Here is a 115,343-nt window from a genome sequence, read left to right on the forward strand (position 1 = left end):
ACCAAAGCGGCGGCGGCGTCGATCAGCGGCCCCAATGGTCGTATTGCCATCGTCGCCGGAGTGCGCACACCGTTTGCTCGCATGGCGACGTCGTTTCGCGATATCGATGCAGTGGATCTGGGCGCAATGGCCGCCGCCGAAGTGCTCGCACGGACCGGCCTCCGGCCACGCGAGATAGAGCAGGCCGTGTTCGGCATGACGATCATGAAACCGGATGCGCCATTCATCGCTCGTGAGATCGTGCTCGCCTCAGGTTTGGATCCGGCGACCGATGCCTATTCGGTTACTCGCGCCTGTGCAACCAGTTTCCAGACCGTGGCGAATGCGGCCGAGGCGATTCTGCTGGGCCATGCCGAGATCGTGATGGCCGGCGGGACCGATTCGGCTTCCGACATTCCCATTCCGCTGTCCAAGCCGCTGGCCGACGGTCTGCGCGATCTCAGCCAGGCACGATCGCTGCACGACCGGCTGGGCGTACTGGCGCGCCTGCGGCCGCGGGATCTCGTGCCGCGACGTCCCTCGATCAGCGAATACTCGACCGGTCAGTCCATGGGCGAATCGGCCGAACAGATGGCCAAGCACTGGGGAATCACGCGAGGCGAGCAGGACGATCTGGCGCATGCCTCGCACGTCAACGCGTCCGCTGCGATCGATCATGGCTATGCCGACCCCTACCGGATGAGCGCCTTTGTCGGACAACAGGGACGAACCATCTCGGTCAGCGAGGACAACCTGGTCCGCCGCGACAGCCGGCGCGAGCGCTACGATCGCCTGGCCCCGGTTTTCGATCGAACGCTGGGAACGGTTACCGCGGCCAATTCCAGCCCGCTGACCGACGGCGCGGCCGCCCTGATACTCATGAGCGAAGCCCGTGCCCGGGCGCTGGGCTACGAGCCGATCGCTTTTATTCGCAGCTATGCATTTGCCGCCAAGACTCCGAAACAGGATCTGTTGATGGGGCCGGTGATGGCGGCGCCGATCGCGCTGGCTCGCGGCGGCCTGGCGTTGTCGGATATGACCCTGATCGACATGCACGAAGCCTTTGCAGCGCAGGTCGAAGCCAATATCCGAGGCATGGAATCGTCGACGTATCTGCCCGAGATGGCCGGAACCCGCCCGCTGGGCACGCTCGATCGCGATCGCCTCAACGTCAACGGCGGCTCGATCGCCTACGGTCATCCCTTCGGCGCAACGGGCGCACGCATACTCATTCAGACCGCCTACGAGCTCAAACGCCGCGGCGGCGGCCTGGCGCTGACCACAGCCTGTGCCGCTGGCGGCATCGGGGCGGCCATGATCCTGGAGCGCGACTGAGTCATGGCCCGGACCGATTCAACACGCCTGCATAGCGAGCAGTCCATGAGCACGCAGACCCCATACGCGCCGCGGCATGACCGCGGCGTGCCCGACAAGCCGGGCACGCACCTGAGACTGGACTACGGCGAGGACGGTGTGGCGATCGTGCGCGTTGATGTCAAGGGCACTCGGCAGAATATTCTGACCGAGGCATTGGCCGCCGAGTTCGATACGCTGCTGGCCACTATCGAGCGCGATACAGAGATCACCGGCGTCGTGGTGATGTCTGTCAAACCCGGCTCATTCATCGCCGGTGCGGACCTTGCACTGTTCGATCGGCTGGCCGAGGCTGCGGACTTCGAACGGGTGTCACTTGCCGGGCAGGCAATATTGCGCCGTCTGGCCAGACTTCATGTGCCTGTGGTGGCTGCGATCGAGGGCGCTTGTCTGGGCGGTGGCCTCGAGCTGGCGCTGGCCTGCGATATCCGGGTCGCCGCTGACACGCCGGCCACGGTGCTGGGTCTGCCGGAAGTCATGCTCGGGCTGCTGCCCGCGGCCGGCGGCACCCAACGGTTGCCGCGGCTGATCGGTATTCGGCCAGCGCTGGAAATGATGCTGACCGGCCGAAAGCTGCGCCCGGCTCGGGCCTTGTCGTGCGGGTTGGTCGATTCGGTGGTCGCCCCGGAAGCCCTCGAAGCCGAGGCAATCCGCTGGGCACGCCGCAGTGGCAAGCGCTCGCCGACGCGTAAACCGTCGTTGCTTAGCCGTGCCACAGCCCGGTGGTCGCAGGGCGGACACGGGCTGGCCAACGCGTTGCTGGAAGACAACCCGGCCGGGCGCCGGGTGCTTTTCGATCGGGCTCGCCAGGGCGTACGCGCCAAGACGCACGGTCATTATCCGGCGCCCGATCACATCATCGATACCGTCGCCCTCGGCTATCGACGCGGCGTGCGGGCCGGCTATGCCGCGGAGGCGCGCGCGTTCGCGTTGCTGGCGACCAGCTCCGCCTCGCGTGCCCTGCGCCATCTGCATCACGCGAGCGAGACACTCAAGACATCTCGCTTTGTCGATGCGCGTGTCGACGAGCGCCCGATCGAGCGGGTCGGCGTCCTCGGCGCAGGGCTGATGGGCAGCGGTATCGCGCTGGTAAGCGTAGCCCGTGCCGGTTGCACGGTTCGTATCAAGGACGTGGATACGCCGGGCCTTGCGCGCGGGCTAGGGCAGGTTCGCGCCGCGCTGGACGATCGCGTGGCCCGCGGCCGCCTGAGCCGGGCCGAGGCCGACCGGCTGGCTCATTCGGTGACTGGTACGACCGACTTTGAAGGCATCGGCGCGGCGGATCTCGTGGTCGAGGCCGTGTTCGAGGATCTGGCGCTCAAACGTTCCATGCTGGCCGAGTTCGAGTTGGCCGCAGAGGCGGCGAACAATCCGGGAGCGATCTTCGCCAGCAATACGTCGTCGCTGCCGATCGCCGAAATCGCCGCCGACGCGCGCCGGCCCGACAAGGTGATCGGCCTGCATTATTTCTCCCCCGTGGAGAAGATGCCCTTGCTGGAGATCATCGCAGCCGAGCGGACGGCTGCGTCCACGATCGCTCGCGCGGTGGCCTTCGGCAGGGCACAGGGCAAGACCGTGATCGTGGTCCGCGACGGCCCCGGCTTCTATACCACGCGGGTGTTGTCGCCCTATCTCAACGAAGCGGCGCGGCTGCTGACCGAAGGCGCGGGCGTGCGCCAGATCGACGCCGCATTGCGCCGACACGGCTTTCCGGTCGGCCCGCTGGCACTGCTCGATGAAGTGGGTGTGGATGTCGGGGCCAAGGTGGCGCCGATCCTGCAGGCCGCGTTCGGGCAACGCATGGCCGCTCCGGAGGCCACTGCGCGAATGATCGAGGCCGGTTTTCTCGGCCGCAAGACCGGCCGGGGTTTCTACGAATACGAGCGTGGCGTGCGCCGCGGCCGGCGCCCGGTCAATGCGCGACTCGACCCACTGCTGGTCGATGCACGCTCGGGTGGCGGCGTGCCCGACGCCGCGGAGATCGTCGAACGGTGTACGCTGGCGCTGGTCAACGAAGCGGCCCATTGTCTGTCCGACGGGGTGATCGAACAGCCTCTGCACGGCGATATCGGGGCCGTGTTCGGTCTGGGCTTTCCGCCGTTCACCGGCGGCCCGTTCCGTTATGTCGATACGGTGGGTGTGCGCACGATCGTCGACCGCCTGAACGCGCTGGCCGAGCTGCACGGCGCCCGGTTCACGCCGGCACCGGTCTTCGACACCATGGCCCGGGCGCGCGCCGATGCGCACCGGCGGTTCTATCCGGCTGGAGGCTACTGATGCGTTGGATACCGTATGCCGAAGGCCAATGCTCCCAAGATCGTGAGCCGACTGCGACCCGAGCCGGCGATGGTTTCGCATCGGCCAGTGGCGGCGAGCGGTGCTCGGTGGACGGCGCAAGTGGTGTCGGTCTGCGATCGGCGGGCTCTGTGTCCTGTGAGCGGTTGACGGTCCTCGGCTGCCGCCGACCGGCCGGGGGCTGACGCCATGGCCAATCCGCTACTCGAAGGCGTGCGTGTTCTGGATCTGACTCGATTGCTGCCAGGCCCCTATGCCACACAGCTGATGGCGCAACTGGGCGCCGAGGTGATCAAGATCGAGGATCCGGCCGGGGGCGACTACGCCAGAACGCTGTCGCCCGCGTTGTTCGAACAGGTCAACCGCGGCAAGGCCTCGGTCACGCTGGATCTGAAACAGCCCGATGACGTGGCCGCGTTCAAGTCTCTCGTGGCCGATGCCGACGTGGTGATCGAATCCTTCCGGCCGGGTGTCATGGAGCGGCTCGGTTGCGGGTACGAAACGCTTCGAGCGATCAACCCGCGTTTGGTCTACGCCGCGCTGACGGGCTACGGGCAGACCGGGCCGATGGCCGATTCCGCCGGCCACGATATCAACTATCTCGCACTGGCCGGCGTGCTCGATCAGACCGGCGCGTCCGGCGGACCGCCGACGATATCCAACGTCCAGATCGCCGATCTCGCCGGCGGCGCGCTGACCTGTACCGTGGGCGTACTCGCTGCACTGCTCGGTGTGCGTAGCAGCGGTCACGGCAGCTTCGTCGACTCGGCCATGCTCGACGGTGCGCTGGCGTTGCAGCCGGTGGCGATGGCGACACGCAACACCCGTGGCCGGGTTCAACCCCGGGGCCAGGACATGCTCTCGGGCGCACTGCCCAACTATCGTGTCTATCGCTGTCGCGACGGCCGGTATCTGGCGGTCGGTGCGCTGGAGCCCAAATTCTTCGTCCGGCTGTTGTCGCGGCTCGCCCCGTTCGGCCTGTCGCCGTCGCATACGACGGCACGCGTGGTACCGGGGCCTGCCGGGGCAGGGCGCCCGCGGCCGGCACGCCTGACAGACTGGCGCGGGCGCCTGGGTCGCGTGCTGGCTGACCCGGCGCGCGCTGCAACACTCGGCCGGCCGCTGCACTGGAGCCTGGCCGCGCTGTTTCGTACCCGCAACCGTGATACATGGGTGGCGATGCTGGCCGATACCGATGCCTGCACCACGCCCGTATTGACACTCGACGAGGCGCTGGCCCATGCCCAGGTCGCCGCGCGCGGACTGGTCGAAGACAGCGCGCTGGGATGCCCTTTGCGTTTTTCGCAAGCCCGACAGACGCCACTCGCGCCAAGCCCGGCGTTGGGCGCCGACAACGAGCGATTCTTGCGCCGTGCGTGACCGTACGACCGGGGGTCAGGCCGCCTGACGATCCCGCGCGGTTTCCCGGATCATGTCCGCGGCCTTTTCCGCAATCATGGCGGTCGGGGCGTTGGTGTTGCCGGAAACCAGTGTCGGCATGATCGAGCAGTCCACTACGCGCAGCCCCTCCAGGCCATGAACCCGCAGCTGGTCGTCCACCACCGCAGCGCTGTCGTTGCCCATCTTGCAGGTGCCGGCCGGGTGATAGATGGTCATTGCGGTATCGCGCACGAACTCCATCAGTTCGGCGTCGTCGGTGCGCGTCGCCCCGGGCTGTTCCTCCTTGGCGATGTAAGTCTTCAATGCCCGGGTAGCAGCGAGCCGGCGAGCGAACTTCACGCCTTCGAGCATGCAGCGTTGATCGGTGTCACTGCTCAGGTAGTTCGCCACGATACGCGGGGCTTCGCGTGCATCCAGCGACCGGATGCTCAGGTGCCCACGCGATTCCGGTCTGAGCTGGCAGACCGAAAAGGTGGCGCCGGACCACCGGTTTGGCGTGAAGCCGCTGTCGGAGGTGATCGCCGAGAAGTGGAACTGGATATCCGGCGTTTGGGACTCGGGCAACACGCGTGTGAACAGGCCGCCGATGGCTACGCCGCGGGACAGCGGGCCCGAACGGGACAGCATGTAGCGTGCGCCGACCTTCAATCGCCCGGATAGCGTGGTCAACTGGTCGTTCAGGGTGATTGGTTTGGTGATGCGGTAAGTCGGCCGGCACTGGAGGTGGTCCTGGAGATTGGCGCCCACGCCCGGCAACGCCCGGACGAGCGGAATCTGCCAGGAGTCGAGCAGTTCGGCGTCGCCCACGCCGGACAGCTGGAGGATCTGCGGGCTCTGGATCGCGCCGGCCGAGAGGATGATCTCGGCGTTGCAGTACTCGTCGACCAGGCGATCGCCATCGTGAATACGCACCCCGACCGCGCGTTCCTGTTCGAACAATATGCGGGCCACCGGCGCGTTCGTACGAATCTCCAGGTTGCGCCGCCCACGGGCCGATCTGAGATAGCTCGCAGCGGTGCTGCAGCGACGGCCGTTCTTTATGAACGAATGATAGTAACCGCAGCCATTCTGATCGCCGGTGTTGAAATCCCGGGTGCGCTCGATGCCCAGTTCCTCGCCCGCATCGAATATGGCGTCCATGAGTTCATGGCCAGGGTCCTTGGTTGCCCATAGCAGCCCGTTTTCGCCGCGCGTCTCGCTGGGCCCGTCGGCGTTGTGTTCGATACGCTTGAAATACGGCAACACGCTCTCCCAGCGCCAGCCCCGGTTACCAAGCGACTCCCAATGGTCGTAGTCCTGGCGCTGGCCGCGGATAAATACCATGCCGTTGATCGAGCTCGACCCGCCCAGGCAAACCCCGCGCGGCCAACAAAGTTCGCGCCCGTTGAGATTCGCTTCCTGATCGGTGAAGAATTCACGGGTGTATTTGCTGTTCTTGATGATCTTGCCCATGCCTAACGGCATATGAATCCAGGGCGAGCGGTCGGGCGGGCCGGCCTCGAGCAGTAGCACCTTGTGCTGGCCCGATTCGGAAAGTCGGTGCGCCAGGATACAGCCGGCCGTGCCGGCGCCGATGATGATGTAGTCGTAGGGTGCCGTCATCGCGAATCTCCGATTCGTTGTTGTTCTGTTGAATAGCCGTCGGACAGGCCAGGCCGTGTGTGGAGACGTCGTGCCCGGACCGCTGGGCTCGCGGCTCGGCCCGGCCGGATCCTGCGCCGGCCCGGGGTGTATGCGCCGGCATCGTCGCGGCTTGCGACAGAGCGCGGTGTCATCGCGCGTCGCGCGGCAGCCGCGACCGCAGCGTTGCCGTATGGGTCGGTTCCGGAATGGCCAGCGGGCGTGCACATCCTTGACCGCGCGCGGTGGCGTCGGGCGCCGATGGCCGTTGCCTGCAAACGGGCGCGGTCCAACGCCCGGCTTGAATCGCTCGCCATACGCGGGCGTCGCTGATCGCAGCCGTTCGGATCCCTGAGAGTCCGTGGCCGTCCGCGGCGTTCGCCCAGCGCCGACTGCGTCCGATACCGATCATTCGATACACGCGGTGCGTGGGATAGGACGGGGTATTCAGCCACTCGGATCACCTGTACGACCGCATTAGCGCGGGTTCGCAGAGGCGGGTATCGAGCGCAGAGCCGATAGTCGTTGCAAGCATTTGTATTGTGATACGGAACGGCGTAACGGAATACAACAATGCGCAGACGTCGGAACGATGTCAATCGCGGCCGCCGAGAACACCGCTCTGGGTTCACGTCACGCAGGGCGGCCGATCAACGCGGTCCGTTCATTGCCGATAGCCGCTATCGGTTGACTTCTCCTTGTTCCAATAATCGATCCTGGGTATTGTTATATGATACTTAATACGATCCATGACTCAGACCTGTACGGAGAACGTGTCGATGTTGGATAAAACCCGCAGTTATTCGGATGTATCGCTGCTGATCGAGGGTCAATGGCAGGCGGCGGCCGCCGGTGAGACCCTTCCCGTGGAAAACCCGGCCACCGGCGAAGTCATTGGTCAGGTCGCTTGGGCGCGGCGCGAGGATCTCGATAGGGCGATTGAATCCGCTCAGACCGCGTTCCGGCAGTGGCGCGACGTACCCGCCTACAATCGGGCCAAGATGCTGCGCAAGGCCTCCGATCTACTGCGCGAGCGCGCCGACGATATCGCCCGGTTGATGACCCTGGAGCAGGGCAAGCCGGTCGCTCAGTCGCGGATCGAGACGCTCGGCGCAGCCGACACGTTGGAATGGTTCTCTGAAGAAGCCAGGCGTGCCTATGGCCGGGTGATTCCCGCTCGAGGTGCCCACGTCACGCAGCTGGCCACCAAGCATCCGGTTGGGCCCGTGGCTGCCTTCACGCCCTGGAACTTCCCGCTCAATCAGGCTGTGCGCAAGGTATCGATCGCGCTGGCCGCCGGCTGTTCCATCATTCTCAAGGGTCCTGAAGAGACGCCTGCCTCGGTCGCCGAGCTGATTCGTTGTTATATGGATGCGGGCGTTCCGGCCGGGGTGATCAGCCTGGTGTACGGGGTGCCAGCAGAAATTTCCGAGTATCTGATTCCGCATCCGGCCATCCGCAAGGTGTCGTTCACCGGCTCGACGGCCGTGGGTAAACATCTGGCCGCGCTGGCCGGCCAGCACATGAAGCGCAACACGATGGAACTTGGCGGCCATGCGCCGACCATGATCTTCGATGACGCGGACATTGCCCAGGCGGTTAAGGCCACGGCGGCCGCCAAATTCCGCAACGCCGGGCAGGTCTGTATCGCACCCACTCGCTTCATGGTTCAGGAAGGTGTATTCGATACGGTCGTCGACCAGTTCGTCGAAGCGGCTCGCCAGATCCAGGTCGGAAACGGCCTGGACGAGGGCACCACCATGGGCCCGCTGGCCCATGAACGGCGCCCGGGGGCGGTAGCTGAACTTATCGAAGATGCCCGTTCCAAGGGGGCCGAAATCCGCCTGGGCGGCCGGGCCATCGACGGGCCCGGCTATTTCTTCGAGCCGACCGTGATCGTCAACGCCACGCGCGACATGCGCATCATGAACGAAGAGCCGTTCGGGCCGGTTGTCGTGTTCACGTCGTTCAAGACGGTCGACGATGCGATCGAGGAGGCCAACCGGCTGGAATACGGTCTGGCTGCCTATGCCTTCACCTCATCCATGCACACGACTGCGCGACTGACGCATGAAGTCGAGGCCGGCATGCTTTCGATCAACCATATCGGCCTGGCACTGCCCGAAACGCCCTTCGGCGGTGTCAAGGACTCGGGCTATGGCTCCGAAGGCGGCAGTGAGGCGATCGAAGCGTATCTGGAGACCCGCTTCGTGACCACCGCCTCACCCTGATCCCACCGGGTGAGTGCGTCGATCGGCCGCGGCATGGCTGTGCCGCGGCCGGCGCTGTGTATTTGGGCAATCGCTGCGGAGTGTCTAGACTGATCGCCGTTATCAACAACGAGGATCGTCATGTCCCTCACCGATTCCACCATGATGCCGCTGGGTACCGCCGCGCCCGATTTCGATCTGCCGGATACCGTCAGCGACGAGCGCAAGTCGTTCAGTGACATCGCCGGGCCACGCGGTACGGTGGTCATGTTCATCTGTAACCACTGCCCATACGTGCTGCATCTGATCGACGAAGTGGTCAGTGTGGCGGCGCATTACCAGCCGCAAGGCGTCGGCTTCGTAGCGATATCGTCGAACGATGTCGGCGTGCGGCCCGAGGATGGCCCCGAGCAGATGCAGGTATTTGCTGAAAGCCGGGGGTTCACCTTTCCCTATCTCTACGACGAGTCGCAAGCCGTGGCCCAGGCCTACGACGCGGTCTGCACGCCGGATTTTTTCGTCTTCGATGCCGATGGCAAGTGTGCCTACCGTGGCCAGTTCGATGAGTCTCGTCCCAAGAACGGGGTCGCCGTCACCGGCGCCGAGCTGCGCGCATCGCTCGATGCGCTGCTGGAAGGCGACATGATCCCGGCCGACGTACAGGTGCCGAGTCAGGGCTGCAGTATCAAGTGGAAAGCCGCCTGAGCCTGGCTGGCTGATCGGGCGCTGCGGCGCGCGATATCGTATCGGCGCCGACCGAACCCGCACGGGTGCAGGTCGGCGCTGTGATCAGCTTCAACGCGCCTGCGACATCTGCCGGCGCGGGTGGTCTGGCCGGTACTGCCAGGCCGCGGTGGCAGGACGCCGGCGTGCGTTTCATTCGGAGACCAGTAGGCTCTCCAGCGCGTCGGGCTTGCCGAAATGATGGCCTTGTGCGTACTCGATATTCATTCCCCGCACGGCGTGCAGCAGCTCCGCGGTCTCTACCGATTCGGCGATCGCGGTCTTGCCCATCATGTGTGCGATATGGGTCACTGCTTCGACCATGGCGCGATCGGCCGGGTCGTGGCGAATATCGCGGATGAAACTGCCGTCGATCTTGACGTATTCCACCGGTAGCACACGCAGATATTCGAACGACGACAGGCCGGTACCGAAATCGTCGAGGGCGAAGGTGCACCCCAGCTCGCTCATTTCGCGGATGAAATGTTGGGCCTGAGAAAGGTTGGAGATGACCGATGTTTCGGTGATCTCGAAACATACACGCTGTGCGTCGATGCCGCTGTCGCTGAGTACCTTGCGTGCGAAGGTCAGAAAGCCCGGGTGTGTCAGCGACGTGGCGGACAGGTTGATGCCGATCCACTGAAACGCCCGCAACCGGTGCCGATGTTCGTCAAGAAAGCGCAGGGTATGCGATAACGCGAACCGGTCCAGATCGTGAATCAGCCCGTAGTGTTCGGCGGCATCGATGAACTCGTGCGCCGCCACGATCTCGCCATCGGTATCGCGCAGGCGTAGCAGCGATTCGTACCCGTGGATTTCATCGGCCTGATGGACGCTCACGATTGGTTGGACGTGCATGAGAATACGGTTGTCGGCCAGCGCCTCGCGAATACGGTTGGCCCAGTTCATCTGTCGGCGACGGCGCGTGACGCGCCGGTCGTTGGCCACCTGGCGGTGGATCGAGTTGGGGCCGAGTTCCTTGGCGGCAAAGCAGGCCGCGTCTGCGGCCTGCATTACGGCCTCCACGCTGCCGGCCTCACGATCGATACTGGCCAGACCGATGCTGGCACCCACGCGCAGATGATGGCGTTGCCAGAGGAACACGCAGCCGTGCAGGGATTCGATCATGCGGTGCGCGGCGGCCTTGGCCTGCTCGCCGTCGCAGTCGTACATGAGCACCGCGAACTCATCGCCACCGATGCGTGCCAGTACGTCGCCCTGCCTGAGACTGGCGTACATGCATTGGCTGGCCTGGCGCAACAACTCGTCGCCGGCCTGGTGGCCGTAACTGTCGTTGATGATCTTGAAACTGTCCAGATCGATATAGCCGAGCATGTGCGTCTTGTCCTGAAGCGCAGCTTGATCGATCGCGGCGGAGATGACCTGCTTGAACGCACGGCGGTTGATCAGATCGGTCAGGGCATCGTGGGTGGCGTGATACTTGGCCTGCTCGCCGAGACGTTTTTCACGGCTGATGTTCTCGCACGACACCAGGATCCGGATGCCTTCGTCCAGTTCCGATGTGAGCCGGGCGTTGGCGCGAATCCACAGCGGCTTGCCGTTGCGGCCACGGATCTCGACTTCCCAGCGCTGCAGCTTGCCCGGACGAGCCTGACAGCGTGCGAGCTTGGCGTGCAGCATGCTCGGCCGGCGATGCATGTCGGCGAACGAGGCGCCCACCAGCTGCTCGGCCTCGTAGCCGAGCTGGAAGGCGCCGAATTCGTTGACGGACACGATGCGGTCATGTTCGTCGAGGATGAAGTACATGGCCGGGTTTTCGTGAAAGAGCGTCTGAAGCGTCTGATCACTGTGCGCCAGCGCGCGTTCGGCCTGTTTGAGTCGGGTGACGTCGATAAAGCTCACGACGACGCCGCGCATCTGCCCGTCGCGTGCGCGGTACGGCGTGGTTCGACGTATGTACCATTGGCCGTCGGCGGTTTCGGTCTCGATTTCGCTGATCTCGCCCGAGTTTCGAACCGCGGCCGCCTCGCCGGCCCAGTCGAGCGCGCGCTGGAAAGGGTGTGCCAGATCGTCTATGGGACGCCCGATATCGCTGGGCAGTACGCTGAGCAGCATCTTCGTCGCGGGCGTGAATCGCTTGATACGGTTTTCGCCGTCCAGAAACACCGTCGGGATAGCGGTACTGTCCAGCAGGTTCGCGATGTCGTCGTGGGTGTCCTCGAGCTCATGCATCTTTTCCTGCAGCTCGGTATTGACCGTGCTCAACTCCTCGTTGAGCGACTGCAGTTCCTCCTTGGAGGATTCCAGCTCCTCGTTGGCCGACTGCAGTTCTTCGTTAATCGACAACGCCTCTTCGTGCGCGCTCCTGAATTCCTCCCGGGTGCTCTGCAGTTCGTCGGCGGCTCGCTGATGTTCGTCGTGTGCGAGACGCAGCTCATACTCGAGCTGGGCGATGCGTTCGTCGACGTCGACCACCTCGTCGTGCGGCGTTGGCGTGCTGGCGTCCGACTGTTCGCCGACTGAACCGTCGATCTCGACAAAGCTCACCACTACGAATTCGTCGCCCGAGTCGTTCAGACGGAAAGGGCGGGCGCGCATGCGCACAGGCACGTAGTGGCGATGGCGCTGTACCCGGGCCGCGACCGAATGGGCTTGTCGTTGCTGCAGCGCGACGTTCACCAGATCCTGAACTGCACCGCGAAGGCCGCGGCGCGCCAGCCGCAGCAGGTTGTCGCTGGGCACGCCCTGGCCCAGCGAAAGATAGCCGCTGGAGTCCCCGTGTATGTAGATCAGATCGAACGCCGCGTTCGTGACCACCGACGTGGGGGCATACTCGTTCAGCAAGAGCCGTTGGACGGTCTTTGACAATTGATGGCGATTCATATCGGCGAGATCGGTCTGGTTTCTGGGCAGGTCGCGTCTGCCCAACTGCGTCGGCGTGATCCATCCCAGATGCCGGCCGGCGCTGCCGTGGGCGGCCGTGCGAGTATAAAGCCGATGCTTGTGGGAACGCGGGTGGAACAGGCCGCTGTCGGTGTGGGCGGTCTCGCTATTGCCGAGCAACAGCCAGCCCTCGGGCTTCAGGGCGAAATGAAACATCTCGAGCAGACGGCGCTGGGTCGCTTTGTCGAGATAAATCAGCACGTTTCGACACGACACCAGATCCATGCGCGAGAAAGGGGGGTCCGAGAGCAGGTTCTGCGGCGCGAACATGACGGTATCGCGCAGAGTCTTGTTCACCCGATAGCCGGGCTCGGTCGCGGTGAACCAGCGTGCCAGCCGCTCGTCCGACATATCGGCGGCGATGGTTTCCGAATAGCAACCGCTGCGTGCGACTTCGAGCGCCTGGGAGTCGATATCGGTGGCGTAGACCGACACGCTGGCGCGGGTTTCGCTCGGGTACGCATCCAGTGCCTCGAGCATGACGATCGCCAGCGAATAGGCTTCTTCGCCGGTTGCACAACCAGCCACCCATAGTCTCAGGCTGTCCTTTCCGTCGCGACCGGAACGTCCGATCAGATCCGGCACGAGTTGCTGTTCAAGGGCTTCGTAGGCCTCCGGATCGCGGAAGAAGCCGGTGACGCTGATCAGAAGGTCCTGAAGGAGCTGTTGTGACTCGGTTTCGTCGCTTTCCAGTAGCGATAGATAGGCATCGAACGAGTCAACGCGCCGGATGCCAATACGACGACCGATCCGCCGTGTCAACGTGCCGGGTTTGTAGTGCGAAAAATCATGCCCGTGCCGGCGACTGAGCAGGTTCACGATTGCACGATAGGGCGATGCAGGATCGTGCTCTTCCGGAGTGTCCACAACGGGCTCCCGACCCGTATCCGGGCCGAAAAATGCGTCGATGGCGGCCGGCATGCCGGCCACCGGCAAGACCTGATCGACATGGCCGCTGCGGATCGCAGCGGCCGGCATATCCGGGTGTGTGGCTTCCTCCGGGGACTGGGCAATGGTCAAACCGCCGGCGGCCCGGATGGCGGCCATACCGTCACGGCCGTCGCGGCCCGACCCCGATACCAGAATGCCCACTGCGCGATCGCCCTGATCGTGGGCCAGGCTCACGAAAAAGCGATGGATGGCAAAACGCGCTCCGAGGTTCTGGCTGATGGTCGTCGGTCGAAGCCAGCCGCGATCGATGGTGAGATGCTGGTTGGGAGAAATCACGTAAACATGGTCGGGCGCGGCAACCAATGCATCGTCGACCTGCGAAACCGGCATCGTCGTATGGCTGGCGATCAGTTCGAGCAGGTGGCTTTCCTGATCGGGGGCCATGTGCGCGACAACCACGAACACGAGCCCGGTATCGGTGCATACAGCATCGAAAAATTGCTGAAATACCTTCAGGCTGCCCGCGCTACCGCCGAGTGCGACATAGCCGGCAGGTGCCCGACCGGACAAGGGCCCAGGCTGACTGTCTTCCACGGGGGCTTGCGCCATCAGGGGGCCCGCGATGACATTTGAGTGAACACTTAGAGGCTAATCGTAGTGGGGCCCGATTACTAGATAATTCGTGAGTCGAAAGGTGCGGCCATAAAGCAGAAAACCGCGATTAACGCCAACTAGTTCATTACGCGCGACATGATCGACCAATAATGAACGGGCACGAGGCGCGAGATCGCAGATATGATTTTGGCGTCAGTGCCAATCAGACAGCGTCCTTTCCGACGCGCCAGATCTGAAAGAATTGTCCGAGCCGCCTCGTCGGGCGAAGTACGGGCGAGTTTGTCGACGAAATTACCGGCGGCCTGGGCCTGGTTGCTGTTGCCGTCCGGCCCGACATAGAAACGAGCCGCGTGGGCGATCCCGGTCTTTATCCCACCGGGATGGACACACATCACGTGGGGATCTTGGCCCCGCGTTTCGTGTCGCAGCGCTTCGGTAAACCCGCGGACCGCGAATTTGGTTGCGTTATAGGTGCCCTGGGTGGGCACGCTGATCAGGCCGAATACGCTTGAGACATTCACCAGCGCGCTGCCGGGCCGTTGTTTGAGTATCGGAAGAAACGCCTTGGTGCCATGAACCACGCCCCAGAAGTTGATGCCCATGATCCATTCGAAGTCGTCGTAACGCGTGTCGGCGATCGTCTGGGAGTGAGCCACTCCTGCATTGTTGATCACCAGATCGGCGCCGCCATATTCGTCGACGACCGCATCCCGGAACGCCTCGAACGCCGCTCGGTCGGCGACGTCGACCTTCGAGGTGAACACTGCAGCCGGCTGGCAGGCGGCCCGTGTCTCGGCCAGTCCGTCTTCATTGACGTCGCATAGCGCCAGACGCGCGCCTCGATCGGCGCACACGGTGGCCAGGCTGCGCCCGATACCCGAACCGGCACCGGTGATGACTACGATTTTGTCCCGGAGATCTTTCATGAGGCGATCCTGTCGGAGCGATAGGGGCATTCATGCCGCTTATCGCGCTGTGCCCAATTCTGACAATTATTATTGTCAAAGTTACGTTTGACAATGAATGATGTCAACATGGATGTATGAAAAAGCCACCCGTAACCGATTCCGCCGAGGCTGGCCGTGCCTACGGCGGGCGCAGCCTGGACGAACGCCGTCGCCACCGGCGGGCGCAATTCGTCGCAGCCGGCATCGAGGTCTTCGGGCGCGAGGGCTATCGCGGCGCCACCGTCAAGGCTTTGTGCCGTCAGGCCGGACTGACCGAACGCTATTTCTACGAATCCTTCGGCAACAGTGAGTCGTTGTTCGCCGAGGTGTACAAGACGTTGGTCGCGCGGCTACAGCACGACGTAGTTGCTGCGATCGACCGGGCGCCGCAGGACGCCGAAAGCACGGCTCGGGCCGGGCTGCGCGTGTTTTTTGAAACCATGTACGAGCAACCGGGCACGGCACGCATCCTGCTGATCGAGATCTTCGGCATCAGCGGCGAGATCGACAAGCTCTATCGGTCGACCACACAGAATTTCACGCGCATGCTCGCCGAGCTGGTCAGCGCGATCTTTCCGCTCGAGGCGGCGGGGCCGACCGACCCGGCGATCGTTTCCACGGGCCTGGTCGGCTCGACGATTCATATCGCGATGTACTGGACGCTCAGCCGATACCGAGATCCATTGAACGTCGTGGTCGAATCGAGTCTTGCGCTGTATGTGGCCGTCGCACGCCAGATGGCCGCCCCGGAAAAGGGCGCGACCGCGGACGACGCAGACGACGCTGCGTCATGAAGAAAGCCGCGGTTCGGGCCGCGGCTTTCGTGAGGTCATCGACAACGATCAGTGATGCGTCGCATAGGCGGCTTCGGCGTCGTCGACCAGTTCGTCGAGCTCGGCCAGAAGGTCGGCGTTGTTCTGCTGCCAGGGGTGGAAGCTGTACTGGAAGTAGCTCAGCCATTCCGGAATCATGCGGCGGATGAAGCCGGGCTTGCCGAGAGTGAAGTTGACCAGTTTGAGATGCCCGCGCCAACCCTGTTGCCGGCATTTTTCGTCGGCGGCGGCCATCTGTGCGTAAAAGCTGATCAGCACCGGCCAGAAGATGGCGGTGGCGATACCCATCGCCGCCGTGCGCTCGGCCCAGTTGCGTGGACCGCGGCCGATACATTTTTCGTAGACATCGTAAGCGACCGCCTTGTGCTCGACTTCCTCGAGCGCGTGCCAGCGCCACATGCGCTCGAAGTCTTCCTGCGAGCCTTTCATCATCTCCGGGTATCGCAGCAGCATGTCGCCCATGAGCGCGGTGTAGTGCTCCAGCGCGATGGTCGCGGCCAGGGGCATGGACTTCCAGGTATTGTTCTTGACCCAGTCGAGAAGGTTCCAGGTGAACTGGTCGAGCTTGTGGGCCGGCAGCCCCGCATTCTCCATCAGCTCGTTGTACTCGATATGTTCGCGCGAATGCATCGCCTCCTGGCCAATGAAGGCCGTGGCGGCCTTTTTCAGATCCGGATCCGGAATCTGGTCGCGATAGCTGCGTACGGCGTCGATGAACATCCGCTCGCCGGCCGGAAACAGCAGCGACATGGCGTTCATGAACTGAGTCACGTTCGGCCCTTCCTTGTGCCAGTCGGCGATACGATCGGCCGGCGGTAGGAAGTGCAGGTCGCGCCGTTCGGGCATCACATTGACCTGGTCGCTGTGCGGGATCGTGCGATCGGCGTGGACGTGCTTCTTGATATCGGATGCATTCTTGCTCATGTCACCCTCCTGTGGGTATTCGACACAGCCGGGCCTGCCCGGGCCCGGCATGCAGGGACCATTCAGTGATGGCTGGCGTAGGCGGCGTTGGCGTCGTCGACCAACGCGTCGATCTCGGCCAGCAGCTCGGCGTTGTTCTGCTGCCACGGATGGAAGCTGTACTTGAAGTAGGCCAGGTATTCGGGCAACAGTTTCCGCAGATAGCCCGGCTTGCCGAGCATGAAGTTGGCGAGCTTGAGATGCCCTCGCCAGCCTGCACGTCGACAGGCCGGATCCGCGGCAGCCAGACGCCGGTAGAACAGAATCACGTGCGGCCAGAACGTTGCCGTCGTGGTGAGCATGATCGCGCTACGCATCGCGTACGCCTTGGGCCCGCGCCCGACACATTTTTCGTAGACGTCGTAGGCCACGGCCTTGTGCTCGACTTCCTCGAGCGCGTGCCAGCGCCACATGCGTTCATAGTCTTCCTGCGAGCCGGCCATCTGTTCGGGATGACGCAGCAACGTATCTCCCATCAGGGCGGTGAAATGCTCGAGTGCGATCGTCATCAGCAACGGCGTGACCTTGCTGCTGTGCTGCTTGACGTATTCGGTATGCGCCCAGACCTGCGCATCGAGCTCGCTGGCCGGAAGTCCGGCGGCATCCATGAGCTGGTTGTATTCGATATGCTCGCGTGAATGCATCGCCTCCTGGCCGATGAACGCGGTGGCGGCCTTGCGCAGATCCGGATCGGGGATCTCGTCGCGATAGGCGCGTACTGCGTCGATGAACATGCGCTCGCCGGCCGGGAAGAACAGGCTCAGCGCATTCATGAATTGGGTTACGTTCGGCCCGGCCTGATGCCAGTCACAGATGCGATCGCCGGGCGGCAGGAAATGCAGATCGCGCCGTTCCGGCATGACCGGCCCGCTGTAACCGGGGCCGTGCAGATCGAGATCGTTTTCGTGCTTGCTCATGACAAACCTCAGGCGCTTGGCCGTGGGGAAACGGTGTTAGGACGAGCTTCAGGAGCGGCGACATCGGGGGCCGGCCGCGCTCGAATGAAATCGGCGCACAGGTCGGCGATGGACTGCGGGTGGGTCAGCACCGCCCAGTGCGCGGCGTCGACGGGCGTGATCGTCAGATCGTCGACCCAACGGTCGAGATCGCGGGCGAAACCGGGGCCGACGAAGGCATCACGCACAGGTGTGATTACGTGAACCGGGATTTGCGCGTGGCGCAGGCGCGGCCGGCGAATCCGTGCGAACACGTTCGCGCGATACAGCTTGGTACCGTGAGCGCCATCGCGCGCGAGGGTCGGATGGACGGGCAATGCCTGTCCCTCCAGACGTTCGGTGGTGCGAGGCCAGCGGCTGGCCAGACCGCCATGCCAGGCCAATGTGGGCAGCCATGGAATATGAAAGGCGAACACATACCACGACTTTTTCAGCTGGCGCATGAGCGCCGCGCGATCGTCGCGCCACTGTGCGCGAAGCCAGTGGCCGACATGATCCAGACATGGGCCGGAGATCGACGTGAAGCTGGCGATCCGATGCGACAGGGCCGGGTCCGTGACTGCCTCCCAGCTCTGGATCGAGCCCCAGTCGTGTGCGATGAGGTGCACAGGGCGACTCGGGGATGCCCAGTCGATCACGGCCGCCAGATCGGCCTCCAGTTCGTCCAGCGCATAAGCGGCCGTTGCTCGCGGACGGCTGCTCTGGCCGGCGCCCCGAACATCGTAGCGCACGCACCGAAACGTCTCGGACAGCGGTGCCACCATTCGATCCCATACACGATGTGTGTCGGGATAGCCGTGAACGAATACCAGCGTTGGCCGGAGATCGTCCCGCGCGCCGCTGTCGTAGCAGGCCAGACGCACAGCGCCGCGCTGAACCAGTGTTGGCTCATCGGCAGCGTGCGGGTTCGGCTTCGCGTTCGTCATTGACCTGTTCGATGTAATAGTTACATCAAACAGTGTCATAAACAGCGGAGGTGCGCAAGCGGTTTGCTGCACCGCCGCATCGCACGGGTGGACCTATCCGTGACGCGGAGCCGGAACGCGATCCATCGCGGCTTGAGAGGCGGGGAGAGTTCGGCGACGCCGTGATCGCGCGCCGCCGAGACGCCGATTACTTGGCGTCGTGCAAGTGCTCCATGAGCAGTGCCAGACGGTCGCCCAGATGCTGGTCGGCGGCCTTGGCCATGGCACGCGCGACTTCGGGCAGCACGGCCATCTCGACCAGCGGCCTGAAACGCCAGACCAGATCGGCTAGCTCAGGCATGTCGTCCGGCGGTGGCAACTGACCTTCGCCGTAGCGGTCGAACACATGAATCGCGACCAGCCGCACCATTTCATCGGCGGCCTGCTCGACGTTGCGGCGAAGATAGGCCACGACATCCAGCATCTCTTCGAGCGGGATGCCCACCTTCACCAACTCCGCGCCGGCATGCAGCATCCGCGGGCTGGGGATGCGGTAGCGCATGCCCTCGGGGCGGATCACATCCAGTTCGACCGCCTTTTTCAGCGCACGCCGAGAAAAGTTGCCGCTGAATTTCTTGAGCAGCTGCGGCATGGTCATGTAGTCGGGCACTTCGTCCGACCAAGGGCTGGCCACGGCGGTTTCCAGACCGAGCAGGCTGCCGATATCGTTGCCGCGCTCCCAGCTTTCGATCAGCTCGCCGATATTGGACAACGTATAACCGCGTTCGAGCAGTCGGTTGATGATACGCAGACGCGACAGATGGGCATCGTTATAGATGCCCTTGCGCCCACGCCGTTCCGGTGGTGGCAGCAGCCCGCGATCCTGGTAGGCACGAATATTACGCACGGTGCTGCCCGTCTCTCGGGCGAGCGCGTCGATCGAGAATTCGGGCGTGACGGTGTCGGCGGGCGCGGTTGCGCCGGTGGTGCTGGAAGCGCGTTTCATCGTCGAAGTTTAGCCCGCTCCGCGCACGGCGTCATCCGAGGCGCGCTGCGTTGTGCCACGGCGCCCGGCAGTTCACGCACAGCGTGCGGTGCGCTCGGTGCGGTAGGCGGCGATCTCCTCGATGGTCAGCACCGGCATCCGATGCGTCTCGGCGTAGCGTTGAATGTCGTCGTTGCCGGCCATGGTGCCGTCGTCATTCATCAGCTCGCAGAGGACCGCGGCGGGTTTCAGCCCCGCGAGAATCGCCAGGTCGAGCGAACCTTCGGTATGGCCGCGGCGCTCCAGCACACCGCCTGCGCGTGCGCGCAACGGGAATACGTGACCGGGACTCACGATGGACACCGGGCCGTCGATCGATGCGACGGCTGCCTGGATGGTGGTGACCCGATCGACTGCCGATACGCCCGTGGTGACGCCGCTGGCTGCTTCGATGGAGATGGTGAAGCCGGTGCCGTGACGGGCCTGGTTGTCGCGCACCATGGGCGGCAGGTCGAGCGCGTCAACGCTGGCCCCGTCCAGCACCAGGCAGACGATGCCGCTACCGTCGCGGATCATCTTCACCATGGTGTCGACGGAAAGATTTTCGGCGGCGGCGACGATGTCGGCTTCGTTTTCGCGGTCGGCATCATCCAGCAGCAGGACCGGCTCGCCGGCCCGGTAGGCGGCAAGTGCGGCGGCGAGGCGCGGATGGCGGGTGGAATCGATTGATGGCATGAAACGTCCTCATATGAGACAGACAACGTTTCAGGGCAGCAGCGCACTCGGCAATTGCGTGCGAAAGGCCGGCCGCAGCCGCCAAGCGTCTTCTTTCATCCGGACTGTAACCGTCGGCTCTGGCATCGCACCAGATCTGCTGACCTCCGGTCGAATGAGCGGAGCGCTCGCGGGCTCGTCGAATGATCGACATACCGCCGGTGGGGAATTGCACCCCGCCCTGAAGACGGGCGTCAGTATAGCCTATCGTCGTTGTATCGAACAGACATTCACACCGGTGGCCACGCGCGGAGGTGAGCCTCGTATAGGCCGTATAGACCTTGAACAACCCAGAATACGACACGATCACGCCTGAGCACGACGCGGCGACGCGTTCGCCGCAACTGGCCGGGGCGTAATCCCTCTACCTGGTTCGACAGGTGGGCACGCCGGACCGGGCTCGCAAGCCGGCGCAACACGTCCTAACATCGGCGGCCCATTCGCCGAATCTTCGAGGGCAGGGCGATGACCCCGAGTCTGGACAGCAAACTGCCGCGCGTCGGTACCACGATCTTCAGCGTGATGAGTCAGCTCGCGGTGGAACACGATGCGGTGAATCTCGGCCAGGGCTTTCCGGATTTCGAACCACCGGCCGCGCTCACCGAGGCGTTGTCGCGTGCGATGGCCGACGGCCACAACCAGTATCCACCGGGCATCGGGTTGGCCGCTCTACGTGAGCAGATCGCGATCAAGACCGAAGCGCTGTACGGTCGGCCGACCGATCCGGCGGCCGAGGTGACGGTGACCTCGGGTGCCACCGAGGCGATCTTCGCCGCGATCGCCGCGGTCGTACGTGCGCACGATGAAGTCATCGTGCTCGACCCGGCCTACGACTGCTACCAGCCGGCTATCGAGCTGCAGAATGCACGGGCAGTGCGCGTCCCGCTGCAACGGCCGGGTTTTACGGTCGACTGGCAACGCGTGGCCGATGCCATCACGGCACGGACGCGGCTAATTATCATCAATTCGCCCCACAACCCCACGGGCGCGGTATTCGGGCCCGACGATCTGACCGCGCTGGCCGAGGTCCTGCGGGGGACCGGAGTATGGGTACTGTCCGACGAGGTCTACGAGCACATGGTCTTCGACGGTGCGGCGCATCAGAGCGTCGGTCGTGTTCCGGAACTTGCCGCCCGCAGCTTCATCGTCAGCTCGTTCGGAAAGACCTTTCACTGCACGGGCTGGAAAGTCGGGTACTGTATCGCCCCGCCGGCGCTGACCGTCGAATTCCGCAAGGTCCATCAATATCTGACGTTCGCCACGTTCGCGCCCGCGCAGTGGGCATTCGCGACGATCCTTTGTGACGAGCCACACCACTACCGCGATCTGTCAGGATTCTACCAGGCCAAGCGCGATGGCTTTCGCAGGCTGTTGGCCGATACCCCGTTGCAGTTGCTCGACGTCCCAGGGGGGTATTTTCAGCTGGTCGACTACTCGGCCGTGCGCGATATGGACGACGTGGCCTTCAGCCAGTGGCTGGTGCGCGTGGCCGGTGTAGCCACGGTGCCGCTCAGCCCGTTCTACGATGACCCGCCGGCTACCCGGCTGGTGCGTCTGTGTTTTGCCAAGAACGAGGCCACGCTGACCGAGGGGGCACGCCGCCTGACCACGCTAGCCGGCGATTAGAAGACGGCTGAAACAAAAAGACCCCGGCCTTTGCCGGGGTCTTATGCGATGGTCAGCGCAGCCGCCGACCATGAGTGCGGGTGTCAGCTGTTGCTGTCCGTGTCCATATCGTCCGACATGCTCGAACCGCTGTTGTCGGCGCTATCAACGAGCGTGCCGTTGGCGCCCATCGGGAAGAACGAAGTGCCGGGTACCGTGCCCATGCTCGGCCCGACCGCCATCGGCGTCAGATAGGCGATGTTAAGCACCTGTTGCGGCGTACGCGAGAAGGTGATGCCATTGCTGTCGGTCGGCACGATGTTGGTCGAGTCGTACTCGGTACCGTAGATCGTGACCGTATCGTATTCGTCCTGACCGATACCCTGGTCGAGGTCGTCGTCACCGTCGAGGCTGTCTCGAGCATCCGAGATCGCATCGACCACCTGCGAGACGGTCAGATTGGTGCCGTTGACCGACAGGGCGGTTTCATCGCCGCGCGACAGCAATATCGTGCGTATCAGTCCGGCATGGTAGGCCTCGACCGAAAGAATGCCGGCCGCGGCCGTCAGATAGTCGCGGTTGCGGATGAACTGCGCGCCGCCCTTGTATGCGGTGACGCCGACGTCCTCGAAGATGAAGGCACCCAGTAGAAATGCCAGCGGCGAGCCGAACGGGTCGAACGTAAAACCATCGGGCGGCGTGATACCCGCGCCTTGGAGCGCGGCACTCGCGGCTGCCGTAAACGAGCTCTGCAGATTGATCTGCGGCCGGGCGACCTTGCCGGAGCTTAGTGCGCCGCGCAGAAACTGCACGTGATGCAGTTCGTCGGCGGCAATCTCGGCCGCGTACCGAGCGATCAGCGGCTCGCCCGAAAAATCGACCTGAGAGCCGCCGGTTACATCGCCCGGCGTACCCGTGCCGTCGATATCGCTGCCACCGAGCCCGGCACCCGTCACCGCACGCAAATAAAACTCAGCTTCGAGATATTCGAGATTGAGTGCGAAGTTCAATACCGCCTGGTCCGAAGGGCCATTGATCACGATGGTGTTCGGATCGTTGTCGCCGCCGTTGTCCTGCGCAGTCGCGACATTGTTATCGTCGCTGCAGGCCGCCAGGAATGCGCTGCCCAGCAGGCCGGCCGAGAACATGCCTGTGTTGGTTAGAAAGCGTCGCCGCGCGTTACTGATTGGGCGCCCTGTGGTGGCGTCGATGATGTTGGCTTGATCGCTTTTCGTGTTCTTGGCGTCTTGGGTCATGGCCGAGTCTCCCTTATAGATTTAATGATGCGGGCTGGTTTGGCCCGGTCGCACAGCAAGCTAGCGCACCCCAGGCCGCCGGACGTACCGGCATCGGCGACCCCGTATAGCGTTGGGGGTAATTCACCGTACTACCGATTTCCGAAACTAGCACAGACGTTTACCTCGGCGGCGAATAGAATCACGGTGCTGGCCGGTTACCGGCAGGTAGCGTGCGTGTATTTGCCATCAATCAGATTGGTCAAAAATTCCCAAACTACTGAAAACGATAATTTTTAAGCCGGGCTTAATATAAGAATTAGTTATTGCAAAAGTAGATACAAAAAGAAAATAAAATGCTCGAAAGTCTTTGACGGCGGGTGTTCGGCCGGTCAGCCGGCAACAGGTGGACGGCAGGCCTCGGCGTGGCCGGGCGGTGGCGGTCACGGATCGCCGTGTTGCCCGGCAGAACGCTTTGCTAGACAATGGCCAGCCTTTGTCAAGCCGCGCCAGAGGTTCACCGATGCCCGCACGCCGCGATCTCGCCAACGCCATTCGCATTCTTGCTATGGATGCAGTGGAGCAAGCCACATGTGGTCATCCGGGCATGCCCATGGGCATGGCAGATATAGCCGAGGTGTTGTTCAACGATCATCTGAAGATCAACCCGGCCAACCCCGACTGGGTCGACCGTGATCGGTTTCTGTTGTCCAACGGCCATGGCTCGATGCTGCAATACGCGGCCCTGCATCTGGCCGGCTACGATCTGTCGATCGACGATCTGCGCGATTTTCGGCAACTCCATTCGAAAACGCCGGGCCACCCTGAGAACTTCATGACGCCGGGGGTGGAGACTACAACTGGGCCGCTCGGACAAGGGTTGGCCAACGCGGTCGGCATGGCGCTAGCCGAAGCCGCGCTGGCCGCACGGTTCAACCATGATGACGCCGCGATCGTCGACCACTACACCTGGTGCTTCACCGGCGACGGCTGCCTGATGGAGGGCATCTCGCACGAGGCATGTTCGCTGGCGGGCACGCTGGGGCTCGGCAAGCTGGTGGTGTTCTACGACGACAACGGGATATCGATCGACGGCGAGGTCGACGGCTGGTTCACCGACGATACCCCGGCACGCTTCGAAGCCTATGGCTGGCAAGTCGTACGAAACGTCGACGGCCACGACGCTGACGAGATCAACACCGCCATCCAGACGGCCAAGAAGGAAACACGCAAGCCGACCTTGATCTGCTGCAAGACGGTGATCGGCTGGGGGTCGCCCAATAAGAAAGGGACCGCCGGTATCCATGGTGCCGCGCTCGGCGACGACGAGATCACCGCGGCCCGTGCCGAACTCGGCTGGCCGGACGAAACGCGTTTTGCCGTGCCCGACGATATCTATGCCGGCTGGGATCGTCGCGAGGACGGGGCGGCCGCAGAGAAGACCTGGCTCGACGGTTTCAACGCCTACCGGCAAGCGCATCCGCAGGACGCGGCCGAATTCGAGCGCCGCATGGCCGGCGACATGCCGGAGAACTGGTCGGCGTTGTGTCGCGCATTCATCGAAAAGACACAGGCCGAGGGCAAGCGTACCGCCACCCGCAAATCTTCGAAGACGGCCATCGGTGCCTATGCAGCCGCACTCCCGGAACTGATCGGCGGTTCTGCCGACCTGTCGGGCTCCAACGGGACGGACTTTGACGGCCATCGTGCGCTCAGTGCCGACGACTACACCGGCAACTACGTGTACTACGGCGTGCGTGAGTTCGCCATGACCGCGATCACGAACGGGCTGAGCCTCCACGGTGGGTTCACGCCGTTCGGTGCAACCTTCCTGACGTTCTCCGACTACGCACGCAACGCCGTGCGCATGGCCGCACTCATGCGCTCGCGCAATATTCTCGTCTACACCCACGATTCGATCGGTTTGGGCGAAGACGGCCCGACGCATCAGGCAGTCGAGCATATCGCCAGCCTGCGCCTCATCCCGAACCTGCATGTCTGGCGGCCGGGTGACGACGTCGAGACCGCGGTGGCCTGGCAGGCCGGCATAGAACGCAGCAACGGCCCTACCGCGATCGCGCTGTCGCGCCAGGATGTCGATCATCAGCCGCGCACGGAAGAGCAGGTTGCAGCGATTGCCCAGGGCGGCTATGTCCTGCGCGATAGCGATGCCGGGGAACCGGCGGCACTCATTATGGCCACGGGCTCGGAGCTGGAGCTGGCCGTCGGCGCCGCCGACCGTCTGGCGGCCGAGGGCGTGGCCGTACGGGTCGTGTCCATGCCTTGTCTGGATATCTTTTACGAGCAGCCGGCGGCGTATCGCGAATCGGTGCTGCCGGCGGCTGTGACCGCTCGTGTGGCGGTCGAGGCCGGCGTGTCCGACAGCTGGTACCGCCTGGTCGGGGCGACCGGCGCGGTCGTGGGCGTCGACGAGTTCGGTTCGTCAGCGCCGGCCGAGGATGTTTACCGCGAACTCGGGGTGACCGTCGAGGCCGTGGTGGCGGCGGTCCAGCGCCAGCTCGGCGACTGATATGCACCACGAGTGATAGCGACACGCGAAAAGTAAACCGGCCACACGCGGTGAGCGCGTGCGGCTACCATCCATTCGATGACAAGAGGTAGTTATGGCAGTCAAAGTCGGCATCAACGGATACGGGCGCATCGGCCGCAACGTGCTGCGTGCGTTGTATGAATCGGGCCGTACGAGTGAAATCGAGATCGTGGCGATCAACGACCTGGGCAATGCCCAGACCAACGCCCATCTGACCCAGTACGACACCGCGCACGGCCGGTTTCCGGGCGAAGTCTCGGTCGACGGCGACAATCTGGTCGTCAACGGCGACAAGATCAAGGTGCTCGCCGAGCGCAACCCGGCCGATCTGCCCTGGGGCGATCTGGGCGTCGACATCGTGCTCGAATGCACGGGCCTGTTCGCCAGCGAGGAGAAGGCCAGCGCGCATCTGAAGGGTGGCGCCAAAAAAGTGCTGATCTCCGCGCCCGCCGGCAAGATCAAGACCATCGTGTATGGCGTCAACCACGACACCATCGATGCCTCCGACAAGGTGATCTCCAACGCATCCTGCACCACCAACTGTCTCGCGCCGCTGGTCAAGCCGCTACACGAGGCCTTCGGACTGGAATACGGACTGATGAACACCATCCACTCGTACACCAACGACCAGGTGCTCACCGACGTGTATCACTCGGACCTGCGCCGGGCCCGTAGCGCTACCCAAAGCATGATTCCGACCAAGACGGGTGCGGCTGCCGCGGTGGGCCTCGTGCTGCCCGAACTGGACGGCAAGCTCGACGGGTTTGCGGTACGCGTGCCCACGATCAATGTGTCGATGGTCGATCTGACCGCCCAGGTTTCCAAGGAAACCACGGTCGAGGAAGTCAACGCCGTGCTCAAGAAGGCCGCCGAAGGCGAACTCCGCGGCGTGCTGGCCTACTCGGAAGCCGAACTGGTCTCGCAGGATTACAACCATGATCCGGTCTCCTCGACCGTCGATGCGCCGCTGACCAAGGTCGCCGGCGGCAAACTGATCAAGGTCTGTTCCTGGTACGACAATGAGTGGGGCTTTTCCAACCGCATGCTCGATACCGCGCTCGCGCTGGCCAACGCAGGCTGAACGCACGTCAACGACGGGACAAGGACGATCAAGGAACGCGACATGACTGTCATGCTGAAGATGGAGGACGTGGATCTGGCCGGCAAGCGCGTGCTGATCCGGCAGGATCTGAACGTGCCGTTCGCCAACGGTGAAGTCAGCTCCGCCGGACGGCTCAAGGCCTCCGTGCCGACCATTCGTGCGGCGCTCGATGCGGGTGCTCGGGTGATGGTCATGTCGCATCTAGGTCGACCGAAGGAGGGCGAGCCGGATAGCGAGCACAGCCTCGCGCCGGTCGCCCGCTACCTGTCGGAGCTGCTCAAAGTCGATGTGCCCCTGGTCACCGACTGGCTCGACGGCGTCGAGGTAGGCGAGGGCGAGGTCGTGATGTGCGAGAACGTGCGGTTCAACGTAGGCGAGAAAGCCAACGACGAGGCACTGTCACGCAGGATGGCCGCGCTATGCGACGTGTTCGTGATGGATGCCTTCGGGACCGCACATCGTGCCCAGGCGTCGACCGAAGGCGTGGCCCGCTATGCGCCGGTGGCCTGTGCAGGTCCGTTGCTGGCGGCCGAAGTCGACGCCCTCACGGCCGCACTGGGCGACCCCAAGCGGCCGCTGGTCGTGATCGTCGGCGGCTCCAAGGTATCGTCCAAGCTCGAGCTGCTCGAAAGCCTGGCCAACGTGGCCGATCAACTCATCGTCGGTGGGGGTATCGCCAACACGTTCCTGGCTGCGGCCGGGCACAATGTCGGTGCATCGCTATACGAGCCCGACCTGGTCGGCGCGGCGCGACTGATCGACCGTGAAATCCGTAGCCGTGGCGGTGAGATTCCGTTGCCCACGGACGTGGTCGCCGCGACCGAGGTTTCACCCGAGGCGCATCCGGAAGTGCGTCCGGTCAGCGAGGTCGAGAGCGACGAGATGATTCTCGACGTCGGTCCGGACAGCCGTGATCGCATCGCAGCCATCCTGCAGGAGGCCGGTACCATCGTCTGGAACGGCCCGCTAGGGGTTTTCGAGATAGACCAGTTTGGTGGCGGCACGCATGTGCTGGCCCGGGCGATCGCACGCAGCAGCGCGTTTTCCATTGCCGGCGGCGGCGATACGCTGGCGGCTATCGAGAAATACCGTATCGAGGACGACGTGTCCTATATCTCGACCGGTGGCGGCGCATTCCTTGAATTTCTGGAAGGCAAGACGTTGCCGGCCATTGCCGTACTGGAGCAGCGCGCCGAAGGGTGAACGCAGGCGGCGCGACGGCCTGTCAGGGCGCGCCACGGGTCGATCCGTGTATGCTGCGTTCGATCGAAACAGTCATTTTGCTACGCGGCACCGGCTGGCCGTCGGGGCCATGCGCGTAGGTCCGTTAGCCAATATCCAATTCTGTGAACCAGCCTATGAGCACGCAATTCACCGGCAGCGAACGCTATGTTGCCACCGACGATCTCAAACTCGCCGTCAACGCCGCGGCTACGCTCCAGCGCCCGCTGCTGATCAAGGGCGAGCCTGGAACCGGCAAGACAATGCTGGCCGAGGAAGTGGCCGCTGCATTGGGCAAGCCGCTGTTTCAGTGGCATATCAAGTCCACCACCAAGGCGCAGCAGGGGCTGTATGACTACGATGCGGTCTCGCGGCTGCGCGACTCGCAGCTCGGCGACGAAAAGGTCCACGATATCGGCAACTACATCGTGCCCGGTCCGCTTTGGGAGTGTTTCGTCGCCGACGAGCAGCCGGTGCTGCTGATCGACGAGATCGACAAGGCCGATATCGAATTTCCGAACGACCTGCTGCGCGAGATCGATCGCATGGCCTTCGATGTCTATGAAACACGCCAGACCATCGAGGCACGGCACCGGCCGATCATCATCATCACCTCGAACAACGAAAAAGAACTGCCCGACGCGTTTCTTCGTCGCTGTTTCTTTCACTTCATCTCGTTTCCCGACAAGGAGACGATGCGCGAGATCGTCGACGTGCATTTTCCTGACATCAAGAAGAATCTCTTGGCAGCTGCCATGGACCTGTTCTTCGATGTTCGTGATGTGCCGGGCATCAAGAAAAAGCCGTCGACATCGGAGCTGCTCGACTGGCTGAAGCTGCTGCTCGCCGAGGACATTCCTGCCGAGGCCCTGCATTCGAAAGACGCGCGGGAGGCGTTGCCGCCGCTGCATGGGGCGCTGCTCAAGAACGAGCAGGATGTGCACTTGTTCGAGCGGCTGGCGTTCATGACCCGGCGCGGCGGCCGCAGCTAGGCGGGTTCGCCACGCCATGCTGATCGAGTTCTTCTACGAGCTGCGCGACGCCGGTCTCAAGCCGTCGGTCACCGAGTATCTGACGCTGCTCGAGGCGCTGGATGCGCATGTCGGCGGCATGAGCGTGACCAACTTCTATTACCTGTCGCGTGCCACGCTCATCAAGGACGAAGCCAAGTTCGATCGGTTCGATCAGGTCTTTGGCCATTATTTCGATGGCATTCAGGCCGCCACCGAAGACCTGACGACCGATATTCCCGACGAGTGGCTGGAGAAGATGAAGCAGCTCGAGCTGACCGACGAACAAAAGGCCCAGATCGAAGCCATGGGGGGTTGGGAAAAGCTCATGGAGACGCTCAAGAAGCGCCTCGAGGAGCAGGGTGAGCGTCACGAAGGCGGTAGCAAGTGGATCGGCACCGCCGGCACGTCGCCGTTCGGCGCCTACGGTTTCAACCCCGAAGGTATCCGTATCGGCCAGGACGGTTCGCGCCATCGCCGTGCGGTCAAGGTATGGGACCGACGCGAATTCGCCAATCTCGACGGGTCGCAGGAAATCGGGACCCGTAATATCAAGATGGCGCTGCGCAAGCTGCGCCGCTTCGCGCGTGAAGGCGCCGATGAAGAACTGGACATGGAACGCACGATCCGCGCCACGGCCAAGAACGCCGGCCATCTGGATCTGCACATGCGTCCGGAACGCCGCAACGCAGTCAAACTGCTGATTTTCTTCGATGTCGGTGGTTCGATGGACGACCACGTCGCGACCGTCGAATCGCTTTTCTCGGCGGCGCGGGCCGAATTCAAGCATCTGGAATATTTCTATTTCCACAACTTCCCGTACGAGGGGCTCTGGAAAGACAACCGGCGTCGGCGCAGCGAACAGCACGCAACCTGGGATATCTGTCATACCTACACGGCCGACTACAAGGCGATCTTCGTCGGCGACGCCACCATGAGCCCCTACGAGATCGCGTACCCGGGCGGCTCGGTCGAGCACTGGAACGCCGAGGCCGGTGCGGTCTGGCTGAACCGTTTGCTGTCGACATTCGAGGACGCGGTCTGGCTCAATCCCGAACCACAGAACCGTTGGGACTACACTCCGTCGATCCAGATGACGCGCGAACTCATGGCCGATCGCATGTACCCCATGACGTTGGACGGCCTCGAAGCGGCGATCGATCGCCTGGCAGACTAGCGGCGTGCGCGCCGTGGTCGGCCTGCGGTGTTTCGCCCGTTAGTCGAGCGGCACGGTATTGCTGATACGCTCCGGATGCTCAGAGAGGCCGAGGTCGGCCGGTGCGTCCTCGGGCATGACGTACAGTCGGCGGTTACGGGAGGGCGAAGCGGAGCGCCCGAGGGGCCAGGATTCGAGTACCGATGCGTTTTGATGGTCAGCACAACAGGGATACCGTCAGACCCATGCATGGACGCCGCGGGTGCAGCACGGCCGGGCATCGAAGATGACCGGCGTCGGCGTGCCGCAAGGGCTTCGGCTGCGAGGCAACAGTGTGTCGGCCCGCGTGGCCGCTGTCATGCGCGTCGGGCTGACCGTGGTCGGATGCCTGTTGATCGCCAGCATGGCCGCCAATGCCTGGGTGGTCAGCGCGACCCGCGGCCTGATCTACGACGATATCTCGCGACTGGGCGTGCACGATGTCGGTGTGGTGCTGGGTACCAGCCCGTATACCCGTTATGGCAATCAGAACCTGCTGTTCACCCATCGCATGATGGCGGCGGCCGAGCTGTATGCGGCCGGGCGCGTGCGGCATCTGCTGGTTTCCGGCTCCAACCCGGATCGCACCTATAACGAACCGCGCAAGATGTACCAGGCCCTTCGGCGCCTGGGCGTGCCCGATGCCGCGATTACGCTGGACTTCGCCGGCTTTCGTACACTGGATTCGATCGTGCGCGCGAACCGCATCTTCGGGCTCGAAAGCTATATCGTCGTCTCGCAGCGCTACCACGACTACCGGGCCTTGTTCATCGCCGATCACTACGGTATCGACGCGGTCGCCTATATTCGCCCGGAAGAGGACCGACGCCAGCCCCTGCGCACCGAGGCCCGCGAATACCTGGCGCGGGTCAAGGCCGTGGTGGATCTGTTCCTGTTGTCCACCCGGCCGCGTTTTCTGGGCCCGCAGCGGCCGATCGATATCGAACCGGTCGCGCCGTTCGATTTCCTGGTGCGCCAGAGCCTGTTCGACGACCACGACAGCCGCCTGCCGACACCGTTGGCGCGGCCTGCCGTGCCGCCGTTGCTACGCCGCCTGCCGGTAGTCGACCAAGACGACTGAGCTGGTCAAGCCCCGCGGTGGCTAGCCGTTACAGTCGGCCGGGCGTATGCCTGTGTGGCCCACGGGTGTCGAGCCCTGCCGGTCGGCTGGTTCATCGGTGTCGAACAGCCCGCGCAAGATCGCCTCGACCGGAGCGCGCCAGTCGCGCGCGGAGTTGTAGATATCGGGATGGCGCAGAACGCATTCATAGTTACCGCACATGAACGCCATCAGGGTATCGGTGGCCGAATCGGGGGTCATCGGTTTACGCAGCTGACCCTGTGCATCGATTTCGGTACACAGCGCGCGCAGCACGCTGCGCGAATCCTCGAACATGGCACGCAGCAGTGCCTCCGCCGGGTGGCCGTGTTCGGTGGCCTCGCAGCGGTGAAGCACGATATGACAGACGCGGCGGTGCTGTTCGTCGCCGGTCAGACGTTGCAAGCCGTGCAGCAGCATTTCGCGCAACAGGCGAAGCGGCTCGGTACCCGGGATATGTTCGCTCAGGCACTGGCGCAGATCACGCAGCGGCAGGTGGGTTCGCGCAATCATGGCTTCGAGCAGGGCGCGCTTGTCGGCGAAATGCCAATAGATCGCGCCGCGAGTCACTTCGGCCCGCCGTGCGATGCGGTCCAGTGACGTCTGGGATACGCCTCGCGCCTGCATCTCGATTTCGGCGGCATCGAGAATGCATTCGCGTGTATGAGCGGATTGCAGCTTGGTTTTGCGAGCCATCAGGTTGCCATCTTCTCCCAGGTAATCTTCAATACTGAATACACGATGACTACTTACATACATACGCGTATGTATGTATCATAGCATCATCTGGAGCAACCGAATCTCACCCTTGGGGATCTTGTCTATGCGCGATTCGTTTTCAGCGCTCGGCCGCCGAGCGTATGAGCTGCGTGCTGTGTGCGTCGTCGTCGGCCTGATCGCGCTGGCCGGCTGTGGCAATTCCGATGGTCAGCAGGGTGGTCAGGCTCAGCAGAGTCCGCCGATTCCGGTTGATGTCAAGGCGGTCCAGCCGCACAGCGTGGATGTGTTTTCCGAATACCCCGGCCGCGTGGAGGGCAAGCGTACCGTACAGGTGCTCGCCCGGGTCGAAGGTATTCTGGAAAAACGGCATTACGAGGAAGGCCAGATCGTCAAGAAGGGCCAGTTGCTGTACACCATCGATCCGAAGCCGTTCCAGGCGACGGTGAATCAGCGAAAGGCCGAACTGGCCAGTGCGAAGGCGAGCCTCGACCAGGCCCAGCGTCAGTGGTCGCGCGTACGTCAGCTCTACAAGGTGGATGCGGTCAGCGAGGCCGAGCGCGACCAGGCGCTGTCTGAGCTGGAAACCTCGCGCGCCGCCGTGCAACAGGCTCAGGCCAACCTCGACAGCGCCCAGATCGACCTGAGCTATACCAAGGTCAATGCACCGCTGACCGGCGTGACCAGCCTGCGTGAAACCGACGAGGGCTCTCTGGTGAGCAACGGCACGCGTTTGACCACGATCACCCAGCTCGATCCGGTGTATGTGCTGTTCGCGCTGCCCGAGGACGATGCGATCGCGCGCAACAAGGCGCTGTCGATGATGGGCGGCGAGAGTACGGACGACAAGACCCGTGAGGCCACAATCATTCTGCCGAACGGCGACACCTTCCCGGTCACGGGCACGGTCGATTTCACGCAGAGCACGATCAACCCCGATACCGGCACCGTACAACTGCGTGCCGTGGTCGAAAACACCGGCAACGCCTTGATGCCCGGCCGTTACGTGCGCGCCCGCATCCGTCTGGAGACACGGCAGGATGCGCTGGTGGTGCCCAATGTAGCGGTGTCGGACAGCCAGCAGAGCACCCAGGTGTACGTGGTGTCGGACGACAACAAGGCAAAAGCCGTCAAGGTCGAGCTCGGGCCGAACGTGGCCGATGGGCGGATCATCAACAAGGGGCTGTCGGCCGGCGACCGGGTGATCGTCTCCGGGCTCGGTCAGGTCCAGCCCGACGCGCCGGTCAAGGTCAAGCAGGGGGGCGATAATCAGGGTGATGCCCCGGCCAACGGTGCTCAAGGTGACTCGTCGAGCATGGGCGCCCGCGGTGACAACCGTGACGATGCTCTGGCCGCCGTCGATTGGCGTGAGCTGCGTCTGAGTGGCGCTGAATCGCTGTCGCGACGTCATGGAACCGGCTACTACGCGTCGAATCGCGATCAGGGTCGTTAAAGATGATCTCAAGGTTCTTCATCGAACGGCCGGTATTCGCCACCGTCCTGTCGATCGTGATCACGATCGCTGGGCTGATGGCGATGCGTGGGCTGCCCATCTCTCAGTATCCCGATGTCGTGCCGCCCGAAGTGGTAGTGCAGGCCAACTATTCGGGCGCCAGTGCCGAGGATATTGCCGAGACGGTCGCCGCACCGCTCGAGCAGCAGATCAACGGCGTCGAGAACATGCTCTACATGACCTCGACGTCCTCGGACGCGGGTACGCTCCAGATTTCGGTGACGTTCGCCATCGGCACGGATCCGGATCAGAACACCATCAACGTCAACAACCGCGTGCAGGCCGCGTTGTCCCAGCTGCCTCAGACGGTGCGTGACGTCGGTGTGACGGTGAACAAGCGTTCGAGCAATATCCTTACTGTGCTCACGCTGTTCTCGCCGGACCAGTCGTACGACACGACCTATATCAGCAACTATGCGCTGGTCAACATCATCGACGCGCTCAAACGTGTCGAGGGTGTGGGCGATGCGCGCCTGTTCGGGTCGCAGGATTATTCCATGCGTATCTGGCTCGATCCGAGCAAGATGGCGCGTTACGAGCTGACTCCGGCCGACATACAGGCCGCACTACAGGAACAGAACTCGCAGTTTGCGGCAGGCAGCTTCGGCAGCATGCCCAATAAGGACAAGATCGCGTTCACCTATACCGCGAGCACGGACGGCCGCTTCTCGAGCGAAGAACAGTTCGAGAACATCATTCTGCGGACCGAGAGCAATGGCCAGGTGCTTAGGCTCAGCGATGTCGCCCGGGTTGAACTCGGCGCCCAGAGCTACAGCACCAGTGGCTCTTTTTCCGGCAACCCGGCGGTCCCGTTCGCGGTGTATCTCTCGCCCGGTGCCAATGCGCTGGCGACCGTGGATCGAATCCGTGCGCGCATGACCGAGCTGGGCGCGAATCTGCCGCAGGGCCTCGAGTACGAGATTCCCTTCGACACCACGCAGTTCGTACACGCCTCGATCGAGGACGTGGTTCATACGTTCATCGAAGCCATCATCCTCGTGGTGCTGGTGGTATTCCTGTTCCTGCAGAACATCCGCGCCACGCTGATACCGCTGCTGGCGATCCCGGTGTCGGTGATCGGTACGTTCGCAGGCATGTACGCGCTCGGGTTTTCGATCAACCTGCTGACACTGTTCGGGCTGATTCTCGCCATCGGCATCGTGGTGGACGATGCGATCATCGTGATCGAGAACGTCGAACGCATCATGGAGGAAGAAGGGTTACCGCCCAAGAAGGCGGCCATCAAGGCGATGGAAGAGGTCAGCGGCCCGGTGATCGCGGTCGTACTCGTGCTTGCTGCGGTGTTCGTGCCGGTCGGTTTTCTGGGCGGATTGTCCGGCCAGATGTATCGCCAGTTCGCCATCACCATCGCTGTCTCGGTGGGTATTTCCGGGCTGGTCGCACTGACCCTGACGCCGGCGCTGTGCGCGGTGTTTCTCAAGCCGCGTGAAAAGGAGCCGAACTGGTTCTTCCGCAAGTTCAACGCCATGTTCGACAAGGCGACCGGTGCCTATCTATGGGGCGTCGATCTGCTGCTGCGTCGGGTGGTTTTCGGGCTTCTGCTGTTCGTGGGCGTTCTGGTCGCCACCTGGGCGGTGTCGACACAGGTGCCCGGCGGCCTGCTGCCCCAGGAGGATCAGGGCTATATCTTCGCGACCTACAAGCTGCCGCCGGCGGCGTCACTGCAGCGTACCGAAGCGGTGCGCAATGAACTTATCGAGAAGAGCCTTAAGGCGATGCCTGCAGTGGCCGACATCGTGGGCGTGGCCGGCTACGACTTTCTCGCCAGTGCGCGCCGGACCTATGCCGGCATCGCGTTCCTGACGCTCAAGGATTGGGGCGAACGCACCGGCGATGGCGAGGACTCGTTCTCTATCGTCGGCCAGACCTTCGGCATCGGTGCGCAGATCCCCGATGCACAGATCATCGCGTTCAACCCGCCGCCGATCATCGGCCTGTCGACCACCGGGGGCTTCGAGGGCTATCTACAAAGCCTGTCGGGGGCCAGCTTCAACGAGATCCGGGAGGCGGCGGGCAAGGTGGTGGCCGCAGCCAACAAGCGCCCGGAGTTGTCGCAGGTGCGTACGACGCTGACCACCGACGTGCCGCGCTACAAGCTCAACGTGGACCGAGAGAAGGCCAAGACGCTGGGCGTGCCGATCAACCAGCTGTTCGCCACTCTCCAGGCCACCTTCGGCTCGCTGTATGTCAATCAGTTCACCCTGCTGGGCCGTAACTGGCAGGTGAACATCCAGTCGGATGCGCCGTATCGAGAGAAACCCGAGGACCTGAACAAGGTGTTCGTGCGCTCCACGACCACGGGCGACATGATTCCGGTCAGTTCGCTGGTCAGTACCGAGCGCCGTCTGGCCGCCGACGTGGTGGAGCGTTTCAATATCTTCCCGTCTGCCAAGATCATGGGCTCGCCGGCGCCGGGCTACAGTTCCGGCCAGGCCAACGCGGCGATCAAGGACGTAACCAATAAGGTATTGGGCGGCGAGGATTACCGGCTGAGTTTCACCGGTACGGCCTACCAGGAAGAAACCGCTGCCAGCTCCGGTTCGATCGCGGTCATCTTCGGCATGGTCATGGTGTTTCTGATCCTGGCGGCCCAGTACGAGAAATGGACGCTGCCACTGGCCGTGATCACGGCCGTGCCGTTCGCCGCGCTCGGGGCGTTCGTGGCGGTCTGGCTGCGGGGGATCGACAACAACCTGTACTTCTCGGTCGGGCTGCTCGTGCTGATCGGTCTGGCAGCCAAGAACGCCATTCTGATCGTCGAGTTCGCGGTCATCGGACGCGAGCAGGGCAAGTCCGCAGCCGCGGCGGCCTTCGAGGCGGCCAAGCTGCGTTTCCGGCCGATCGTGATGACATCGCTGGCCTTCATTCTCGGTACCGTACCCCTGGCGATCGCCAGCGGCGCCTCGGCGAACAGCCGCAACGCCATCGGCACCGCCGTGATCGGCGGTATGCTGGCGGCGACGTTCTTCGCCATTCTGTTCGTACCGATGTTCTATGATCTGGTTGAGCGCGGCACCGCGAAGCTGCGTCGTGGCCGCGGCAAGGATAAAGATGAGGATACTGATCATGCGTAAGGCCGTCCTGCTGGTGGCCGTGGCCGGCCTGTCGGCCTGTACGCTCGGCCCGGACTACGAGCGTCCGGACATTGATCTGCCCAATTCGGCGCTCGATGCCACGTTGCTCAGCCAGTCCCAGCAGGACGCGATGGCGTACTGGTGGACGCGTTATCGTGATCCGCAGCTCAACGAGCTGATCGACGATGCGCTGGATGACAATCTGGACATCGCGCTGCAGGCGGCCCGTTTCCGCGAGGCGCGCGCCCAGCTCGGTCTGGCCAACGCCAACCTGTTTCCTTCGATCGAGGGGCAGGCCAACGCCACTCGTCAGAAGACCAGCGGTGCGGTGCCTTCGTCCGGCGGCTCGTCGTCCGGTGCCGGGGGTGGCGTGGGTGGCGGCTCGTCGTCCGGCGGTGCGAGCGGTTCCGGGGTTCGTTACAACTACTTTTCGGTGGCTGCCTCACTCAGCTACGAGCTCGACGTCTTCGGTGGGCTGCGCCGTGCCGACGAGCAGGCGCGTGCCCAGCTGCTGTCCTCGGCTTACACGCGGGATTCGGTACGGCTGAGCGTGGTCAGCGACGTAGTTACCAACTACATGTCGTTGCTGTCGGCCGAACGTCAGATTCGGGTGACCCGAGAGACGATCCAGACACGCCAGAAAGGGCTGGATCTGGATAAGCAGCGCTACAAGTACGGTGCCATCGACAAGCTGACGCTACTGCAGACCGAATCGCTGCTACAGACCGCGCGCGCCCAGCTACCCCCGCTGTTGCAACAGGCCAGCCAGCTGCGTTCGTCGCTGGCCATCCTGACCGGGCGCACGCCGCGCCAGATCATGGGCGATCCGAACATCGACGCGAGCAGTTTCGACGAGATCAGCCTGCCGGAGGATTTGCCGGTCGTGCTGCCATCGCTGCTGGTCGAACGCCGGCCCGATATCCGTGCCGCCGAAGCCTCTCTGATTGCCGCGAATGCCAATGTCGGGGTGGCGAAGGCACGGTTTTTCCCGACCTTCAACCTGACCGCCATGATCGGCACCGAAGCGCTTGATGTCGACGACCTGTTCGAACCGTATTCGGAAGTCCAGAGTGTGAGCGGCGCGATCACGGCACCGATTTTCGACTTCGGGCGGCGTCAGGCGAATTTCGATACCGCCGTGGCCCAGAAGGACGCCGCGGAGATCATGTACCGCCAGACCGTTCGGCAGGCGTTCAAGGAAGTACATGACGCCCTGGATGCGGTCCAGTTGACCGAAGATCGACTGCAGGCCGTACGCAAGCAGGTCGATGCGTTCCAGGAGACGCTGCGTCTGGCCCGGCTGCGTTACGATGTCGGCCGAACGGCGTTCTTCGACGTCCTCGATGCACAGCGCCAGTTGTTTTCCAGTCAGCTCGATCTGGCCACCGCGATTCGTGACCGGTTCACGGCCACGGCGGATCTGTTCAAGGCCCTGGGGGGAGGCTGGACCGAAAACAGCGACTCGCTGCCGCCCGGGCTGGAAGCCACACGCGACAGCTATGCCCCGGCCGGCGGCGACGCCGCACAAGCAGGCCGCGCGGGCGTGTCACAATAGCGCGATCATGACGACGGCAACCGAGTATTCGTGGCACTAGCCCCGGCGGCACAGCAACCGCTGTATCGAATCGACGCCGGGGAGGGCGAGACCACGCTCTGGCTATCCGGTGACTGGGGCGCCGCAGCCCGGCTGCCGACCTCGTCCGCACTTGCGCGCGAAGTCAGCGCCGGTGCCTCGGCGAGCGGCCGGATCGTGATCGACGGTCAGGCACTGGAAGCCGCCCACCCCCGGGTCGCCGCGCTGATCTATACGCTCACTCAGCGGTTGCGCAGCAACGACCGTCTGCAGATCGAATTAAGACATCTTCCGAACAGCGTATCGTCGCTGGTGGAGCTGGCACGCCCGGCCTCGGAGACGTCCGGCCGCGGGCGGCGCGCGCGCTGGGTCACGCGGCTGGGAGCGGCGTCGCGCAACCGCTTCGAGGTGGTGGGCACGGTCGCGCGACTGATCGGCAACGCCGCCGCAGTCACGCCACGGCTGATGGTCGGCCGCGCGCAGGCGCGACGGGTGGATTTCGTGGCCTTGTTGCGCGAAACGGGGGCCTCATCGCTGCCCGTGGTCACGGTCGTGAACCTGCTGATCGGGGCCGTCCTCGGGTTCGTCGGTGCCGTCCAGCTGGCCACGTTCGGCGCCGGGCTTTATCTGGCCGATCTGGTGGGGATTGCCGTCGCGCGCGAAATGGCCGCGATCATGACCGCATTCATCATGGCAGGCCGGATCGGGGCCAGCTTTGCCGCGCACCTGGCCACCATGGAAGCCAACGAGGAGATCGATGCGCTGCGCATGATCGGCGTGTCGCCGTTCGAGTTCCTGGTCCTGCCGCGCCTGGCGGCCTTGACGCTGATGATGCCGTTGCTGTTTCTGTATGCCGCCGCTCTGGGGATTGGCGGCGGAATGATCGTGGCCGATCTGGTGCTCAACACATCGCCGGCCAGTTTTTTCGGGCGCCTAGAGGATGCGGTGGCCATGCGCCATTTCGTGATCGGATTCGTCAAGGCGGTCTGTTTCGGGATCCTGATCGCGCTGACCAGCTGTCATATGGGCATGAGCGCAGGGCGAAACGCTGCCGAAGTTGGTCGCGCGGCCACGCGTACGGTGGTGGTCTCGATCATCGGAATCATCCTGATCGATGCCGTGTTCGCCCTATGCACCAACGCGCTGGGGATCTGAGCATGGCACGACTGGATTCGTCGCAGACCCCGGACGAAGGTATCGTCGTGCGCAATCTGCGCCTGGCCTATGGAGACACGCTGGTCCAGCAGGACCTGTCGTTTCATGTGGCCCGAGCGAGCATCTTCGTAATCATGGGCGTGTCGGGCTGCGGCAAGAGCACGTTGCTGCGCCACATGATCGATCTGGAACAGTCCGATCAGGGCGATATCCAGTTCGACGGGCAGCGACTCTGGACCGACGACGCCGCCGAGCGCGCGGCGTTACAGCGGCGTATCGGCGTGTTGTTCCAGAGCACGGCGTTATGGAGTTCGATGACGGTCGGCGAGAACGTCAGCCTGCCGTTGCAGCTCCACACGCGGTTGAGCCCAGCCGAGATACGGGATCAGGTGGCCTTCAAGCTCGCCCTGGTAGGTCTGGCCGGGCAGGAGCAGCGCATGCCGAGCCAGCTGTCCGGCGGCATGCAAAAACGCGCCGGGCTGGCTCGGGCAATCGCGCTCGATCCGGATTATCTGTTTCTCGATGAGCCCAGTGCGGGCCTGGACCCGATGACCTCCCAGCGGCTCGATGCCTTGATCATGAACCTGCGCGATGCGCTGAAGCTGAGCGTGGTGGCGGTGACACACGAGCTGCCCAGTATTTTCACCATTGCGGACGACAGCATCTATCTCGACAATGAAAGCCGTTCGGCCATTGCGCACGGCGATCCGAGAATGCTGGCCGAACACGCCGAGCACGCGCGTGTGCGGGCTTTTCTCAACCGGCGTGCACTGGATGCCGATAACGACCACGCCGTTACAGCACAGCATGCCTAGGCGGTGCGCGCAAAGGCCTGTTCGCTCCGGTCGGTACCCTTGGCCGTGTGTTCGGACGCTCGGCGCGGCCGGACCCGGCCACGATCGTCGTTCTGTTTTCTTCAAGAGGCCCGCGAATGGCCAGTAACCGAAGCTATACCGTCATCGGCCTGTTCATGCTCGGGGCCATCGTGTTGTTCGTTGCCGCCGTGCTGGCCTTTGGCGGTACCCGTCTGCTGTCGGACAACCGCACGGCCGTGATCTTTTTCGACCAGTCCGTGCTCGGCCTGAGCAACGGCTCTAAAGTGCTGTTTCGTGGCGTTCAGGTCGGCACGGTCAAACAGGTTCAGCTGCGCCTGGATCCGAGTGTGGGCAAGGCTCGGATCGGTGTAACCATCGAGATGGGCGGCAACAACACGGTGATGATGGACGGCAGTGCGAGCGGTCGAAGCGTGAGTACCGAGGATCTGGTCCAGCGTGGGCTGCGTGCCCAGCTGGTGGTCTGGAGCTATGTCACCTCACAGCTGGCGGTCAACCTGGACTTCCAGCCGAACACCCAGCCCAACTTCGTGGCCGATCCGGAGGAACTCGAGTACCCGGAAATTCCGGCGGTGCCTTCGGAGATCGAGCAGCTCAAGGACACGGTCAGCGACCTGCCCTGGAAGCAGACGCTGACCACCGTCAACAGCACGATGGAGTCCATGGTGCGGCTGGCCGACGATATGGACGAGCTGATCAAGACACTCGGCCCGAGTCTGACCCAGACCAGCGATTCCGCGCGCCAGACCATGCAGGCCGCGCGTCAGACCATCGAGGCCAGCGACTCGCAGATCACCCAGACCCTAAGCGGGTTGCGCCAGCTCACCGACACCGTCAACAAGCAGATCGTGTCGCGGGATGCACAGATCGATCGTCTGCTGGACAACGCCGAGAATACCAGCCGCAACCTGACGCAGATCTCGAAAAATCTCGAAGCACTGACCGATCCGGGCTCCGATGATCGGCAGGACATTCAAAGCGCAATCCGTGATCTGTCGGCCGGCGCGGCGTCGCTGCGTCGCTTTGCCGAAACGCTGGAGCGCGATCCAAACGCCATATTATTCGGAGGTTCGCGATGAAACCTGTCTTCCGCCGTGGCCTGGTGGCCGCCTGTCTGATGGGCTTATCGGCCTGTGCCAGCGTACCGCCGCTCCAGCACGTCCTGCTGTCGCCGCCGCAGAACGAACGCGCCCCGACGCGGGCCAGCCAGTGGGAAGTCCGGCGCGTGCAGATGCCGGAGTATCTCGACAACTACGATATCCAGCTGCGAACCGATGAATACGTGCTCACGCGGCTGCCCGATGCCAAATGGGCCGAGCGTCTGCCGGTCGCAACCACTCGGTTGCTGCAGCAGACCATTGATGAAAAGCTGGTCAACAAGCGGGACCGTCCCTATCAGGTCGATGTCGCGGTCGACATGTTCGAGCCACAGCCCGAAGGCAAGGTGGTGTTGTCGGCACGCTGGAAGGTCACCGATCGCTCAACGGACACGGTGATCGAGCGGGACAACAGCGTCATCGAACAGCCGCTGCCGGCCAACAGCCGGGACGCGGCGGCCATCGGACGCGCCATGTCCGAAGCCGTCCGGCAACTGGGTTTTCGTATCGTCTCGGCAGCGGGCTGACCGTTCGCCGCGCCGGCGGATAGGCGCGCGGTTCGTGGCGATCCGGCGCCGGGCTCGAGGCAGCCAAGACAGGCTGGGCGGGCCCGGCTGATGTTCGCCACATGCTCGACGCATCGCCTGGAACATCTGCTCGTGCGTTGCGTCTGGCGTCGGCGCGGGTCGCGCACTCGAAGATACGAGTGGGTTTACCGTGGCCACAAGCGCGGGGCCAGAATCGACCGGGCCCGGCTCGGGACGGTTCGGACCCTGACGGGTTCGCGTCGCTGAGCTCACGGTGGGTTGAGGGTGGGGATGATGTGTTGTCTGCCGCGCCAGTCACGGCAGGCCGGCAGGTGAGGTGCTCGGCTCGGATACGGAGCAAAAAAAACCGCCCGGAGCGCTGCGCCGGGCGGTCGAATTTCCGCGGTCGAGAACGACTAGAAGCGCATGCCGAAAGACAGCTGGTAGAGCACGGCCTTGAAGTCGTTGGACGAACTCACCGTGCCCACGTCGATCGGGCCGACTGTGGGGCTCAGTGTCGGCGAATTGATCACGATGTTGTTCACCTTGGCTTCTACGGTCGCGCAGCCGACGTACTTGACGTCTGCGGTGATGAACATGTTCTGCGGTAGCTTGAAGTCCGCGCCGAGCTGGCCCACGCAGGCGACCGGCTTGGTCAGGTTCAGCTGCGGCTCGTTGCCATAGGCGTTGAGCACCTCGTTGTTGACGTCCGTATCATAGGTGTACAGATACATCGCGCCCGCGCCGATGTAAGGCTGGATCAGCGTATCCACCCACGGTCGATAGACGATGGTGAAGTTCGGCGGCAGCGCCTTGAACGTGCCGATGGACTTGCCGATCGGCGGTACGCCGGTCGGAATGCCGTTACGCGTGACCGGGGCCAGCGATTCGTCTTCGGCGTTCTTGGCCAGCTCGAAGTCAAGCTTGAGCGGCGGTGCAAGCGTGACTTCCATGGCCAGATGGCGCCCGGTCTTGGGCAGGAAGATACCGATCGTGCCACCCAGCGTGGTGGTGTTGCCGGCCGAGGAGCCGGTGTGCGGGATTTCGCTCTCGCCCGGCGGGAACGCTTGCGCGGCCAGACCCTGGGCATCTTCGACCGTCAGCCGGGAACTGGTGCCGTAATACTGAAAGTGCAGCACGCCGACACGGAAGTAGCTGTTGTGCTTGACGTAGTCGAACGACTCCGCAAGAAAGCCCTTTTCCGGCTCGACGATATCGTCGGAGCCGTCGCGCATTTGCCCCTGTGCCAGAGCCGATCCCGCGCTCAGCAGGCCGGCCGCCCCCAGCATCACCCCCGCAGCGCGCCGTCCCAGCGCGCGGCGTCCGGACATGGTGTCCTGATTCATCTCCCTTCTCCTGTCACGTTTTATCTTGTAGAGGGTAGGGATGCCGGCCGCGTGTGCGGCCGGCATCAACTTGCCGGCGCCTAGCGGTCCGGAAACTCGCGTCCACCGTGGGTCGGCGAACCGACCAGCTGGAAGTTGAGATCGCCCGGGTCGACCGTGGCTGTCGCCGGCAGCAGACTCAGGGCGGTCGCGTTCAGCTGGAACGTGTTGACGTTGTTCAACGCGATTGCCAGACGGCCGTTCTGCTCGAAGGTGACCGGCCCGACCAGATTCACCGTGATCGGCTGCTGGTTCAGTGCCACGCCCTGGCCATCCGGGGCGTTGGCAACGAGTGTCAGCGAGGCGGTGAAGCAGGGTTCGAAGTCGTACGGCTGACCGTTGATGGAGCCCTCGCACTTCTCGACGATGTAGCCCGACTGGGTTCCATCGGTATTGTCGTCATTCGGGAAGCGCAGCAGCACGCGGCCGGTCTGCAGGGGCTCATCGCCCAGCAGGCCGGCAGTGAGCGTGCCCACCAATTGGTCAACCAGGTTCTGTAGCAGGCCGGGGACATCACTGACCGGCGTGTCTGAATTGATCAGGCCGGCGAGCGTATTGCCCAACGGCGCCGTCAATTCATTGCCCTGAAGCCCGGCGATCACATCGATCGGTGCGGGTGACTGATCGCTGTCTTCACCATCGCCCAGCAGCCCGCCGACAACGCCGGTCACTGCGCCGACGATCTGGTTGAGCGGACCGGTGACATTGTCGAGATTGCCGGTCGGTGTGCTGCCGTCCATGCCACCGTTGAGCAACTGGTCGAGAAGCCCCGTGAGCTGATTGACGCCCAGCGCCGTGGTCAGCGCCTGTGCAAGAGCATCTGCGCTGATATTGATGCTGGTCAGCGAATTGATACCGCCTGGCAGCAGCGACACGCGAATGCACTCATCCGGCGTATTGCCGATGGCGCTTGAGCCATCGTCATTCGTCACGTCGTCGAGCACAGAACAATCGTCGAGCGTATCGCGGATCGCGATCGGACGTGCCAGCGACAGATAGGAGCCGAAGCTGCCGTCGGGCTGCTCGCCGGTGATCGGAATCGTCTGGCCGAGCAGGCTGGCGGACAGCGCGATACGAGTCCGGTTGCCCGGCTGGGCGACCTCGCCATCGTCGAACTGGCCGTTTCCGTTGGTATCGGACTCGGGCAGCGTGAACTGATTGGCGTAGTAGTCGTCAGTCGCATCGACCGCGTCGAATGGGATCACGATATCCGGACCGCCCGCATTGGCTTGGCCCATCGACTGCGGCGTCGAGCCGGTGCCGTTGAGCGGGTCCGTGTTCAGCGCGTCGCCGTTGCCGTCGACGATCTGATTGCTGCACGACGAACCGTCGGTGCCGCATACCACGATCCAGTAGCGCATGCCCGCCTCGAAAGGCTGGGCCGGTCGGAAGCTGAAGCCACGCGTGAAGTCGCCGTCGCGATTCGCCAGAGCGATCTCGCCGTCGACGGCGCCAACGCATTGGCCACTGCCGTCCATCTGCTGTACTGCAACCGTCGCGGAGGTTTCGGTGTTGGCATCGCCGCTGCCGCTGGTCAGGCAGCCGTTCGCAAGGACGATGGAGTCACTCGCGACGAGCTTGGAGAAAAACGCATCGACGGCGACGTTCGCCGGGTTCTGGAACACGGCGAAGTCTTCCGAGGGCAGACTGTTGCCGTCGTCGTCGGTGCCCGGCATATCACCCGAACAATGGCCGGCATTGTCGCCGCCGCTGGTGAAGTCACCGCCTTCGAGCGCGCAGGGAATACCCGGCGTCAGCGTGCCGAGCAGCGGCGGTGTCGGATCGGTCGCCACCTGTGGCTCGGTACGGAATGCGATGGTCTGGCCCGGGCCGAACGCGTTCTCGAAAGACACCGGGTTACCGGCGAGATCCTTCAGCGTGTCGCTGTTGTTCAGCCGGATACTGTAGTTCGTGGCAGGGTCCAGTGGAGCGGTCGGGTCAATGACCACGCTGAAGCCTTCCACGCGATAGGTGGCATCGACCACGCCGTTGCTGCTGGCCAACTGAATGCTGGCGGCATTCACGCTCTGCGGGTCGAGCGGCTCGCTGAAGGTGATCGCCGGGCTGGATTCGATTGGGAAACTGTTAACGAACGGCGGCGTCAGCCCACCGGAGTTCAGCACCTGATTGCAGACCTGCTCCGGGAACGCAATCGGCGAGGAACCGGTCTGGGCAAACGTGGCGTTGTAGGCCGGTGAACCGAACACGTACAGACAAGCGCTGGGAGATTGCGCGGTGACGATCGGTGCGACGACGTCATCTTCGAGTTCGGGTTGATCGTTGGAATCCGCGGCCAGGGTCAGCGTCAACTCGAAATCAACGGTCGCATCGTCTGTACGATTGACGTTGATCGGGAAGGTGCCGAGTGTGGAAATACGCAGATCGCCGTTGTCCTGCGGGATCGCCAGACCCGAAGCCTGGATGTTGAGTGCGCTCTGGTTGAACACGCCGTTGGCCAGAGACTGGATCACGAACTGGCGGAAGGCATCCGAACCCGGCTGACCGGCCATCGCGGTGATCAGCGTGCCGATGCCCAGGTCGAAGCGCAGGCGCACCGCCGTCGGCGTTTCGATATTGCGGTAGTCGTTGGCCATCAGATAGACGTCGACATCGTTGATGAAGTTGACGTCGATCGGTCCACTCGGGTTGATCGGGGTTTCCACGTCGCCGTTGAGGAACAGGCGCAGACCGGTCAGCTGGAATTTCTGGCCGCCGCGGATGGTGGCCGGGATGGTGTCGCCGAAGCCGGACATGCCGGGCTGCGCGAGGATGGTCTCGACGCCGCCGCGCTGGGGCGAGGCACTCGCAGGCTGATCGTTCGAACCGATCAACTGCGAGGAGATGTTGACGTTGTTGACCGCCAGCCCGTTCAGGTTATTGTCCGGCAGATCGTCGATGCTGTCCGCCGACGGCGTCAGTGCGAGCGTCTGGGGAATGACGTTGCCTGCGCTGAGCACCTTGCGCTCGACGCTGTAACTATCCAGGGATTTCCCGAACTGCGATGTGACGTCGCCACTGAGTGCGATCGTATAAGTGCCGGGTGCGAGATCCTCGGTCGGATCGAACACCAGGTAACGGCCAAGCGCAGTGATCCGGGCATCGGTGACTTTTCCGTCCGGACCGGTGACCGTGAAGGTATCGGCATTGACCGTGGCCGGATCGACCGGCTCGTTCAGCCGCACGCGGATGGCGTTGAACTGGGTGAACACCGACTGGCGACCGGTCACCGGGTTGATTTCACCCGGCGTGGTCTCGACGACCTGGAAGTCGCCGGCCGCTGGACGGCCCTCGATCGGACGCGTGGTGAATTGGAGCAGCGTCTGACCGTCGTTGAACGCGGTGTTGCCGCCAGAGATCGAACGCGTGGCGACCACCGAATACGTCGTATTGGGAAGCAGATCGCCGTTGGGGGTCAACCGGAGAATATTGGGCTGATCGTCGTCCTTTTCGACGGTGATGCCGGGCTGTGCCGTCTGGCCGTCGACCTGCAGTTCGAGCGCATTCTCGGTGCCGCCCGAGACACTGCCGTCAAAGGTGACGACCATCTGGCTGTCGAGGACGACGTCCTGCTGGCCGTTGAACGGATAGGAAAAGGCCAGCCCCTGCGGCGTTACGTCGCCACGCGGATTGGCCGAGCCGTTGTCGCCTCCGCCGCCGCTGGAACAGGCGCTCATGACGACAGCCGATACGGCCAGTAAGACGAAAGCGGCGATACGCTTTGCGCTGGGCGCGCGCGAGACCGTATCCCCTGCGTGTAGTGCGCTGGCGCGACCGTTGGACGGTCGGGCGCCACGCATTCCAGACGAATGCACGAATTGCACGGCTGATTCTCCCTTGGATGAGCGCATCGATTGCGACACGCGTTCTTTTTAGAATACCCCGTTCCGACAATAAACGAGATGGAAATGCGGCGCCAGATGTCCGCGCGAAAATACTGATTACAATCGGAATCTGCCGCATCGCAGCATTATGAACGACCGGTCGGTCGAGCCGCGGAAGCGCCGATGGAAACAGGGTTCTGTCGTTGTATGACGACATTCGGGACAGGGTGACCGCCGGGCACGAAGCCGCCGTGCGCCGTCGCCGCAAAAGCTGTCGGCCGGCGCGCACGCGCATAACCGCGCACGCACGCGCACCGGTTCGCTATGACACACGTACCCGGCGGGTCCCGCCCCGCCGGGTGTTCAACGATAAGGGCTCAAGCAGCGCAGGAGCGGGAATCGTCTTGTTTGGCGATGGCCGACTGCATTTCGGCCGGATCGAAGTCGTCGACACGGATCACAGCCATCTGCAGCGCATACAGCTCGCGCATCCGTTCGAGCTCTTCGGAGCCCAGCGTGCCGTTGTCCCCGGCCTGCTCGATCTGGTCGCGCGGATGATCGGCGGTAATCGTGCCGTCCTTGCGCGCCTTGACAAGTCTTGCCTGCAGATCTGCGCAGTCGAGCGTGGCCTGCATGGCGCGTTCGAACAAAGCAGTACCCTCTTCGGCTTTGGTCTGGGAGATATAACAACGCGGGGTGAGCCGGTCGCGCACTGCGCCGGGCTGCTGCAATATCGCCGCGATTCGCTGGCCGAGGCCATCGCCCGGGGTGCGGGCTGTGCGGCCGAGCGGAAAGATCAACACGCCGGCCAGCCAGGCAGCCGGACGGTTCGGTAGATGTCGAATCACACCGGCAAGCGCGGTTTCGATATCAGCGAACGCCTGTTCGCAGACCCACTCGACCAACGGCAGATCCTCGTCATGGCTGCCGTCTTCGGTATAGCGTTTGAGCGTGGCACTGGCGATATACAGATTCGACAGCACATCGCCAAGCCGCCCCGATAGGGATTCGCGGAATTTCAGGCTGCCGCCGAGCGTGGCCATCGCGATATCCGACAACAGTGCCAGATTAGCCGAGTAGCGGTTCATCGCCTGATAGTGACGGGCCAGGGCCGGATCGGCGCCGGTCACACTGCCACGCCCACCGGTGATGCCCATCACCAGCGAACGGGCGGCCGCCGACAGATCGTGGCCGACATGGGCATAGAACAACCGGTCGAAGTCGTTCAGGGCGGCGCTGCGATCGCTGTTCTGTGCCGCAGCGATTTCATCGAGCACGTAGGGGTGACAGCGGATGGCCCCCTGGCCGTAAATCATCATCGACCGGGTGAGTATATTGGCGCCTTCGACGGTAATATTCACCGGCGCCGCCTGAAAACTGCGGGCCACCGGATTCGATGGTCCAAGCATGACGGCCTTGCCTGCGTGCACGTCCATCGCGTCCTTGGCCACGGCCTGACTCAGGGTGGTCACATGGTATTTGGCAATCGCCGAGGCCACGGACGGCTTTTCGCCGAGATCCACCGCGTTGGCGGTGAACCGGCGTACCGATTCGCAGGCATAGGTGCGACCTCCGATACGGGCCAGTGCTTCCTGTACACCTTCGAAGGCGCCGATGGAGACATTGAACTGGCGTCGGATGACCGCGTATGCGCCGGTCAGGCGTGCGTTGCCGATGGCGTCGCCGGCCGAGCCGGAGGGCAGCGAAATGGATCGCCCGACCGACAGGCATTCCATGAGCATCCGCCAGCCCTGGCCGATCATCTTCTGGCCGCCGATGATGAACGACAGGGGCACGAACACCTCGTCTCCCCAGGTCGGGCCATTCTGGAACGGCGCGCTGGCCGGGAAATGCCGTCGCCCGGTATGGACGCCTTCCAGGTCCGTGGGAACCAGCGCACAGGTCACGCCCAGTTCGCGCTGTTCGCCCAGCAAACCGTCCGGATCGTACATCTTGAACGCCAGGCCCAGGACAGTGGCCACCGGCGCCAGCGTGATGTAGCGCTTGTTCCATGTGAGCTTCATGCCCAGCACCTCTTCGCCTTGCCACTGGCCGCGACACACCACGCCGCGATCGGGAATCGCGCCCGCGTCGGACCCGGCGAACGGGCTGGTCAGGCCGAAGCAGGGGATCTCTTGGCCGCGCGCCAGTCGCGGGAGGTAGTGGTCCTTCTGCTCGTCGGTGCCGTAGTGCATGAGCAGCTCGGCAGGCCCTAAGGAGTTCGGCACGGCCACGATGGGGCCAACGGTGCCACCGGCTGGCCCCGATCCGATCTTGGCCAGCACACAGGAGTGCGCATAGGCAGAAAACTCCAGGCCACCATAGCGCTTGGGAATAATCATCGCCCAGAACTTGTTGTCTTTGATGAACTGCCAAGCCTGATCGGACAGATCGCCCTGTTCGTAGGTGATCTTCCATTCGTCGCACAGATCCAGCAGCTGCTGGACCGGGCCGTCCAGAAACGCCTGTTCTTCGTCGGACAGCTCGGCCTGTGGCAGCTTGTCCAGGCGCCGCCAGTTCGGCGTGCCCGAGAACATTTCGCCTTCCCACCAGACGCTGCCGGCGTCCAGTGCGGTCTGTTCGGTCGCGGAGATGGTAGGCAGAACCTGACAGAACAGATCGAGCGCCGGACGGGTGATCCAGGGTTTGCGGATCGCCGTAATGTTCAACGGCACGGCAATCGCGGCAAACACCAGCCAGAGGAACAAGCCCACGCCGAAGCCCGTGCTCGTGAGTGTGCACACGGCCAGCAACGCAGCCAGCGTGATCGTGACAGTGCGCAGGCTGACCCGGTGGTAGGCCAGGGCGAGTCCGGCGGCGATGAACAGTACGATCCAGGCGATAGCGAGCATGGCAGAACACTCCGTAGCCGGCGACGCGGCCGGCGCTGCGACTTTATTTCGAGCATAGGCCGGGATCTGCGGGCTCGCAAATCCGGCCGTCGCCGACTCAGCCGGAGCCGCGGGCGGCCAGGAATGTATCGATTTGATCGGCAATGCGGTCGGGCTGCTCGATATGCAGCATATGGCCGCAGGCGGGTATCACTGCATGGGTCACATCGGCGAAGCAGGCGCGGCGGCGGGCCATCTCCTGTGCATCGCTGATCCATCGCATGAATGAATCGGCCGCATCCAGACACAGTACGCGCGCCTCGACGCTTCGCCAGAGCGCCATGGCTTCGTCGAGCCGAAAGCCGTAGGGGAACGTCACCCGGTGCCAGACGTCGTGGCGCATGCGCCGACGCGCATCGACGGCCGAGACGGGCGATGACCACTGGCTGGCCAGGGCAAGGCGCTGGGCCTCGCTCAGTTCGGGGTAACGCTTGCCGATTCGGGCGGCGATCGCCTCGACGTCATCGTAAACGCGTTCCTGGGGCGGCCGCTGCTTGGCATCGAGCCAGCGCCGATAGCGCGAGGGGGTATCGGCCGGGTCGGCATCCGGTACGTTGAGGCTGTCGAGGGTAATCAGGTGCGACACGCGCGTCGGGCGTACGCCGGCATACTGGCTGGCTACTTGGCCGCCCATGCTGTGGCCGACCAGTACCACCGCGCGATCGCGTTCGGGCACGCAGTCGACGATGAGTCGTTCCAGATCGACCAGATATTCGGGGAACCAGTAGGTGTCGGCCAGCGCGCCGGTGTCTCCATGGCCGCGCCAATCCGGCGCAATGAATCGAAAATGCCCGGGCCGACGCTTGTCCATGGCCTGCGCCAGTGCATCGAAACTCGCACCGGTATCCATCAGCCCGTGCAGCAGGAACACCGGGATCGCATCCGGCGGCCCTGCCTCGCGCACGGCGTAAGACAGCGCACCGACCGGTACATATCGGGTATGGAAAGCGATCGTCATGGCGCAGCGTCTGCCTCTGGAGAGGCCGTGGCCTGGCGGGCAAAGAACAGCGCGAGCGAGCCGAGAATCAGCACGATCGCCAACAGCGTGGCGTGGGCCGGGGACTCGCCCAGCAGCCACCAGGCCCAGAGCGTGCCGAACACCGTTTCGAGCAGCATCAGCAGGCTGACCTCGGCGGCCGGCAGATAGCGTGGGCCCGAGCCGATCAGGCCGAACGCGGTCGGCAGCACCACGGCCAGCGCAGCTACCACGGCGATATCCTGCGGCCCGGCGGCCATCGGACTGGCCGGCAGCCAGGCGATCAGCATCATCAGCAGTCCGGCACCGGCCAGCCCGGGCAGGGTATCGCCATTGCCGGTCGCCCGCATGATCACGAACGCGCCGCCAAACGCTGCGGCTGTGGCAATACCGGCCAGCCGGCCGCTGCTGTCGCCGGTGCCGCCGATGGCGATCAGGAACAGGCCCGCGGCGATCGCGATCGATACGACCCAGACCCTCAGCGGCACCCGCTCGCCCAGAAACAATGCGCTGAACAGTGCGGCAAAGATCGAGGCCGTAGCCAGGCATCCCAGTGTATCCGCCACGCCGGTATGGGCCAGTGCGGTCACGAAGCCGAAATTACTGGCCGCGAACAGCAACGCCAGCCCCCAGCCGGCAGGCTGGCGCAGCTGTGCGAACGCGCGGCCCAGACCACGGTCGCGCAGCCCGATGAACAGGAACAGGCCCACGCCCATGGCCAGGCCGCGATAGAACAGGGTCGTGGCCGTATCGGTGTCCAGCAGTCGAATGAGAATTGCGTCCGGGCTGAGTACGAGTACGCCGCCGCCGGTAAGCAGCATGCCGTGTAGCCGGGTGTTCAACGTCATGTTGCAACCCGGCGTTCGGCCCGGGCTGGGCTCAGTGGACGGGATACTCGCAGGCGTCGACCAGCCGGTGGATGAAACGCAGCTTCTCGTAGGCCGCGGCCGGCAACACGAACGGGTAGGCATCGGGCAGCCCCATGCTCCGATTGACCGCGTTCATGCCGATCGCGAGATAAGTCCAGCGATGGGTCAGGGCGTCGAAATCGTGCGCGTTGCGTTGCCAGGGCGGCGGCTTGATCAATTCGTATTCGGTCGCCGTCTCCAGCGTATCCCGCATGTGCAGATAGTGTGCCCACGATTCGGCCCAGTCCTCCCAAGGGTGGGCTGAAGCATAGGGCGTAACAAAGCGTTGATGCCAGTCCGACGGCGCGCCCTGACGATAATGACGGCTCAAGGCCTGACCGTAGTCGGCGCGTTCGTCACCGAACAGGCCGCGGTATTCGTCGATGGCTGGGGTGGCGCGTACCAGATGCTCCCAGTAATAGTGGCCGATCTCGTGACGGAAATGTCCTAACAGGGTTCTGTAGTGCTCGCCCATCTGTTCGCGCATGCGCGCGCGGGCGACGTCGTCGGCCTCGGCGATATTGATGGTGATCACGCCATTGGCATGACCGGTCGTGACCCGAGCCTGGCCGGCCAGCGGTTCGATGAACTCGGTCTGCGCATCGCGATCGGCCAGAAAATCGAACGCCAGACCGTAATCGGGATCCCTGTCGCGACCGACGATCGGCAGTCCCAGGGAGATCAGATTGCACACCAGATGACGCTTGGCCGCCTCCAGCCTGGCCCAGAGGGCATGATGTCGGGGCACGCTCAGATCGGGGATCGTACGGGTCAGCCGACAGGCGCGGCACTGTCGATGGGGCGCATCGTCGGGGACCAGCCAGTTGCAGATGTCGTGTTTCTCATAGTTTTCGCATAGACGGTAGATACGCCCTTGTACGCTGCCGGCCGCCGGTACCTGCCAACGGCCGTCGCCCAGTGGCTCGATAGCGGTCAGACGCCCGGCCTCGGCGGCGAAACCCAGCCGCCGCCGGCAGCGCAGACACTGGGTGTTATTGAAATAGATCGAGTTGCCGCACTGACAGTAGAAATCGCGCATGGAGCGTATCCGGCCGTGAAGACCCAGGAAGGAAAGTGGCGCTGGCTGGCGTCAGAGCTCGAAATACCGCACTCGCAGCGCATCGTTGAAGCGGTTGAGTTCGATCTGCATGCGATCGAGGAATTCGCTCAAGCGATGGCCCGACAGCCGGCTGAAGTCGGCGTTGGACAGTACGCCGATCGCGTCATGCAGCCGATCGGCACAGGCACCCGGCGCGGGCAGTCGGGCCAGGCGTGCCTCGGCCTGGTGCAGACAAAAGCGGGTCGAGCGCGGGAATGCCATATCCGAGAGCAGAAAACGCACCACCGAGGCGCCGCTGACGCGCGAGCGCACGTGCCGACGATACATCTGGAAAGCGCTCAATGATTTGAGCACGCTGATCCACTGCACGGTCTGATACGGCTGCAGATCAGCGTGGTCGTCGATGAGCAGATCGCTGCTGCGTACGTCGATCACACGGGTCGTCATATCGGCCCGTTCGATAGAGAGGCCCAGCCAGAGCATGTCGTAGGCGGCATCGCGGCTCATGCCCGATTCGATCTGGCCGGCGGTCAGGCGCACGGTACGCACCACGCGGTCCATCACCCGGCTGCGTGCCAGCCGTCTTTCGATCTGCTGACCCTCGTCGGCCATGAACAGATGCAATCCATTGACCTCCTCCCACACCTCCCGCGGGATCAGATCGCGCGCACTGCGCAGGTTCTCGCGGGCCATGGCTACCGAACTGGCGATAGACCCGGGATGAACGCGGTCGACGGTGAGAAAGCGCATCACGCTGGTCTCGGTGCCGTCGGGGTAGCGCTGGCCGAACAGATCGTCGGCGCCGACGATCTCTACAAGGGCGCGCCAGTCGAACTCGGTCTGGCGCGGCAGATCCAGCAGCAGCAGGGTGGTCGCGTTGATCAGGCGCGCGCTGGATTCGGCACGCTCCAGATAACGCCCGGCCCAGAACAGGTTCTGTGCAAGTCGTGACAGCATGGTCTCAAGCCCCCTCGGCCGCGTCGTCCTGCACGATCCACGTATCCTTGCTGCCCCCGCCCTGGGAGCTGTTGACCACCAGAGAGCCTTCGCGCAGCGCCACCCGGGTCAGCCCGCCCATGGTCACGAAGCCGGGCCCGCCCGGTCGAGACACGATGAACGGTCGTAGATCGACGTGGCGCGGCGCAGCATGACCATCGATGAGCGTGGGGGCGGTGGATAGATCCAGCGTGGGCTGGGCCATGTAGTTGCGCGGGTTGCGTTTGATCAGGTCGGCGAACTGGGCCCGCTCGGCCTCGGTGGCCCGCGGGCCGATGAGCATGCCGTAGCCGCCGGACTCGTTGGCCGGTTTGACCACGAGTTTGTCCAGATTGTCGAGCACGTAGGCGCGCTGATCGGCGTCCATGCACAGATAGGACGGGACGTTCGGCAGCTCAGCTTCCTCGCCGAGATAGTAGCGAATGATCTCCGGGACGAAGGCATAGACGACTTTGTCGTCGGCCACGCCGGCACCGGGTGCGTTGGCGATCGCCACGTTGCCCGCACGCCAGGCGCGCATCAGCCCCGGCGTACCAAGCATGGAGTCGGATCGAAACACCTCCGGGTCGATGAAGGCGTCGTCCACGCGCCGGTAGATAACGTCCACGCGTTGGGCGCCGAAGATCGTGCGGGCATAGACACAATCGTCGCGATCGACATACAGATCGCTGCCCTGGACCAGCTCCGCACCCATCTGGCCGGCGAGCCAGACATGCTCGAAGAACGCCGAGTTGTAGACGCCCGGTGTCATCAGCGCCACGTTGGGCGTGATATCCGGGCGAGGAGACAGGGCATTGAGGGCATCCAGCAGTTCACTGGCGTAGTCGTCGACGGGCAGGATCGTGTGCTGTTCGAACAGCTCCGGGAACACTCGTTTGGAAACCAGGCGGTTCTCGACCATGTACGACACGCCCGAGGGTACGCGCAGGTTGTCCTCGAGGACGTAAAAGTCGCCGTTGCCGTCGCGGACCAAGTCGGAACCACAGATATGCGCCCAGATATCGCCCGGCGGCCGGATGCCGACGCATTCGGGTCGGAAGTTGACCGACTGCTCCAGCACCTCACGCGGGAAGACGCCGTCGGCGATGATCGCCTGATCGCCGTACAGATCGGCGATGAACATGTTCAGTGCGGTGACCCGCTGGATCAGCCCATCTCGAACCCGCTGCCATTCGGATTCTCCGATGGTGCGTGGCAGCACATCGAACGGCCAGGCACGATCGATCATCCCTGCATCGGAATACACCGTGAAGGTGATGCCCATCGACTTGATCGACAGATCGGCCGCCGTGCGGCGGTTGAGCAGCTCCGGCGCGCCGAGTTCGCCGAGCTGTCGGATGAGCGAGCGGGCCGACACGCGGGGCAGGCCGTTGTCGTCGAACAGCTCGTCGAAGAAACCTGGGCTTCGATAGCCTTGCCAGAAGTCGTTCATGGAATAGTCACACGCAATCGTTGCATGCCTAGATTAGCGCCATTTTCTATGCAATGGGCGCGCCATGGTCTGCTAGACTCCGCGTCTTGTTTCTCACGCGATGAACAGCATGGCGGGCACCAGCACTGCGACAGACAGCGGCGTCGTTTTCAAGGGTCGGATGATGACGCTGACCGTGCTCGAGATGCGTGAGACCGACAGCGACCGTATCGCCCAGCTCATCGCTGATCAGCTGCGTCGCACGCCGGGGTTTTTCTCGCGCATGCCGGTACTGTTGTCGCTGCCCGAAGCGTTGCCCGATCTGGCCGATGTAGCGCGCATCCTGCGCGAAGTCGGGCTGGTACTGGTCGGCGTGCTCGATCCGAGCGAAGAGGCAAGCCTGGCCGCACAGCGCGCCGGTTTGGGCGTGATCGCTTCGCCGGCCCGCGGCAACAGCGCGGCCGCGGGGCGCCCCGCCGAGCCGCAGCGTGCGCCCGAACGCGCCGACGCCGGGCCGGGCGGTTCGACCCGGACCCCGAGCCGGCTGGTGACACGGCCGGTCCGCTCGGGCCAGCAGATCTACGCTCGGGGCGGCGATCTGGTCATCGCCTCGTCGGTGAGCGAGGGTGCGGAAGTGCTTGCCGACGGCCATATCCATATTTACGGGGCGCTGCGTGGCCGGGCGTTGGCCGGAGCCAGCGGGGATACCGAAGCACGAATATTCTGCCGGCGATTCGAACCCGATCTGGTTGCGATCGCCGGCTGCTACAAGGTGGCCGACGCCATCGACGAGGACGTACGCTCCAAAACGGTACAGGTCACCCTGGAGCACGACAACTTGACTATAGAATTGCAGGAGTAGCGAGTGGCAAAAACGATCGTCGTCACGTCCGGTAAAGGCGGGGTCGGCAAGACCACCACCGCGGCGTCATTTGCAACGGGCCTGGCCATGCGTGGCCACAAGACCATCGTCATCGATTTCGACGTGGGCTTGCGGAACCTCGACCTCATCATGGGGTGTGAGCGTCGCGTGGTCTTCGACTTCATCAACGTCATCCAGGGCGAGGCCAATCTGAAGCAGGCCATGATCCGCGACAAGCGGGTCGAGAATCTCTATATCCTTGCCGCATCGCAGACCCGTGACAAGGATGCGCTGGCGCTGGAGGGGGTGGAGCGAACGCTCAACAAGCTGGCCGAGGAATTCGACTATATCGTCTGCGATTCACCGGCCGGTATCGAGACCGGTGCGATCATGGCCATGTATTTCGCCGACGAGGCGCTGGTGGTCACTAACCCGGAAGTCTCCTCGGTGCGCGACTCCGATCGCGTGCTCGGCATGCTGTCGTCCAAGACCAAGCGTGCCAAGGAAGGCGGCGAGCCGGTCAAGGAGCATCTGGTGGTCACACGTTACGCTCCGAACCGGGTTGGCAAGGGCGAGATGCTCTCGCTGGGCGACGTGAATGACATCCTGGGTATCCCGCTGCTCGGCGTGATTCCGGAATCGGAAACGGTGCTCAATGCATCGAACTCGGGCATGCCGGTGGCGCTGGAAGACAACGCCGATGCTGGCCAGGCTTATCTGGATATGGTGGCGCGCTTTCTCGGCGAGAATCGTCCGATGCGCTTCACCGAAGCGAAGAAAGGCTTTCTCGATCGCCTGATGGGGAGATAAACCATGGGTTGGCTCGACGTATTCCGTTCCGAAAAGAAGGGCTCGGCAAGCATGGCCAAGGAGCGGCTTCAGCTCGTGGTCGCCCATCGGCGAAGCGGCGGGGGCGATCACCCGGCCTATTTTCCCGAGTTGCAGCGCGATCTGCTGGCCGTTCTACGCAAGTACATCGAAGTCGGCGACGAAGCCGTGCAGATGGAAATCGAGCGCGAGGGCGATCTCGAAGTGCTCGAGCTCAACATCACGCTGCCGGATTCGCGTCACTGACCAGAATCCGAGGCGATTGAAAGCAGTCGCGCCAGACATATGTAAAAATACCCATTTTCGCTAGGAGATGGGTGATGGCGACGACGCAGCAGACATACGACTACGTGATCGTGGGCGGTGGATCGGCTGGCTGTGTGCTGGCCAACCGCCTCTCTGCGGATCCCGACGTCTCCGTCTGCCTGCTCGAGGCCGGGCCAGCCGACTGGAACCCGCTGATCCATATTCCCATCGGCATCATCGGGCTGATGTGGTCGAAACTGTTCAACTGGGCGTACTACACCGCACCGCAGAAACATATGGGCGGCCGCGAGATGTTCTGGCCCCGTGGAAAGACGCTCGGTGGCTCGAGTGCAATCAACGCCCAGTGTTATACGCGCGGCAACGCCTGGGACTACGACCAGTGGGCGGAGTTGGGCAATCGGGGCTGGGGTTATCGCGATATGCTCGGCTATTTCCGCAAGTCCGAGCGTTTCGAGAACGGCGAGAACGAGTATCATGGCGCCGACGGTGGCTACACGGTGAGCAACCTGCGCCACGTCAACCCGCTCAGTCGCGCCTTTATCGAATCCGCGGTGGCCTGCGGCTATCGACGTAATGACGATTTCGGCGGTGCCACGGAGCAGGGCTTCGGGCTGTACAACGTGGCCCAGAACAACGGCCGCCGCTGCAGCAACGCCGATGCGTTTCTCCACCCGATCGCGCATCGGGACAATCTAACGGTCATCACGCGCGCGCGTGCGAAGAAGATTCTGATCGAAGGCAAGCGGGCAGTAGGTGTGGCCTACAGGAAAGGCCGGTTCGGCGGTGACCGCCATCTGACCGCGAAGCGGGAAGTGCTGCTATGCGGCGGCGCGATCAATTCTCCGCAGCTGCTGATGCTTTCGGGCGTCGGCCCGCGCGTCGAGCTTGAAACCCACGCCATTCCCGTTGTCCATGCGCTCGAAGGCGTGGGACAGAATCTCCAGGACCATCTCGACGTCAGCGTGATCGATATCGAGAAAACCCGGCTCAGTCTGCGGCTGGGACCAAGGTTTCTGCTGGTCGATGCGCCCCGGGCCATCTGGCAGTATTTCGTTCATGGTCGCGGTCAGCTGACCAGCAATGTCGCCGAAGCCGGGGGCTTTCTCAGCAGTTCCGACGATGAGCGTCTGGCTGACATGCAGCTGCATTTCATTGCCACGATCGAACAGGATCACGGCCACAATCTGTGGAATACGATCAAGCATCACGGCTATACGCTGCGCATCTGCGATCTAAGGCCCAGGTCTCGAGGCCACGTGGGTCTTCGCAGCGCCGATCCCATGGCCGACGCGTATATCGACCCGAATTATCTGGCCGAGCCCGAAGACCTGGCCCAGCTGGTCAAGGCCGTCAAGATCGCGCGACGCATCATGCGCGCCGAGCCGCTGGCCAGCCATCGATCGGGCGAACTCGAACCCGGCGATTCCGTTCAGGACGATGCCACGATCGAGGCTTATATTCGTGAGCGGGCCGAAACCATCTACCATCCGGTGGGCACCTGTCGAATGGGCCATGACGATCGGGCCGTGGTCGATGACCGGCTACGGGTTCACGGACTCGACGGTTTGCGCGTGGTCGATGCCTCGATCATGCCGACGCTGGTGGGTGGCAATACCAACGCGCCGACCACGGCCATCGCCGAAAAGGCTGCCGATATGATCCGCGAAGATGCACGAGCTTGACCGACCGCCGCTTCGGCTGCGCCCGGGTCAGGTCGATTCCAGGATGCTCGTGCAGTGATCGACGCAGTCGAGAAACGGGGCCAGACAGGGGTTGCGGTTGTCCGTGCTCCAGTAGATTCCCTGCTCGATTTCAGGTGCATCGTGGATCGCTCGGAACACCGCGCCGGACAGTTGCATGCGCCGCATGGATTCCGGTACGAGCGATACGCCCAGCCCCGCGGCGACCAGGTTCACGATGGTCTGCTGCAGATGGGTCTCCAGTCGGATGTTGGGCTCGAAGCCGTGGCGCGCACAGCAATGCGCGAGTGCTTCGTAGAGGGCGGGTGCGGTAGCCCGCGGAAATGTGACGAAGGGTTCGCCAGCGAGTTCGTCGACCGCGATGCGTGTCCGGTCGGCCAGCCGGTGCGTGCTCGGTAATACGGCGCAGATCGGCTCGCGGAACAGAGGACGATACTGCAGGCTCGGCCGGAGCTGGGCGGGAAAGCCGATACCGACATCGGCACGCGCACAGGCCAGTGCGTCGTCGAGCTGGCCGGGCAGGGTTTCTTCCAGCCGGATCGCGATGGCGGGTCGGTGATCGCTGAATGCGCGCACCAGCCTGGGCAACACGTTCCACGCCGCATACATGGTGAAGCCGACGCTCAGCTCGCCGCGATCACCCGCGGCCGTGGCCCGTACCGCACGCTCGGCACGATCCATGTCCTCAAGCAATTGTCGTACGTGGACATGAAAATCCGCGCCAGCGGGCGTCAGAACGACCGAGCGAGAGCTGCGCCTGAACAGTGTGACACCAAGCCGGGCCTCCAGCGCTGCGATCTGCCGGCTCAACGGCGGTTGGGTGATATTCAGTTGTCGCGCGGCTGCACCAAAGTTGAGGGTTTCGGCGACGGTCGCGAAATAACGTAGCTGGCGAAAATCCATGGGCATGCGCAAAGAGTATCGATAGGGGCGTTATATAGCATTAGACGGTATTGATCCCCACACATATCCTCGTCGGTCTCCTGTTCGCTGCATCGGTCGCCAGTTGGGTTCCGTCATCAACGTGTTGTTGCCTATCTTCGGGCTGATTCTGGCCGGTTATATCTGTCGTCGTACCCGGCGGCTGGGCGCGACCGCTGCGTCCGAACTCAACCGCTTTGTGGTCTGGCTGTGCCTGCCGGCGCTGCTGTTCGAATCCACCGCGAACGCAAGCTGGGCTGCGATATGGCATCCGGGATTCATCGCCGTGTCGGTCCTGTCCACCTTGGGCGTATTCATTCTGACACTGGCATGCCGCTTACGCGGGCCGCTAGGTCTGACGGATGCGAGCATCGACGCGCTGGGCGCCTCGTATGCCAATACCGGCTATATCGGCATCCCGTTATGTGTGCTGGTGTTGGGCGACGAAGGGCTGGTACCCGCGCTGATAGCCACGCTCGTCGTGGTGTGCGTGTTGTTCGGGGTCGCGGTCGTCTGTGTCGAGATCGGTCTGCAAGCGGAGCGCACACTGTCCCAGGCCGTGGTCAAGGTTCTATCAGCACTCGTTCGGAATCCGTTGGTCGTGGCCCCGGCCGTCGGGGGTGTGTGGGCGGCCAGCGGTTTGACGCTGATCGAGCCGGCGGCGAAATTCCTGCATCTGATGGGGCTGGCGACGACACCGTGTGCGCTGGTTTCACTGGGCGCATTTCTTGCCCAGTCGAAAGGCATTCACGCGCGGGGTGCGCCGGGACTGGTGGCGCTCAAGCTCGTGGCACAGCCGGCGTTGGCATGGGTTCTTGCCGCCTATGTGTTCGATCTGCCGCTGTTCTGGGCCCAGGCCGCTTTGCTCTTGGCCGCTCTGCCAACGGGTACCGGACCGTACATGCTCGCCGAGTTCTATCACCGCGAGGCGTCAGTGGTGTCCAGCACGATCTTGCTATCGACATTGGGCTCGCTACTGACTTTGTCATTCTGTCTGTACCTGATCGCATCCTGAGTGCGCGCAGCGGCCGGGAGGGCGCTGCGTTCGTATACTGATGCGCGCCGATGATCCGCAGCTCGCACGCTCGTCCATGCAGGGTCGGTGGATGAATAGGGCGCTTGCGTTAAAAATAAGCATAGGCTTAATATCAGCCCATGATGAAACAAACATCGCACGGGTTGACGCGCACGGATCGCATCGGCGAGCCGTCGGGATACAGGCTGCCTGGATGGCGATGGGCAGTACCGCTGCTGCTCGCGGTGGCCCTGTTCAGCGATGCCGATGTTGGCACCCTGGTGCGAGATACCCTGGCCGAAGCCTATCTCCAGGTCAGCGTATTCGTGGCAGCGACGCTGATGCTGCTTTACACGGTGGAGCAGCGCTTTTCCATCGATCTCGAAGCCCGGCTGGCCGGGGCCGGTCGAGCCCAGGTTCCGCTCGCGGCCGGGCTGGGCCTTTTGCCTGGCTGTGGCGGCGCGATCGTGGTGGTGACACAGTTCGTCAACGGACGAATGGGTTTTGGCGGGTTGGTCGCTGTATTGATTGCCACCATGGGCGACGCGGCCTTTCTGCTGATCGCCGCGGCGCCGGGAACGGCCGGCGTCGTGCTGGGTATCAGCCTGATATCCGCGCTGGTCTGCGGGTGGACAGTCGATGCAGTACACGGCCCGGGTTTTCTGCGCCCCGCGGCCACGGCGAACCGGACCGCCGTCGTTCAATACGGTGAAGCGCCAGAACGGTCGTCATGGCTCGACACCGGCTGGGTCGTGCTTTGGATCGCCGGGCTGCCGTTGGCCATCGCCATCGCACTGCAACAGGATCCGAACAGCTGGTTCGGGGGATTGTCAGATTACCAACCGGCCACCTGGTTGGGATGCAGCGGGGCGATGCTCGCGCTGATCATGTGGGCCGCGCGCGCCGATGCGGCTGCGAGCGAATGCAACGGCGCGATTCCGGGTTTGGGGCACGCGCATATAACCAGGCGATTCGGCGGTTCGCTGCGGTTACGGGCACTGGCCCGGCGCGCGCGACCCGATACGAATTTCGTGACCGTCTGGGTGGTCGCCGCGTTCCTGGTGTTCGAGCTGAGCGTTTTGTTCACGGGGACCGATCCGGCAGCCTGGTTCGATATCGCTGCGCCGCTGATGCCGTTGGCGGGGGTCGTGGTTGGTTTCATACCGGGCTGTGGCCCGCAGATTCTGCTGACCACGCTCTATCTGAGCGGCGTGGTGCCGATGTCGACGCTTGCGGCCAACGCGATCAGCAACGACGGCGATGCGCTGTTTCCGGCCTTGGCACTGGCGCCGCGGGCAGCGTTGCTGGCCACCCTGTATTCAGCCCTGCCTGCGCTGCTGGTTGGCTATGCCATGTTCCTGTACGGCGTCTAGTATCGGCCGGACGTGCGGTCGCCGGCCCGCGTGGCCGGCGATCCGCGCCTCCACGATTCCGGCCGGCCGTTCAGCTGTCGCGCAGGTCCTTGCGCAGGATCTTGCCGACGTTGGATTTGGGCAGCTCGTCGATGAAGGCGACCTGCTTGGGCACCTTGTAACCGGTCAATTCCTTGCGGCAGAACTCGATCAGTTCCTTTTCGGTCAGGCTGTCGTCCTTCTTGACCACGAAGACCTTGACCACTTCGCCGGATTTTTCGTCCTCGACCCCGACACAGGCTGCTTCCATGACCTTCGGGTGCTGGGCGACAACGTCCTCGATCTCGTTCGGGTACACGTTGAAGCCGGACACCAGAATCATGTCCTTCTTGCGATCGACGATATAGAAAAAGCCCTGATCGTCCATCTTGGCCACATCGCCGGTGCGTAAGAAGCCGTCCGGGAAAAACGTCTTCTCGTTCTCCTCGGGTTTGTTCCAGTAGCCGGCCATGACCTGAGGCCCCTGGATACACAGCTCGCCGGCTTCGCCGTGCGGTACCTCATTGCCCTCGTCGTCGCGTATCGACACGAGCGTGGAGGGTAGCGGCAGGCCGATCGAGCCGTTGTAGTCTTCCAGCGACAGCGGGTTGATACAGGCGCCCGGTGATGTCTCGGTCAGACCGTACGCTTCGATCAGCGGCACCCCAGTGGCCTGCTTCCATTTCTCGGCCACGGCCTTCTGTACGGCCGCACCGCCGCCCAGTGTGAGCTTGAGCTTCGAGAAATCGAGCTTGGTGAAATCGTCGTTGTTGACCAGGGCGTTGAACAGCGTGTTCACGCCCGTGAAGGCGGTGGGCTTGTGCTTGTCGAATTCCTTGACCAGCGCCGGGATATCGCGCGGATTGGTGATCAGCACGTTCTTGCCGCCGAGCTGCATGAACACCATGCAGTTAGCCATCAGGGCGAACACATGGTAGAGCGGCAGCGGCGTGATGATCACTTCCTTGCCGCGCTCGGTCCAGGGGTCGAGCCATTCGTTGCACTGGGCGATATTGGCGATCAGATTGCGATGCAAGAGCATCGCGCCCTTGGCCAGGCCCGTGGTGCCACCGGTGTATTGAAGAAACGCGATGTCCTCGCCGGACAGCTCGACCGGCTTGAGCGTCTGTTTTGCGCCCTTGGCGAGCGCATCGTTGAAGCGCGTCGCCCCCGGCAGCTTGAAGCTCGGCACCATCCGCTTGACGTGCTTGACCACGGCGTTGACGAGCGTGCGCTTGAGCAGGGGCAGCCGATCGCCGATCTGGGTGGTGATGACCGCCTCGAGGGCGACCTTGTCGATGACCTGTTCGAGCGTCGCCGCGAAGTTCTCCACGATGACGATGCCGCGCACGCCGGCGTCGCTCAGCTGGTGCTCGAGTTCGCGGGCGGTGTAGAGCGGATTGACGTTGACCACCACCATGCCCGCGCGCAGGATTCCGAACAGCGCGATCGGATACTGCAGCAGGTTCGGCATCATGATGGCGATGCGGTCGCCCTTGGCGAAACCGAGGTCGTTCTGCAGAAAAGCGGCAAAATTGCGGCTTTGCGTATCGAGATCGTCGTAGGTGATCTCGCAATCCATGTTGCTAAATGCCGGATTCGGCCCGAAGTTCTTGATGCTCTGTTCGAAAAGATCGACGATCGTGCGCTTGGGATCGACTTCGACCTCTGCGGCCACGCCTTGCGGATATTGTTCCAGCCAGGTCTTGTTCACGAGCGCTCCTCTTTGACGATATCGCCCGGTGTCCGCAGACAACCGGTTCGGGGTCTTTTTTCGAGTATATCAGCAGCGAATGGTATGAACGGATAGGCCAATCGTGGTATTCGCATCGGGGCGAAGGCAGGGGCTTTGGCGATCGAGCTGCGATGGTGGCGACAAACTGCGCTAGTGTCGCGGCCGGCCGGCGTGAGTCCGGCCGGGGCATCGCGCGGTCAGCGCAACTCCTTGCGTAGGATCTTGCCCACGTTGGATTTCGGCACTTCCGCGATGAATTCGTAGTGTTTGGGCACCTTGTAGCCGGTCAGATGCTCGCGGCAGTAGCGGCGTACTTCGTCGAGCGTCAGGTCGGCGCGTTTTCGCACCACGAACAGCTTCACTGCCTCGCCCGATTTCTCGTCGGGTACGCCCACCGCGGCGGCTTCCAGCACGCCGTCGTGCGTGGCGACCACGTCCTCGATCTCGTTCGGGTAGACGTTGAAGCCCGAGACCAGAATCATGTCCTTCTTGCGATCGACGATATAGAACAGGCCCTGTTCGTTCTGTCTCGCGATATCGCCGGTACGAAAAAAGCCGTCGTCGGTGAAGGCTTGTGCATTGACCGTGTCCTGATGCCAGTAGCCGGACATGACCTGCGGGCCGCGTACACACAGTTCGCCAGGCTCGCCCAGCGCCACGCTCTGGCCGGCATCGTCACGGATATCGACGTCGGTGGAGGGCAGGGGCATGCCGATCGAATGGTTGAACTGGCGCACGTCCAGTGCGTTGCAGCTGACTACCGGGGAGGTCTCGGACAGCCCGTAGCCTTCAATGATCGGAGAACCGGTGGTTTGCGACCAGCGCTCGGCCACTGCCTGCTGGGTGGCCATGCCCCCGGCCATGGAGAATTTCAGGGTCGAGAAATCCAATGCGTCGAAGCCCGGTGTGTTGAGCAGGCCGTTATAGAGTGTGTTCACACCGGTGATTGCCGAAAAGCGATACTGCGAGAGGATCTTCACGAATCCCGGCATGTCCCGGGGATTGGTCACGAGCACGTTGTGCCCGCCAAGCGAGAAATAGACCAGCGTATTCACGGTCAGCGCAAAGATGTGATACATCGGCAGCGCAGTGATGATGACCTCGCCGCTGGCACGCACCTCCGGTTTGAACCATTCCTGGCACTGGAGCACGTTGGCGACCACGTTCGCGTTCGACAGCATCGCGCCCTTGGCCGGGCCGGTCGTACCCCCGGTGTATTGCAGAAAGACCAGTTCGTCGGCGTTCGGCTGCGGCGGGCGGAAATCCGCCGGCCGCCCTGCGGTCAACGCGCTGCGGAAATCGATGGCGCCGGGCAGGTTCCAGGGCGGTACCAGTTTCTTGATCTTTTTGACCACGAAATTGGTCAACAGACGGCGCGGTGTCGGCAACATGTCGCCGATTTGGGTCGTGATGACGGTTTCGACCGGCACGCTGTCGTAGATCTTTTCCAGCGTGGCGGCGAAGTTCTCCATGACGACGAGCGTCTTGACCTCGGCGTCGGTGAGCTGGTGCTCGAGCTCACGCGCGGTGTACAGCGGGTTGACGTTGACCACGACCAGGCCGGCGCGCAACGCCGCGAACAGGACCACCGCGTACTGCAGGCAATTGGGCATCATGATCGCCAGCCGCTCGCCGCGCTGCATGCCCAGTACCGTTTGCAGATAGGCTGCGAAGCCGGCCGAGACCGTATCTAGTTCGGCATAGGTCAGCGTCGCGCCCATACAGGAAAATGCGGGCCGGTCGGCGTAGTCGCGACAGCTTCGATCGATGACCTCTGCAACTGAGGCGAAGGTGTCCGTATCGATCGTGTGGCGAACGCCGATCGGATAGTGATCGAGCCAGTTCTTGTTCATCTTCCCCAGTCCCCCTTGCAGATGAGTCGACCGCTCGAACGGTCAACCGGACGGCGGCTTGGCCATGCTCGCCGTCACCAGGCCCCTCAGCGACAGATCTCCGAGCGTGTCTTGGCGTGCGCGCTCGGTGCGCTCGATCCATTGTAGGACTTCCCGGTGCGGCCCGTCGTTACGCGACGGCGGCGCGGCCGCGGGGTCGCCATGGCGTACCGCATCCAGAATATCGTTGACCTTCAGGCATTCGATATCGCGACGTGGCAGCACCGTCACCACGCTATCGCCGCTCTCGACCAGAATATTCGCTCCGACGAGCTGGTCGACGATGTCGTAGACGTGATCCGGCGCGACCCCCAGATACCGCGCCAGCCGCCCCACCTGCCAGGGCGGGTTTGCCTGCATGAAACTGTGGCCGATGATCGTCATCATCAGCAGGGCGATTTCCTCGCGTCGATCGGCGCCCAGGCGGGGCGGATAGGGCGCCCGGGTGAGCTGCTCGGTGTGCTGGAGCAAGAATGACACGCGACAGCCGGTGAGCATGATCAGCCAGGACACATAAAGCCACACGAGCAACAGAATCAGGATCGCGAAGCTGGAATAGATGGCGTTGTAGTTGCTCGAATTGGCCGCGAACAGCGCAAAGCCCAGGCTGGCGGTCTGCCAGAGCACGCCGGCGAACACGCCGCCGCCCAGTGCGGGCAGCACGTTGACCCGCGTATTGGGCATGAACGCGTACAGGAAGGTGAAACCGACGCTGTAAAGGATGTAGGGCACCAGTCGGCCGATGACATACAGCGATGCGCCGAAAGGCTCTATGGTGCTCAGATAGCCCACGACCGTGTTGCTGCTCAACGACGCGGTCATGCTGCTGGCCGCGAGCACCACGATCGGGCCGACAATGAGCACGCTCAGATACTCGGTGAATCGCCGCCCCAGCGAGCGGGGTTTGCGAACCTGCCAGATGTAGTTGCAGCCGTTCTCTACCTTCTGGATGAGCGACACCACCGAGTACATCAGCAGCACCACGCCGATCGCGCCGAGTACGCCGACCTGAACGTTCTCGACAAAGCCCACGACCTTGTCGATGATCTCGTCGGCCTGAGGACCGAGCGGTGCCAGGAACCGGTGCAGAACGGGCCGCAGCGCGTTATTCACGCCAAAGGCCTTGAGCATGGAAAACGCCAGCGCCAGCAGCGGCACGAGCGACAGCAGGGTGGTATAGACCAGCCCCATCGCACGCATGGTGATTTCGCCGTTCTGGATATCGCGCACCAGAACCTGCAGCAGTCGGACCGCGGTGATGCCCCACCGACGCGGCCCGCGCGCGTCAGCCAGATCCGGCTCCCAGATCAGCGCGTTGAAGCGGTTGCGTATCGCATTCAGCATGATTCGATGGCTCAGATCGTCGTCTGCTCCATTGTAGCCGGCAATCCGACGGGGCTGTGGGCTGCCGGGTGCTGGGCCGGTTCCAGGGGTTGCTGTAATGTCTGACCACGAGCCCGATTCCGAAGCCGACAGGCCATGAGTGCACGCGCATCCGACGCCCGTTCCCTTGCCACCGACGCCTCGCCGCGTGCTCTGCGCGATCTGACCGGTGCCCACACCTTCGTGGGGTCCCGTTGGGGGGAGGCGCTGGCCGGCGGACGCGAACTGCTGGCCGTGCTGGCCTCCCACCCGGTGACCGTAGCGCGGGTTCAGGCGCGTCTGGGCATCGAGATGACGCGCATTGCACTGGGCCGCTCGCGTCTCGAACCCGATCCCGCCGATCGCCGGTTCACCGATCCGGCCTGGCAGGATAACCCTGCCTTCCGGCGCGTTCTGCAGACGTATCTGGCCTGGTCCGGTGCGCTGCTGGAACTGGTCCATTCGTTACGGCTCGGCGCCGACCAGCGTCGACGGCTGCTGTTCGTAGCCGAGCATCTGGTGGCTGCCGGCGCGCCATCGAACCTGTTCGTCACTCATCCGGGCTTCTATGACCGGGCGGTCCACACGCGCGGAGCGTCGATCGTCGCCGGCGTCCGCCACCTGCTGACCGATCTGCGGACCAACCGGGGGCTGCCGCGACAGGTTGACGGCGACGCGTTCGTCATCGGCCGAAATATCGCGACCACGCCCGGTGCGGTCGTTTATCGCAACCAGATGTTCGAGCTGATCCAGTACAGCCCGCGTACACCGTCGGTGGACAGCCGCCCGGTTCTGTTCTGCCCGCCTCAGATCAACAAGTTCTATGTGATCGATCTGGCCGAGGACAAGAGCTTCGTACGCCATGCACTCGATGCCGGCCAGCAGGTATTCACCGTGTCCTGGCGCAACCCGACCGCGGCCCAGCGTGACTGGGGACTCGATGCCTACGTGCATGCACTGATCGAGGCAATCGACGTGGTCCGCGAGATCGGCGGCGAGGCGCCGGTGAAGCTCGTCGGCGCGTGTGCGGGCGGGCTCACCGCGACGATCGCACTGGCCTACCTGTCGGCGCGAGGGCAGGGCGACAAGGTCTGTTGTCTATCGCTGCTGGTGACCATGCTCGACTCGCCGCGTGCGCGCCGGCTGGCCCGGGTTGCCGACGAAGCCGCGGTGGCGGCCGCGCTCGCCCGATCACAGGTCCAGGGCGTGCTCGACGGCGACGACATGGCGCGGACCTTCGCTTGGCTCAGACCCAACGAGCTGATCTGGCACTTCGTAGTCAACAACTATGTGCTGGGCCAGCCGCCGCCCGCCTTCGACGTGTTGTACTGGAACAGCGATACCACGCGCCTGCCGGCCGCCTTGCACGCCGACCTGCTCGGCATCTATCGCGACAATCGCCTGCGCCGGCCCGGCGGGCTGCGTATCGACGACACGCCGATCGATGTCAGCGCGATCGACCACGACGTTTTCATGGTGGCCGGGGCGCGCGATCACATCACGCCATGGCAGGCCTGCTATCGCAGCATGCAGATGTTTCAGGCCAACATGCGGTTCGTGCTCGGCTCGGCAGGCCATGTACAGTCGATCCTGTGCCCGCCGAGCGATGATACGGCCCGCTTTTTCGTCAACGACGACTACAGCCTCGACCCGGCAGCCTGGCGCCGCGGCGCACGCGAGCAGACCGGCTCGTGGTGGCCCGCCTGGATTCGCTGGTGTGAAACTCACGGCGGCGAACCGACGCCGGCGCCCACGGTCTACGGGAATGACGATCACGAACCGATTGAGGCCGCCCCAGGGCGTTATGTCCGTCAAAGTTGATTCCACTCGAGCCGAATACGTCGATATCGAAGGCGAGCGGCTGCACGTCGTGGTCACCCCCGGAGCCGGGGTGCCGCTCCTCGTGTGCAACGAGTTCGTGGCGAATCTCGAAATTCTCGACGACTTCGCCGGTGCGCTCGACCGGCCGGTGATCCGTTTCGATCTGCCCGGCGTCGGGCGCTCTTCGGATGTGCGTGCGATGCGCCGGATGGGCGGACTGGCCCGCGTACTGGCCGGGCTGCTCGACGGGCTCGGCATCGACCGGCCGGTGGATATCATGGGCATCGGCTGGGGCGGATTGCTCGCCCAGCAGTTTGCGCGTGATCACGCCGAGCGAACGCGCCGGCTTGTGCTTGCGGCGACCTCGAGCGGACAGCTGATGCTGCCCGGACGTCTGGCCAGCCTCGTGCGCCTCGCGCGGCCTGCCGGACTGGCACGGGCCGCGCCCGACGCCGCCCAGGCACGCCGGTTGTTCGGCGGCCGGCGCAACGACGAGTGCGATGCGATTGCGGTGGCGCTCGCCCGTGCCCGGACGCCGACCCGGCGTGGGCACGCGGGCCAGCTGTATGCGCTCGCCGGCTATACCAGTCTCGGCTGGCTGCACCGGCTCAACGTGCCCACGCTGGTGATGGCCGGCGATGACGATGCGATCGTCCCGGTCGTCAACAGCCGCGTGCTTGCGCTGCTGTTGCCGCTCGCGCGTCTGGCGGTGGTCCGCGGCGGGGGCCACTGGTTTGTGCTCGAACGGACCGACGAAGTGGTGCGGCTGATCAGCGAATTCCTCGATTCACGGGTGGCGATCACCGAGCGCGATCAAAACAACACACTTTAAAACATCGTTCCAGGCCGCTGATTGATTGTGCTTATTGCAGTGCGGCAAAGGTCGTACAGCGACAGGTGACGTTTTACGGCATACTCGGACTGGGAGAATCCTGCGAGGAGTCGGATTGAGCGCAGCAGTCGAAAGACGGCCGCAGCCGCGGTCGGTCCCGCCGAAGCTAAGCGTGCTGCGTCGGCGCACGCAAATCCAGGTCGAGTTCGTCGATGTCGATGGCGTGCGCCTGCGCGTCGGCGTACGACGCGGGCGTGGACGTCCGATGCTCATTTTCAACGGCATCGGCGCGAATCTCGATATGACCCTGCCGCTGGTCAATGCGCTCGACGACGTCGAGGTCATCGTGTTCGATGTACCCGGGGCCGGTGAGTCCCCGGCATTGACGATGCCGCGCCGATTCGCCTGGCTGGCGCGTCTGAGTGCGAAGCTGCTCGACCGGCTCGGTTACGACGAACCGCTCAACGTGATCGGCGTGTCCTGGGGCGGGGCGCTCGCACAGCAATTCGCGCTCGATTTTCCTGCACGGACCAATCGGCTCGTGCTGGCGGCGACATCTACCGGACTGCTGGCGTTGCCGGCACGCTCGAATGTGATCAAGCGGCTGACGACCGCGCGCCGTTACCAGAAGAACGAAAATCTGGCGGAGCTGGCGCCCGCGCTTTATGGCGGGCTCATGCGCCGCCGTCCAGAGCTCATCGAGCGACGGGGCGATTATGCGGCGGGACCGTCCACCCGCGGTTATATCAATCAGCTACTGGCCGGTCTGGGCTGGACCAGCGTGCATCGGCTGCATCGCCTGCGCTGTCCGACCCTGATCATGGGCGGCGACGACGATCCGGTCATGCCGCTGGTCAATATCCGCCTGCTGTACTGGCTGATTCCCAAGTCCTACCTGCACGTCGTGCGCGGTGGTGGTCACCTGTTCCTGCTGGTCCGCGCCAATGAAAGCGCGGCGGTGATCAAACGCTTCATCAACGAACGCCGCTACGACGGCACCGACGGACAAGACTACTTTGTCGCCCGTGATCTGCCGTCCGACGGGACGCTTACGCCGCTCGATCCGGCGTCCGGGCCTTCGCTGCTGCCATCATCTGACGATGGCTAATGGCATGAAAGCTCGCTTCGGCCAGGCTGCGACGGTCGTAGCCGCGGGGGTCGATGGCCGCACACACACGGACCTGCGCACGTAGATCATGCACGCGAAACAGATCCCGGAAGTGTGGCCAGATCGGCGCTTCGTCCACCCAGGGCACCAGGGCATGATGCATATCGGCCGGCGTGGTGTCGTCGCAGTAACGTAGCGCGACCGGCATCACCGGATATCCGCCTTCGATAGCGGCCGCGAACAGTCGCGCATGGAAACGTCGCGGCTGTGGATCCCAGGTCGTGGTGCCTTCGGGAAAGAACAACACGCTGCGGCCCGAATCCAGAACCTGACGAATCTGGGCGGATGTCTCGCCGGTCTTGCCCGCGCCGCGTGCAAGAAACAGTGTGCCGGCGGCACGCGCGAACGAGCCGACCATCGGCCAGCCACCGATCTCGGCCTTGGACACGAAAGACGTATTGAAGACATGGCCGAGCACGACGATATCCAACCATGAGCTGTGATTGGCCACGATCAGCGCCGGGCCGGCCAGGGGCTGGCCGTCGAGTTCCAGGGTCACGCCCAGCACGCGCAGCATGCGCCCATGCCACCAGCGCACGATCTTCCACGAGCGGTTGCCGATCATTGGTACCAGCGGCAAGAGGACGAGGCCGAGCAGTAACAGCCCGATCAACCGTGCGGCCTTGACGCACAGCGACAGGCGGCCGATCAGCGGCCGGGCGGCGGTGATGGAAGATGGTTGGGGCATATCGCGGGCACAAGTTAGCGATTTGGTGTTGCCTGGACAAGTCTTTGGTCTTCGAACACCGCCGATTGCCGTGCAAATCGTGTCAACAATTATAGACAGCCACGAACCGTGGTGACGGGCGCGCGTCGTTGACCGATGCGCGATCGCGGGCATCGGTACTGCGGGCGGACGCTGCGGACGCACCACGGCCGGACTTGGCGCCGGCACGCATTTGCGACCGGAGAACACGGACTTTCTGCGCTGGCGACGACTCATCGACGCGGTCGTGACCGGCCTCGAACGCCGGCAGTGGTCCCGCGATCATCCGCGCGTGCGCGCCACCGCTACCCGATTCGGCCGGCAATCACGATGCAGGGGCTGTCGCGTATCGCAGCGCACCCCCGATCAACTCTGAGGAACCGGTGGAACGCTTTCGTAGACCGGGCGGAAGCGGTTGACGATATGACAAAACAGTCGCGCGGTCTGCTCGGTGTCGTAGCGCGCCGAATGGGCTGCATCGTTGTCCCATTCCATGCCGGCTGCGGCTGCTGCCCGGCGCAACACCGTCTGGCCGTAGGCTACGCCGCCGAGCGTTGCGGTATCGAAACAGGAGAACGGATGGAACGGGCTGCGCTTGATGCCGGTTCGCTGGATTGCCGCGTTGAGAAAACCGAGATCGAAATGAGCGTTATGTCCGACCAGTACCGCGCGCTTGCAGCCGGTGTCCTTCACCGTGGCACGGATGGCGCGGAATATGCGAGACAGCGCGTCATGCTCGGCAATCGCCGGGCGTAGTGGATGGTGCGGATCGATCCCGTTGACCTCCAGTGAGGCCGGTTCGATATTGGCACCCTCGAACGGGGTGACGTGATACGACATCGATTCGCGAATGCCGAGTTCGCCGCTGTCGTCGAAATCCACGGTCACGGCCGCGATTTCCAGTAGCGCGTCGGTTGCGCTGTTGAAGCCGCCGGTCTCGACGTCGACGACGACCGGCAGAAAGCCACGGAAACGGTTGGCCATCGCCGGCGGCGTGGCTGTCGGGGGATCGGTATCTGTCATGGCGCGATAGTAGCAGCCCGGCGGTGTGGTCGCCGAGGCAATCGGCTCGGTCGCTGCCGGACATGAAGTTGCCCGTGCCATGCGTATAATGCGCGCCGAGTCGATCACACGCGCCGGCGGGCGCGCGCATACGGGACGCAAGCAAGACTATGAGCGACGTCAAGAAAGTAGTGCTGGCCTATTCGGGCGGCCTGGATACCTCGGTCATCCTGAAATGGTTACAGGATGAATACGACTGCGAAGTCGTGACCTTCACGGCCGATATCGGCCAGGGCGAGGAGCTCGACGAAGTCCGACCCAAGGCCGAAAAGCTCGGCGTGAAGGAAGTCTTCATCGACGACCTGCGCGAAGAATTCGTGCGCGATTTCGTCTACCCGATGTTTCGTGCCAACGCGATCTACGAGGGCGAATATCTGCTCGGCACCTCAATCGCCCGCCCGCTGATCTCCAAGCGCCTGGTCGAGATCGCCAAGGAAACCGGCGCCGATGCCATCGCGCACGGCGCGACCGGCAAGGGCAACGATCAGGTGCGTTTCGAGCTGTCGGCGTACGCGCTGATGCCGGGCATCAAGGTGATCGCCCCCTGGCGCGAGTGGAACCTGAATTCGCGCGAGAAGCTGCTGGCCTATGCCGCGGACAACGGCATCGATATCCGCAAGAAGGCCGACGGCGGTTCGCCTTATTCCACCGATGCCAATGCGTTGCACATCTCTTACGAGGGCGGCGTGCTGGAAGACCCGTGGACGCCGGCCGAGGATTCGATGTGGGAGTGGAGCGTGTCGCCCGAAAACGCGCCGGATGCCGCCCAGGAAATCGATCTGACCTTCGAAAAGGGCGATATCGTGGCCATCGACGGCGAACAGCTCACGCCTTACCAGGTGCTGGCCAGGCTCAACGAACTGGCCGGCGCGCACGGCATTGGGCGTATCGATATCGTCGAGAACCGCTACGTCGGCATGAAGTCGCGCGGCTGCTACGAAACGCCGGGCGGCACGGTGATGCTGCGCGCCCATCGCGCGATCGAATCGATCACGCTCGATCGCGAAGCCGCGCATCTCAAGGACGAACTGATGCCGCGCTACGCCAAGCTGATCTACAACGGCTACTGGTTCTCGCCGGAGCGCGAGATGCTGCAGGCCGCGATCGACAAGTCGCAGGCCCACGTCAACGGCACCGTGCGCGTCAAGCTCTACAAGGGCAGCGTGTCGGTCGTCGGTCGTGCGTCGGAATCCGACAGCCTGTTCGATGAGGCGATCGCCACCTTCGAGGACGATCGCGGCGCCTACGACCAGAAGGACGCGGCCGGCTTCATTCGCCTGAACGCGCTGCGTCTGCGCCTGGGGCATCGCCAGCGCTGATCGTCCCCGGTTCGCCCCTGCGGAGCCGATTCGATACGTTGGCCGGAGCCGGCGATGATACTCGCGCCGGCACGGGCGTTAGCGCAGTGGCCGATGCCCATTGAGCATGGGGAAGGATGATGGGTCGTGTCGTCGTGTCGTTGGCTGCGATGTTCGTCAGTCTGGCGCTATTCATTGCCGGTACGGCGCTGCTCACAACCGTCCTTTCGCTGGAACTCGTGCGCGAGGGCTACTCTGCGCTGGTGGTCGGCGTGGTGCTGGTATGCCACTCGATCGGCTTCGTGCTGGGCTCGTTCTTCTCGACGCGGCTGATCGTCCGGGTCGGTCAGGTGCGATCGTTCTCTGCGTTTGCCGCGGTCGGCTGCGCCGCAGCGCTCATTCACCCGATGTGGGTCGACGCTGTGCTCTGGGCAGTGCTTCGTGGCCTGGTCGGGTTCTGTGCCGCCGGCTTGATCATGGTGCTCGAAAGCTGGATTTCGGCACGTGCGACCAACGCCACGCGTGGCGCGCTGCTGGGCATCTATCAGGTGGTGTATTTCTTTGCCGCGGCGCTGGGGCAGTATCTGGTGTCTTTCGATACCGCCGAGGCCTATACGATCTACAGCGTGGTCGCGATCCTGGTGGTGCTGTCGTTGGTACCGCTGGCGCTGACGCGCGCCGAGGCGCCCCAAGTGACCGCGGCCGAGCATCTGGGTTTTGTCGCACTCTATCGTCTGTCGCCCAGCGGCCTGTTCGGGGGCGTGGCCGGCGGTATGATCGTGTCGTGTTTTCTGGCACTCGGGCCTGTCTACGCCAGCCGTATCGGCATGTCGATACCGCAGATCTCGTACTACATGGCCATGGCCGTACTGGCGACCATGGTGCTGCAATGGCCGGTTGGGCGGTTGTCGGACCGGTTCGATCGGCGCTGGGTGATCGCCCTGAGCAGCGCGGTCGCGGCGGGGGGCGCGGCGTTGGGCATCGGCCTCGGCGAGATCGCTGAGTGGGTGGTGTATATCGCTACGGCGCTGTTGTTCGGGCTCGCGGGGTGTCTTTATCCGCTGAGCCTGGCCATGATCAACGACAATATGGACGCCGGTGACCCGGTACGCGCCAGCGCCGGACTGCTGCTTGCCTACGGCGCCGGTACCTGTCTCGGACCGGTGGGCGGGGCACTGACCATGCAATGGATAGGGCCGGCTGGCCTGTTCGGGTTCACCGGCGGGCTGTTCGCCCTCTATACCGCGTTGGTGGTCTGGCGCGGATTTACCACCCAAGCGCTGCCTGTCGAGCAACAGGGGCGTTTCGTTGGAATCGTGGCGACCCAGACCGCGCCCGCCTTGCTGGATATGGACCCGCGTGCCGAGCCGTTCGATGCGGCCCACGGCGTCGAGATCAGCGATACGACAGACAGCACGGATACCGCGTCCGCGTAATTGGCCCGAGGCCCGTCAACACAAGCGCTTGCGGCGTGCCCGCTTGCTTTTTCTGGCCCGGTGTTTCGCGTAGTCTTGCCAGTTCCAAGATTGGACACGGATGATTTCAATGAAACGATATATTGCTTTGCTGGCGTGTGTCTTCGCGCTGTCGGCCTGTGGCAATCAGGGCGATGACAACGCATCGGCCGATAACCAGGCGGCCAACGACAGCAGCGCCGCCAGCGACAGCAGCGCGAATGGCGGTGACGCCAACCAGACCGACGGCAGCGGCGATTTCGCCAACGATCAGGAAAAACGCAGCTACGCGCTGGGTATGGATATCGGTAACTCGCTCAAGGAGCTGCCGGTCGAGATCGACATGGATTCGCTCACCCAGGGCGTACGGGATGTGGTCGACGGTGGCCAGACGAAGCTCAGTCAGGAAGAGCTGGACGGTGTGATGCAGAGCTTCGTACAGGACATGGAAGCCGCCCAGAAGCAAAAGGCCGAACAGCAGGCGCAGACCAATCAGGAAAAAGGCAAGAAATTCCTGGCCGAGAACAAGTCCAAGGACGGCGTCAAGACCACCGACAGCGGCCTGCAGTACAAGGTCATCGAGCCGGGCGACGGCCCGTCCCCGGGCGAGAACGACAGCGTGACGGTCCACTATACCGGCAAGCTGATCGACGGCACCGTGTTCGACAGCTCCCGCGAGCGCGGTGAGCCGGTCACCTTCCCGGTCAACGCCGTGATTCCGGGCTGGACCGAAGCGTTGCAGCTGATGAAGCAGGGCGCCAAGTATGAGCTCTATATTCCTGCCGATCTTGCCTATGGCGAGCGGGGTGCGGGCGCCCAGATCGGCCCGAACGAAACCCTGATCTTCGACGTGGAACTCCTCAAGGTCGACAAGGGCGGCGATTCCGGTTCGGCCGATGCCCCTCAGAGCTCCAGTGGTAATGGCGGTGCCGGTGCCGATGGTTCGGCGAGCAACGACAACGCCGCGGGCGGTGACCCGAGCGGCACTGGCCAGGACGATGGGCAGAACGGCGGTGAGGCAGACCAGAAACCCTAGTCGGTTTCCGGGGCCGCGGCGTACGCCGCGGGCCTCAGCCTTGCCACGATGTCGTGGCAGGCCACGTCCCATCAGGCTGTCGATGCCTTGCATCGACAGCCTTTTTTGTGCAGCGCTTCGCGGGTATGGGTTCGGATGATGGGCCCGCCATCCGTGTCCCAACCCAACCTGCTACGCGCCGTCGACCAGGTATCGATTGTTCGAAACGAAAAAGGCCGCCGGCATATCGCCTGCGGCCCTCGTGTATCGTTCGCTCGGATAGCGTCGGGTTACATCACCGCCTCGATACCCAGTGCCTCGAAGTTCTTGGCTCGGTAGTTGTCCCGGAACATGTCTCGAAGTTTTTCGGCCTGCACGTCGTAGGCGCTGGCGTCGTGCCAGGTGTTGCGCGGATTGAGAATCTCGCTGGGCACACCGGGGCAGGACGTCGGCATGTCCAGATTGAACACCGGGTGGGTTTCGTAGCTCACCTTGTCGGCGTCGAGCTCGCCTTCCAGCGCGGCGTTGAGCAATGCCCGCGTGTGCTTGATCGAGATACGCTGGCCGATGCCATGCGGTCCACCGGACCAGCCCGTATTCAGCAATACGCAGCGTGCCTTGTGAGTGCGCATCTTCTCGGCCAGCAGTTCGGCATAAACCGACGGCTTCTGGGACATGAACGGCGCGCCGAAGCAGGCCGAGAATGCCGCCTTGGGCTCGGTCACGCCGACTTCGGTACCCGCCAGCTTCGCGGTAAAGCCGGATACGAAGTGATACATCACGTCCTTGGCATCCAGGATCGAAATCGGCGGCAGTACGCCGAAGGCGTCGGCGGTAAGCAGCACGATCGTTTCCGGATGCGGGCCGCAGGCGCCCTCGGCAACGTTCGGATTGGCCGAAAGCGGATAGCACAGCCGCGTGTTTTCAGTGATCGACCCATCGGTCAGATCCAGATCCTGCGGATCGGTATCGGCCATGGCCCGACCCGGCAGGGGCGGTACGTTCTCGATGACACAGCCGGGCGTGGATAGCGCTGCTGCGATGACCGGCTCGGCGTCCTTGTCCAGATCGATCAGCTTGGCATAGCAGCCGCCCTCGAAGTTGGAAACGCCGTCGGCGGTCCAGGCGTGTTCGTCGTCGCCGATCAGCTGACGGTTGGGATCGGCCGACAGGGTCGTCTTGCCAGTGCCCGAGAGCCCGAACAGCACCGCGCCGTCGCCGCCGGCCCCGACGTTGGCCGAGCAGTGCATCGGCAGCTCGCCCATTTCCGGCAGCATGTAGTTCATGACCGTGAACATGGTCTTCTTGACCACGCCGCAGTAGTCGGCGCGCCCGAGTACGAGCCCGATACGGTTGCGCATGTCCACGATCACCGCGCGCCCGGACTTGGTGCCGTCGCGCTCGGGATCGCAGTGGAAGCTCGGTACGTTGAGCATCGTCCAGCGCTTGTCACCGGCGTTGTCGACGTCGACATGTTCGACGAACATGTTGGTGGCGAAAAGCGCATGCGTGGCGTACTCGCTGACCACGCGGTAGGGCACGGCATAGGCCGAATCCCAGCCGCAGAACACGTCCTGTGCATAAAGATGGTGGCCGCGCTCGTTCAGGTGGGCGGCCACGCGTTCGAGGAGCGGGCCGAAGCGTGTCGAATCGAACGGCTGGAAATCGGATTTCCACCAAACCTTGTCTTCGAGTTCGGGCCAGGCCACGGCGAACGTATCCTGCACCGGGCGGCCGGTACAGCTCGGGTCGGAGTAGTACACCAGCGGGCCTTCGACACCGAGCGCCGTGGCATGTGCCTTGGGTTCGTCGTCGGGCCCGTCCGGCCGGATGCGGCCACGGTCGTTGGCGAGCGCTTCCTCGAAGAGCTGATCCTTGCTCAGGTTGTGGCGATATTCCAGGCCTTCGAGGCCCAGCGTACGGTTCAACTCTGCATTGAGCGTCATGAGGCAGTCGTCCAGAACGAAGCGTGCCCGCCGGGCCCGCGAAAAACGGGCAGATTACCGATTCGCCAAAACCGTGGCAACTGGACCGATGCTCGGACACGGGCAGCGCATGCGGCCCCGCACGGCTGCACGCACGCAGCGTGTCTCACTGCGCCGTGCGGCGCGACAAACCGGCATTCTGCTGCGGGTCCCGGTCGTCGATATCGAATTCGTTGGGCACGCGAACCACCAGCGTGCCGTCCGGATCGGAGCGGATCGTGCCGGCAGCGCTCTGGGCGCGATAATGATACAGATGAAACGCCAGCGGCTCGTCGCTGTCGCTGAGTAGTTGCAGATGCGCGTTGACCAGCAGCGTCGAGAAAAAGCGCGCGTCCCCGGATTGCAGCCAGATATAGCTATCCGCGGCGTGCGGCGGGTCGATATAACCGGCGTCGCTTGTATCGCTGGCGAATTTCAGCGTGAGGCCGGCATCGCTCAAACGGGCGTCCACAATCTTGTCGACGATGACCTGCGGGGGCGGGAACATGGTCTCAGGGTCCATGACGAGACGGTTGCCGTCGAGCGCGACGCCCGGGCGGTCGAAAGGCGTGACCTTGGACAACGGCAGATGCAGTGCGGCAAGCAGCGGCTTGACGGGCAGGCCCAACTGCTCAACGTGATCGGGCTCGTAGACGAGCTTGTTGTCGGGCGTGACCGTAATCGGGCCTTCCAGCGTCGTGGGTATTCCGCCGACCGGAGGAATGAAGCCAAACAACCGGGCGCCGACCGTGACCTTGAGCCGGCCGTCGCTGGTCCGGTTTTCCACCGACGACAGAGAGCGCGGTTCGTAGGTGAGCACATAGTGGTTGAACAGGGCATCGAGATCCTCGGGCCGGATCAGCACTTCGCCCGACAGGATATGGATGCTGTACTGGTCCGGGTCGTCGAAATTGACCGGCGCGCCAGCCTCCTTCGGCTCCAGCGCGGCTTTCAGGTGACGTATGTGATAACCCACGCCGTCGGCGAGATAGAAATCGACGTTGCGTGCCTCCAGCGCGACATGCTTTACCCCCGAGTCGCGGGCATTCGGCGCCGCCATGCCCTGCTTGAAGCCGGCCGGCACCTGGCGGTTGTTCCATCGTGCGGCGAGCCGGTCGTATTGCTGCTGCTGGCGGCGGACCAGAGACGGCACGATGGTATCGGACGGGTCGAGGGTATTGCCCGGGCCGCGCTGCGATTGGTGTCCGCTCTGTTCGCCGGCGCCCGTACGGCCGACCTGGCTCTGACTGCCCGGAGCGGCGTCGTCGCCCGAGCCGGTATCTGTCTCGGCCTGTTGCTCGTCGGAATCCTGTTCGTCGGATCGTCCGGGGGCCGGTGCCGGCCTGCCATGACTGCCCGGGCCTAGCGTTTCACGCATCTGGCCTTGTGCCAGGGCGACCGGGACGATGCCGGGTCCGGCCAGGCCGAGCAGCAGCCCGGCGAGAGCCAGCGTTTGCAGGCCGCGCGCTAACACCGGTCGATTAAGACGCATCGCCGTTCTCCGGTCGTGCCGGCGGAAGATAGTCGGCCGGCTGGTATGGGCCGAGATAGGCGACCAATTCACCGGCAGGTGTGGCATCGAAGAATCCGTTCAGGATTTGCGCACGATAGTTGTAAAGCGACGTGTCGAGCTTGCCCCCGTCGCCCGCTACGAGTTGCATGCGTACATCGGTGACCAGCGCCCGGAACGTCTTGACGTCGCCGCCCTGGAGCATCACGTAGCTGTCGGCCTTGACGATGGGTTCGGGGAACGCGGGATTGAAATCGCTCGTGAAGCTCAGGTGAACGCCCGCGTCGTCGATCTTCAGGTCGGAAACATGTACATCCTGGGTTGGAGGCGGCAATGCGTGGTTGAGGTCCAGTACCACGTTGTTGCCTTCGAGCTGGGCGCCTTCGGTATCGATCTGGAGCAGTTTGGATACCTGCAGGTTGATCGCATCCAGCAGCCCCTTGGCCTCGATCTTGGCGACCTTGATCTGGTCGGGTTCGTAAACGAACAGATGATGGGCCACCAACCGTACCCCGCCTTCCATGTGAAACGGCAGCCAGAGCCCGGGAATCTTGGCTGTCTCGCCGTCGACCACGAGCCGACCGTCACGGGTGCTGACTTCCAGGTTGCGCATCTGGGTATCGGGATAATCGGTCAGGTACTGGTTGAACAGCGCCGTCAATGCCGATGCCGGCATGATCACGTCGCCGTTGAGTGGGTGGAACACGAACGAGGTGGGGTCATCGAGGGTGACCGGGCGCGGAGGGTCGGTCGGTTCGAGCAGCGCTGAGAGCTGTGCAGTATCGAAACCGATATCGCCGGCGATGCGGAAGAAGGTATTGCGTATGAACAGCCCCACGGCAGGCCGTCCGCTGTTGCGCAGCCCGGGTTCGCCGTTCCGGGGATTGAACGCCCCGGCGTACTTTTCGTGGGCGGCGCGCAACTCATCCAGGGCGGCAAGCTGGGTCTTCTTGGCCGTGATCATCGCCGGGGGCGAGGTGTCCAGGCCCTGGGCCATGCGCATGCCGACCAGTGCGACAGCGATGAGCAGCACTACGGCCAGTCCGCTCCAGAGCGATATCTTCTTCACCGCCATCGACGCTCTCCACCACGTCTTTGTTTTGCCCCATCCTCACGCAGTCGCGCGATAAAGACAATAATTCTTTTCAGTTTGGCTGGCCGTACCGACGGTTCATGTCACCAGTTCGGCAAGGCTGTCGACGAGATGATCCGGGCCGCTCTGACTGATCGGATCGCCGTGGTTGTAGCCATAGGTTACGGCGACGGTTCGAAAGCCGGCCGCCTTGCCGGCGGCGACGTCGTGACGGGAATCGCCGACCATCAGCCCGGCACCGGGAGGGATATCGCCTTGCCGGGCGGCGTGCAGCAGCGGTGCCGGGTGGGGCTTCTTCTCTGCCAGGCTGTCGCCTCCGAGAGTCAGCGAAAAGTAATCCGTCAGGCCGAGGGTGTCGAGAATGGCCGGCAGGAACGCGATCGGCTTGTTGGTGACCAGCATCAGATCGAAGTCGCGATCACGCAGGGCGGTAAGACATTCCGTGACGCCGTCGTATAGCTGCGTGCGTTCGCAGGGCGCCTTGGCGTAATGCGCCAGGAAGCGGGTATGCGCCTCGTCGATCGAAACGCCATGGGCGTCGGCGTCGGCCAGCGCGCGCTCGACCAGTTTGTGGCTGCCGTTGCCTACCCAGTGGCGCACCTTGTCGATGCCGGCGGCCGGCAGGTCGTGATCGGCCAGCGTTCTGTCCACGGCCATGGCCAGGTCGGGCGCCGAATCGATCAGCGTGCCGTCCAGATCGAACACGACTAGGGCGATATCCTCGAGTGCGGGGTGCATGGCGCTTCCTTGGTCAATAGAGTGATATACGTGAACGCGCCGGTCGCGTACGCGGCCGGCGGCAAGCGGGCGAAAGGCTGGGGTGCCGGGTCAGGCGGTCACCCACCGGGCTTCGGGCAGCTGCGGACCGGAGAGCACCATCTGCATACCCGGCGTAACCGGCCCGACGCCCTCGGGCGTTCCGGTATAGATCAGATCGCCCGGTAGCAGCCGCCAGTGAGCGCTGAGCTCGGCGATGATGTCGGCCACGCTCTTGAGCATCTGGCCGGTGTCACCGATCTGGCGTGTTTCGCCGTCGACGGTCAGCTCGAAGTGCATGGCGGTCAGATCCATGTCGTCGGCCAGTGGGACCAGCGGGCCCAGCGGAGCGCTATGATCGAAGGCCTTGGCTTTTTCCCAGGGCTCGCCGGTGTTCTTGAGTCCGGTCTGTACATCGCGCAGGGTTAGATCCAAGCCGAGGCCGATCCCGCTGATATGCTCGCGCGCCGCGCTGGCGGCAATCGATGTGCCGCCGTGCCCGATCTCGACCACCAGTTCGGCTTCGTGATGGATCTCGCCGGCATCGGCCGGCAGGGTGATCGCTTCGCCCGGCGCGACCAGCGCGCTAGCCGGTTTCATGAACACCACGCATTCCTGGCCGGGCAGGGAGTTGTTGAGTTCGGCGATATGCTTGGCGTAGTTGCGCCCGATACAGAAGATACGGGGCGTGCTGCGCGCGGCAAAGGCGTCGGCGGGACGGGGCGTACTCGCGGTCATCGGGTTTTTTCCTTGTTAGATGCAGTCGTCTTGTGTCGATATTCGCACAGATCGACGATGCGGCAATCGCCACACAGCGGAGTCCGGGCGCGACAGACATACCGGCCGTGCAGAATCAGCCAGTGATGGGCGTTCTGCAGGAAGGGCTGGGGCACCAGACGCATGAGCCGGTCCTCGACGGCGCGCACGGTCTTGCCCGGTGCGATGCCCGTTCGATTGGATACCCGGTAGATATGCGTATCTACCGCCATCGCGGCCTGGCCGAACGCCGTGTTGAGCACGACGTTCGCGGTCTTGCGGCCCACGCCCGGCAGAGCGACGAGAGCCTCACGAGTGGCCGGAACCTCGCCGTCGTGTTCGTCGACCAGCGCCCGGCAGGTCTTGATGATGTTCGCCGCCTTGCTGTTGTACAGGCCGATCGTCTTCACATAGCGCTTCAAGCCGTCCTCGCCGAGCTCGAGGATCGCCTGCGGCGTGTTCGCGACCGGGAACAGCTTCGCGGTTGCCTTGTTCACGCCGACATCGGTGGCCTGGGCAGACAGGATCACCGCGACCAGCAGTTCGAACGCCGAGTCATACTGCAGCTCGGTCTTGGGGCTCGGGTTCGCGTCGCGCAGACGCTGGAATATCTCGGTTCGTTTGGCCTTGTTCATCTCGCTGACTTCGACGGCGCGGGTAGCGCGTTTGTTGTATCGATCGCCTGCACGCGACCGCGCACGTTTGGTGGATGCGCGAAGCTCGGCGTCTACAAAAACCAGTCCCGGCAGCTAGCCGTTATGGCTCTCGCGTTTTGCCTTGGCTCTCGCGATCGCATCGGCAATCGTGGATTTCTTTGCAGCCGAACCGGCGACGGCGTCCTCGCGCGCATCGACGGTCGCCTCGTGTCGACTGGCGCGCCGGCGGCGGGTGGTCGTGCGGTTGAGCCGTTTCTGGCGCGCCTCGAACAGCTCGCGCGCCCGTGCGGCGCGTTCGGCATCGATCTCGCGTACCGGCGGCCACAGCGGCTGGCCGGTTTCGGCGGTCGATTCCGGCATGTCGATACAGTCCACCGGGCAGGCCGGCACGCACAGCTCGCAGCCGGTGCAGTCGTATTCGATCACCGTATGCATCTGCTTGGCCGCGCCGATGATGGCGTCGGTCGGACAGACCTGGATACAGCGCGTGCAGCCGATGCATTCGGCCTCGCGAATGAAGGCGACCTTGGCAACGCTGGCATCGCCGCATTCGGGGTCGATCGGTTTGACCGACTTGCCGGTGAGTGCGGCCAGGCGTTCGACCGTGGCGTCGCCGCCGGGCGGACAGCGATTGATATCCGTCTCGCCCGCGGCGATCGCCTCGGCATAGGGCCGGCAGCCGTCATAGCCGCAGCGCCGACACTGGGTCTGCGGCAGCAGCGCGTCGATGGCGTCGACAGACGGCTCGTTCATCGGGCTATTTGATCTTGTCGCCCGGCTTCGCGCCCGCGTCGGGCGACAGGATATGCGGCGTATCGCCCGCGGCCAGCACCATGCCTTCGGAGACGCCGAAACGCATCTTGCGCGGGGCCAGGTTGGCGACCATGACGGTCAGCCGGCCTTCCAGCTGCATCGGGTCGTAGGCGGCCTTGATACCGGCAAAGACCTGCTTCTTGCCCAGCGGGCCGAGGTCCAGGGTCAGCCGCAGGAGCTTGTCCGCGCCTTCGACATGATCGGCGGCCTCGATACGCGCCACGCGCAGATCGACCTTGGCGAAATCGCCGATCTCGATCGTTTCGCTGCTTTGATCGGCCGTGGGTTCTTTGCTGGCCTTCTTTTCGGTCGCTTTTTCGACCACCGCAGCCTCGGCCGGCGCAGCCTTGGCGGCCAGGTCTTCCTGGCTGGCCTCGATCATCTTGTCGATCGCCGGCTGCTCCACGCGGCGCAGCAACGGCTTGAACTTGTTGATCATCCCCGAAATCGGCGTATTCAGATCGGCCCAGGTCAACGGCTCGGTATCGAGAAAGGCCTCGGCACGAGCAGCCGTCTCCGGCAGCACTGGCTTGAGATAGATCGTGAGCTGGGCGAACAGGTTCAGCGCGGTGGTGCAGATCTGCTGCAGTTCCTCGTCGCGGCCGTCCTCCTTGGCCAGCTGCCAGGGCGCGCGCTCAGCGACATAGGCATTGGCTTCGTCGGCCAGTGCCATGATCTGGCGAATCGCCTGGGCGAAACGACGTTGCTCGTAATGGTCGGCGATCTCGTCGGCCGCGGCGGCGAAGCGCTCGAACAGCTCGGGCTTGTCCAGCGTAGCGGCGAGCTGACCGTCGAAGCGCTTGGTGATGAAGTTCGCACAGCGGCTGGCGATATTGACGTACTTGCCGACCAGGTCCGAATTGATCCGGGCCATGAAGTCGTCGAGGTTCAGATCGAGATCCTCGACCTTGCCCGAGAGCTTGGCGGTGAAGTAGTAGCGCAAAAACTCCGCCGGCAGGTGCTTGAGCCAGGTGCGCGCCTTGATGAAGGTGCCGCGCGACTTGGACATCTTCTCGCCGTTGACGGTGAGAAAGCCGTGCGCATGGATCGCCGTGGGCGTGCGATAGCCGGCGCCTTGCAACATCGCCGGCCAGAACAGCGCATGGAAATAGACGATGTCCTTGCCGATGAAGTGGTACAGCTCGGCGTCGGAATCGGCCTTCCAGAAGGCGTCGAAATCGAGGTCGTCGCGCTGTTTGCACAGGTTCGCGAAGCTCGCCATGTAGCCGATCGGCGCATCCAGCCACACGTAGAAGTACTTGTCCTCGGTGCCCGGGATCTTGAAGCCGAAGTAGGGCGCATCGCGGGAGATGTCCCAGTCCTTCAGACCGGCCTCGAACCATTCGTCGAGCTTGCGGGTCACGGCCTCCTGCAGGTGATCGCTGCGTGTCCAGTCGTGCAGGAACTGCTCGAAGTCGGCGAGCTGGAAGAAATAGTGTTCGGAGTCGCGCTCGACGGGTGTTGCGCCCGACAGCACCGATACCGGGTTTTTCAGCTCGGTGGGCTGATAGGTCGCCCCGCATACTTCGCAGGCGTCGCCATACTGATCCGCGCTGCCGCATTTCGGGCATTCGCCGCGGATGAAGCGATCCGGCAGAAACATCTGCTTTTCTTCGTCGTAGGCCTGCGAGATGGTGCGGCGCGCGATATGGCCGGCCTTTTCCAGACGCGTATAGATCTCGCTCGCCGCCTCGCGGTTCTCGTCCGAGTGGGTCGAGTGATAGTTGTCGAAGCCGATCAGGAAATCGTCGAAGTCGGCCTTGTGCTCGGCGCCCACATCGGCGATCAGCTGCTCGGGGCTGATCCCCATGTCGCGCGCCTTGAGCATGATCGGCGTGCCGTGGGCATCGTCCGCGCAGACATAGATGCAGTTGTTGCCGCGCAGCTTCTGGAAGCGCACCCAGACATCGGTCTGAATATATTCCACCAGATGGCCGAGATGGATCGACCCGTTGGCATAGGGCAGGGCAGAGGTGACAAGAATATCGCGCGCCATGGCTCGTTCGTATCCGACTTTTTCGAGCCGGCCAGTATGCCATAGGCGCCCCGGTGGTCGGCCTGTCCTTGCTATCATCGGCGCAGTTTCAATTCATGCAGACAATCATAGGGTGCACGCCATGAGCGATTCCCTGAAGAAGACGGTCGAGACCGAACTCAGCCGTTTTCACGAGCCCTACCTGGATACCGACCTGATGGGCGCGCGCGCCGTGCGTTCGCTGGAGGCCGATAACGGCCACGTAAAGCTCGCGCTGGACCTGGGTTTTCCCTGTGGAAGCTACGGCCAGCAGCTGGCCGAACGTATCCGCTCGATGCTGGAGGCCGTCTCGGGAATCGAGCGCGCCGATGTGACGGTCGGGTTTTCAGTAGCCGCACGCGCCGTGCAGCCCTCGCTCAAGCGTGTCGAGGGCGTACGCAATATCATCGCGGTGGCCTCGGCCAAGGGCGGTGTCGGCAAGTCCACGGTCGCCGCCAACCTCGCGCTGGCACTCAAGGCGGACGGGGCAGCGGTCGGCCTGCTCGATGCCGATATCTATGGCCCCAGCCAGCCGCGCCTGATGGGCATTGAGGGGCGCGCCCAGGCGAAGGACGGAAAGACCCTGCTGCCGATGGTCGCGCACGGTCTGCAGACCATGTCGATCGGGTATCTGATCGACAAGGAATCGCCGGCGATCCTGCGCGGGCCCATGGTGACTTCGGCGCTGCAGCAGATGCTGTTCCAGACCGCCTGGAACGATCTCGACTATCTGATCATCGATCTGCCGCCGGGCACTGGCGATATCCAGCTCACCCTGGCGCAGAAGATTCCGGTTTCCGGTGCGGTGGTGGTTACCACGCCGCAGGACCTGGCACTGATCGATGCCCGAAAGGGCGTGGAGATGTTCAAGAAGGTGAATGTGCCGGTGTTGGGCATCGTCGAGAACATGAGTACGCATATCTGCTCGCAGTGCGGTCACCAGGAGGCGATCTTCGGCTCGCACGGTGGCCAGCGCCTGGCCGACGAATACGGCGTCGACCTGCTGGGCGAACTGCCGCTGGATATCTCGATCCGCGAGTATGCCGATGCCGGTACGCCGACTGTGGTGGCCGCGCCGGACAGCCAGATCGCTGCGGCGTATATGGACGTCTCTCGCAACACGGCCGCCCGTCTGGCGCGCCAGAAGAAGGACTACGCCAGCAAGTTCCCGAATATCAAGGTCGAGAACACCTAGCTGCGATATTCAGGCGCGCAGGGCGCGAAAGGCGGCGACTACATGCCCCGCGAGCGCCTTGCCGGCCTCGGAACACTGTGCGCCGAACACGAGTGCGGTATAGGTATCGGCCAGCGGCGGCAGTTTGGGATCGTCGATGATTTCCAGGTCGGCCCCGTTGGCCAGCGGTCGCGGAAAGGGCGCGATCGCCAGGTCGGCCAGCACCGCCGCGCGCTGGCCGGCGCTGTGATCACTGCTGTAGGCCACGCGATAGCGCCGGCCCACGCGATCGAGCGCGTCCACCGCACTGGCGCGCCATGCACAGCCGGGCTCGGCAAGCGCCACCGGCAGCGGATCGCGCAGGCGCGCGCTACCGCCGCGACGTGCGGCCCATACCAGCGGTTCCGTATGCACGATTTCGCCGCGTTTCGGATCGACATCGCGATTGCCGATCGTGACGAGCGCGAAATCGATCTCGTCGGCATCCAGGCGCGCGAGCATCAGGTTGCTCGTGCCGGTCATCACATCGACCTGCACGGCGGGATTCGAGCGGGCGAACGCGCCGAGCACCTGGGGTAGCACGCGCGTACCCACATCGTCCGGCGTGCCGATACGTACGGTGCCGTCGAGTGCCGGCGCCAGGAAACAGGCCACGGCCTCGGCATTGAGTTGCAGCAGTTGACGCGCATAGCGCAGCAGCAGTTCGCCGTGCTCGGTCAGCTGTACCCGGCGCGCTTCACGCACGAAAAGGCGCTTGTCGAGCGTGGTCTCCAGCCCCTTGATCTGCATGCTCAGCGCCGACGGCGTACGAAACACCGCCTTCGCGGCACGGGTGAAACTGCCGTGCTCGGCAATGGCAACAAAACTGCGCAGTACTTCGGTATCGAGCAGTCGCTCGGTAGCGCCGCTGGTCTGGCGGGGCAGTCCCGTCATCGTTTTAGCATTCAGAAAAACTGAAAGCAGAGTATAGATCTTTTCGCTGGTTTGAACAGTCGCCCGCTTCCATGCTGATGCCTGGCCCGTGAATACGGGCAGTCGATCAATCCACGGAGGTGCGATATGCGTCAGGAATCTACGTCAGCCCGCCAAGAACCGGTGCGCTCACACGAACCCATGTGTGCGCAGATCCAGCGGCTGTATACGCCGGCCATGCCGCCGCTCTGGCTTTTCGCGCTGATCGAACGCGCGCTGCAGCGCCGGCGCAACCGGCGTGCGATCAAGGCGTTGCTCGAACGCGACGACTATATCCTGTGCGACCTGGGTTACAGCCGCACACAGCTTAGCCGTGGTCTCAACGAACCACCGGTACACGACGGTCGAGCGGGCGTGCACAGGGTGTGCAGCCGCGCTTAAGCGCCACGGCAACCCATCGCAACCAAGTGGCGGCCCGTGCGTTACCGGGCCGCCCCATGCGCAATCAGGCGTTGCGGGCTTCGTCGCCGATATCGATGACGATCTTGCCGATCGCGGCTCCGGCTTCCAGATGCGAGTGCGCGGCGGCGATATCGTCGAGGTTGAATCGGCGTTCGTCGAGCAGTGGCTTGAGCTGCCCGGCGGCCGCCAGCCCGGCTGCTTTGGCCAGTATTTCGCCGTGATGCTGAGGATGGGTGCCGTTCAGCATGCTCGTGAGCATGAAGATCACGTGCAGCGTCAGGCTCTTGCCGTGCATGGGCGTAAGATCGGCCTCGTACTGCGATACGATCGTCGCGACCTGGCCGTTGACGCGCGCTCCGGCGAACGACGTGGCGATATCCGAGCCGCCGGTCGCATCGAAGACCACGTCGAAGCCGCGCCCGCCGGTCAGGCGCTCGACATAATCGGCCACCGCTTCTTCGCGATAGTTGATGGTTTCGTCCGCGCCCATGCGTCGGGCGATATCGGCCTTGGCGGCCGACGATACGGTCGCGGCCACGCGGGCGCCCTGGCTCTTGGCAAGTTGGATGGCGATATGACCGACGCCGCCGGCCCCGCCGTGGATCAGCACGTGATCGCCGGGCGCGACACGACAACGATCGATCATCGCTTCCCAGGCGGTGATGGTGACAAGAGGCAGCGCGGCCGTCTCCCGCCAGTCCAGGGTATCCGGCTTGGTGGCCATGAGTTCGGCGTCCACCGCGATATATTCACCGTATGCGCCGCCGCGACCGCGCAGCCCCCCGGCACAGCCGTACACGGCGTCTCCTTCGGTAAAACGCGTCACACCGTCGCCGACGGCTTCCACGATGCCTGCTACATCGCAGCCAAGCACGCCCGGCAGCGCCGGGGCGATCGGCGGCCCGGCGGTACGCAGCTTGGTATCCACCGGATTGACGCTCGAGGCGACCTGACGGACTAGCAGCTGGCCAGGCCCCGGGGTGGGCGTATCGATTTCGGCGGCTTCGAAAACATCCGGGGTGCCGAACTCGCGAATCAACTGGACGTGCATGAGCAACTCTCGATTGAACGATGGTCGATAAGATACGTGCTCGGGCAAGCGCGCGTCACCATCGGCGGCCGCTTCGATGGCCCGTTGGCGATGGCGCTGGGCCGATGCACGCGGAGCCAGTAAACTGCGCGGCTGGACCCGCGCTGAGCAGTTTCCGACGATGAGCATAAAATCCGACCGATGGATCCGCCGCATGGCCGACGAGCACGGCATGATCGAGCCGTTCGAGCCACGCCAAGTCAAGAAGAACGAAGGCGGCCGCATCATCTCTTACGGCGTGTCCAGCTACGGCTACGACGTGCGCTGTTCGCCGCAGTTCAAGATATTCACCAATATCAACACCGCGATGGTCGACCCCAAGGCCTTCGATTCGAAGAGCTTCGTCGATTTCGAGGGCGATGTCTGCATCATCCCGCCGAACTCCTTCGCGCTGGCCTCCACGGTCGAGTATTTCCGCATTCCCCGCAGCGTACTCACCGTGTGTCTGGGCAAATCGACGTACGCACGCTGCGGCATCATCGTCAACGTCACTCCGCTCGAGCCGGAGTGGGAGGGGCATGTGACGCTGGAGTTTTCCAACACCACGCCTTTGCCGGCCAAGATCTACGCCCACGAAGGCGTGGCGCAGATGCTGTTTCTCGAATCCGATGAGGTCTGCGAAACCTCGTACGCGGACCGTGGCGGCAAGTATCAGGGTCAGCGCGGCGTCACCTTGCCGCGCACCTGAGCCAAAGGCTCGCCCATCATGAGATCGCAAGCCGCCCGTCAAGCCGTTTCCGAACAAGTCAGGGTTCTGGCCGAAGAGCTCAAGAGCCATCGCAAGGCGCAGAATCTTTCTCTGGAGAAACTCAGCGCGCGATCCGGCGTGAGCCGTTCGATGATCTCCAAGATCGAACGCGGCGAGACTGCGCCTTCGACAGGAACGCTGTCGCAGCTGGCCGAGGCGCTGGGTACGACGTTTTCGCAGTTGATGGCCCAACCGGTGGAACGCGAATTCGTGGTGATTCCGGCCGCTCGTCAGCCGGTGCTGCGGGACGAGGTGTCCGGCTATATGCGGCGCTGTATTTCACCGGTATTGCCGGGCCGCGGTATTGACTGGGTGCTCAATACCTTGCCGCCGTCGGGCACGACCGGGGAATTCGTCGCGCATCGACGCGGCGTGGAAGAATATATCTATGTCCTGAGCGGACAACTCAAAGCGAGTGTGGGCGATCGCAGTACCGTGCTCGATACGCACGACGCACTGTATTTCGAGGCCGATGAGACCCATGTATTCACCAACGTCGGCGATGGCCCCTGCGAGTATTTCCTGATCATCAACAGTGATCGCGCCCGCTGAGTACGATCACGCGCATCTCGCCTGGTGGAAAAATTTCCATTATATTGTCCTCCTCTCTTGTCTGATTGGAAGGATGCATGAGCGATTTGACCACCGTGTTGAGTCCGGACGCCCCCGCGCCCGCGGGCCCCTATTCGCAGGCGATCGCCGGCCAGGGGCTCCTATTCGTATCGGGCCAACTGCCCATGGATATGGATGGTCGGATGCCAGAAGGCATCGAAGCGCAAACCCGGCAATCCCTGGCAAATGTGCGTGCCGTGCTGGCGGCGGGCGGTTCGTCCTTGGCACGGATCGCCAAGACGACCGTCTATCTGGCCGACATGAACGACTTCGCGGCCATGAATACGATCTATGCGGATGTCTTCGGACAAGCGCTGCCGGCGCGGAGCGCGTTCGAAGTGGCACGCTTGCCGCGTGACGCACGCGTCGAGATCGAATGTATCGCGTTTACCTGAACCGACCGGAGTAGCCTCATGACTGACTGGCAAGGCGGCGAATTGCTGCATATTCATATAGCGCCGGCGGCCGCCTATGAGATGGAACCGCTGGACGAAGCCGAGTTGGTGGCCGGGCGCGGTATCGTCGGCGACCGCTATTTTCTGGGGACGGGCACCTATTCACCCAAGCCGGATATCCGCGAAGTGACCCTGATCGAGGTCGAAGTCCTCGAGGCGCTGGCCGCCAACGACCCGCCGTTGCAGGACGGGCCGATCGTGCTCGACCCGAGCGAGCACCGCCGTAACCTGACGACTCGCGGTGTGCCGCTGAATCATCTGGTCGGCAAGCGTTTTTGTGTGGGCGAGACCGTCCTGCGGGGCGGGCGCCTGAATTTCCCGTGCAAGTACCTGGAGGAGCTGCTGGGCGAGCCGGTGTATCTGCCGCTGTACAACCGCTCCGGCCTGAACTGCACGATCGAGACCGGCGGGACCATACGGCCCGGCGATCAAATCTCGCCGATCGACGGCTGATCGCGTGTCCGCACGGATTATCATGAAGCTCGTCGTCGACGACCGGGTCGACGACCGTGACGGGGTCGTCGTACTGACGCTGCGTCATCCCAGAAAACCGCGGCTGCCGGCCTGGCGGGGTGGGGCCCATGTGGACATGCACCTGCCGGACGGCAAGATCCGCCAGTATTCGCTGTGTGGCGATCCGGGTGACCGCACCGTCTACCGGATCGCGGTTCAGAAAGAATCGGCCGGGCGCGGCGGCTCGTGCTGGATTCACGATCATGTCTGCCGTGGCGATATCGTCCATCTCAGTGCGCCACGGACGAATTTTGCGCTCCATGACGGGGCACGGCGCCATGTCTTCGTTGCCGGCGGCATCGGTGTGACGCCCTTGCTGGCGATGGCGCGTCAGGCGCGCCACCGCGGCGATGATTTCATCTTTCACTACTGTGCGGCGCGGCGCGAGCGGGCTGCATTGCTGACTGAGGTGGACTCGGTCGCCGGAGACCGGTTGAGAACCTATTTCTCAGACGAGCAGCGATTGGATGTCAAGACGCTGTTCGAGGGTCGCACGACCGATGATCATACCCACCTGTACGGTTGCGGCCCGGCGCGTTTGACCGATGCCATACGCGACGCGGCGCACGATGCTGGCTGGCCCGAAGAGCGCGTGCATTTCGAAGTCTTTCAGCCGCCGCTCGACGACGACTTCAAGCCGGAGCCCTTCGAGGTGGTGGTGGCCTCGAGCGGCGAGCGGGTGCCGGTACCGGCAGATCGCACCGCGCTAAGCGTATTGCGCGATCATGGTTACAGCATGCCGTCGTCGTGCGAATTGGGCGTGTGTGGGGCCTGTATCTGCGAATATCGCGACGGTCAGGTCATCCATCGCGACAGCGTACTCAGTCTGGCCGATCGGCAGCATCGAATGACGCCTTGTATCTCCCGGGCACGTTGCCGGGTCACGCTGGATATCTGACGGGCTGGTACAAGTTTTGCTTCTTGTTTAGTGGAAATTGTCCACTAAAGTAGAGGCTAAGATGGCGATTGCAGCGCGTTCTTCGTACGCATCCGGCCGCAAGGCCCATCCCCGTGAGGTGGTCGCAGCCTCCCAGCGGCGCAAGATCGTCGTGTCCAGCGTGATCGGTACCACAGTCGAGTGGTACGACTTCCTCATCTATGGCACGGCGGCTGCTCTGGTATTCAATCGGCTGTTCTTTCCGAGTTTCGATCCGACCGTAGGGACGATCGCGGCCTTTGGTTCGTATGCACTCGGTTTTATCGCCCGACCGCTGGGCGGCATCGTATTCGGCCATTTCGGCGACCGGATCGGGCGCAAATCGATGTTATCGCTGACAATCATCCTGATGGGACTGGGCACTTTCCTGATCGGGTGCCTGCCGACCTACGAGCAGATCGGTGTCTGGGCGCCGATCATGCTGATCGCGCTGCGCTTGATCCAGGGGCTGGGTATCGGTGGCGAATGGGGCGGTGCCGTACTGATGGTGGTGGAAAGCGTGGACCCTCGGCGACGCGGATTCTATGGCGCGGTGGTCCAGATCGGCTACTCGCTGGGGGTTATCGCCTCGATCGGAGCCTTTGCATTGGCGACGGCGTTACCCGAGGAGGACTTTCTGAGCTGGGGCTGGCGGCTGCCGTTCCTGGCGAGTGCGCTGCTGGTGGTCGTGGGCCTGTTCATCCGTCTGCGTCTGCACGAGACGCCAGCATTCACGCAGGTCAAGCGGTCGAACACGGTGGCGAAATTGCCGGTCCTGGAAATCTTGTTCGAGCAACCGCGTACGTTCTTGACCGCCGTGGGTCTGAAAGTCTCGGAAATCGCATATGTCAGCATCGTCACAGTCTTTTCGATCGCCTATGTCACCGGCGAACTCGGCCTACCGCGTAGCGTGATCCTCAACGGCATTCTGATCGCGGCGTTCATCGAGCTGTTCACGATCCCGTTCTTCGGCTGGCTTTCCGATCGTTACGGCCGCAAGCCACTGTTCGTGTTTGCCTGTCTTTTTTCCATTGTCTATGCGTTTCCCATGTTCTGGCTGTTCGAAACACACAATGCGGCGGTCATCGCGGTCACCGTGGCCATCGCCTTGAGCTTCGGGCAGGGCATCATGTTCGGCACAGGCGCGGCTTGGATGTCGGAGTTGTTCGAGGCCCGTCTGCGCTACAGTGGTGCTTCGCTCGGTTTTCAGGTCGGCGCTGCCCTCAGCGGCGGCTTCACGCCGATCATTGCGGCATCGCTGCTGGCCTGGAGCGGAGCGACGTGGCCGATCTCCATGTATTTGATCGTCATCGCGCTGGTGACGCTGTTCGCGGCCGCGAACGCGCCGGAAACCGCGGGCAAGCCGATCGACTGACCGTCACACGGCCGATGTATGGCTAGCGTTCGAGCGAGGTCAGGTTCATCTGAATGATCGCGCCGTCGCCTTTCTGCTGTTCGACGCGTACTGGAATCCAGTCGGCGTTGCGGGCCAGCCAGAAGCTCAGACGCTTGTTGTCGTCGACGCGGTCCACACGCAGCGTGTCGTAGCGTCCGCCGGGGGTCGAGATCGTGCCGCCGTCGGTGGCACGCAGCCGATAGGTCTTGATCTCGTCCTCGTCGACCAGCCGGAACGCGGTCTCCGCCAGCGTATCCGGGTCGGGCGCCTCGGCGACCCAGCGACGGGCCGCGATCTGGATCGAGAGCGGATCGAGCTCGTCGCCAGCCAGCGGCAATGTCTGCCGGGTGCCCTGCTTGTTGGCGTAGTGGACTTGCCCGGCGGCCCAGTCGAAATCCAGCGTATAGCTCTTCTTGTCATCGCCCTGGATACGGTGGCTGTAATGGCTCGGCCGTAGCGCATCGTCTTCGACACAGAACCGGCTTTCGTCGCGCACATCGCCCAGGAACAGGCGCACCAGAGCGTTCGGATCAGCCCGCCCACGGTATATATAGCAGTTGGGCGAGGTGTCGTTCGCGAGGCTGAATTCGGTGGTGCCCAGCCCCAGCTTGCCGCGGTGGACATCGAACTTGGCGGTGAAGCCATCGGTGACCGCTGCCTGCGAGGCCAGCGCGAGCGACCACAGCAATGCAACAAGTACGACGCGGCCCTGTCGTAGGCGTCTCGAGCCGAGACAGCTCAAGCGGTCATGACGAGGCGATCGGATCGTGGTCTTCATTCGGGCAATGCTCCTGAATGCGGCCGTCGCGCCAGACGACGCCCTCGCGTAGCTGCACCCGCCCGCTTACGAGATCGCCGACGGCTTTGGCATAGAGCCGTTGTTCGACGCGGACCATCAATCGTTCGGCCAGCTCGCTTGCGGTGTCGTCCGGTCGTACGGCGATGCTGGCCTGGCGGATCGGCGGGCCGGCATCGAGTTCCGGGATGACGAAATGCACGGTCGCCCCGTGTCTGGCGTCACCGGCCTCCAGGGCTCGGGCATGGGTGTGCAGGCCGGGGTGGCGCGGCAATAGTGATGGATGAATATTGATCAGTCTGTCGGCGAAGCGCTGTACGAAGGCTGAACTGAGAATGCGCATATAGCCGGCCAGCAGTACCCAGTCGGGGGCGGCGCCCTCGATGCGCGCTGCCAATGCGCGGTCGAAGTCTTCACGCACTGAAAACGCGCTGCTGTCGATGGCCGCACACGGCAGGCCGGCCAGCCGGGCGATGCGCAGGCCGCGCGCATCCAGGCGGTTGCTCACCACCAGCACGATGCGCGCATCCAGGCGACCGGTGTCGATGGCCTCGATCAGCGCGGCAAGGTTGCGGCCGCGGCCGGACAGGACGACGACAAGACGAGCCGGCGATTGCGTCGGCGCAGATGAGCCCGTCAAACCAGGTGAACGGCTTCGCTTTCGCCGGCGCGCGCATGGACACGACCGAGTTCGAAGACCTGTTCGCCGGCCGCGCCCAATACCTCGGTTGCCTCGGCCACGCGATCGGCGGGTACCACCACGCAGAAGCCGATGCCGCAGTTGAAGGTGCGTGCCATTTCACCTTCGGACACGTTGCCCTGTTCGGCCAGCCAGTCGAATACAGGGGGCCGCGGCCAGGCATCCCGCGCCAGCGTGGCGGCCAGATGTTCGGGCATCACCCGCGCAAAATTCTCGGCCAGGCCGCCGCCGGTGACGTGCGCCATGCCGTGCACCTCGACCCGTTCCAGCAGTTGCCGGATGGCAGCGACATAGATCCGCGTGGGCGCGAGCAGGGCATCGCCTAGCGTCGTCTCGCCCAGCGGCTTATCCAGGGGCGTATCGTCAAGTGCCATGATCCGGCGGATAAGCGAATAGCCGTTGGAGTGCGGCCCCGACGAGGCCAGGCCGAGTACCACATCGCCCTCGGCCATGTCGCTGCCATCGATCCGCTGGTCGTACTCGACCACGCCCACGCAGAAGCCGGCCAGATCGAAATCGCCGGCGGCATACATGCCGGGCATCTCGGCGGTCTCGCCGCCGATGAGGGCTGCACCCGCTTGGCGACAGCCTTCGGCGATGCTCTTGATCACCGGCGCCGCCACGCTGGCGTCGAGATGCGCCGTCGCGTAGTAATCGAGGAAGAACAGCGGCTCGGCGCCGGTGACGAGCACATCGTTGACGCACATGGCCACCAGATCGATGCCGATGCCGTCGAAACGCTGTGCATCGATGGCCAGGCGCAGTTTGGTGCCCACGCCATCGGTGCCCGAGACCAGTACCGGCCGGCGGTAGCGCTCCACCGGCAATTCGAACAGGCCGCCGAATCCGCCCAGGCCGCCGATCACTTCGGGTCGGCGGGTGGCTTCGACCGGCTCGCGGATTTCATCGACGAGGCGGTTGCCGGCATCGATATCGACGCCGGCCTCGGCATAGGTCAGGGAAGGGCGTTGGCTCACGGCGGCTCGCTGGCTGATGAATCATCGGGCCGACCGCAACGGTCGGCATGGGTTTCGGGCTTGCGTGTTATTGTAACGCGGGATCAAGGGTGCTCGCCGGACACCGTCAGCCGATTCATCGAGGTCGATTTGAGCCATCGTGGGACACGCCGGGTGAAATGCCCGTCAGAGGCCGGGCGGCCGCCGAGTGCAACCGCAGGGAGCCGGTAACGGTGCGCCGACGCAATCTGTTGATTCTGGCGCTTGTCGCAGTCCTGGGACTAATCTGGCTGCTCGGTTCGATTCTCACGCCGTTTCTCATCGGCGCCGGGTTGGCCTATGTGTGCGATCCGCTCGTCGACCGCCTTGAGCGCATGCGGTTGTCGCGAACCGGCGGCGTGATCGTGGTGTTCGCGGGCGTGGTGCTGATCTGTGCGTTGATGACACTGCTGCTGCTGCCGTTGCTTCAGCAGCAGATCGATACGCTGATCCAGAACCTGCCGCGCTATGCCGACTGGATCCAGCGCACGGTCAACCCGTGGCTGGGCAGTCTGTCGCCGTCCGGCCGACCGTTCGACGTCGATTCGATCAAGACGCTGATCGCCGACAACTGGGGAACCGCCGGCGGTTTCGCCTCGACGGTGGCGAAGAAGGCGTTCTCGTCGGGCACCGCACTCATGGCTATGGTCATGAATCTGTTGCTGATTCCGGTGATCATGTTCTACCTGCTGCGCGATTGGGACCATATGGTCGCCTGGATTCGTGCACAGCTGCCGCGCCGATATGTCGGTACGGCCACGGAGCTGGCACGCGAGACCGATCAGGTGCTCGGCCAGTTCATCCGGGGCCAGCTGCTGGTCATGACCGTACTGGGCTCGATCTATATCGTCGGGCTCTGGCTGGCCGGTCTCGATCTTGCGCTGGTCATCGGCCTGGGTGCGGGCCTGATCAGTTTCGTGCCTTATGTCGGCGTGATTACCGGGCTGTCGCTGTCGACCATCGCCATGCTGGTCCAGACCGGCGAGCCGTTCCAGCTGATCTGGGTGTTTCTGGTCTTCGGTATCGGTCAGGTCATGGAGCAGGTGGTACTGCAACCGCTGTTGCTGGGTGATGCGATCGGTCTGCATCCCGTATGGGTGATCTTCGCGGTACTGGCCGGCGGCCAGCTGTTCGGTTTCGTCGGCGTGCTCATCGCACTTCCGGTGGCCGCAGCCATCGCTGTGTTGGTTCGCTACGGCGGTCGGCAGTGGCGGGCGAGCCGGTTGTACCTGGATCACTAGGGGCGCGCATGGCGGTTCAACTGGTACTCGGCGTACAGCTGCCCCAGAGTGCGACGCTCGACGCGTTCGTGGGCCAGCGCAATGCGCACGTCAAGGCGTCGGTCGCGGAGCTGGTGGCCGGGCGTACCGAGCGGCTGTTCGTGCACGGGCCGACAGCCACCGGCAAGACGCATCTGCTGCAGGCCGCCTGCCGTGCGATCGGCGATTCAGGCCAGCGCAGCGTGTATCTGCCCTTGGCCCAGGTGGGACGGCAGGCGACAGCGCTTCTCACGGGTCTTCAGGACATGGACTGTGTCTGTGTCGATGACGTCGCTGCCATCGCTGGCGACCGCGAAGCCGAGATCGCACTGCTGTCGCTGACCGACGGGCTGCGCGCCCGCGGCGCGCGTCTGCTGGCCGCCGACGCCGAGCCGCCACGCGAAATCGGGCTGGCGCTGCCGGATCTGGTCAGTCGTCTGGCCTGGGGTGGGGCGATCGCGACTATCGAACTGGACGAGCCCGACCGGCAGGAGCTGCTTACCCGCCGCGCGGCCCAGCGGGGCATGGAGCTGCCCGATGCCACGGCGCGCTGGCTGCTGCGCCACCACGGCGAGCACGATGTGCCGGCACTGATGACGATCCTGGACACGCTCGATCATGCCTCGCTATCGGCGCATCGGCGCCTGACCGTACCTTTTGTAAAACAGACCCTGGCCGGGCCGCGCTGACGGCTAGGCGGTTGGATCCGGTCGTTCGCGGGCATCCCATTTGGCGAATACGACGGTTCCCACGAACAGGGCGATACTGGCCGCCAGGCACAAATCCACGCCCAGACTCCGATTGCCGGCGATGTACTCGACCATGGCATAGGCCATGTAGAACAGCGCCATCATCGAAGCCCAGGCCGCGGTATAGACCCGTGCCCGGACCAGGCCGTTGAGCGAGACCAGCAGCGGCAGGCAGAACAGCGCAGCCAGGACGAGCTGGCCGAACTCGCGGCCCGAAATCACACAGATCGCCGCGATCAGACCGAGGTTGCCGATCAGCGCCAGTGTCAGGGCATAGCGGGAGCGTTTCATTCGGGCCTGCCCAGCTTGGCGGCCGTACGGGCGACGCGTTCGCCCAGGGTGCGCGCGAGCTTCTTCTCGATGTCGGTCAGCGGATTGTCTCCGAGCGAGCCGGATACATGGCTGGCACCGTAGGGCGTGCCGCCCGAGGTGGTCTCGGCCAGCAGGTCGTCCGCGGTATAGGTCAGGCCCACGATCAGCATGCCGTGATGGAGCAAGGGCAGCATCATGCTCATGAGGGTGGTTTCCTGGCCGCCGTGAAGGCTGCCCGTGGAGGTGAACACCGCGCCGGGCTTGCCGGCCAGCGTGCCGGACAGCCACTGGCCGGACAGGCTGTCGATGAAGTGTTTTAACGGCGCCGCCATGTTGCCGAATCGGGTGGGCGAGCCGATGATCAGCCCGGCACATTCTTCCAGATCGTCGGCTTGTACGTAGGGTGCGCCCGTGTCGGGGATATCGGGTTCGCCGGCCTCGGTGGTCGCCGAGACTGACGGCACGGTGCGCACGCGCGCCTTCATCGGCGCGGCACGGGCAACGCCGCGCGCCACCTCGTTGGCGAGGCTCGCGGTCGCGCCGTTGCGGCTGTAGTAAAGCACCAGTATTTCGTCGTTCATCGGCTCGGACTCGGTTGGCTAACCTTATGGAAACCGTCAGGCATCGTCGCTCTGTTCCGCGACCAGTTCGAATACGCGCTCGGGCGGCCGGGCGATGATCGCGCCCTCGTCGGTTTCCAGGATGGGCCGCTGCATGAGCGCCGGCTCGACGGTGAGAATCTCGATCACGCGGTTGCGCTCCAGCGGCGGCTCATCGATATCGGCCCAGTCGGTAAAGCCGGGATCGTTGCGGCGCACCAGCGTGTCGGGTTCGCCGTCGAGCAGGTTGAGCAGCCGGTCCAGCGTCGCCGTGTCCGGTGGCTGGTCGATATAGTCGATGACGGTCGGTTCGTATCCGGCTTGGCGCAGCAGCGCCAGGGCCGCGCGCGATTTCGAGCATTGTTCGTTGTGATAGAGCCGCATGCGGGCCTCGATGGTCTGGCAAGCGCGTCATCCTGACCGTGCCGATGGCACGGCGCAACCGGCGCCGTCGTCTAACTCCCGTGCCGGCCACGCGCGGCGTGCGGGTCAACGGGCATACCAGCGCGTGCGTAGCGCGGTCTCGACACGGGCCGGGTACCAGTACTGGCCCAGACTGCCGTTGTAGCGAGCCAGTGCCCGGGTGAGATTGCCGTGCTCGATATCCAGGTAGTAGGCCAGAATCGTGCAGCCGTAGCGCAGGTTGGTATGCATATCGAACAGATTGTCGTCCGGACGGCCGATTTCGTCGATCCAGAACGGCATGACCTGCATCAGCCCCAGCGCGCCGGCCGAAGATACCGCAAAGCGTTGAAAACGCGATTCGACCTGAATCAGCGCGAGCACGACCTGCGGGTCGAGCCCGGCCCGCGCGGCTTCGGCGTGCACCGTCTTGAGCAACGCCATGCGGCGGCCGACATCGGGCACGAGCGTGCTCAACCGCGTCGACATGTCGAGCAGCCAGACTTCGGCCTCGAAGCGGTTGGAAAAACTCGCCGATGTCTTGACGGCATCCGTCAGCGCTCGGCGCAGCGCCGGATCGACCGACGCCGGCACCGCGGCGGCCGCAAACACGCGAGGCACGCTCAGCGCCAGGGCGAGCGCGACCACCGCGGTGGTCTTCACGGCGTGGCGGGCAGGCCCAGCGCCTGGCGGATCGCCTCCAGACTATGCTCGATCTGTTTGGATTCCGCGTCGCGGCGGCCCTTGTACTCGAGCATGCCCGCCTCCAGTCCGCGATCGGAGACCACGATACGGTGCGGCACGCCGATGAGTTCGGCATCGGCGAACATCGGGCCCGGCCGCAGGCCGCGATCGTCATAGGCGGCATCGATACCGGCCGCGCGGCACTGCGCATACAGGGTTTCGCAGGCCTCGCGCACAGCCGCGGACTTGTCGGCCTTGATCGGTATGATCATCAGATCGAAGGGTGCGATCGCGGCCGGCCAGCAGATGCCGGAATCGTCGAAACACTGCTCGATGGCCGCGGCGACGATGCGCGATACGCCGAAGCCGTAGCAGCCCATCTGTGGCACAACGGCCCTGCCGTTCTCGTCGAGCACGGTCAGGTCGAGCGCGGTGCTGTACTTGTCGCCGAGCTGGAATACGTGGCCGACCTCGATGCCGCGCAGCAGAGCCAGCGGCGAGCCGTCCGGGCTGGGATCGCCGGCGACCACGTTGCGCAGATCGGCGAACCGCGGTTCGACGCTGTCCCGACCCCAGTTGAAGTTGAGAAAATGTGCGCCGTCATAGTTCGCGCCCACCGCCATGTCAGTGGCGTTGGCCAACGCATGATCCGCGATCACCTCGAGGTTGAGATTAACGGGTCCCAGCGAACCCGGGCCGGCGCCGAAGTGGGTCCGAATGGTCGCTTCGTCGGCGAAGGTCAATGGCTTGGCCACGCCCTCGAGATTCTCGGCCTTGATCTCGTTGAGGCTGTGATCGCCGCGCAGCACCAGTAGCACCGGATCGCCCGCATCGCCCATCACGACGATCGCCTTGGCAGTCTGTTCTGGCGGTAGGTCGAGTGCAGCGCATAGCTGTGCGATGGTGGCTACGCCGGGCGTATCCACCTTGCGCAGCTCGCCGGCCGGTGCCGCCCGATCGCCGGCCGGACGCTGGGTGATCGCAGCCTCGGTGTTGGCGGCGTAGCGGCCATCCTCGGACACGGCCAGCTCGTCTTCGCCGGAGCCGGCCAGTACGTGAAACTCTTCGGACTTGGCACCACCGATGGCACCGGAGTCGGCTGCGACGATCCGGTAATCCAGCCCGATACGGTCGAGTATGCGCGCGTAGGCCGCGCGCATGACGTGATACTCGCGATCCAGATCAGCGGCGTCCATATGGAACGAGTACGCATCTTTCATGATGAACTCGCGTGCCCGCATCAGCCCGAAGCGGGGGCGGATCTCGTCGCGGAACTTGGTCTGGATCTGATAGAAGTTCAGTGGCAACTGCTTGTAGCTGCTGACATCGCGCTTGACGAAATCGGTAATGACCTCTTCATGGGTGGGGCCAAAACAGTATTCGCGGTCGGCGCGATCGGTCATGCGGAGCATGAGATCGCCCATCTGATCCCAGCGGCCGGACTCGCGCCAGAGTTCGGCCGGCTGTACCGCCGGCATCAGCACTTCCAGGGCGCCGGCGGCATCCATCTCCTGGCGTACGATCGCCTCGACGCGTTTGAGTACCCGCATGCCCAGCGGGCTCCAGGTATACAGCCCAGCGCCGAGCTTGCGGATCATGCCCGCGCGGAGCATCAGCTGATGAGACACGATCTCGGCGTCGGCCGGAGTCTCTTTCGTGGTGGACAGCGCGAAGGCAGATAGACGCATGGGCTTGGGCCGCCGAATCGGAAAATGAAGACGAATATGGGCGCGATTCTACAAAAAAGCGCGAACAGTGGCCCGCCGGTGTTTGCCGGCCGGGTCGGGACGGCACCCAGGTCAGTCCATGATCTTGAGTTGTCGCTCGATCATGGATCGGTCTTGACGCTGCCACGCGCGCATCTCCAGCACGCCTTTGATGTTCAGCGAGATGATCAGATACAGCGCATCCGGATAGCCCAGGCCGTCGAGATCGGCGACCGACGGTTCCGGGGGCGCGCTCGGGTGTGAATGATAGATCGCCCCCATCGTCTGACCGGCTTCGCGCATGCGCCGCAGCGCATCGATCTGTTGGGCTGGGTCCATATCGAATTCGCGGGCGGGATCGGCGGCAACGTTGGCCACCGGGTACAGCTCGACGGGCTCGCCATCGCGGGTACCGACAAAGCCGCAGACCTCGGTCTCCGGCTGCTTCTGGGCTTCGAACAGCAGCCGGGTTGCCAGGCCCCGGCTCATCTTGATGGCTTTCACGGGCTCGAATAGTCAGCGAAACGGCCGGACATGATAGCGCGACCAAGCGCGCCGTACCCGCTGAGGTGTTCATCGGTCACGCAGTTCGGCCTCCCACCGGCGCCGGCCGACCGGCACCAGCTCGAAATCCAGCAGCCGCCAGTCGCCGGCTTCGATCTCGGCGCGCGCCGCGTCGATACGTTCGATCAGGCCGGGCTCGTCGCAGATCGTGTCGTGCGGACAGATCAGCGCCACGCCGGTCAGCAGACGACCTTCCTCGCGCAGGCGGATTCGCGCATCGGCGACCCAGTCCAGGCTGTCCAGATAGTCGTGGATCCGGCGCCCGGCCGGGTCGAGCGCGTTGCTGCCGATACGCCGCGGTACTTCGTCGATCAGATCGCAGGTCGCGGTGCGCAGATGGCGCAGCCCGTGCCAGAGCACGTCGATCGAGATGACTACGGTCGCCGCGATATCCGCCCACCAGACGCCCAGCCCGATGCCGATCACGCCCAGTCCCGCTGCGGCAGCGGCTCGCCAGCTGACCCGGCCCATGGTGGCATCGGCGAACAGACCCTTGTCGTGCAGCGCGATAGCCCGGCGTTGGCGGGCACGGCCGGCGAACCAGGGCACCGCAGCGCTGTAGGCGATAGCCGCCAGAATCGGCCAGCCTGGCCAGTGCCAGACGTTGTCAGCGGCGATCGTCGTCAGAGACGGGTGGCGTCCGGCGAGCCAGCCGTGGAGGGCCGAGTACAGCAGATACAGCCCCATGCAGCTGAGTGCCAGGGCAGAGGTGAGAAAGGCGATACTGCCGGCGCGATAGAAACCGTAGGGGAAACGCGGCGTCGGTTCGCGCCGCTCGACTCGGCAGGCCGTCAGGAAAGCGATCGGCGGCAGCAGTGCCCACAGGCTCTTGAGCCAGATCGCGGTCAGCGACTGGGTGCTGCCCAGCGCTGCATAGAGTGCAATCACCACGCTGATTCGCAGGCCGAGCACCAGCCACTCCTGGCGCCGGGCCTGCGTCAGCACGCGGCGCTTTTGCGGTGGCAGACGGCCGGGCCGGCGCGGTTCAGGGCGCCGGGTCATGGGCTCGGTAGCATAGGAAGGGCGGATACGGCGCAATCGACGACCATGGCGCACTCAAGGATAGATATGGATCGGCGTACCGTCGGCCACTCGTGCCCAGATATCGTCGATCGCCGCGTTGGACACCGCAATACAGCCGTTGGTCCAGTCGCCGGTGCGCGGTCGATCGTCATAGCCGGGCTGGCCGTGAATCATGATCAGATCGCCGGGGTCCTGGCCGTCGGCCCAGGCAGACTCGCGGTCCTGCGCATCCGGATACGAGATATGAATCGAGCGGTGGAAGATGCTGTCGGGGTTGCGCCAATCCAGCGTGTAGGCGCCCTCGGGCGTCCGGTTGTCGCCGCGATGCTGTTTGGTGCCGAGCGGATTCTTGCCGAGCGCGATCGGATACTGGCCAACGATCAGTCCGTCGTCATATAGATAGATCACCCGTTCGGACTTGAGCACCACGACCAGATCCACCGTGCCGGCCCGACCGGCCCCTGGGCCGACATCCGCCAGCGCCGCGCCGGCAACCCACAGGCCGAGCATGGCGCCCAGCAGCCATTGCAGCGCGGGGCGCTGGGTCGTGAAACGTCGCTTGAACGGACTCTTCGTCGCAGTCGGCATGATGCGTAGTAGTGGCGCGGCGTGGGCGGATCATAGCGCAGCCGGTGTCGCTGACCGAACCCGGCGACGGTGCGGTGGGTGCTAGGATGCAGGACATCAGGGCGATACGGCATGCGCCCGACGGTGCATGCCGCGCCTGCACGATTTCATCTTGCAACAGGACGCGTCATGAGCAAAACGCCGGTCACCATCATCAAGGGCGACGGAATCGGACCCGACATCGTCAACGCCGCCTTGCGGATACTCGACGAACTCGATCCGGGGCTGGAATACGAAGAGGTCCTCGTCGGCCAGGCGGCACTGGATGCCGGCGAGTCGGATGTGATGCCCGACTCGGCCATGGCGTCCATCGAGCGTACCGGACTGGTCCTCAAGGGCCCGGTCACCACGCCCTCGGGCAAGGGGTACCGTTCGGTCAACGTGGCGATGCGCAAGCAGTTCGATCTGTATGCGAACGTCCGGCCGACGCTGTCCATGCCGGGCACCAAGTCGCGCTATCACGACCTGGATATCATCACGGTGCGCGAAAACAAGGGCGGGATGTATTCCGGCGAGGGCCAGACCGTCTCCGAGGACGGTACCCGGGCCGAGGCCTTGTCGGTGATCACGCGCGAGCAGTCCGAGCGCATCATCCGGTTCGCATTCGAACTCGCGCGTTCGCGCGGGCGCAAGAAGGTCACGCTCGCGCACAAGGCCAATATCATGAAGTCGACCTCCGGGCTGTTCCTCGAGGTCGGCCGCGAAATCTCGGCGCAGTACGACGATATCGAGCATGACGAAGTCATTGTCGACGCCTGTGCGATGAAGCTGGTGATGTATCCGGAGACGTTCGACGTCATCGTCACCACCAATCTGTTCGGCGACATCATCTCGGACCTGTGTGCCGGCCTGATCGGGGGCCTGGGGCTGGCGCCCGGGGCGAATATCGGCGAAAACTGTGCGATGTTCGAAGCCGTGCACGGCAGCGCGCCGGATATCGCCGGCAAGAACATCGCCAACCCCATTTCGGTGGTGCTGGCCGCGGCACTGTTGCTCGAACACATCGGACAGCCGGACAACGCCAACCGGATTCGTACCGCGGTTCGTGCCGCCGTTGCCGATCACGACCGAACCACACCGGATCTGGGGGGCGACGGCACCACCGATGGTTTCACTGACGCCATCATCGAGCGTCTCTGATTGCGCGCGCTGCGCGCAATAAAAAGCCCCTCGCTGCCGGCGGCGGCGAGGGGCCCTGTATCGCGCCCCGGGAGCGCGAACTCAGGTCGGCTTAGCCCATCAGGGGCGTGCCGCCGTTCACGCGACGCTTGCGCAGGCCCCAGAGCAGGCCGGCAGCGCCGATACCGAACAGCGCCAGGCTGCCCGGCTCGGGTACGTCCTGGCTGCCGCCCAGCAGAGCGAACGCATGGTTGTCGCTTTCGAACGCATACTGCGTGCTCGTCAGCGTGATGCTGTCGAAGGTGGGCAGCGAGAAGAAGTTGACATACATGTTGGTGTTTGCAGCGGTCTGGTTGCCGTCGGCCGGGGGCATGATGTCGGTGCCCAGGAACGATGCGACTTCCGTACCGTTGAGCAGGAACGCGATCGAGTTGTAGTCGTCGATCGAACCCCAGTACAAGCCGAAGTAATCCGCGGTCGTGCCCAGCGAGAAGGTCGCAGAGACCGGCGACTGGCTCAGGTTCTGCGGCACCGTCAGGTAGGGCGTCGAGTCGGCGCTACCGCTGGCGGGAACGAACGGCGCGGCATACAGGCCAGAGGCGCTGCCGCTGACGATCGCGTAGTTGCCGGAGCAGCTGGCATATCCGCAGCCGCTATTGAAGTCCACGGTGGTGGCACCGGCGACGCTGGACATCGGCACGCCGTTGGCGTCGGGGGTGGCGTCGTAGGTGATGGTGGCTGCGCTGGCGGCGCCGGCGATTGCCAGCAGGGTGCCGGCTACGGCGGTCTGTCGAATGATTTTCATGTTAGGTCGCTTCCTCGTGCCTGGTTGTTGTTGTTAGGAGCACGACCGATAAAGCCAGAAGCGTGCCAGGCTGCCGATTTGTCAATTTTTCAACTGGTTAGGTTTGTCGTGTGCAATTAGTCGCGAAGCCACTGCAAAGTTTCACGACAGGGGACCCTGCGGCGGCAAGACATCGGCACGCGCTGAATGACATCGTTTTTATTTTGCATACAGGCGTTTGAAGTGTCGCTTGCGCGTCCGGCTCGGCCGAATTCAGACGTGCGAGGTGTCATCGCTTCCGACGCGACGGCCCACGGTCACGCGCGGTCGCCCCGCCAGATCGTCCACGGTTGCGACTTCAGACAGCTGGCCATTGCGGAACAGCTGGCGAGCCGCATGACCCTGATCGAGGCCGTGTTCGACCAGCAGCCACCCGCCCGGCTCGAGATGGGCCGCAGCGCCGGCGGCGAGGGTGGCCAGATCCGCCATCCCGTTGTCTTTGGCTACCAGGGCGGTCAGCGGTTCGTGGGCCAGGGCGGGCAGGTGCGCATCACCCTCGGCTATGTACGGTGGGTTGGACACGATGGCCTGAAAACGGCGCCCTTCGATGGCACCGAACCAGTCGCCGGCGGCAAATGTCACATGACCGAGCCCCAGGCGCGCGGCGTTGCCTCGTGCAACGGAGAGTGCGCTGTCGCTGCGATCGGTGGCCGTCAGACGCCAGTGCGGGCGTTCCCGGGCCAGGGCCAGGGCAACGGCCCCCGAGCCCGTGCCCAGGTCCACGATTTGTAGCGGCCGATCGGCGGGCAGGCGAGCCAGCACTGTCTCCACCAGGGTTTCCGTATCCGGGCGCGGAATCAGTACATCGGGGGTGACCGCCAGATCCAGGGACCAGAATCCGACCCGGCCCAGCACATAAGCCAGCGGTTCGCCGGCCAGCCGCCGAGCCGCGCACTCGGCCAGATGCACCTGTTCGGCCTGGGCGAGCGGGCGATCGCCGGCGATTATCAGCTGGGCGTCGCTGAGACCCAGGACGTGCTGCAACAGCCAGCGCGCCTCCAGGTCGGGGGTGTCGCTGACCGCAGCCAGCCGGTGGGCCAGCGCCAGGCGTGCCTGTGCCCGCGTGACCGGTTCGTCCGGCCCGGCTCGGTTCATCAGGCCGCGCCGAGTTCGGCGAGCTGGTCGGCCTGATATTCGCTGGTCAGCGCATCGACGATTTCCTCGAGATTGCCGGCCATTACGTCGTCGAGCTTGTACAGGGTCAGATTGATGCGGTGGTCGGTGACTCGCCCCTGCGGGAAATTGTAGGTGCGGATGCGCTCCGATCGATCGCCGCTGCCCACCAGTTTCTTGCGGGTGGCCGCCTGCTCGCTGGTCTGCTTGTCCTGCTCGGCGGTCAGCAGCTTGGTCTGCAGCAGCGCCATTGCCTTGGCGCGGTTCTTGTGCTGCGAGCGCTCCTGCTGACATTCGACCACGACGCCCGTGGGTATGTGGGTGATCCGGATCGCCGAATCGGTCTTGTTGACATGCTGGCCGCCGGCACCGGCCGCGCGGAACGTATCAACGCGGAGGTCGTTGGGGTTGATATCGATCGCGCCGACTTCGTCGAGCTCCGGCAGCACAGCGACCGTACAGGCCGAGGTGTGGATACGCCCCTGGGATTCGGTGGCCGGCACTCGTTGCACGCGGTGGGCCCCGGACTCGAACTTGAGCTGGGAGAATGCGCCGGCGCCGATCAGACGGGAAATGACTTCCTTGTAGCCACCGTGCTCGCCTGCCGACTCCGAGAGTATCTCGACCTGCCAGCCGTGCTTTTCGGCATACGTCGTATACATGCGCAGCAGGTCGCCGGCGAACAGCGCGGCTTCGTCACCCCCGGTGCCGGCGCGTATCTCCAGATAAAGATTGGCGTCATCGTTGGGATCGCGCGGGATCAGATGCCGGCGCAACGCGGCTTCCAGCGAATCCAGCCGTTCGCGAGCGCCATCGAGTTCCGATTCCGCCATCTCGCGAAGTTCGGGCTCTTCGGCGTTCTGCATCTCTTCGAGATCGGCGATCTCGCCGACCAGCGCTCGCCAGGCGCGATAATCCGCCGAGAGCTCCTCGAGCTGGGCATATTCCTGCGACATGCGCCGGAACTTGTCCTGGTCGTTGATGATTTCGGGATCCGACAGCGAGTGGGTCAGATCCTCGTGTCGTTCGACCAGTTCCTCGAGCTTGGCGCGCAGTGAATCTTTCATTGATCGTTCTTGCCTTGGTCTGCGTCCGAGTTCGACAGCGGTTCCATGGAATGATCGAAGGCGTCTTCGATCTGGAACAGCGCGCGGGCACCGGTCAGCAGTTCCTGCTGATGGGCGCCACGGGCTTTGCGCAGGGTCGCACTCGGCGCGTGCATGAGCTTGTTGGTAAGCGTGTGGCCCACGAAATCGAGCACATCTTCCGCGGCATCGCCGCGGGCGATGCGTCGTCGTGCCTGGGCCATCACCTGCGCGCGCGCCTGGTGGGCGCGCTCGCGCATGATGCGGATGGTATCGGTGGCCTGTCGCGAGTCCAGCCAGTCGATGTATTCCTCGATACGCGCATCGAGCATGCCGTTGGCCAGCCGCGCAGCCTGTTGACGAGAGGCCATGTTGTCGTCGATCACGCTTTGCAGATCGTCGACCGAATAAAGATAGATGTCCTCAAGTTCGCCGGCCGCCGGATCGATATCGCGGGGCACGGCCAGATCAAGCACGAACATCGGCTTGCGGCGGCGCTGCTTGACCGCGGCCTTGAGCTGGGACAAGTGCACCATATAGCCAGGGGCGGCGGTCGAGGACACGACCATGTCGGCCTCGGCCAGATGGCCGGCGATATCCGACAGGGCGATCGCATATCCGTGGTAGCGGGTCGCTAGTGCCTGGGCCCGGTCCAGGCTGCGGTTGGCGAACACCATGCGGCGTACGCCGGTCTCGGCCAGGTAGCGCGCGGCCAGATCGATGGTCTCGCCGGCGCCGATGAACATCGCGCAGGTGGTGCCCAGGTCGGCGAAGATCTGCCGGGCCAGGCTCACGCCGGCATAGGCAACCGAGACGGGATTGGCACCGATATCGGTCTGGCTGCGGATTTGCTTGGCCACCGCGAAGCTGTGTTCGAACAGCCGGGTCAGCAGCGGGCCGGCGCCGCGGGCCGCACGGGCCGACCGGTAGGCATTTTTCATCTGGCCGAGAATCTGCGGCTCGCCCAGGATCATCGAATCCAGCCCGGCAGCAACGCGCAGGCTGTGACGCACGGTATCGCGATCGCGATAGACATAGAAATGCTGTGTCATGTCGGCACAGGGCAATCCGCGCTGGTGACACAGCCAATCGCGCAGATTCGCATCGCCCGGTGCATCGGTCACCGCGTACAGTTCGGTACGGTTGCAGGTCGACAAAATGGCGCCTTCTTCGACATGGGGCAGGCGCAAAAAGTCATCGAGCGCGGAATCGAACTGCTCGGGTGGAAAGGCGGCGGTTTCGCGCACGGACAGCGGCGCGGTGGTGTGGTTCAGGCCCACGGTCAACAGCGTCATGGCGTCATTCTACAGCCTCGGTGAAGCAAAGCGCCGGTTTGCGTGGCAGCCCGCGCGACCGGCGCGGTATCATCCGGCCATGCAAACCTACGACGTGAAAGGCCCGATGCGCGCGGGCGCCGCCGGCCGCCGGTCCGGCGCGTTCGCCTACGCCGCGCTGACCGGCATGATCCTGACCATGGCCGGCTGCGCCAGCCAGACATTGCCGGAACGGACCGACGACCTGCGAATCGATGCCACCGACGTCACTTCGCCGGCATCGAGTCGCCGCGCGGCCTACGAGTACCACGTGCTGGCCGGCGAGATGGCTATCCAGCGAGGCAATCGGGAACGCGCGGCCACTGAATATGTGGCCGCTCTGGATTATTCCAACGATGCCGAACTGGCTCAACGCGCCACCCGGATCGCGTTGTATGCCGGTGATGCGGCGTTGGCCTATCGTGCCGCCGACGCGTGGGCGCGTGCACAGCCGGATTCTCTGGACGCCCAGCGTATCGCCACGCGGCTGGCGCTGGTCAACGACGATGCCGCCGGCCTGGCCGAGCATGCCCCGGCGCTGGTCGACGCCTCCGCCTCGCCCGATATCGGCTACTCGCTGTTGGCCGACGTGCTCAGCGGCGAAGACCCGCACGCGGATCTGGCCGTGGAAACACTCAGTGGCATGGCTCAGCAAGACCGGGGCAGTGCAGCCGCACAATATGCTTTGGGCGTGCTGGCGCTGCGCTATGGCCGCAACGCCGTGGCCCAGCGTGCGGCCGAACGCGCGCTGGCACTTGAGCCGGAATGGAACGACGCCGTGCTGCTTCAGGCTGGCGTGTGGATACGCAACGACGAACCCGGCAAGGCACAGGCCCTGGTCGACGATTTGCCGGGCAATGCCGCCACGCGTGCGGAGTACCACATGGCCCTGGCACGTTTGTTGATCGAGGCCGACCAGGACGAGGCAGCACTCGACGAGTTCCGGCATGCGATCGCGTTGCAGCCCGATAACAACGAAGCGCGGTATGGCCAGGCCATCCTCTCGTTGAGCCAAGGCGATCTCGATCAGGCCGAAGATGCATTCACGCGCTTGTACGAGTCCAGCGATCGCTCCGACGACGCGGCTTACTACCTGGGCACGATCGCTGAGCAGCGCCGGGATTACGCCGAGGCCGCCGGCTGGTATCAGCGCGTTGAAAACGGCGCACACGCGTTCGAATCCCAGGTGCGCGCGGCCCGAATGATCTACAAGCAGGGCGATCTGGCCGGGGCGCGGGCGCGGCTTGTTTCATTGCGTTCGACATATCCGGAACTCGCCAATCAGCTGTATGCCGCCGAGGGCCAGATGCTCTACGAGGCCAACCAGCCGGTCGCGGCGGTGGATATCTACGATCAAGGCCTTGAGGAGGTGCCGGGCAATGCAGAACTGCTCTATGGCCGCTCGATTGCCTATGAGCGTCTGGGCCGGGTCGATGCCGCCGAGGCGGATCTGCGCGCGGTGCTCGACGACGAGCCGGACGATGCGCGCGCACTCAACGCCCTCGGTTATCTTCTGACCAACCATACGCGTGACTACGATCGCGCCCTGGACTATATCCAGAAGGCGCTTGCGGCCGACCCCGACAATCCGGCCATTCTCGACAGCATGGGATGGGTACAGTATCGGCTCGGCCATCTAGATCAGGCCCGGCACTACCTCGAGCGCGCCTATCGTGCCTATCCCGATGGCGAGGTCGCCGCACACCTGGGCGAAGTCCTCTGGGCCCAGGGAGATCGCGACGCGGCGCGCCGGGTCTGGCAGGATGCGTTGGCCGACAATCCGGATCACCCGATCTTGCGTGCCACCATGAACCGACTCGATCCATGAAACAGTTTGCTGCGCTTGCGCTGGTCGCCTTCGTCATCTCCGGCTGCGCCATCATCCGCAAGCCGCCGGAAGCCGAGCCCGGCGTGGTCGATGCCGTTGCCTGGCTCGATCACAAGCGCGCCGTCGAGGATTTCGACGTCTGGGCGCTTCAGGGACGCGTGGCCACCGGTCAGCTGCTGGGCTGGACCGGCAACCTCAGCTGGCGTCAGAACGCGGAGCATTTCGATGTGCGTTTGTCCGGTCCACTGGGTGCAGGCGGTTTCCGCGCCGAGGGCAGCCTCGAACAGGGTGTGATCATCCATACCAAGGACCGTCGTATGGTGACCACGGAGCCCGATGCGCTCGTCGAGCGCACTTTGGGGTGGACCTTCCCGCTGGAACCCTTGCGCTACTGGGCGCGCGGTCTGCCTGCGCCCGGGCAATATCAGAGCATCAGCGTGGACGGTGAGGGGCATCTCGTAGCTCTGGATCAGCAGGGCTGGAGGCTGTCGTTTCCTGCCTATTCGAGCCCCGAAGGCGCGCCGGCACTGCCGCGACGCATCGTGCTCGACAACGGCGAGACCCGGATTCGCCTGGTCGTGGACCGCTGGCTGGACAACGATGACGCATCCGGGACGAATTGACAGCACGCGGGTCAGCCAAGAAAATACCGCGCCTTGAAACAACCCGACCCTCGGACCCGATCGCCGAGCGGCAGGATCCGAACGAACGAAGACAGCGAGTTTTGAAGGGGCGCGGCCTCGCGGCAAGGCATCGGGTTTTGATCCCCGTGTCCCGCAGGTATCGAAGATCCCGCAGGTTCGTTTGCGGCCGCGTAGCAGTAGCATTCGAACGAGCGAAGACAACGAGTTTTGATGGGGCGTAGCCAAGCGGTAAGGCATCGGGTTTTGATCCCGTGTACCGCAGGTTCGAATCCTGCCGCCCCAGCCAACAATGAGACGCCCGCGTAAGCGGGCACGACTGAGGCGGCAGGATGAGAATCCTGCAGGTTCGACGATCACGCATGAGTGTGATCGAACCGCGGAGCGAAGCGACGCGGGCCCGTAGGGTGAGCCACCGTGAGGTGGCGAATAATCCTGCCGCCCCAGCCAATATTAGTGACGCCCGCGCAAGCGGTTATGACCGAAGGGCGAGCGGTGATCCTGCCGGGGTTTGTGAGCGCGCCAGGGCGCGACCGGCCCGCTTGGCCAGATACCGCGGCCCAGGCCGTCTTCGGCCCGGTCGTAAGCGATATGTCTGTACGCGCGGGCAGGGGAGGCAGGGACGGTTCCTGCAGGGCCGGTAATCGGCCCGACAAGGCTCCTGCCACGACAACGAATTCGATTGATAGCACGGCAGCGCACACATGACAGATTCCAGGTTGATGGTGTTTACCGGCAACGCCAATCCGGCGTTGGCGCGGGATGTAGCGGGCTATCTCAAGCTGCCGGTCGGCAAGGCCAGTGTGGGCAAGTTCTCCGACGGCGAAATCGCGGTCGAGATCGAAGAGAACGTACGCGGACGCGACGTGTTCGTGGTGCAGTCGACCTGTCGGCCGACCAACGACAATGTGATGGAGCTGTTGATGCTGATCGATGCGCTCCACCGGGCATCGGCCGGTCGAATCACGGCGGTCGTGCCGTATTTCGGCTATGCACGCCAGGATCGCCGCCCCAGATCGGCGCGGGTGCCCATCTCGGCCAAGGTCGTCGCCAGCATGCTCGGAGCGGTTGGCACCGACCGTGTGCTGACGGTCGATCTGCACGCCGATCAGATCCAGGGCTTTTTCGACATGCCGGTCGACAATGTCTATGCCTCGCCAATCCTCCTGGGCGATATATGGCGCCAGAAGGAAGATAATCTCATCGTCGTGTCGCCGGACGTTGGAGGCGTGGTCCGCGCGCGGGCCTTGGCCAAGCGGCTGGAGGATGCCGATCTGGCCATCATCGACAAGCGCCGACCCAAGGCAAACGAAGCGAAGGTGATGAACATCATCGGCGATGTGCGCGGCAAGACCTGCATCATGGTCGATGATCTGGTCGATACCGCCGGTACGTTGTGCCAGGCTGCCGACGCGCTGAAGAACCAGGGTGCAGTGAAGGTCAAGGCCTATGTCACTCATCCCGTGCTATCGGGTAAGGCCGTGGAGAACATCAGCAATTCGCGGCTCGACGAACTGGTCGTCTCGGACACCATTCCGTTGTCGCCGGATGCCGCCGCCTGCGGCAAGATCCGCCAGCTGCATATTGCCGCGCTGCTGGCCGAGACCATCCGGCGGGTGAGCAACGAGGAGTCGGTGTCGACGCTGTATGTCGACTGATCAGCGCACAAGTTGTTAAAAAGACCGCCCGCAGGCCGTGCATTTGCCGCACAACGGCGTATACTACGCGGTCTTTTGGGCCCGGCGGGCCGCGACCTGCCAGCATGAATACGATCGGGAGGCCAGGTGCGAGCGCACTGGCCATCTTAATATCTGGAGCGAATCGATATGGATGCCTTTGAGCTGAATGCGGAAAAACGGACCGCCACGGGCCGCGCCGAGAATCGCCGGCTGCGCAAGTCCGGTCGTGTGCCGGCCGTCATCTACGGCGGCAATGGTGATCCGGTCATGCTGAGCCTGGAGCACAACGACCTCAACCATCATTTGGACAACGAGGCGTTCTTCTCCCACATCATCAAGATCAAGATCAACGGCGGCGCGACCGAGGAAGCGGTTCTGCGCGATCTGCAGCGTCATCCGGCAAGGCCGTTCATTGAACACGCCGACTTCCTGCGCATCGTGGCCGGCGAGACGCTGCGCATGAGCGTTCCGCTGCACTTCGCCGGCGAAGACGAGTGCCCGGGCGTGACCGACGAAGACGGCGTCATCCAGCACAACATGAACGACGTCGAGATCGAGTGTCTGCCGCGTAATCTGCCGGAGTACATCGAAGTCGACTGCTCCAAGCTGCATCTGCACGACTCGGTGCACCTGAGCGAGCTGGTGCTGCCCGAGGGCGTCGAGATCGTCGAACTGATGGGCGACGAGGACGAGCAGACCGACCGCACCGTGGTGTCGGTGCAGGTGCCGCGTGCAGCCATCGAGCTCGAGGCCGAGGAAGAGGCCGAGGCCGAAGCGGCCGCCGC

Annotated in this window: 96 protein-coding genes, 1 tRNA gene and 1 riboswitch (2 of these 98 only partly in view); of the genes, 48 read left to right on the plus strand and 49 right to left on the minus strand. The window is 63.8% G+C overall.

Annotated features, from left to right (window positions below):
- From fadI to T31B1_RS14105, 3 genes are all read left to right on the plus strand, one after another.
- On the plus strand, nt 1–1,314 hold the 3' portion of the coding sequence (gene fadI, locus T31B1_RS14095) for an acetyl-CoA C-acyltransferase FadI (RefSeq protein ID WP_353250149.1). Its footprint begins 33 nt before the window's first position; only the last 1,314 of its 1,347 coding nucleotides appear in the window; its start codon lies off the left edge, out of view; its stop codon occupies nt 1,312–1,314.
- A gap of 45 nt (nt 1,315–1,359) precedes the next feature.
- Entirely contained in the window at nt 1,360–3,630 is a 2,271-nt protein-coding gene (locus tag T31B1_RS14100) for a 3-hydroxyacyl-CoA dehydrogenase NAD-binding domain-containing protein (protein WP_353250150.1), read from the plus strand.
- Between the two features lie 207 nt (nt 3,631–3,837).
- Complete coding sequence (locus T31B1_RS14105; protein ID WP_353250151.1) at nt 3,838–5,028, plus strand: CaiB/BaiF CoA transferase family protein; 1,191 nt, start codon at nt 3,838–3,840, stop codon at nt 5,026–5,028.
- A 15-nt stretch (nt 5,029–5,043) separates the two neighbouring features.
- Here T31B1_RS14105 and T31B1_RS14110 read toward each other — a convergent pair whose 3' ends face one another.
- Complete coding sequence (locus T31B1_RS14110) at nt 5,044–6,651, minus strand: GMC family oxidoreductase (RefSeq protein ID WP_353250152.1); 1,608 nt, start codon at nt 6,649–6,651, stop codon at nt 5,044–5,046.
- Nucleotides 6,652–7,448: 797 nt separating this feature from the next.
- Here T31B1_RS14110 and T31B1_RS14115 point away from each other — a divergent pair.
- Entirely contained in the window at nt 7,449–8,900 is a 1,452-nt protein-coding gene (locus tag T31B1_RS14115) for an NAD-dependent succinate-semialdehyde dehydrogenase (RefSeq protein ID WP_353250153.1), read from the plus strand.
- 120 nt (nt 8,901–9,020) lie between these two features.
- On the plus strand, nt 9,021–9,584 hold the full coding sequence (locus T31B1_RS14120) for a thioredoxin family protein (protein WP_353250154.1): 564 nt from the start codon (nt 9,021–9,023) through the stop codon (nt 9,582–9,584).
- Between the two features lie 171 nt (nt 9,585–9,755).
- Here T31B1_RS14120 and T31B1_RS14125 read toward each other — a convergent pair whose 3' ends face one another.
- Nucleotides 9,756–14,006 (minus strand): EAL domain-containing protein, encoded by a 4,251-nt coding sequence (locus tag T31B1_RS14125; RefSeq protein ID WP_353250155.1) that lies wholly within the window; start codon nt 14,004–14,006, stop codon nt 9,756–9,758.
- Between the two features lie 122 nt (nt 14,007–14,128).
- Nucleotides 14,129–14,938, minus strand: a complete 810-nt coding sequence (locus T31B1_RS14130; RefSeq protein ID WP_353250156.1) for an SDR family NAD(P)-dependent oxidoreductase — start codon at nt 14,936–14,938, stop codon at nt 14,129–14,131.
- Nucleotides 14,939–15,054: 116 nt separating this feature from the next.
- Between T31B1_RS14130 and T31B1_RS14135 the strand changes: the two genes are divergently transcribed.
- Nucleotides 15,055–15,753 carry a TetR/AcrR family transcriptional regulator gene (locus T31B1_RS14135; protein ID WP_353250157.1) on the plus strand — a complete coding sequence of 233 codons (699 nt, stop codon included), beginning with the start codon at nt 15,055–15,057 and terminating at the stop codon, nt 15,751–15,753.
- A 48-nt stretch (nt 15,754–15,801) separates the two neighbouring features.
- On the opposite strand, the gene T31B1_RS14140 is transcribed toward T31B1_RS14135, so the two are convergent.
- From T31B1_RS14140 to ribB, 5 genes are all read right to left on the minus strand, one after another.
- On the minus strand, nt 15,802–16,716 hold the full coding sequence (locus T31B1_RS14140) for a metal-dependent hydrolase (RefSeq protein WP_353250158.1): 915 nt from the start codon (nt 16,714–16,716) through the stop codon (nt 15,802–15,804).
- 62 nt (nt 16,717–16,778) lie between these two features.
- Complete coding sequence (locus T31B1_RS14145; RefSeq protein WP_353250159.1) at nt 16,779–17,672, minus strand: metal-dependent hydrolase; 894 nt, start codon at nt 17,670–17,672, stop codon at nt 16,779–16,781.
- A gap of 8 nt (nt 17,673–17,680) precedes the next feature.
- Nucleotides 17,681–18,637 (minus strand): alpha/beta fold hydrolase, encoded by a 957-nt coding sequence (locus T31B1_RS14150; protein WP_353250160.1) that lies wholly within the window; start codon nt 18,635–18,637, stop codon nt 17,681–17,683.
- A gap of 187 nt (nt 18,638–18,824) precedes the next feature.
- Nucleotides 18,825–19,622: a MerR family transcriptional regulator gene (locus T31B1_RS14155; protein WP_353250161.1), complete on the minus strand. Its 798-nt coding sequence runs from the start codon at nt 19,620–19,622 to the stop codon at nt 18,825–18,827.
- A 72-nt stretch (nt 19,623–19,694) separates the two neighbouring features.
- A complete protein-coding gene (gene ribB, locus T31B1_RS14160) occupies nt 19,695–20,336 on the minus strand; it encodes a 3,4-dihydroxy-2-butanone-4-phosphate synthase (RefSeq protein WP_353250162.1) in 642 nt (213 codons plus the stop codon).
- Nucleotides 20,337–20,419: 83 nt separating this feature from the next.
- Nucleotides 20,420–20,568: riboswitch (FMN riboswitch) on the minus strand.
- 272 nt (nt 20,569–20,840) lie between these two features.
- Here ribB and T31B1_RS14165 point away from each other — a divergent pair.
- Nucleotides 20,841–22,001, plus strand: a complete 1,161-nt coding sequence (locus tag T31B1_RS14165) for a methionine aminotransferase (RefSeq protein ID WP_353250163.1) — start codon at nt 20,841–20,843, stop codon at nt 21,999–22,001.
- Between the two features lie 83 nt (nt 22,002–22,084).
- On the opposite strand, the gene T31B1_RS14170 is transcribed toward T31B1_RS14165, so the two are convergent.
- The gene (locus T31B1_RS14170) at nt 22,085–23,236 is read right to left on the minus strand and encodes a ferritin-like domain-containing protein (protein ID WP_353250164.1); all 1,152 of its coding nucleotides are present in this window, start codon (nt 23,234–23,236) and stop codon (nt 22,085–22,087) included.
- A gap of 502 nt (nt 23,237–23,738) precedes the next feature.
- Here T31B1_RS14170 and tkt point away from each other — a divergent pair.
- The 6 genes from tkt (at nt 23,739) to T31B1_RS14200 (ending at nt 31,375) form a co-directional block, all read left to right on the plus strand.
- The gene (gene tkt / locus T31B1_RS14175) at nt 23,739–25,745 is read left to right on the plus strand and encodes a transketolase (RefSeq protein WP_353250165.1); all 2,007 of its coding nucleotides are present in this window, start codon (nt 23,739–23,741) and stop codon (nt 25,743–25,745) included.
- A 94-nt stretch (nt 25,746–25,839) separates the two neighbouring features.
- Complete coding sequence (gene gap / locus T31B1_RS14180; protein WP_353250166.1) at nt 25,840–26,847, plus strand: type I glyceraldehyde-3-phosphate dehydrogenase; 1,008 nt, start codon at nt 25,840–25,842, stop codon at nt 26,845–26,847.
- A 42-nt stretch (nt 26,848–26,889) separates the two neighbouring features.
- The gene (locus T31B1_RS14185) at nt 26,890–28,071 is read left to right on the plus strand and encodes a phosphoglycerate kinase (protein WP_353250167.1); all 1,182 of its coding nucleotides are present in this window, start codon (nt 26,890–26,892) and stop codon (nt 28,069–28,071) included.
- Nucleotides 28,072–28,226: 155 nt separating this feature from the next.
- Nucleotides 28,227–29,081 carry an AAA family ATPase gene (locus T31B1_RS14190; RefSeq protein ID WP_353250168.1) on the plus strand — a complete coding sequence of 285 codons (855 nt, stop codon included), beginning with the start codon at nt 28,227–28,229 and terminating at the stop codon, nt 29,079–29,081.
- Nucleotides 29,082–29,097: 16 nt separating this feature from the next.
- Nucleotides 29,098–30,276, plus strand: a complete 1,179-nt coding sequence (locus tag T31B1_RS14195) for a vWA domain-containing protein (protein ID WP_353250169.1) — start codon at nt 29,098–29,100, stop codon at nt 30,274–30,276.
- A gap of 265 nt (nt 30,277–30,541) precedes the next feature.
- Nucleotides 30,542–31,375: a SanA/YdcF family protein gene (locus tag T31B1_RS14200; RefSeq protein ID WP_353250170.1), complete on the plus strand. Its 834-nt coding sequence runs from the start codon at nt 30,542–30,544 to the stop codon at nt 31,373–31,375.
- 21 nt (nt 31,376–31,396) lie between these two features.
- Here T31B1_RS14200 and T31B1_RS14205 read toward each other — a convergent pair whose 3' ends face one another.
- Nucleotides 31,397–32,089, minus strand: a complete 693-nt coding sequence (locus T31B1_RS14205) for a TetR family transcriptional regulator (RefSeq protein WP_353250171.1) — start codon at nt 32,087–32,089, stop codon at nt 31,397–31,399.
- A 178-nt stretch (nt 32,090–32,267) separates the two neighbouring features.
- Here T31B1_RS14205 and T31B1_RS14210 point away from each other — a divergent pair, with 178 nt between their 5' ends.
- The 7 genes from T31B1_RS14210 to T31B1_RS14240 all read left to right on the plus strand — a co-directional run bounded on the left by T31B1_RS14210 (nt 32,268) and on the right by T31B1_RS14240 (nt 41,903).
- Nucleotides 32,268–33,563: an efflux RND transporter periplasmic adaptor subunit gene (locus T31B1_RS14210; RefSeq protein WP_353250172.1), complete on the plus strand. Its 1,296-nt coding sequence runs from the start codon at nt 32,268–32,270 to the stop codon at nt 33,561–33,563.
- Between the two features lie 2 nt (nt 33,564–33,565).
- Nucleotides 33,566–36,718 (plus strand): efflux RND transporter permease subunit, encoded by a 3,153-nt coding sequence (locus T31B1_RS14215; RefSeq protein ID WP_353250173.1) that lies wholly within the window; start codon nt 33,566–33,568, stop codon nt 36,716–36,718.
- Nucleotides 36,711–38,273 carry an efflux transporter outer membrane subunit gene (locus tag T31B1_RS14220; protein ID WP_353250174.1) on the plus strand — a complete coding sequence of 521 codons (1,563 nt, stop codon included), beginning with the start codon at nt 36,711–36,713 and terminating at the stop codon, nt 38,271–38,273. Before T31B1_RS14215 ends, T31B1_RS14220 begins: the two co-directional genes overlap by 8 nt.
- A 30-nt stretch (nt 38,274–38,303) precedes the next feature.
- Nucleotides 38,304–39,446: an MlaE family ABC transporter permease gene (locus tag T31B1_RS14225; protein WP_353250175.1), complete on the plus strand. Its 1,143-nt coding sequence runs from the start codon at nt 38,304–38,306 to the stop codon at nt 39,444–39,446.
- 2 nt (nt 39,447–39,448) lie between these two features.
- Nucleotides 39,449–40,261: an ABC transporter ATP-binding protein gene (locus tag T31B1_RS14230; protein WP_353250176.1), complete on the plus strand. Its 813-nt coding sequence runs from the start codon at nt 39,449–39,451 to the stop codon at nt 40,259–40,261.
- Nucleotides 40,262–40,377: 116 nt separating this feature from the next.
- The gene (locus T31B1_RS14235) at nt 40,378–41,358 is read left to right on the plus strand and encodes an MlaD family protein (RefSeq protein WP_353250177.1); all 981 of its coding nucleotides are present in this window, start codon (nt 40,378–40,380) and stop codon (nt 41,356–41,358) included.
- A complete protein-coding gene (locus T31B1_RS14240) occupies nt 41,355–41,903 on the plus strand; it encodes a PqiC family protein (RefSeq protein ID WP_353250178.1) in 549 nt (182 codons plus the stop codon). The genes T31B1_RS14235 and T31B1_RS14240 overlap by 4 nt, the downstream gene beginning before the upstream one ends.
- Before the next feature lie 416 nt (nt 41,904–42,319).
- Here the strand turns inward: T31B1_RS14240 and T31B1_RS14245 are convergent, their stop codons facing one another.
- The 8 genes from T31B1_RS14245 to T31B1_RS14280 all read right to left on the minus strand — a co-directional run bounded on the left by T31B1_RS14245 (nt 42,320) and on the right by T31B1_RS14280 (nt 55,372).
- Complete coding sequence (locus tag T31B1_RS14245) at nt 42,320–43,249, minus strand: OmpW/AlkL family protein (RefSeq protein WP_353250179.1); 930 nt, start codon at nt 43,247–43,249, stop codon at nt 42,320–42,322.
- Nucleotides 43,250–43,329: 80 nt separating this feature from the next.
- Entirely contained in the window at nt 43,330–46,962 is a 3,633-nt protein-coding gene (locus T31B1_RS14250; protein WP_353250180.1) for an Ig-like domain-containing domain, read from the minus strand.
- Nucleotides 46,963–47,486: 524 nt separating this feature from the next.
- Nucleotides 47,487–49,961, minus strand: coding sequence for an acyl-CoA dehydrogenase (locus T31B1_RS14255; protein WP_353250181.1), 2,475 nt, complete (start codon nt 49,959–49,961; stop codon nt 47,487–47,489).
- 97 nt (nt 49,962–50,058) lie between these two features.
- The gene (locus T31B1_RS14260; protein ID WP_353250182.1) at nt 50,059–50,958 is read right to left on the minus strand and encodes an alpha/beta fold hydrolase; all 900 of its coding nucleotides are present in this window, start codon (nt 50,956–50,958) and stop codon (nt 50,059–50,061) included.
- Nucleotides 50,955–51,824: a DMT family transporter gene (locus tag T31B1_RS14265; protein ID WP_353250183.1), complete on the minus strand. Its 870-nt coding sequence runs from the start codon at nt 51,822–51,824 to the stop codon at nt 50,955–50,957. Before T31B1_RS14265 ends, T31B1_RS14260 begins: the two co-directional genes overlap by 4 nt.
- Before the next feature lie 31 nt (nt 51,825–51,855).
- Nucleotides 51,856–52,923, minus strand: a complete 1,068-nt coding sequence (locus T31B1_RS14270; protein ID WP_353250184.1) for a zinc-binding metallopeptidase family protein — start codon at nt 52,921–52,923, stop codon at nt 51,856–51,858.
- Nucleotides 52,924–52,974: 51 nt separating this feature from the next.
- Nucleotides 52,975–53,901, minus strand: a complete 927-nt coding sequence (locus tag T31B1_RS14275) for an alpha-E domain-containing protein (RefSeq protein WP_353250185.1) — start codon at nt 53,899–53,901, stop codon at nt 52,975–52,977.
- A gap of 4 nt (nt 53,902–53,905) precedes the next feature.
- Nucleotides 53,906–55,372, minus strand: coding sequence for a circularly permuted type 2 ATP-grasp protein (locus T31B1_RS14280; RefSeq protein WP_353250186.1), 1,467 nt, complete (start codon nt 55,370–55,372; stop codon nt 53,906–53,908).
- 109 nt (nt 55,373–55,481) lie between these two features.
- Here T31B1_RS14280 and minC point away from each other — a divergent pair, with 109 nt between their 5' ends.
- The 4 genes from minC (at nt 55,482) to T31B1_RS14300 (ending at nt 58,990) form a co-directional block, all read left to right on the plus strand.
- Nucleotides 55,482–56,213, plus strand: a complete 732-nt coding sequence (minC, locus tag T31B1_RS14285; RefSeq protein WP_353250187.1) for a septum site-determining protein MinC — start codon at nt 55,482–55,484, stop codon at nt 56,211–56,213.
- A 3-nt stretch (nt 56,214–56,216) separates the two neighbouring features.
- Nucleotides 56,217–57,023 (plus strand): septum site-determining protein MinD, encoded by an 807-nt coding sequence (gene minD, locus T31B1_RS14290; protein WP_353250188.1) that lies wholly within the window; start codon nt 56,217–56,219, stop codon nt 57,021–57,023.
- Between the two features lie 3 nt (nt 57,024–57,026).
- On the plus strand, nt 57,027–57,287 hold the full coding sequence (gene minE / locus T31B1_RS14295) for a cell division topological specificity factor MinE (RefSeq protein WP_353250189.1): 261 nt from the start codon (nt 57,027–57,029) through the stop codon (nt 57,285–57,287).
- Nucleotides 57,288–57,361: 74 nt separating this feature from the next.
- Complete coding sequence (locus T31B1_RS14300; protein WP_353250190.1) at nt 57,362–58,990, plus strand: GMC family oxidoreductase; 1,629 nt, start codon at nt 57,362–57,364, stop codon at nt 58,988–58,990.
- Between the two features lie 27 nt (nt 58,991–59,017).
- Here T31B1_RS14300 and T31B1_RS14305 read toward each other — a convergent pair whose 3' ends face one another.
- Nucleotides 59,018–59,917 (minus strand): LysR family transcriptional regulator, encoded by a 900-nt coding sequence (locus T31B1_RS14305; protein ID WP_353250191.1) that lies wholly within the window; start codon nt 59,915–59,917, stop codon nt 59,018–59,020.
- A gap of 97 nt (nt 59,918–60,014) precedes the next feature.
- On the opposite strand from T31B1_RS14305, the gene T31B1_RS14310 reads away from it, so the two are divergent.
- The gene (locus T31B1_RS14310; protein ID WP_353250192.1) at nt 60,015–60,944 is read left to right on the plus strand and encodes an AEC family transporter; all 930 of its coding nucleotides are present in this window, start codon (nt 60,015–60,017) and stop codon (nt 60,942–60,944) included.
- 140 nt (nt 60,945–61,084) lie between these two features.
- The gene (locus T31B1_RS14315) at nt 61,085–62,317 is read left to right on the plus strand and encodes a putative manganese transporter (protein WP_353250193.1); all 1,233 of its coding nucleotides are present in this window, start codon (nt 61,085–61,087) and stop codon (nt 62,315–62,317) included.
- A 70-nt stretch (nt 62,318–62,387) separates the two neighbouring features.
- Here T31B1_RS14315 and T31B1_RS14320 read toward each other — a convergent pair whose 3' ends face one another.
- The 3 genes from T31B1_RS14320 to T31B1_RS14330 form a co-directional block, all read right to left on the minus strand.
- Nucleotides 62,388–64,049, minus strand: coding sequence for an AMP-binding protein (locus T31B1_RS14320; protein WP_353250194.1), 1,662 nt, complete (start codon nt 64,047–64,049; stop codon nt 62,388–62,390).
- 218 nt (nt 64,050–64,267) lie between these two features.
- Complete coding sequence (locus T31B1_RS14325) at nt 64,268–65,923, minus strand: AMP-binding protein (protein WP_353250195.1); 1,656 nt, start codon at nt 65,921–65,923, stop codon at nt 64,268–64,270.
- A 42-nt stretch (nt 65,924–65,965) separates the two neighbouring features.
- Complete coding sequence (locus tag T31B1_RS14330; protein ID WP_353250196.1) at nt 65,966–67,306, minus strand: YihY/virulence factor BrkB family protein; 1,341 nt, start codon at nt 67,304–67,306, stop codon at nt 65,966–65,968.
- A 135-nt stretch (nt 67,307–67,441) separates the two neighbouring features.
- Between T31B1_RS14330 and T31B1_RS14335 the strand changes: the two genes are divergently transcribed.
- The 3 genes from T31B1_RS14335 to phaZ all read left to right on the plus strand — a co-directional run bounded on the left by T31B1_RS14335 (nt 67,442) and on the right by phaZ (nt 71,085).
- Nucleotides 67,442–69,145, plus strand: a complete 1,704-nt coding sequence (locus T31B1_RS14335) for a PHA/PHB synthase family protein (protein WP_353250197.1) — start codon at nt 67,442–67,444, stop codon at nt 69,143–69,145.
- Nucleotides 69,129–69,977, plus strand: a complete 849-nt coding sequence (locus tag T31B1_RS14340; protein WP_353250198.1) for an alpha/beta fold hydrolase — start codon at nt 69,129–69,131, stop codon at nt 69,975–69,977. Before T31B1_RS14335 ends, T31B1_RS14340 begins: the two co-directional genes overlap by 17 nt.
- A gap of 172 nt (nt 69,978–70,149) precedes the next feature.
- Entirely contained in the window at nt 70,150–71,085 is a 936-nt protein-coding gene (phaZ, locus tag T31B1_RS14345) for a poly(3-hydroxyalkanoate) depolymerase (protein WP_353250199.1), read from the plus strand.
- Here the strand turns inward: phaZ and T31B1_RS14350 are convergent.
- The gene (locus T31B1_RS14350; RefSeq protein WP_353250200.1) at nt 71,027–71,833 is read right to left on the minus strand and encodes a lysophospholipid acyltransferase family protein; all 807 of its coding nucleotides are present in this window, start codon (nt 71,831–71,833) and stop codon (nt 71,027–71,029) included. The two genes, phaZ and T31B1_RS14350, sit on opposite strands and share 59 nt — an antisense overlap.
- Nucleotides 71,834–72,217: 384 nt before the next feature.
- Nucleotides 72,218–72,874, minus strand: coding sequence for a ribonuclease T (gene rnt / locus T31B1_RS14355; RefSeq protein WP_353250201.1), 657 nt, complete (start codon nt 72,872–72,874; stop codon nt 72,218–72,220).
- A gap of 149 nt (nt 72,875–73,023) precedes the next feature.
- Between rnt and T31B1_RS14360 the strand changes: the two genes are divergently transcribed.
- The 3 genes from T31B1_RS14360 to bamJ all read left to right on the plus strand — a co-directional run bounded on the left by T31B1_RS14360 (nt 73,024) and on the right by bamJ (nt 76,701).
- On the plus strand, nt 73,024–74,232 hold the full coding sequence (locus T31B1_RS14360; protein ID WP_353250202.1) for an argininosuccinate synthase: 1,209 nt from the start codon (nt 73,024–73,026) through the stop codon (nt 74,230–74,232).
- 116 nt (nt 74,233–74,348) lie between these two features.
- Entirely contained in the window at nt 74,349–75,647 is a 1,299-nt protein-coding gene (locus T31B1_RS14365; protein WP_353250203.1) for an MFS transporter, read from the plus strand.
- Nucleotides 75,648–75,756: 109 nt separating this feature from the next.
- Nucleotides 75,757–76,701, plus strand: coding sequence for a BamJ family beta-barrel-assembly machinery protein (gene bamJ, locus T31B1_RS14370; RefSeq protein ID WP_353250204.1), 945 nt, complete (start codon nt 75,757–75,759; stop codon nt 76,699–76,701).
- Nucleotides 76,702–76,970: 269 nt separating this feature from the next.
- On the opposite strand, the gene T31B1_RS14375 is transcribed toward bamJ, so the two are convergent.
- The 8 genes from T31B1_RS14375 to metG all read right to left on the minus strand — a co-directional run bounded on the left by T31B1_RS14375 (nt 76,971) and on the right by metG (nt 86,224).
- Nucleotides 76,971–78,626 carry a phosphoenolpyruvate carboxykinase (ATP) gene (locus tag T31B1_RS14375; protein WP_353250205.1) on the minus strand — a complete coding sequence of 552 codons (1,656 nt, stop codon included), beginning with the start codon at nt 78,624–78,626 and terminating at the stop codon, nt 76,971–76,973.
- Nucleotides 78,627–78,771: 145 nt separating this feature from the next.
- On the minus strand, nt 78,772–80,136 hold the full coding sequence (locus T31B1_RS14380) for a hypothetical protein (protein WP_353250206.1): 1,365 nt from the start codon (nt 80,134–80,136) through the stop codon (nt 78,772–78,774).
- The gene (locus T31B1_RS14385) at nt 80,126–81,229 is read right to left on the minus strand and encodes a hypothetical protein (protein WP_353250207.1); all 1,104 of its coding nucleotides are present in this window, start codon (nt 81,227–81,229) and stop codon (nt 80,126–80,128) included. Before T31B1_RS14385 ends, T31B1_RS14380 begins: the two co-directional genes overlap by 11 nt.
- Nucleotides 81,230–81,325: 96 nt before the next feature.
- Nucleotides 81,326–81,985: a phosphoglycolate phosphatase gene (locus T31B1_RS14390; RefSeq protein ID WP_353250208.1), complete on the minus strand. Its 660-nt coding sequence runs from the start codon at nt 81,983–81,985 to the stop codon at nt 81,326–81,328.
- 90 nt (nt 81,986–82,075) lie between these two features.
- Nucleotides 82,076–82,741 carry a fumarylacetoacetate hydrolase family protein gene (locus T31B1_RS14395; protein ID WP_353250209.1) on the minus strand — a complete coding sequence of 222 codons (666 nt, stop codon included), beginning with the start codon at nt 82,739–82,741 and terminating at the stop codon, nt 82,076–82,078.
- Nucleotides 82,738–83,394: an endonuclease III gene (nth, locus tag T31B1_RS14400; RefSeq protein WP_353250210.1), complete on the minus strand. Its 657-nt coding sequence runs from the start codon at nt 83,392–83,394 to the stop codon at nt 82,738–82,740. The genes T31B1_RS14395 and nth overlap by 4 nt, the downstream gene beginning before the upstream one ends.
- Nucleotides 83,395–83,508: 114 nt before the next feature.
- Nucleotides 83,509–84,168 (minus strand): RnfABCDGE type electron transport complex subunit B, encoded by a 660-nt coding sequence (locus T31B1_RS14405; protein ID WP_353250211.1) that lies wholly within the window; start codon nt 84,166–84,168, stop codon nt 83,509–83,511.
- 4 nt (nt 84,169–84,172) lie between these two features.
- Nucleotides 84,173–86,224, minus strand: coding sequence for a methionine--tRNA ligase (gene metG, locus T31B1_RS14410; RefSeq protein ID WP_353250212.1), 2,052 nt, complete (start codon nt 86,222–86,224; stop codon nt 84,173–84,175).
- 121 nt (nt 86,225–86,345) lie between these two features.
- Between metG and apbC the strand changes: the two genes are divergently transcribed.
- Nucleotides 86,346–87,437: an iron-sulfur cluster carrier protein ApbC gene (apbC, locus tag T31B1_RS14415; RefSeq protein WP_353250213.1), complete on the plus strand. Its 1,092-nt coding sequence runs from the start codon at nt 86,346–86,348 to the stop codon at nt 87,435–87,437.
- A gap of 9 nt (nt 87,438–87,446) precedes the next feature.
- Here the strand turns inward: apbC and T31B1_RS14420 are convergent, their stop codons facing one another.
- The gene (locus tag T31B1_RS14420; RefSeq protein WP_353250214.1) at nt 87,447–88,349 is read right to left on the minus strand and encodes a LysR substrate-binding domain-containing protein; all 903 of its coding nucleotides are present in this window, start codon (nt 88,347–88,349) and stop codon (nt 87,447–87,449) included.
- Nucleotides 88,350–88,529: 180 nt separating this feature from the next.
- Between T31B1_RS14420 and T31B1_RS14425 the strand changes: the two genes are divergently transcribed.
- Nucleotides 88,530–88,769 (plus strand): hypothetical protein, encoded by a 240-nt coding sequence (locus T31B1_RS14425; RefSeq protein WP_353250215.1) that lies wholly within the window; start codon nt 88,530–88,532, stop codon nt 88,767–88,769.
- A gap of 64 nt (nt 88,770–88,833) precedes the next feature.
- Here the strand turns inward: T31B1_RS14425 and T31B1_RS14430 are convergent, their stop codons facing one another.
- On the minus strand, nt 88,834–89,841 hold the full coding sequence (locus tag T31B1_RS14430) for a zinc-dependent alcohol dehydrogenase family protein (protein WP_353250216.1): 1,008 nt from the start codon (nt 89,839–89,841) through the stop codon (nt 88,834–88,836).
- A gap of 160 nt (nt 89,842–90,001) precedes the next feature.
- Here T31B1_RS14430 and dcd point away from each other — a divergent pair, with 160 nt between their 5' ends.
- The 6 genes from dcd (at nt 90,002) to T31B1_RS14460 (ending at nt 94,499) form a co-directional block, all read left to right on the plus strand.
- The gene (dcd, locus tag T31B1_RS14435; RefSeq protein ID WP_353250217.1) at nt 90,002–90,568 is read left to right on the plus strand and encodes a dCTP deaminase; all 567 of its coding nucleotides are present in this window, start codon (nt 90,002–90,004) and stop codon (nt 90,566–90,568) included.
- Nucleotides 90,569–90,586: 18 nt separating this feature from the next.
- Nucleotides 90,587–91,180 carry a helix-turn-helix domain-containing protein gene (locus tag T31B1_RS14440; protein WP_353250218.1) on the plus strand — a complete coding sequence of 198 codons (594 nt, stop codon included), beginning with the start codon at nt 90,587–90,589 and terminating at the stop codon, nt 91,178–91,180.
- Nucleotides 91,181–91,257: 77 nt separating this feature from the next.
- Nucleotides 91,258–91,635 carry a RidA family protein gene (locus tag T31B1_RS14445; RefSeq protein ID WP_353250219.1) on the plus strand — a complete coding sequence of 126 codons (378 nt, stop codon included), beginning with the start codon at nt 91,258–91,260 and terminating at the stop codon, nt 91,633–91,635.
- An 18-nt stretch (nt 91,636–91,653) separates the two neighbouring features.
- Nucleotides 91,654–92,148 carry an MOSC domain-containing protein gene (locus T31B1_RS14450; RefSeq protein WP_353250220.1) on the plus strand — a complete coding sequence of 165 codons (495 nt, stop codon included), beginning with the start codon at nt 91,654–91,656 and terminating at the stop codon, nt 92,146–92,148.
- Between the two features lie 22 nt (nt 92,149–92,170).
- Nucleotides 92,171–93,106 (plus strand): PDR/VanB family oxidoreductase, encoded by a 936-nt coding sequence (locus T31B1_RS14455; protein ID WP_353250221.1) that lies wholly within the window; start codon nt 92,171–92,173, stop codon nt 93,104–93,106.
- Between the two features lie 61 nt (nt 93,107–93,167).
- Complete coding sequence (locus T31B1_RS14460; protein WP_353250222.1) at nt 93,168–94,499, plus strand: MFS transporter; 1,332 nt, start codon at nt 93,168–93,170, stop codon at nt 94,497–94,499.
- 22 nt (nt 94,500–94,521) lie between these two features.
- Here T31B1_RS14460 and T31B1_RS14465 read toward each other — a convergent pair whose 3' ends face one another.
- From T31B1_RS14465 to purM, 3 genes are read right to left on the minus strand one after another with little or no spacing between them, the layout of a single operon-like run.
- The gene (locus tag T31B1_RS14465; RefSeq protein ID WP_353250223.1) at nt 94,522–95,298 is read right to left on the minus strand and encodes a DUF3108 domain-containing protein; all 777 of its coding nucleotides are present in this window, start codon (nt 95,296–95,298) and stop codon (nt 94,522–94,524) included.
- Entirely contained in the window at nt 95,267–95,956 is a 690-nt protein-coding gene (purN, locus tag T31B1_RS14470; protein WP_353250224.1) for a phosphoribosylglycinamide formyltransferase, read from the minus strand. The genes T31B1_RS14465 and purN overlap by 32 nt, the downstream gene beginning before the upstream one ends.
- Nucleotides 95,953–96,993, minus strand: a complete 1,041-nt coding sequence (purM, locus tag T31B1_RS14475; RefSeq protein ID WP_353250225.1) for a phosphoribosylformylglycinamidine cyclo-ligase — start codon at nt 96,991–96,993, stop codon at nt 95,953–95,955. Before purM ends, purN begins: the two co-directional genes overlap by 4 nt.
- A gap of 212 nt (nt 96,994–97,205) precedes the next feature.
- Between purM and T31B1_RS14480 the strand changes: the two genes are divergently transcribed.
- Nucleotides 97,206–98,252 (plus strand): AI-2E family transporter, encoded by a 1,047-nt coding sequence (locus T31B1_RS14480; RefSeq protein WP_353250226.1) that lies wholly within the window; start codon nt 97,206–97,208, stop codon nt 98,250–98,252.
- Between the two features lie 8 nt (nt 98,253–98,260).
- Nucleotides 98,261–98,959, plus strand: coding sequence for a DnaA regulatory inactivator Hda (gene hda / locus T31B1_RS14485; protein WP_353250227.1), 699 nt, complete (start codon nt 98,261–98,263; stop codon nt 98,957–98,959).
- A gap of 3 nt (nt 98,960–98,962) precedes the next feature.
- Here the strand turns inward: hda and T31B1_RS14490 are convergent, their stop codons facing one another.
- From T31B1_RS14490 to T31B1_RS14525, 8 genes are all read right to left on the minus strand, one after another.
- A complete protein-coding gene (locus T31B1_RS14490; RefSeq protein ID WP_353250228.1) occupies nt 98,963–99,310 on the minus strand; it encodes a DUF2069 domain-containing protein in 348 nt (115 codons plus the stop codon).
- Entirely contained in the window at nt 99,307–99,912 is a 606-nt protein-coding gene (gene wrbA, locus T31B1_RS14495; protein WP_353250229.1) for an NAD(P)H:quinone oxidoreductase, read from the minus strand. Before wrbA ends, T31B1_RS14490 begins: the two co-directional genes overlap by 4 nt.
- Nucleotides 99,913–99,948: 36 nt before the next feature.
- Nucleotides 99,949–100,314, minus strand: coding sequence for an ArsC/Spx/MgsR family protein (locus T31B1_RS14500; protein WP_353250230.1), 366 nt, complete (start codon nt 100,312–100,314; stop codon nt 99,949–99,951).
- A gap of 105 nt (nt 100,315–100,419) precedes the next feature.
- The gene (locus T31B1_RS14505) at nt 100,420–100,995 is read right to left on the minus strand and encodes a transglycosylase SLT domain-containing protein (protein ID WP_353250231.1); all 576 of its coding nucleotides are present in this window, start codon (nt 100,993–100,995) and stop codon (nt 100,420–100,422) included.
- A complete protein-coding gene (locus T31B1_RS14510) occupies nt 100,992–102,704 on the minus strand; it encodes a proline--tRNA ligase (RefSeq protein WP_353250232.1) in 1,713 nt (570 codons plus the stop codon). Before T31B1_RS14510 ends, T31B1_RS14505 begins: the two co-directional genes overlap by 4 nt.
- 111 nt (nt 102,705–102,815) lie before the next feature.
- Nucleotides 102,816–103,226 carry a M67 family metallopeptidase gene (locus tag T31B1_RS14515; RefSeq protein WP_353250233.1) on the minus strand — a complete coding sequence of 137 codons (411 nt, stop codon included), beginning with the start codon at nt 103,224–103,226 and terminating at the stop codon, nt 102,816–102,818.
- 69 nt (nt 103,227–103,295) lie between these two features.
- The gene (locus T31B1_RS14520; RefSeq protein ID WP_353250234.1) at nt 103,296–104,288 is read right to left on the minus strand and encodes a cation efflux transmembrane domain-containing protein; all 993 of its coding nucleotides are present in this window, start codon (nt 104,286–104,288) and stop codon (nt 103,296–103,298) included.
- A gap of 54 nt (nt 104,289–104,342) precedes the next feature.
- Nucleotides 104,343–104,897, minus strand: coding sequence for a L,D-transpeptidase family protein (locus T31B1_RS14525; protein WP_353250235.1), 555 nt, complete (start codon nt 104,895–104,897; stop codon nt 104,343–104,345).
- 168 nt (nt 104,898–105,065) lie between these two features.
- Between T31B1_RS14525 and T31B1_RS14530 the strand changes: the two genes are divergently transcribed.
- Entirely contained in the window at nt 105,066–106,076 is a 1,011-nt protein-coding gene (locus T31B1_RS14530) for an isocitrate dehydrogenase (protein WP_353250236.1), read from the plus strand.
- A 91-nt stretch (nt 106,077–106,167) separates the two neighbouring features.
- Here the strand turns inward: T31B1_RS14530 and T31B1_RS14535 are convergent, their stop codons facing one another.
- The 4 genes from T31B1_RS14535 to hemA all read right to left on the minus strand — a co-directional run bounded on the left by T31B1_RS14535 (nt 106,168) and on the right by hemA (nt 110,392).
- A complete protein-coding gene (locus T31B1_RS14535; RefSeq protein WP_353250237.1) occupies nt 106,168–106,860 on the minus strand; it encodes a PEP-CTERM sorting domain-containing protein in 693 nt (230 codons plus the stop codon).
- Nucleotides 106,861–107,112: 252 nt separating this feature from the next.
- Nucleotides 107,113–107,994: a peptide chain release factor N(5)-glutamine methyltransferase gene (prmC, locus tag T31B1_RS14540; RefSeq protein ID WP_353250238.1), complete on the minus strand. Its 882-nt coding sequence runs from the start codon at nt 107,992–107,994 to the stop codon at nt 107,113–107,115.
- On the minus strand, nt 107,994–109,079 hold the full coding sequence (prfA, locus tag T31B1_RS14545; RefSeq protein WP_353250239.1) for a peptide chain release factor 1: 1,086 nt from the start codon (nt 109,077–109,079) through the stop codon (nt 107,994–107,996). The genes prmC and prfA overlap by 1 nt, the downstream gene beginning before the upstream one ends.
- Nucleotides 109,076–110,392 (minus strand): glutamyl-tRNA reductase, encoded by a 1,317-nt coding sequence (hemA, locus tag T31B1_RS14550; protein WP_353250240.1) that lies wholly within the window; start codon nt 110,390–110,392, stop codon nt 109,076–109,078. Before hemA ends, prfA begins: the two co-directional genes overlap by 4 nt.
- Nucleotides 110,393–110,471: 79 nt before the next feature.
- Between hemA and T31B1_RS14555 the strand changes: the two genes are divergently transcribed.
- The 5 genes from T31B1_RS14555 to T31B1_RS14575 form a co-directional block, all read left to right on the plus strand.
- Nucleotides 110,472–112,238, plus strand: a complete 1,767-nt coding sequence (locus T31B1_RS14555) for a tetratricopeptide repeat protein (protein WP_353250241.1) — start codon at nt 110,472–110,474, stop codon at nt 112,236–112,238.
- Nucleotides 112,235–112,861 (plus strand): lipoprotein insertase outer membrane protein LolB, encoded by a 627-nt coding sequence (gene lolB / locus T31B1_RS14560; protein ID WP_353250242.1) that lies wholly within the window; start codon nt 112,235–112,237, stop codon nt 112,859–112,861. Before T31B1_RS14555 ends, lolB begins: the two co-directional genes overlap by 4 nt.
- 232 nt (nt 112,862–113,093) lie before the next feature.
- Nucleotides 113,094–113,168: transfer RNA gene (locus T31B1_RS14565), tRNA-Gln, on the plus strand.
- 415 nt (nt 113,169–113,583) lie between these two features.
- Nucleotides 113,584–114,537, plus strand: coding sequence for a ribose-phosphate diphosphokinase (locus T31B1_RS14570; protein WP_353250243.1), 954 nt, complete (start codon nt 113,584–113,586; stop codon nt 114,535–114,537).
- A gap of 168 nt (nt 114,538–114,705) precedes the next feature.
- On the plus strand, nt 114,706–115,343 hold the 5' portion of the coding sequence (locus tag T31B1_RS14575; protein WP_353250244.1) for a 50S ribosomal protein L25/general stress protein Ctc. 91 nt of this gene lie beyond the right edge of the window; only the first 638 of its 729 coding nucleotides appear in the window; its start codon is at nt 114,706–114,708; the stop codon falls past the right edge of the window.

Origin of the sequence: Salinisphaera sp. T31B1 (genome assembly GCF_040361275.1) — a bacterium.
Lineage (GTDB): Bacteria > Pseudomonadota > Gammaproteobacteria > Nevskiales > Salinisphaeraceae > Salinisphaera.

Bases quoted from the DNA above. Each gene is read 5' to 3' on its own strand.
- T31B1_RS14335 (WP_353250197.1), top strand. From the start codon at position 67,442: ATGAGTGCACGCGCATCCGACGCCCGTTCCCTTGCCACCGACGCCTCG.
- T31B1_RS14215 (WP_353250173.1), top strand. From the start codon at position 33,566: ATGATCTCAAGGTTCTTCATCGAACGGCCGGTATTCGCCACCGTCCTG.
- T31B1_RS14250 (WP_353250180.1), bottom strand. From the start codon at position 46,962: ATGAGCGCCTGTTCCAGCGGCGGCGGAGGCGACAACGGCTCGGCCAAT.
- apbC (WP_353250213.1), top strand. From the start codon at position 86,346: ATGAGCGATTCCCTGAAGAAGACGGTCGAGACCGAACTCAGCCGTTTT.
- gap (WP_353250166.1), top strand. From the start codon at position 25,840: ATGGCAGTCAAAGTCGGCATCAACGGATACGGGCGCATCGGCCGCAAC.
- T31B1_RS14195 (WP_353250169.1), top strand. From the start codon at position 29,098: ATGCTGATCGAGTTCTTCTACGAGCTGCGCGACGCCGGTCTCAAGCCG.
- metG (WP_353250212.1), bottom strand. From the start codon at position 86,224: ATGGCGCGCGATATTCTTGTCACCTCTGCCCTGCCCTATGCCAACGGG.
- T31B1_RS14260 (WP_353250182.1), bottom strand. From the start codon at position 50,958: ATGACGATCGCTTTCCATACCCGATATGTACCGGTCGGTGCGCTGTCT.
- minC (WP_353250187.1), top strand. From the start codon at position 55,482: ATGGCGGGCACCAGCACTGCGACAGACAGCGGCGTCGTTTTCAAGGGT.
- bamJ (WP_353250204.1), top strand. From the start codon at position 75,757: ATGAAACGATATATTGCTTTGCTGGCGTGTGTCTTCGCGCTGTCGGCC.
- T31B1_RS14520 (WP_353250234.1), bottom strand. From the start codon at position 104,288: ATGACCCGGCGCCCTGAACCGCGCCGGCCCGGCCGTCTGCCACCGCAA.
- T31B1_RS14325 (WP_353250195.1), bottom strand. From the start codon at position 65,923: ATGAACAAGAACTGGCTCGATCACTATCCGATCGGCGTTCGCCACACG.
- T31B1_RS14420 (WP_353250214.1), bottom strand. From the start codon at position 88,349: ATGACGGGACTGCCCCGCCAGACCAGCGGCGCTACCGAGCGACTGCTC.
- T31B1_RS14135 (WP_353250157.1), top strand. From the start codon at position 15,055: ATGAAAAAGCCACCCGTAACCGATTCCGCCGAGGCTGGCCGTGCCTAC.
- T31B1_RS14240 (WP_353250178.1), top strand. From the start codon at position 41,355: ATGAAACCTGTCTTCCGCCGTGGCCTGGTGGCCGCCTGTCTGATGGGC.
- T31B1_RS14110 (WP_353250152.1), bottom strand. From the start codon at position 6,651: ATGACGGCACCCTACGACTACATCATCATCGGCGCCGGCACGGCCGGC.
- T31B1_RS14185 (WP_353250167.1), top strand. From the start codon at position 26,890: ATGACTGTCATGCTGAAGATGGAGGACGTGGATCTGGCCGGCAAGCGC.
- minE (WP_353250189.1), top strand. From the start codon at position 57,027: ATGGGTTGGCTCGACGTATTCCGTTCCGAAAAGAAGGGCTCGGCAAGC.
- prfA (WP_353250239.1), bottom strand. From the start codon at position 109,079: ATGAAAGATTCACTGCGCGCCAAGCTCGAGGAACTGGTCGAACGACAC.
- lolB (WP_353250242.1), top strand. From the start codon at position 112,235: ATGAAACAGTTTGCTGCGCTTGCGCTGGTCGCCTTCGTCATCTCCGGC.
- T31B1_RS14365 (WP_353250203.1), top strand. From the start codon at position 74,349: ATGATGGGTCGTGTCGTCGTGTCGTTGGCTGCGATGTTCGTCAGTCTG.
- dcd (WP_353250217.1), top strand. From the start codon at position 90,002: ATGAGCATAAAATCCGACCGATGGATCCGCCGCATGGCCGACGAGCAC.
- T31B1_RS14220 (WP_353250174.1), top strand. From the start codon at position 36,711: ATGCGTAAGGCCGTCCTGCTGGTGGCCGTGGCCGGCCTGTCGGCCTGT.
- wrbA (WP_353250229.1), bottom strand. From the start codon at position 99,912: ATGAACGACGAAATACTGGTGCTTTACTACAGCCGCAACGGCGCGACC.
- T31B1_RS14525 (WP_353250235.1), bottom strand. From the start codon at position 104,897: ATGCCGACTGCGACGAAGAGTCCGTTCAAGCGACGTTTCACGACCCAG.
- T31B1_RS14490 (WP_353250228.1), bottom strand. From the start codon at position 99,310: ATGAAACGCTCCCGCTATGCCCTGACACTGGCGCTGATCGGCAACCTC.
- T31B1_RS14530 (WP_353250236.1), top strand. From the start codon at position 105,066: ATGAGCAAAACGCCGGTCACCATCATCAAGGGCGACGGAATCGGACCC.
- T31B1_RS14245 (WP_353250179.1), bottom strand. From the start codon at position 43,249: ATGAATCAGGACACCATGTCCGGACGCCGCGCGCTGGGACGGCGCGCT.
- T31B1_RS14375 (WP_353250205.1), bottom strand. From the start codon at position 78,626: ATGACGCTCAATGCAGAGTTGAACCGTACGCTGGGCCTCGAAGGCCTG.
- T31B1_RS14535 (WP_353250237.1), bottom strand. From the start codon at position 106,860: ATGAAAATCATTCGACAGACCGCCGTAGCCGGCACCCTGCTGGCAATC.
- T31B1_RS14105 (WP_353250151.1), top strand. From the start codon at position 3,838: ATGGCCAATCCGCTACTCGAAGGCGTGCGTGTTCTGGATCTGACTCGA.
- rnt (WP_353250201.1), bottom strand. From the start codon at position 72,874: ATGACAGATACCGATCCCCCGACAGCCACGCCGCCGGCGATGGCCAAC.
- hda (WP_353250227.1), top strand. From the start codon at position 98,261: ATGGCGGTTCAACTGGTACTCGGCGTACAGCTGCCCCAGAGTGCGACG.
- T31B1_RS14360 (WP_353250202.1), top strand. From the start codon at position 73,024: ATGAGCGACGTCAAGAAAGTAGTGCTGGCCTATTCGGGCGGCCTGGAT.
- T31B1_RS14330 (WP_353250196.1), bottom strand. From the start codon at position 67,306: ATGCTGAATGCGATACGCAACCGCTTCAACGCGCTGATCTGGGAGCCG.
- T31B1_RS14205 (WP_353250171.1), bottom strand. From the start codon at position 32,089: ATGGCTCGCAAAACCAAGCTGCAATCCGCTCATACACGCGAATGCATT.
- T31B1_RS14465 (WP_353250223.1), bottom strand. From the start codon at position 95,298: ATGAAGACCACGATCCGATCGCCTCGTCATGACCGCTTGAGCTGTCTC.
- T31B1_RS14385 (WP_353250207.1), bottom strand. From the start codon at position 81,229: ATGGCGGTGAAGAAGATATCGCTCTGGAGCGGACTGGCCGTAGTGCTG.
- T31B1_RS14190 (WP_353250168.1), top strand. From the start codon at position 28,227: ATGAGCACGCAATTCACCGGCAGCGAACGCTATGTTGCCACCGACGAT.
- T31B1_RS14445 (WP_353250219.1), top strand. From the start codon at position 91,258: ATGAGCGATTTGACCACCGTGTTGAGTCCGGACGCCCCCGCGCCCGCG.
- T31B1_RS14460 (WP_353250222.1), top strand. From the start codon at position 93,168: ATGGCGATTGCAGCGCGTTCTTCGTACGCATCCGGCCGCAAGGCCCAT.
- nth (WP_353250210.1), bottom strand. From the start codon at position 83,394: ATGAACAAGGCCAAACGAACCGAGATATTCCAGCGTCTGCGCGACGCG.
- T31B1_RS14145 (WP_353250159.1), bottom strand. From the start codon at position 17,672: ATGAGCAAGCACGAAAACGATCTCGATCTGCACGGCCCCGGTTACAGC.
- T31B1_RS14150 (WP_353250160.1), bottom strand. From the start codon at position 18,637: ATGACGAACGCGAAGCCGAACCCGCACGCTGCCGATGAGCCAACACTG.
- T31B1_RS14555 (WP_353250241.1), top strand. From the start codon at position 110,472: ATGCAAACCTACGACGTGAAAGGCCCGATGCGCGCGGGCGCCGCCGGC.
- T31B1_RS14270 (WP_353250184.1), bottom strand. From the start codon at position 52,923: ATGCGCGATTTCTACTGTCAGTGCGGCAACTCGATCTATTTCAATAAC.
- T31B1_RS14165 (WP_353250163.1), top strand. From the start codon at position 20,841: ATGACCCCGAGTCTGGACAGCAAACTGCCGCGCGTCGGTACCACGATC.
- T31B1_RS14200 (WP_353250170.1), top strand. From the start codon at position 30,542: ATGACCGGCGTCGGCGTGCCGCAAGGGCTTCGGCTGCGAGGCAACAGT.
- T31B1_RS14235 (WP_353250177.1), top strand. From the start codon at position 40,378: ATGGCCAGTAACCGAAGCTATACCGTCATCGGCCTGTTCATGCTCGGG.
- T31B1_RS14570 (WP_353250243.1), top strand. From the start codon at position 113,584: ATGACAGATTCCAGGTTGATGGTGTTTACCGGCAACGCCAATCCGGCG.
- T31B1_RS14395 (WP_353250209.1), bottom strand. From the start codon at position 82,741: ATGACCGCGAGTACGCCCCGTCCCGCCGACGCCTTTGCCGCGCGCAGC.
- T31B1_RS14440 (WP_353250218.1), top strand. From the start codon at position 90,587: ATGAGATCGCAAGCCGCCCGTCAAGCCGTTTCCGAACAAGTCAGGGTT.
- T31B1_RS14265 (WP_353250183.1), bottom strand. From the start codon at position 51,824: ATGACGTTGAACACCCGGCTACACGGCATGCTGCTTACCGGCGGCGGC.
- T31B1_RS14350 (WP_353250200.1), bottom strand. From the start codon at position 71,833: ATGCCCCAACCATCTTCCATCACCGCCGCCCGGCCGCTGATCGGCCGC.
- T31B1_RS14305 (WP_353250191.1), bottom strand. From the start codon at position 59,917: ATGCCCATGGATTTTCGCCAGCTACGTTATTTCGCGACCGTCGCCGAA.
- T31B1_RS14500 (WP_353250230.1), bottom strand. From the start codon at position 100,314: ATGCGGCTCTATCACAACGAACAATGCTCGAAATCGCGCGCGGCCCTG.
- T31B1_RS14405 (WP_353250211.1), bottom strand. From the start codon at position 84,168: ATGAACGAGCCGTCTGTCGACGCCATCGACGCGCTGCTGCCGCAGACC.
- T31B1_RS14115 (WP_353250153.1), top strand. From the start codon at position 7,449: ATGTTGGATAAAACCCGCAGTTATTCGGATGTATCGCTGCTGATCGAG.
- T31B1_RS14280 (WP_353250186.1), bottom strand. From the start codon at position 55,372: ATGAACGACTTCTGGCAAGGCTATCGAAGCCCAGGTTTCTTCGACGAG.
- tkt (WP_353250165.1), top strand. From the start codon at position 23,739: ATGCCCGCACGCCGCGATCTCGCCAACGCCATTCGCATTCTTGCTATG.
- T31B1_RS14155 (WP_353250161.1), bottom strand. From the start codon at position 19,622: ATGAAACGCGCTTCCAGCACCACCGGCGCAACCGCGCCCGCCGACACC.
- hemA (WP_353250240.1), bottom strand. From the start codon at position 110,392: ATGACGCTGTTGACCGTGGGCCTGAACCACACCACCGCGCCGCTGTCC.
- ribB (WP_353250162.1), bottom strand. From the start codon at position 20,336: ATGCCATCAATCGATTCCACCCGCCATCCGCGCCTCGCCGCCGCACTT.
- T31B1_RS14125 (WP_353250155.1), bottom strand. From the start codon at position 14,006: ATGGCGCAAGCCCCCGTGGAAGACAGTCAGCCTGGGCCCTTGTCCGGT.
- T31B1_RS14120 (WP_353250154.1), top strand. From the start codon at position 9,021: ATGTCCCTCACCGATTCCACCATGATGCCGCTGGGTACCGCCGCGCCC.
- T31B1_RS14170 (WP_353250164.1), bottom strand. From the start codon at position 23,236: ATGACCCAAGACGCCAAGAACACGAAAAGCGATCAAGCCAACATCATC.
- T31B1_RS14425 (WP_353250215.1), top strand. From the start codon at position 88,530: ATGTGTGCGCAGATCCAGCGGCTGTATACGCCGGCCATGCCGCCGCTC.
- T31B1_RS14340 (WP_353250198.1), top strand. From the start codon at position 69,129: ATGTCCGTCAAAGTTGATTCCACTCGAGCCGAATACGTCGATATCGAA.
- T31B1_RS14140 (WP_353250158.1), bottom strand. From the start codon at position 16,716: ATGAGCAAGAATGCATCCGATATCAAGAAGCACGTCCACGCCGATCGC.
- T31B1_RS14455 (WP_353250221.1), top strand. From the start codon at position 92,171: ATGAAGCTCGTCGTCGACGACCGGGTCGACGACCGTGACGGGGTCGTC.
- T31B1_RS14255 (WP_353250181.1), bottom strand. From the start codon at position 49,961: ATGCTCGCTATCGCCTGGATCGTACTGTTCATCGCCGCCGGACTCGCC.
- T31B1_RS14230 (WP_353250176.1), top strand. From the start codon at position 39,449: ATGGCACGACTGGATTCGTCGCAGACCCCGGACGAAGGTATCGTCGTG.
- T31B1_RS14130 (WP_353250156.1), bottom strand. From the start codon at position 14,938: ATGAAAGATCTCCGGGACAAAATCGTAGTCATCACCGGTGCCGGTTCG.
- T31B1_RS14315 (WP_353250193.1), top strand. From the start codon at position 61,085: ATGATGAAACAAACATCGCACGGGTTGACGCGCACGGATCGCATCGGC.
- T31B1_RS14510 (WP_353250232.1), bottom strand. From the start codon at position 102,704: ATGCGTCTATCTGCCTTCGCGCTGTCCACCACGAAAGAGACTCCGGCC.
- T31B1_RS14390 (WP_353250208.1), bottom strand. From the start codon at position 81,985: ATGCACCCCGCACTCGAGGATATCGCCCTAGTCGTGTTCGATCTGGAC.
- T31B1_RS14450 (WP_353250220.1), top strand. From the start codon at position 91,654: ATGACTGACTGGCAAGGCGGCGAATTGCTGCATATTCATATAGCGCCG.
- T31B1_RS14300 (WP_353250190.1), top strand. From the start codon at position 57,362: ATGGCGACGACGCAGCAGACATACGACTACGTGATCGTGGGCGGTGGA.
- T31B1_RS14430 (WP_353250216.1), bottom strand. From the start codon at position 89,841: ATGCACGTCCAGTTGATTCGCGAGTTCGGCACCCCGGATGTTTTCGAA.
- T31B1_RS14380 (WP_353250206.1), bottom strand. From the start codon at position 80,136: ATGCGTCTTAATCGACCGGTGTTAGCGCGCGGCCTGCAAACGCTGGCT.
- prmC (WP_353250238.1), bottom strand. From the start codon at position 107,994: ATGAACCGAGCCGGGCCGGACGAACCGGTCACGCGGGCACAGGCACGC.
- T31B1_RS14100 (WP_353250150.1), top strand. From the start codon at position 1,360: ATGAGCACGCAGACCCCATACGCGCCGCGGCATGACCGCGGCGTGCCC.
- T31B1_RS14275 (WP_353250185.1), bottom strand. From the start codon at position 53,901: ATGCTGTCACGACTTGCACAGAACCTGTTCTGGGCCGGGCGTTATCTG.